This window comes from Psychroserpens sp. (assembly GCF_036960315.1).
Taxonomy (GTDB): Bacteria; Bacteroidota; Bacteroidia; order Flavobacteriales; family Flavobacteriaceae; genus Psychroserpens.
In genome coordinates this window covers 57,672-173,014 of sequence record NZ_JBALVR010000003.1, presented here as the reverse complement: position 1 = coordinate 173,014, position 115,343 = coordinate 57,672, and the positions used below count along the sequence as shown (strand labels likewise).

111 protein-coding genes (2 of these 111 cut by a window edge) are annotated in these 115,343 nt (G+C 33.3%); 38 read left to right on the top strand and 73 right to left on the bottom strand.

Going from position 1 to position 115,343, the window contains the following annotated elements:
* The 6 genes from V7719_RS06615 to V7719_RS06590 all read right to left on the bottom strand — a co-directional run.
* A protein-coding gene (locus V7719_RS06615) for a GNAT family N-acetyltransferase (RefSeq protein ID WP_335729096.1) crosses the window boundary here: on the bottom strand, nucleotides 1–535 show its 5' portion. The gene continues 8 nt to the left of window position 1, outside the view; 535 of the gene's 543 nt are visible here — the first part of the coding sequence; the start codon lies at nucleotides 533–535; the stop codon falls past the left edge of the window.
* Between the two features lie 92 nt (nucleotides 536–627).
* Nucleotides 628–1,269 carry an alpha/beta hydrolase gene (locus tag V7719_RS06610; protein ID WP_335729095.1) on the bottom strand — a complete coding sequence of 214 codons (642 nt, stop codon included), beginning with the start codon at nucleotides 1,267–1,269 and terminating at the stop codon, nucleotides 628–630.
* Between the two features lie 3 nt (nucleotides 1,270–1,272).
* Nucleotides 1,273–1,605, bottom strand: a complete 333-nt coding sequence (locus tag V7719_RS06605; RefSeq protein ID WP_335729094.1) for a hypothetical protein — start codon at nucleotides 1,603–1,605, stop codon at nucleotides 1,273–1,275.
* A gap of 5 nt (nucleotides 1,606–1,610) precedes the next feature.
* Nucleotides 1,611–2,864 (bottom strand): dihydroorotase, encoded by a 1,254-nt coding sequence (locus V7719_RS06600; protein ID WP_335729093.1) that lies wholly within the window; start codon nucleotides 2,862–2,864, stop codon nucleotides 1,611–1,613.
* Complete coding sequence (locus V7719_RS06595) at nucleotides 2,861–4,786, bottom strand: BatA domain-containing protein (protein ID WP_335729092.1); 1,926 nt, start codon at nucleotides 4,784–4,786, stop codon at nucleotides 2,861–2,863. The genes V7719_RS06600 and V7719_RS06595 overlap by 4 nt, the downstream gene beginning before the upstream one ends.
* A gap of 99 nt (nucleotides 4,787–4,885) precedes the next feature.
* A complete protein-coding gene (locus tag V7719_RS06590; RefSeq protein ID WP_335729091.1) occupies nucleotides 4,886–5,893 on the bottom strand; it encodes a glycosyltransferase family 2 protein in 1,008 nt (335 codons plus the stop codon).
* Between the two features lie 105 nt (nucleotides 5,894–5,998).
* Between V7719_RS06590 and V7719_RS06585 the strand changes: the two genes are divergently transcribed.
* Entirely contained in the window at nucleotides 5,999–7,888 is a 1,890-nt protein-coding gene (locus tag V7719_RS06585) for a M61 family metallopeptidase (protein ID WP_335729090.1), read from the top strand.
* Between the two features lie 57 nt (nucleotides 7,889–7,945).
* Here the strand turns inward: V7719_RS06585 and V7719_RS06580 are convergent, their stop codons facing one another.
* A complete protein-coding gene (locus tag V7719_RS06580) occupies nucleotides 7,946–8,710 on the bottom strand; it encodes a TIGR02757 family protein (RefSeq protein WP_335729089.1) in 765 nt (254 codons plus the stop codon).
* A 94-nt stretch (nucleotides 8,711–8,804) separates the two neighbouring features.
* Here V7719_RS06580 and V7719_RS06575 point away from each other — a divergent pair, with 94 nt between their 5' ends.
* On the top strand, nucleotides 8,805–9,215 hold the full coding sequence (locus V7719_RS06575; protein ID WP_335729088.1) for a hypothetical protein: 411 nt from the start codon (nucleotides 8,805–8,807) through the stop codon (nucleotides 9,213–9,215).
* A gap of 2 nt (nucleotides 9,216–9,217) precedes the next feature.
* On the opposite strand, the gene V7719_RS06570 is transcribed toward V7719_RS06575, so the two are convergent.
* Both V7719_RS06570 and V7719_RS06565 read right to left on the bottom strand, forming a co-directional pair.
* Complete coding sequence (locus V7719_RS06570; protein WP_335729087.1) at nucleotides 9,218–9,880, bottom strand: ABC transporter ATP-binding protein; 663 nt, start codon at nucleotides 9,878–9,880, stop codon at nucleotides 9,218–9,220.
* A gap of 50 nt (nucleotides 9,881–9,930) precedes the next feature.
* The gene (locus V7719_RS06565; RefSeq protein ID WP_335729086.1) at nucleotides 9,931–12,366 is read right to left on the bottom strand and encodes a DUF5916 domain-containing protein; all 2,436 of its coding nucleotides are present in this window, start codon (nucleotides 12,364–12,366) and stop codon (nucleotides 9,931–9,933) included.
* 254 nt (nucleotides 12,367–12,620) lie between these two features.
* Between V7719_RS06565 and V7719_RS06560 the strand changes: the two genes are divergently transcribed.
* Nucleotides 12,621–12,743 carry a GTP cyclohydrolase I gene (locus tag V7719_RS06560; RefSeq protein ID WP_442969060.1) on the top strand — a complete coding sequence of 41 codons (123 nt, stop codon included), beginning with the start codon at nucleotides 12,621–12,623 and terminating at the stop codon, nucleotides 12,741–12,743.
* Nucleotides 12,744–12,796: 53 nt separating this feature from the next.
* Entirely contained in the window at nucleotides 12,797–13,093 is a 297-nt protein-coding gene (locus V7719_RS06555) for a hypothetical protein (protein ID WP_335729085.1), read from the top strand.
* A gap of 4 nt (nucleotides 13,094–13,097) precedes the next feature.
* Here the strand turns inward: V7719_RS06555 and V7719_RS06550 are convergent, their stop codons facing one another.
* The 10 genes from V7719_RS06550 to V7719_RS06505 all read right to left on the bottom strand — a co-directional run bounded on the left by V7719_RS06550 (nucleotide 13,098) and on the right by V7719_RS06505 (nucleotide 21,965).
* Nucleotides 13,098–13,868, bottom strand: coding sequence for a CDP-alcohol phosphatidyltransferase family protein (locus V7719_RS06550; RefSeq protein WP_335729084.1), 771 nt, complete (start codon nucleotides 13,866–13,868; stop codon nucleotides 13,098–13,100).
* Nucleotides 13,869–13,909: 41 nt separating this feature from the next.
* On the bottom strand, nucleotides 13,910–14,062 hold the full coding sequence (locus V7719_RS06545) for a hypothetical protein (protein ID WP_335729083.1): 153 nt from the start codon (nucleotides 14,060–14,062) through the stop codon (nucleotides 13,910–13,912).
* A 93-nt stretch (nucleotides 14,063–14,155) separates the two neighbouring features.
* Nucleotides 14,156–16,375 carry a TonB-dependent receptor gene (locus tag V7719_RS06540; protein WP_335729082.1) on the bottom strand — a complete coding sequence of 740 codons (2,220 nt, stop codon included), beginning with the start codon at nucleotides 16,373–16,375 and terminating at the stop codon, nucleotides 14,156–14,158.
* A 63-nt stretch (nucleotides 16,376–16,438) separates the two neighbouring features.
* On the bottom strand, nucleotides 16,439–16,771 hold the full coding sequence (locus tag V7719_RS06535; RefSeq protein ID WP_335729081.1) for a hypothetical protein: 333 nt from the start codon (nucleotides 16,769–16,771) through the stop codon (nucleotides 16,439–16,441).
* A complete protein-coding gene (locus V7719_RS06530) occupies nucleotides 16,771–17,268 on the bottom strand; it encodes a DUF6787 family protein (RefSeq protein ID WP_335729080.1) in 498 nt (165 codons plus the stop codon). Before V7719_RS06530 ends, V7719_RS06535 begins: the two co-directional genes overlap by 1 nt.
* A gap of 27 nt (nucleotides 17,269–17,295) precedes the next feature.
* On the bottom strand, nucleotides 17,296–17,727 hold the full coding sequence (locus V7719_RS06525; RefSeq protein ID WP_335729079.1) for a DUF6146 family protein: 432 nt from the start codon (nucleotides 17,725–17,727) through the stop codon (nucleotides 17,296–17,298).
* 215 nt (nucleotides 17,728–17,942) lie between these two features.
* A complete protein-coding gene (locus tag V7719_RS06520) occupies nucleotides 17,943–18,584 on the bottom strand; it encodes a DUF937 domain-containing protein (protein ID WP_335729078.1) in 642 nt (213 codons plus the stop codon).
* A gap of 105 nt (nucleotides 18,585–18,689) precedes the next feature.
* Nucleotides 18,690–19,640: a D-2-hydroxyacid dehydrogenase gene (locus V7719_RS06515; RefSeq protein WP_335729077.1), complete on the bottom strand. Its 951-nt coding sequence runs from the start codon at nucleotides 19,638–19,640 to the stop codon at nucleotides 18,690–18,692.
* Nucleotides 19,641–19,712: 72 nt separating this feature from the next.
* On the bottom strand, nucleotides 19,713–20,774 hold the full coding sequence (gene serC, locus V7719_RS06510; protein WP_335729076.1) for a 3-phosphoserine/phosphohydroxythreonine transaminase: 1,062 nt from the start codon (nucleotides 20,772–20,774) through the stop codon (nucleotides 19,713–19,715).
* Nucleotides 20,775–20,903: 129 nt separating this feature from the next.
* Nucleotides 20,904–21,965, bottom strand: coding sequence for an acyl-CoA reductase (locus V7719_RS06505; RefSeq protein ID WP_335729075.1), 1,062 nt, complete (start codon nucleotides 21,963–21,965; stop codon nucleotides 20,904–20,906).
* Between the two features lie 76 nt (nucleotides 21,966–22,041).
* Between V7719_RS06505 and V7719_RS06500 the strand changes: the two genes are divergently transcribed.
* A complete protein-coding gene (locus V7719_RS06500) occupies nucleotides 22,042–22,395 on the top strand; it encodes a 4Fe-4S dicluster domain-containing protein (protein ID WP_335729074.1) in 354 nt (117 codons plus the stop codon).
* Between the two features lie 86 nt (nucleotides 22,396–22,481).
* Here V7719_RS06500 and V7719_RS06495 read toward each other — a convergent pair whose 3' ends face one another.
* Complete coding sequence (locus tag V7719_RS06495; protein ID WP_335729073.1) at nucleotides 22,482–23,963, bottom strand: carboxypeptidase-like regulatory domain-containing protein; 1,482 nt, start codon at nucleotides 23,961–23,963, stop codon at nucleotides 22,482–22,484.
* Between the two features lie 118 nt (nucleotides 23,964–24,081).
* Here V7719_RS06495 and ychF point away from each other — a divergent pair, with 118 nt between their 5' ends.
* The 11 genes from ychF to V7719_RS06440 all read left to right on the top strand — a co-directional run bounded on the left by ychF (nucleotide 24,082) and on the right by V7719_RS06440 (nucleotide 35,237).
* Nucleotides 24,082–25,176: a redox-regulated ATPase YchF gene (gene ychF / locus V7719_RS06490; RefSeq protein ID WP_335729072.1), complete on the top strand. Its 1,095-nt coding sequence runs from the start codon at nucleotides 24,082–24,084 to the stop codon at nucleotides 25,174–25,176.
* 116 nt (nucleotides 25,177–25,292) lie between these two features.
* Nucleotides 25,293–25,757 (top strand): SRPBCC family protein, encoded by a 465-nt coding sequence (locus tag V7719_RS06485; protein ID WP_335729071.1) that lies wholly within the window; start codon nucleotides 25,293–25,295, stop codon nucleotides 25,755–25,757.
* 117 nt (nucleotides 25,758–25,874) lie between these two features.
* Nucleotides 25,875–27,737, top strand: coding sequence for a DNA topoisomerase IV subunit B (locus tag V7719_RS06480; RefSeq protein WP_335729070.1), 1,863 nt, complete (start codon nucleotides 25,875–25,877; stop codon nucleotides 27,735–27,737).
* Nucleotides 27,737–28,216, top strand: a complete 480-nt coding sequence (locus tag V7719_RS06475; protein WP_335729069.1) for a hypothetical protein — start codon at nucleotides 27,737–27,739, stop codon at nucleotides 28,214–28,216. Before V7719_RS06480 ends, V7719_RS06475 begins: the two co-directional genes overlap by 1 nt.
* A 4-nt stretch (nucleotides 28,217–28,220) precedes the next feature.
* The gene (locus V7719_RS06470; protein ID WP_335729068.1) at nucleotides 28,221–30,890 is read left to right on the top strand and encodes a DNA gyrase/topoisomerase IV subunit A; all 2,670 of its coding nucleotides are present in this window, start codon (nucleotides 28,221–28,223) and stop codon (nucleotides 30,888–30,890) included.
* 19 nt (nucleotides 30,891–30,909) lie between these two features.
* Nucleotides 30,910–31,308 carry a hypothetical protein gene (locus V7719_RS06465; RefSeq protein WP_335729067.1) on the top strand — a complete coding sequence of 133 codons (399 nt, stop codon included), beginning with the start codon at nucleotides 30,910–30,912 and terminating at the stop codon, nucleotides 31,306–31,308.
* A 169-nt stretch (nucleotides 31,309–31,477) separates the two neighbouring features.
* Nucleotides 31,478–32,176: a Crp/Fnr family transcriptional regulator gene (locus V7719_RS06460; RefSeq protein ID WP_335729066.1), complete on the top strand. Its 699-nt coding sequence runs from the start codon at nucleotides 31,478–31,480 to the stop codon at nucleotides 32,174–32,176.
* A gap of 87 nt (nucleotides 32,177–32,263) precedes the next feature.
* The gene (locus V7719_RS06455) at nucleotides 32,264–32,704 is read left to right on the top strand and encodes a thioredoxin family protein (RefSeq protein WP_335729065.1); all 441 of its coding nucleotides are present in this window, start codon (nucleotides 32,264–32,266) and stop codon (nucleotides 32,702–32,704) included.
* Between the two features lie 5 nt (nucleotides 32,705–32,709).
* Nucleotides 32,710–33,696: an FAD:protein FMN transferase gene (locus tag V7719_RS06450; protein ID WP_335729064.1), complete on the top strand. Its 987-nt coding sequence runs from the start codon at nucleotides 32,710–32,712 to the stop codon at nucleotides 33,694–33,696.
* Nucleotides 33,689–33,901: a DUF4266 domain-containing protein gene (locus tag V7719_RS06445; protein ID WP_335729063.1), complete on the top strand. Its 213-nt coding sequence runs from the start codon at nucleotides 33,689–33,691 to the stop codon at nucleotides 33,899–33,901. Before V7719_RS06450 ends, V7719_RS06445 begins: the two co-directional genes overlap by 8 nt.
* Before the next feature lie 64 nt (nucleotides 33,902–33,965).
* Nucleotides 33,966–35,237, top strand: a complete 1,272-nt coding sequence (locus V7719_RS06440) for a DUF3570 domain-containing protein (protein ID WP_335729353.1) — start codon at nucleotides 33,966–33,968, stop codon at nucleotides 35,235–35,237.
* Nucleotides 35,238–35,240: 3 nt separating this feature from the next.
* On the opposite strand, the gene V7719_RS06435 is transcribed toward V7719_RS06440, so the two are convergent.
* The 3 genes from V7719_RS06435 to V7719_RS06425 form a co-directional block, all read right to left on the bottom strand.
* Nucleotides 35,241–36,044 (bottom strand): TerC family protein, encoded by an 804-nt coding sequence (locus tag V7719_RS06435; RefSeq protein WP_335729062.1) that lies wholly within the window; start codon nucleotides 36,042–36,044, stop codon nucleotides 35,241–35,243.
* A gap of 7 nt (nucleotides 36,045–36,051) precedes the next feature.
* Nucleotides 36,052–36,438 (bottom strand): hypothetical protein, encoded by a 387-nt coding sequence (locus V7719_RS06430; protein WP_335729061.1) that lies wholly within the window; start codon nucleotides 36,436–36,438, stop codon nucleotides 36,052–36,054.
* A gap of 128 nt (nucleotides 36,439–36,566) precedes the next feature.
* On the bottom strand, nucleotides 36,567–36,953 hold the full coding sequence (locus V7719_RS06425; RefSeq protein ID WP_335729060.1) for a helix-turn-helix domain-containing protein: 387 nt from the start codon (nucleotides 36,951–36,953) through the stop codon (nucleotides 36,567–36,569).
* A gap of 305 nt (nucleotides 36,954–37,258) precedes the next feature.
* On the opposite strand from V7719_RS06425, the gene V7719_RS06420 reads away from it, so the two are divergent.
* From V7719_RS06420 to V7719_RS06410, 3 genes are all read left to right on the top strand, one after another.
* Nucleotides 37,259–38,389 carry a M14 family zinc carboxypeptidase gene (locus tag V7719_RS06420; protein ID WP_335729059.1) on the top strand — a complete coding sequence of 377 codons (1,131 nt, stop codon included), beginning with the start codon at nucleotides 37,259–37,261 and terminating at the stop codon, nucleotides 38,387–38,389.
* Nucleotides 38,390–38,464: 75 nt separating this feature from the next.
* Nucleotides 38,465–38,944 carry an Lrp/AsnC family transcriptional regulator gene (locus V7719_RS06415; RefSeq protein WP_335729058.1) on the top strand — a complete coding sequence of 160 codons (480 nt, stop codon included), beginning with the start codon at nucleotides 38,465–38,467 and terminating at the stop codon, nucleotides 38,942–38,944.
* A 90-nt stretch (nucleotides 38,945–39,034) separates the two neighbouring features.
* Entirely contained in the window at nucleotides 39,035–39,550 is a 516-nt protein-coding gene (locus V7719_RS06410; RefSeq protein ID WP_335729057.1) for a DinB family protein, read from the top strand.
* Between the two features lie 54 nt (nucleotides 39,551–39,604).
* Here the strand turns inward: V7719_RS06410 and V7719_RS06405 are convergent, their stop codons facing one another.
* Nucleotides 39,605–40,087 (bottom strand): hypothetical protein, encoded by a 483-nt coding sequence (locus V7719_RS06405; RefSeq protein ID WP_335729056.1) that lies wholly within the window; start codon nucleotides 40,085–40,087, stop codon nucleotides 39,605–39,607.
* Between the two features lie 152 nt (nucleotides 40,088–40,239).
* Between V7719_RS06405 and V7719_RS06400 the strand changes: the two genes are divergently transcribed.
* From V7719_RS06400 to V7719_RS06375, 6 genes are all read left to right on the top strand, one after another.
* Complete coding sequence (locus V7719_RS06400; RefSeq protein ID WP_335729055.1) at nucleotides 40,240–43,161, top strand: FAD-binding and (Fe-S)-binding domain-containing protein; 2,922 nt, start codon at nucleotides 40,240–40,242, stop codon at nucleotides 43,159–43,161.
* A gap of 95 nt (nucleotides 43,162–43,256) precedes the next feature.
* Nucleotides 43,257–44,318, top strand: a complete 1,062-nt coding sequence (gene aroC / locus V7719_RS06395; protein ID WP_335729054.1) for a chorismate synthase — start codon at nucleotides 43,257–43,259, stop codon at nucleotides 44,316–44,318.
* Between the two features lie 13 nt (nucleotides 44,319–44,331).
* Nucleotides 44,332–44,589 carry a hypothetical protein gene (locus V7719_RS06390; RefSeq protein WP_335729053.1) on the top strand — a complete coding sequence of 86 codons (258 nt, stop codon included), beginning with the start codon at nucleotides 44,332–44,334 and terminating at the stop codon, nucleotides 44,587–44,589.
* A gap of 38 nt (nucleotides 44,590–44,627) precedes the next feature.
* Nucleotides 44,628–45,950, top strand: coding sequence for a dicarboxylate/amino acid:cation symporter (locus tag V7719_RS06385; RefSeq protein ID WP_335729052.1), 1,323 nt, complete (start codon nucleotides 44,628–44,630; stop codon nucleotides 45,948–45,950).
* Nucleotides 45,951–46,097: 147 nt separating this feature from the next.
* On the top strand, nucleotides 46,098–46,922 hold the full coding sequence (locus tag V7719_RS06380) for a sulfurtransferase (protein ID WP_335729051.1): 825 nt from the start codon (nucleotides 46,098–46,100) through the stop codon (nucleotides 46,920–46,922).
* A 2-nt stretch (nucleotides 46,923–46,924) separates the two neighbouring features.
* Nucleotides 46,925–47,254 (top strand): hypothetical protein, encoded by a 330-nt coding sequence (locus tag V7719_RS06375; RefSeq protein WP_335729050.1) that lies wholly within the window; start codon nucleotides 46,925–46,927, stop codon nucleotides 47,252–47,254.
* Nucleotides 47,255–47,414: 160 nt separating this feature from the next.
* Here the strand turns inward: V7719_RS06375 and V7719_RS06370 are convergent, their stop codons facing one another.
* The 4 genes from V7719_RS06370 to V7719_RS06355 all read right to left on the bottom strand — a co-directional run bounded on the left by V7719_RS06370 (nucleotide 47,415) and on the right by V7719_RS06355 (nucleotide 53,265).
* A complete protein-coding gene (locus V7719_RS06370; protein WP_335729049.1) occupies nucleotides 47,415–49,331 on the bottom strand; it encodes a mucoidy inhibitor MuiA family protein in 1,917 nt (638 codons plus the stop codon).
* A 365-nt stretch (nucleotides 49,332–49,696) separates the two neighbouring features.
* Entirely contained in the window at nucleotides 49,697–50,131 is a 435-nt protein-coding gene (locus V7719_RS06365) for a thiol-disulfide oxidoreductase DCC family protein (RefSeq protein WP_442969059.1), read from the bottom strand.
* A 4-nt stretch (nucleotides 50,132–50,135) separates the two neighbouring features.
* Nucleotides 50,136–52,304: an endonuclease MutS2 gene (locus V7719_RS06360; protein ID WP_335729048.1), complete on the bottom strand. Its 2,169-nt coding sequence runs from the start codon at nucleotides 52,302–52,304 to the stop codon at nucleotides 50,136–50,138.
* Between the two features lie 82 nt (nucleotides 52,305–52,386).
* A complete protein-coding gene (locus V7719_RS06355; RefSeq protein WP_335729047.1) occupies nucleotides 52,387–53,265 on the bottom strand; it encodes a cupin-like domain-containing protein in 879 nt (292 codons plus the stop codon).
* Nucleotides 53,266–53,384: 119 nt separating this feature from the next.
* Between V7719_RS06355 and V7719_RS06350 the strand changes: the two genes are divergently transcribed.
* On the top strand, nucleotides 53,385–54,050 hold the full coding sequence (locus V7719_RS06350; protein ID WP_335729046.1) for a uracil-DNA glycosylase: 666 nt from the start codon (nucleotides 53,385–53,387) through the stop codon (nucleotides 54,048–54,050).
* A gap of 365 nt (nucleotides 54,051–54,415) precedes the next feature.
* On the opposite strand, the gene V7719_RS06345 is transcribed toward V7719_RS06350, so the two are convergent.
* The 5 genes from V7719_RS06345 to V7719_RS06325 all read right to left on the bottom strand — a co-directional run bounded on the left by V7719_RS06345 (nucleotide 54,416) and on the right by V7719_RS06325 (nucleotide 58,449).
* A complete protein-coding gene (locus V7719_RS06345; RefSeq protein ID WP_335729045.1) occupies nucleotides 54,416–55,273 on the bottom strand; it encodes a substrate-binding domain-containing protein in 858 nt (285 codons plus the stop codon).
* A 23-nt stretch (nucleotides 55,274–55,296) separates the two neighbouring features.
* Entirely contained in the window at nucleotides 55,297–56,166 is an 870-nt protein-coding gene (locus V7719_RS06340) for a nucleoside phosphorylase (protein ID WP_335729044.1), read from the bottom strand.
* Nucleotides 56,156–57,103, bottom strand: a complete 948-nt coding sequence (locus tag V7719_RS06335) for a DUF1835 domain-containing protein (RefSeq protein WP_335729043.1) — start codon at nucleotides 57,101–57,103, stop codon at nucleotides 56,156–56,158. The genes V7719_RS06340 and V7719_RS06335 overlap by 11 nt, the downstream gene beginning before the upstream one ends.
* The gene (locus tag V7719_RS06330) at nucleotides 57,104–57,436 is read right to left on the bottom strand and encodes a translation initiation factor (protein ID WP_335729042.1); all 333 of its coding nucleotides are present in this window, start codon (nucleotides 57,434–57,436) and stop codon (nucleotides 57,104–57,106) included.
* Between the two features lie 65 nt (nucleotides 57,437–57,501).
* The gene (locus V7719_RS06325) at nucleotides 57,502–58,449 is read right to left on the bottom strand and encodes an isopenicillin N synthase family dioxygenase (RefSeq protein ID WP_335729041.1); all 948 of its coding nucleotides are present in this window, start codon (nucleotides 58,447–58,449) and stop codon (nucleotides 57,502–57,504) included.
* 152 nt (nucleotides 58,450–58,601) lie between these two features.
* Between V7719_RS06325 and V7719_RS06320 the strand changes: the two genes are divergently transcribed.
* Nucleotides 58,602–60,602 carry an alpha-ketoacid dehydrogenase subunit alpha/beta gene (locus V7719_RS06320; protein WP_335729040.1) on the top strand — a complete coding sequence of 667 codons (2,001 nt, stop codon included), beginning with the start codon at nucleotides 58,602–58,604 and terminating at the stop codon, nucleotides 60,600–60,602.
* A gap of 8 nt (nucleotides 60,603–60,610) precedes the next feature.
* Nucleotides 60,611–60,928, top strand: coding sequence for a hypothetical protein (locus tag V7719_RS06315; protein ID WP_335729039.1), 318 nt, complete (start codon nucleotides 60,611–60,613; stop codon nucleotides 60,926–60,928).
* Here V7719_RS06315 and V7719_RS06310 read toward each other — a convergent pair.
* Nucleotides 60,925–62,235: a dipeptidase gene (locus V7719_RS06310; RefSeq protein ID WP_335729038.1), complete on the bottom strand. Its 1,311-nt coding sequence runs from the start codon at nucleotides 62,233–62,235 to the stop codon at nucleotides 60,925–60,927. The genes V7719_RS06315 and V7719_RS06310 overlap by 4 nt on opposite strands.
* Nucleotides 62,236–62,352: 117 nt before the next feature.
* Between V7719_RS06310 and V7719_RS06305 the strand changes: the two genes are divergently transcribed.
* Nucleotides 62,353–62,715 (top strand): 3D domain-containing protein, encoded by a 363-nt coding sequence (locus tag V7719_RS06305; protein WP_335729037.1) that lies wholly within the window; start codon nucleotides 62,353–62,355, stop codon nucleotides 62,713–62,715.
* Here V7719_RS06305 and V7719_RS06300 read toward each other — a convergent pair.
* Nucleotides 62,712–63,278: an ExbD/TolR family protein gene (locus V7719_RS06300; RefSeq protein ID WP_335729036.1), complete on the bottom strand. Its 567-nt coding sequence runs from the start codon at nucleotides 63,276–63,278 to the stop codon at nucleotides 62,712–62,714. The two genes, V7719_RS06305 and V7719_RS06300, sit on opposite strands and share 4 nt — an antisense overlap.
* 692 nt (nucleotides 63,279–63,970) lie before the next feature.
* Between V7719_RS06300 and V7719_RS06295 the strand changes: the two genes are divergently transcribed.
* Complete coding sequence (locus V7719_RS06295; protein ID WP_335729035.1) at nucleotides 63,971–65,485, top strand: DEAD/DEAH box helicase; 1,515 nt, start codon at nucleotides 63,971–63,973, stop codon at nucleotides 65,483–65,485.
* An 85-nt stretch (nucleotides 65,486–65,570) separates the two neighbouring features.
* On the top strand, nucleotides 65,571–66,287 hold the full coding sequence (locus tag V7719_RS06290) for a hypothetical protein (protein WP_335729034.1): 717 nt from the start codon (nucleotides 65,571–65,573) through the stop codon (nucleotides 66,285–66,287).
* On the opposite strand, the gene V7719_RS06285 is transcribed toward V7719_RS06290, so the two are convergent.
* From V7719_RS06285 to V7719_RS06270, 4 genes are read right to left on the bottom strand one after another with little or no spacing between them, the layout of a single operon-like run.
* Nucleotides 66,288–67,691: a TolC family protein gene (locus V7719_RS06285; RefSeq protein WP_335729033.1), complete on the bottom strand. Its 1,404-nt coding sequence runs from the start codon at nucleotides 67,689–67,691 to the stop codon at nucleotides 66,288–66,290.
* 8 nt (nucleotides 67,692–67,699) lie between these two features.
* Nucleotides 67,700–69,052 carry an HlyD family secretion protein gene (locus V7719_RS06280; RefSeq protein ID WP_335729032.1) on the bottom strand — a complete coding sequence of 451 codons (1,353 nt, stop codon included), beginning with the start codon at nucleotides 69,050–69,052 and terminating at the stop codon, nucleotides 67,700–67,702.
* Between the two features lie 12 nt (nucleotides 69,053–69,064).
* The gene (locus V7719_RS06275) at nucleotides 69,065–70,723 is read right to left on the bottom strand and encodes a peptidase domain-containing ABC transporter (protein WP_335729031.1); all 1,659 of its coding nucleotides are present in this window, start codon (nucleotides 70,721–70,723) and stop codon (nucleotides 69,065–69,067) included.
* Entirely contained in the window at nucleotides 70,720–71,400 is a 681-nt protein-coding gene (locus V7719_RS06270) for a TetR/AcrR family transcriptional regulator (protein ID WP_335729030.1), read from the bottom strand. Before V7719_RS06270 ends, V7719_RS06275 begins: the two co-directional genes overlap by 4 nt.
* A 170-nt stretch (nucleotides 71,401–71,570) precedes the next feature.
* Here V7719_RS06270 and V7719_RS06265 point away from each other — a divergent pair, with 170 nt between their 5' ends.
* Both V7719_RS06265 and V7719_RS06260 read left to right on the top strand, forming a co-directional pair.
* The gene (locus V7719_RS06265) at nucleotides 71,571–72,029 is read left to right on the top strand and encodes a cold-shock protein (RefSeq protein ID WP_335729029.1); all 459 of its coding nucleotides are present in this window, start codon (nucleotides 71,571–71,573) and stop codon (nucleotides 72,027–72,029) included.
* A gap of 164 nt (nucleotides 72,030–72,193) precedes the next feature.
* Nucleotides 72,194–72,418 carry a hypothetical protein gene (locus V7719_RS06260; protein ID WP_335729028.1) on the top strand — a complete coding sequence of 75 codons (225 nt, stop codon included), beginning with the start codon at nucleotides 72,194–72,196 and terminating at the stop codon, nucleotides 72,416–72,418.
* Here the strand turns inward: V7719_RS06260 and V7719_RS06255 are convergent.
* Together V7719_RS06255 and V7719_RS06250 are read right to left on the bottom strand one after the other, a co-directional pair.
* Nucleotides 72,402–72,977 carry a pseudouridine synthase gene (locus V7719_RS06255; RefSeq protein ID WP_335729027.1) on the bottom strand — a complete coding sequence of 192 codons (576 nt, stop codon included), beginning with the start codon at nucleotides 72,975–72,977 and terminating at the stop codon, nucleotides 72,402–72,404. The genes V7719_RS06260 and V7719_RS06255 overlap by 17 nt on opposite strands.
* Nucleotide 72,978: 1 nt before the next feature.
* On the bottom strand, nucleotides 72,979–75,297 hold the full coding sequence (locus V7719_RS06250) for a type IA DNA topoisomerase (protein ID WP_335729026.1): 2,319 nt from the start codon (nucleotides 75,295–75,297) through the stop codon (nucleotides 72,979–72,981).
* A gap of 288 nt (nucleotides 75,298–75,585) precedes the next feature.
* Between V7719_RS06250 and V7719_RS06245 the strand changes: the two genes are divergently transcribed.
* The gene (locus V7719_RS06245; RefSeq protein WP_335729025.1) at nucleotides 75,586–76,044 is read left to right on the top strand and encodes a helix-turn-helix domain-containing protein; all 459 of its coding nucleotides are present in this window, start codon (nucleotides 75,586–75,588) and stop codon (nucleotides 76,042–76,044) included.
* A 6-nt stretch (nucleotides 76,045–76,050) separates the two neighbouring features.
* Here the strand turns inward: V7719_RS06245 and V7719_RS06240 are convergent, their stop codons facing one another.
* From V7719_RS06240 to V7719_RS06155, 18 genes are all read right to left on the bottom strand, one after another.
* Nucleotides 76,051–77,745, bottom strand: a complete 1,695-nt coding sequence (locus V7719_RS06240; protein WP_335729024.1) for a serine hydrolase domain-containing protein — start codon at nucleotides 77,743–77,745, stop codon at nucleotides 76,051–76,053.
* A 472-nt stretch (nucleotides 77,746–78,217) separates the two neighbouring features.
* The gene (locus V7719_RS06235; RefSeq protein ID WP_335729023.1) at nucleotides 78,218–79,042 is read right to left on the bottom strand and encodes a DUF3179 domain-containing (seleno)protein; all 825 of its coding nucleotides are present in this window, start codon (nucleotides 79,040–79,042) and stop codon (nucleotides 78,218–78,220) included.
* 256 nt (nucleotides 79,043–79,298) lie between these two features.
* Entirely contained in the window at nucleotides 79,299–81,110 is a 1,812-nt protein-coding gene (locus tag V7719_RS06230) for a serine hydrolase (RefSeq protein ID WP_335729022.1), read from the bottom strand.
* Nucleotides 81,111–81,663: 553 nt separating this feature from the next.
* Entirely contained in the window at nucleotides 81,664–82,347 is a 684-nt protein-coding gene (locus tag V7719_RS06225) for a phosphatase PAP2 family protein (protein WP_335729021.1), read from the bottom strand.
* A 599-nt stretch (nucleotides 82,348–82,946) separates the two neighbouring features.
* Nucleotides 82,947–84,383, bottom strand: a complete 1,437-nt coding sequence (locus V7719_RS06220; RefSeq protein ID WP_335729020.1) for an amidohydrolase family protein — start codon at nucleotides 84,381–84,383, stop codon at nucleotides 82,947–82,949.
* A gap of 61 nt (nucleotides 84,384–84,444) precedes the next feature.
* Nucleotides 84,445–85,380, bottom strand: coding sequence for a hypothetical protein (locus V7719_RS06215; RefSeq protein WP_335729019.1), 936 nt, complete (start codon nucleotides 85,378–85,380; stop codon nucleotides 84,445–84,447).
* A 172-nt stretch (nucleotides 85,381–85,552) separates the two neighbouring features.
* Nucleotides 85,553–86,053: a TlpA family protein disulfide reductase gene (locus V7719_RS06210; protein ID WP_335729018.1), complete on the bottom strand. Its 501-nt coding sequence runs from the start codon at nucleotides 86,051–86,053 to the stop codon at nucleotides 85,553–85,555.
* Nucleotides 86,054–86,337: 284 nt separating this feature from the next.
* The gene (locus V7719_RS06205; RefSeq protein WP_335729017.1) at nucleotides 86,338–86,646 is read right to left on the bottom strand and encodes a DUF1330 domain-containing protein; all 309 of its coding nucleotides are present in this window, start codon (nucleotides 86,644–86,646) and stop codon (nucleotides 86,338–86,340) included.
* A 30-nt stretch (nucleotides 86,647–86,676) separates the two neighbouring features.
* A complete protein-coding gene (locus tag V7719_RS06200) occupies nucleotides 86,677–87,579 on the bottom strand; it encodes a hypothetical protein (RefSeq protein ID WP_335729016.1) in 903 nt (300 codons plus the stop codon).
* Nucleotides 87,580–87,789: 210 nt separating this feature from the next.
* On the bottom strand, nucleotides 87,790–88,323 hold the full coding sequence (locus tag V7719_RS06195) for a TlpA family protein disulfide reductase (protein WP_335729015.1): 534 nt from the start codon (nucleotides 88,321–88,323) through the stop codon (nucleotides 87,790–87,792).
* Nucleotides 88,324–88,394: 71 nt separating this feature from the next.
* Nucleotides 88,395–89,204, bottom strand: a complete 810-nt coding sequence (locus V7719_RS06190; RefSeq protein ID WP_335729014.1) for a hypothetical protein — start codon at nucleotides 89,202–89,204, stop codon at nucleotides 88,395–88,397.
* A gap of 39 nt (nucleotides 89,205–89,243) precedes the next feature.
* Entirely contained in the window at nucleotides 89,244–89,744 is a 501-nt protein-coding gene (locus V7719_RS06185) for an SRPBCC family protein (RefSeq protein WP_335729013.1), read from the bottom strand.
* A 137-nt stretch (nucleotides 89,745–89,881) separates the two neighbouring features.
* Complete coding sequence (locus V7719_RS06180) at nucleotides 89,882–91,642, bottom strand: LytTR family transcriptional regulator DNA-binding domain-containing protein (protein ID WP_335729012.1); 1,761 nt, start codon at nucleotides 91,640–91,642, stop codon at nucleotides 89,882–89,884.
* Between the two features lie 62 nt (nucleotides 91,643–91,704).
* Nucleotides 91,705–93,042 (bottom strand): MATE family efflux transporter, encoded by a 1,338-nt coding sequence (locus V7719_RS06175; RefSeq protein WP_335729011.1) that lies wholly within the window; start codon nucleotides 93,040–93,042, stop codon nucleotides 91,705–91,707.
* 127 nt (nucleotides 93,043–93,169) lie between these two features.
* The gene (locus V7719_RS06170) at nucleotides 93,170–94,015 is read right to left on the bottom strand and encodes an AraC family transcriptional regulator (RefSeq protein ID WP_335729010.1); all 846 of its coding nucleotides are present in this window, start codon (nucleotides 94,013–94,015) and stop codon (nucleotides 93,170–93,172) included.
* Between the two features lie 148 nt (nucleotides 94,016–94,163).
* On the bottom strand, nucleotides 94,164–94,607 hold the full coding sequence (locus tag V7719_RS06165; RefSeq protein ID WP_335729009.1) for a hypothetical protein: 444 nt from the start codon (nucleotides 94,605–94,607) through the stop codon (nucleotides 94,164–94,166).
* A gap of 180 nt (nucleotides 94,608–94,787) precedes the next feature.
* The gene (locus tag V7719_RS06160) at nucleotides 94,788–95,297 is read right to left on the bottom strand and encodes a GNAT family N-acetyltransferase (protein ID WP_335729008.1); all 510 of its coding nucleotides are present in this window, start codon (nucleotides 95,295–95,297) and stop codon (nucleotides 94,788–94,790) included.
* Between the two features lie 108 nt (nucleotides 95,298–95,405).
* Entirely contained in the window at nucleotides 95,406–95,921 is a 516-nt protein-coding gene (locus V7719_RS06155) for a 2'-5' RNA ligase family protein (protein ID WP_335729007.1), read from the bottom strand.
* A 374-nt stretch (nucleotides 95,922–96,295) separates the two neighbouring features.
* Here V7719_RS06155 and V7719_RS06150 point away from each other — a divergent pair, with 374 nt between their 5' ends.
* Entirely contained in the window at nucleotides 96,296–97,900 is a 1,605-nt protein-coding gene (locus V7719_RS06150; protein WP_335729006.1) for a T9SS type A sorting domain-containing protein, read from the top strand.
* A 79-nt stretch (nucleotides 97,901–97,979) separates the two neighbouring features.
* Here the strand turns inward: V7719_RS06150 and V7719_RS06145 are convergent, their stop codons facing one another.
* The 8 genes from V7719_RS06145 to V7719_RS06110 all read right to left on the bottom strand — a co-directional run bounded on the left by V7719_RS06145 (nucleotide 97,980) and on the right by V7719_RS06110 (nucleotide 106,696).
* A complete protein-coding gene (locus V7719_RS06145) occupies nucleotides 97,980–98,969 on the bottom strand; it encodes a hypothetical protein (protein WP_335729005.1) in 990 nt (329 codons plus the stop codon).
* A gap of 9 nt (nucleotides 98,970–98,978) precedes the next feature.
* A complete protein-coding gene (locus V7719_RS06140) occupies nucleotides 98,979–100,118 on the bottom strand; it encodes an SDR family NAD(P)-dependent oxidoreductase (RefSeq protein ID WP_335729004.1) in 1,140 nt (379 codons plus the stop codon).
* 301 nt (nucleotides 100,119–100,419) lie between these two features.
* The gene (locus tag V7719_RS06135; protein ID WP_335729003.1) at nucleotides 100,420–101,247 is read right to left on the bottom strand and encodes a CPBP family intramembrane glutamic endopeptidase; all 828 of its coding nucleotides are present in this window, start codon (nucleotides 101,245–101,247) and stop codon (nucleotides 100,420–100,422) included.
* A gap of 337 nt (nucleotides 101,248–101,584) precedes the next feature.
* Nucleotides 101,585–101,809, bottom strand: a complete 225-nt coding sequence (locus V7719_RS06130; RefSeq protein WP_335729002.1) for a hypothetical protein — start codon at nucleotides 101,807–101,809, stop codon at nucleotides 101,585–101,587.
* A gap of 294 nt (nucleotides 101,810–102,103) precedes the next feature.
* Nucleotides 102,104–103,183 (bottom strand): serine hydrolase domain-containing protein, encoded by a 1,080-nt coding sequence (locus tag V7719_RS06125; RefSeq protein WP_335729001.1) that lies wholly within the window; start codon nucleotides 103,181–103,183, stop codon nucleotides 102,104–102,106.
* A gap of 153 nt (nucleotides 103,184–103,336) precedes the next feature.
* A complete protein-coding gene (locus V7719_RS06120) occupies nucleotides 103,337–104,830 on the bottom strand; it encodes a YfcC family protein (protein ID WP_335729000.1) in 1,494 nt (497 codons plus the stop codon).
* 200 nt (nucleotides 104,831–105,030) lie between these two features.
* A complete protein-coding gene (locus V7719_RS06115) occupies nucleotides 105,031–105,939 on the bottom strand; it encodes a hypothetical protein (RefSeq protein WP_335728999.1) in 909 nt (302 codons plus the stop codon).
* 298 nt (nucleotides 105,940–106,237) lie between these two features.
* Entirely contained in the window at nucleotides 106,238–106,696 is a 459-nt protein-coding gene (locus tag V7719_RS06110; protein ID WP_335728998.1) for a hypothetical protein, read from the bottom strand.
* A gap of 350 nt (nucleotides 106,697–107,046) precedes the next feature.
* Here V7719_RS06110 and V7719_RS06105 point away from each other — a divergent pair, with 350 nt between their 5' ends.
* Nucleotides 107,047–107,715, top strand: coding sequence for a TlpA family protein disulfide reductase (locus V7719_RS06105; RefSeq protein WP_335728997.1), 669 nt, complete (start codon nucleotides 107,047–107,049; stop codon nucleotides 107,713–107,715).
* 277 nt (nucleotides 107,716–107,992) lie between these two features.
* Here V7719_RS06105 and V7719_RS06100 read toward each other — a convergent pair whose 3' ends face one another.
* The 3 genes from V7719_RS06100 to V7719_RS06090 form a co-directional block, all read right to left on the bottom strand.
* Entirely contained in the window at nucleotides 107,993–109,033 is a 1,041-nt protein-coding gene (locus V7719_RS06100) for a zinc-dependent alcohol dehydrogenase family protein (protein ID WP_335728996.1), read from the bottom strand.
* Nucleotides 109,034–109,090: 57 nt separating this feature from the next.
* Entirely contained in the window at nucleotides 109,091–110,419 is a 1,329-nt protein-coding gene (locus V7719_RS06095) for a TPR end-of-group domain-containing protein (RefSeq protein ID WP_335728995.1), read from the bottom strand.
* An 814-nt stretch (nucleotides 110,420–111,233) separates the two neighbouring features.
* Nucleotides 111,234–111,815: a helix-turn-helix domain-containing protein gene (locus V7719_RS06090; protein ID WP_335728994.1), complete on the bottom strand. Its 582-nt coding sequence runs from the start codon at nucleotides 111,813–111,815 to the stop codon at nucleotides 111,234–111,236.
* A 239-nt stretch (nucleotides 111,816–112,054) separates the two neighbouring features.
* On the opposite strand from V7719_RS06090, the gene V7719_RS06085 reads away from it, so the two are divergent.
* A complete protein-coding gene (locus tag V7719_RS06085) occupies nucleotides 112,055–112,705 on the top strand; it encodes a CPBP family intramembrane glutamic endopeptidase (protein ID WP_335728993.1) in 651 nt (216 codons plus the stop codon).
* Between the two features lie 30 nt (nucleotides 112,706–112,735).
* On the opposite strand, the gene V7719_RS06080 is transcribed toward V7719_RS06085, so the two are convergent.
* The 3 genes from V7719_RS06080 to V7719_RS06070 form a co-directional block, all read right to left on the bottom strand.
* A complete protein-coding gene (locus V7719_RS06080; RefSeq protein WP_335728992.1) occupies nucleotides 112,736–112,912 on the bottom strand; it encodes a hypothetical protein in 177 nt (58 codons plus the stop codon).
* 81 nt (nucleotides 112,913–112,993) lie between these two features.
* Nucleotides 112,994–113,842 carry a hypothetical protein gene (locus V7719_RS06075; protein ID WP_335728991.1) on the bottom strand — a complete coding sequence of 283 codons (849 nt, stop codon included), beginning with the start codon at nucleotides 113,840–113,842 and terminating at the stop codon, nucleotides 112,994–112,996.
* Between the two features lie 166 nt (nucleotides 113,843–114,008).
* Nucleotides 114,009–114,764, bottom strand: a complete 756-nt coding sequence (locus V7719_RS06070) for an SDR family NAD(P)-dependent oxidoreductase (RefSeq protein ID WP_335728990.1) — start codon at nucleotides 114,762–114,764, stop codon at nucleotides 114,009–114,011.
* Nucleotides 114,765–115,222: 458 nt separating this feature from the next.
* Here V7719_RS06070 and V7719_RS06065 point away from each other — a divergent pair, with 458 nt between their 5' ends.
* On the top strand, nucleotides 115,223–115,343 hold the start of the coding sequence (locus V7719_RS06065) for a cytochrome P460 family protein (RefSeq protein ID WP_335728989.1). Its footprint extends 473 nt past the window's final position; 121 of the gene's 594 nt are visible here — the first part of the coding sequence; the start codon lies at nucleotides 115,223–115,225; its stop codon lies off the right edge, out of view.

The following is a 115,343-nucleotide window of genomic DNA, read 5'->3' as shown; positions in this document are numbered from 1 at the left end:
TTTGTGACTTTTGTTTTAGCCAATATTCTCGGGTAATACTAAATACTTTAAATTCTTTGACTTGTTTTTCGAAAGTCATTCCGTTTTTTTTGGCAACAATTTCAGAACCGATATTATCAAAATGCATCATCGACATGAGATTATCTGTAAACTCATGTTCAAAACAAAAATTTTTACATTTTATAGCGGCTTCTTGTGCATAGCCTTTTCCCCAATACTTTGGAAGGATAGAGTAGCCAATTTCTAAACGTTCTACCTCTTCAATGTTTTGAATTAAAAGTCCGCATTGTCCAATAAATTCGCCAGTCTTTTTGTCGATCAGCGCATTCATGCCTCCAAGGTTGTTTTCGTATCTGTGAAATACTTTTTTGAACCAGTGTTCGCATTGTTCAGTTTGTGATAAACCGTCTACCATGCCTAGAAATTTACCCACATAATCCTCTTTAAATAAAGGCAGCCAAGCATCAAAATCATCTTTTGTGACTAATCTGAAATGTAAACGTTCGGTTTCTTCGTCTGTGAGAAGGTAATCCATTCTATGTTTTTTGTTTGTCCTTCAGAAGGAGGAACGAACGACTGAATAATATCCTGAATAGGTTATTCGCTACGCTTTGAATGACAATAAATTTAAATTCGCTTTTCCAGCCAACTTCTAAGTTCATAGAAATTTTGTGGAGCAACACCATGTCCGACAGGAAATTCAGAATACGTATGTTTGATATTAAGTTTGTCTAGAAATTGAGGTGCTTTCCTTGCCCAATCTACAGGTATCACTTGATCAACACTTCCATGAGAACAATAGAAATCTAACTGTGAAAAGTCCATGTCCTCTATGTTTTCGGCAAGCATATCTTCGCTTACATAACCGCTTAGGGCAACTATATTTTTTACCTTTTCAGGATAGGTAAGAGCTACAGCATAACTCAATATAGTACCTTGACTAAACCCTAAAAGCGTGACATTATTTTTATCAACGGGATATTCTGCACAAGCTTCATCAATAAAACGAGCAATCTTATCTCTTGATTCTACAGCTTGTTCAACATCATTCCATTTGTTTTGGTTCGCATCAAAATTGATGGCGTACCAAGCATTGCCAGAAGGTTGCATTGGATGTGGAGCTCGTACCGAAATAATATATAGTTCTTCTGGTAATTCTTGTGCAAATGAAAACAAATCGTTCTCGTCACTTCCATAGCCATGACACATTATGAGTAATGGCGCATTGTCTTTTAAATACGAAGGTCTTGTAATGTGATGTAAAGTCATGAGCTATTGTCCTATGGATGCAAATAGTTTTTGAAAGAATGGTCCTAAAATTGGTACTTCATTCATTTTTTTGCCGACAGCTCCTAAAATACCGTAGATAAAAAGAACGATAAAGAAAATCCAGAATGATGTCGAAATCATCCAGCTGTCAAAAGCTCCAATAAAATAACCTAAAATCATTTGTAACAGCCATAACCCTAAAGCTTGACGTACGTGAAAGGACACCAGTGGATTCCGTTCTTCACGATTCATGAAAAAGGCAATTAAAGTTCCAATAAGCGTTATATAGGCTACAATCGCTAAACTATCTTTATTATCATTTGAGGTGTTCTGCATATTTTTTAATTTAATATCAATTGATTATTAGCTACAATCCCATAAACCTTTCCTTTCAATTCTTTTCCTTCAAACATAGAATTCTTAGACCTTGAGTATATGTTTTGTTTTGAAAACATATAAGTATCATTTGGATTAAATAGTGATAAATTAGCTCCGCTTCCAACGCTAATTGAAGAGCTTTCAACATTAAAACGCTCTTTTCCTTTGATAAGTAATTCAACTGTTTTCTTTAGGGTAAACACTGAGTTTAATGCTCCAAAAGCACTTTCTAGTCCGATAGTTCCATATTTAGCATAATCAAACTCTATCTTTTTATCTTCTATATCAATTGGGTTATGATCACTTGTGACCATATCAATCGTTCCATCTTTAAGTCCGTCAATAAGTGCGTCCATATCATTTTGAGTTCTTAGAGGCGGTAGGACTTTAAAGTTGGTGTCGAAAGTTTTTAGATGTTCGTCTGTAAACATCAAATTATGAATAGCGACACTGCAAGTTACATCGAGTTTCTTTTGCTTAGCTGCTCTAATCAGTTCAACAGATGTAGCTGTTGATATCGTTGGTATATGAAGTTTGCCTTCGGTATATTCTAGAATGAATAAATCTCTTGCGATTTGTAAGTCTTCGGCTAGAGACGGATTTCCTTTTAAACCGAGTGATGTGCTTGTTACATTTTCATTCATCACACCTAATCCTGAAATTTTTGATTCCTGTGGAAATGAGCACACCAAACCACCAAAGTTACTAGCATATTGCAAGGCTAGTTTCATGAGGTTCGGATTAGCAATAGGATGCTGATAATCATAATAAGCAACGGCTCCAGCTGATCTCATATCGAATAATTCGGCTAAATCTGTACCATCACTGTTTTTGGTTAATGCTCCAATAGGATAGAGGTCTACCGCATGATTAGCTGCTTTAGATTTTAAAAAAGCGATATCAGCATAAGAATCTAGAACCGGATTGGTGTTTGCGTTAACTGCAACAGCAGTAAAACCTGAGTGTGCTGCAGTTTTGAGTCCGTTGTCTATCGTTTCTCGTTCTTCGAATCCAGGTTCGCCAAAACTCACACTGCTATCAAACCAACCTTGTGAAACGTGAAGATTGTCTAATTTAATTTCTTTGTAGTTTTTCGGATTTTGAATGCGTTTAGAAATCTTGGAAATCGTTCCTTTCTCTATTAGAATATCAACGGTTTGATTGTGAAAATCGCTTTTAGGGTCAACTATAGTGGCAGATTTTACAAGTACGTTCATTTTAGGAATTTTAAGATGAGCATTTCAATGATTAAGAAAATCACTGCAAAAATAACAAACCATTTCCATAGTTCGTTAACATTCGTTGCACTTTTGATATCACTTATAGCAGAAGCTACCGAATTATCGATGGTTGTATTGCTAATGTTTTGAGTATCAAAATAGTTAAGATTGCTTTCGTTTCTGTCAAAATTAAAACTCAAATTCTTGAGGAAAGTGTCTTTATTTTGTACTGCAATAATACCAGCAATATTAGGGTAGGTATTAGTGATTAGCTCTACTTTGTTGTTATAAGTTTGTTGCAAAGGTATGACTGAGTTTTCACCATTTACTAAAGTCAAAATGTCATCCTGTTGTAATTGTGTTGCGATATCAATGGTGTTTTCTTTACCAATAGTATAGAACAAATCACCAGTTTTTAAACTCTGCTTTCCAATATTATAAAGGACTGGAACAATAAGTGGTGAATTTTTGAAATTTGAATTCTCAGTATTTAATGCTGCGGAAAAACGATATGCATTTCCAGATTGTGCGAGAAAAGAAACGCCATCTTCAAAACTTAAAATTGAAGACACCGAACCTGACGCATTCGTATAAAACGAATTCACTTTTGGATACTGAAAATTGGTAATACGCTTATCAAAAACATTACTTAATAATGGATGTGAAAAGTTTATGGTTGTAATCTTCTTTTCAACAGTATTTGAAGTGTTAAAACTTGGTAAGCCATAAATCGTAAACAATTGATTATAATTATTTAACACTGCATCATTTGAAGGAATAATTAAAATACTTCCACCTTTATCAGTAAATGATTTTAAAGTAGTTGCTAATGAGTTTGGGATGTCATTAAGTTCATTTAAAACAATCAAATTTTGTTGCTCTAAGGTATTATAATTTAGTGCACTAAAATCTGACGACGTATACTCAAATTCATCACTTGTATAAATCTTTTTAAGGAAGGTATCATCGGTTTCATTAATTGCTAATACATTTATTTTTTCACGTCTATCGATATTAAAAAACAAGGTATTATCATATTGTAGATTGCGATCTTCAATAACAATTCTTCCATTAAAAACGGCGTTTGCAGGAATCGTAAAGTTTGTTGTGGCTTTATCTGTAATGTTGACTGCCGTTTTAGCAATTAATTTGTCATCATTATATAAAGAAACGGGTAAGGTTTCGATAGGAGCTCCTTGATTATTAATGCGAACCGTTAGCTCTAGGTTTTCAACTGTTGTTTTGGACACGTATACACTGTCTACCGTAATATTGCTCTGATTGGATGGTTTAAGCTGCACCAGTTTCAAATTAATTAAACTATCGTTTGTGGCTGTGAGTGCTTCGCTTTTCTGCTGAAAATCGGATACCAAGACCAAATTTTTAATCGAACTCTCATCGTTTGAGAATACCTGTTTTCCTTTTAAAACTGCGGCATCATACGCCAATTGGTTTGGCGAATGTTTTAATTGAATTAAATCATTCTTTATGGCTTTGATACTCGTATTATTGAAATTTGCATCATTGGTGAAAATCGAAATTTGTTCATTTTCATCAACGTTTTCTATAATATCTTGAATGGCTGTGTTTAGCAAACTACCGTTAATGCTAGGAGATTGCATACTAAACGAATTATCAAGATAGATAACGGTTTCACTTTTGGTACTAAAACTGTCTGAATTTGATATGTATGGTTGTGCAAACGCAATGATAACGCAAGCAAGCAGTAATAGACGCGTTATGAGTGTTAACCATTTTTTTAGTTGCGAGCTCTTTCGTGTTTGAATGGTCAGTTCTTTTAAAAACTGAACATTAGTAAACGGAACGCTCTTAAATTTTCTAAGCTGAAATAAGTGAACAATGATAGGAATGATGAGCAGAAATAAAGCGTAAAGAAGTTCTGGGTGTTTAAACTGCATTCCTATTTTTGGGATTGTTTTAGTTAGGAATCAAATATAGAAAATGATAAGCGATTAGTAGCTTTTGCTTTTGAGAAATTTAACGTTTTATGAATTTTATTAACAGAAAAAGAAATAATCAACCATTGAGGACATCTGTTGTGATATAAAGTAGGCTTTGATTTCTTCTTGTGATTCATGATTGGCAACGGTTACAATACTCTGCGGTTGTTCTATAGCTTCTAGATGCTCAAAACTGAAAAGCAACTCATCGTAGATGTGTTTCCCTATTTTTTTTGGGTTATCACAAATCCAGATAAAAGGCACTTGTTTTCGTTTTAAAAGCTGTGCTACTTTTTTTCCTTTTTTTCCTGCTCCCCAAATTGTTAATGGTCTTAAAGGATTGTAATTGAGTTCTAAAAAATAATCAACTTTTAGTTCTAGAAAGTGGTTTTCAGCATAGTGTTCGTGAGTGCGTGATGCTCTAGTACTATAGTCTCTCCAATAGTGCAAAAGGTTCTGACTAGGTATACATTTCATGTTCTTTGTGTAAAATCGAAATGTTAAATCATAATCCTCTGGATATCGATTAGGTGTAAAGGCTCCACAAGCTAAAAAATCATCGCGATGAAGCATCCAACATGGTGAGGGAATCACACATTCTTTATAAATTTCAGAATAATTTTGACCTTTGCGAGTTAGGCCATTTAACCACGATTCGTACTTAGCGTAACCATCACCAATACCGTTAGCATTAAAATACTTCACCAAACCTAATGCGATGTGCTGTTTTCCATGCGTTTGTAAATCTTTCAGCATTACCTCTAATTTTTCAGAATGCATGATGTCATCGCTATCCATTCTAGTGATGTAATTGCCTTGACTTTTAGAAAATGCCAATCGTAAGGCATCAATGATCCCAGTTCCTGTATTTTTAAGAAGCTTTATACGTTTATCTTTGTCCGCGAAAGCGAGAACAATATCATGACTCTTATCTGTAGAATGATCATCTACAATTAGTAATTCCCAATGAGGATAACTCTGATTGATAATAGACTCTATACATTCTGGTAAATACTGCGCAGTATTCTGAAAAGGTGTAAGTATGCTGATAAGCGGTTTTTGCATCTCACAAAAGTACCATTTTAACAAAACCTTAGCTAAATTACTGTTAACAGATTGTAGTTTTGTGCGTCAGACACCAAAATCTAAAAAAACAATTAAAACGACATCATGAAAAGAATTCTTTCAATTTTTGCTGTAAGTGCTTTGCTTGTAGCATGTGGATCATCTAAACCCTTAGTCAATGACTTGGCTACAGCAAATCCAATTTCAACTTCAATTAATTTATCAGCAGTTGCTAACGATAAAGCTCCTGTAACCATAAATCCTGGACGTTTTACTCAGGAATCGGTTACCTACAGGTTACCTAAAGTGGTTCAAGGAACGTATTCTGTAAGTGATTTCGGGAAATATATTGACGATTTTAAAGCCTTTGATTACAACGGAAAAGAAATGCCAGTAGTAAAAGAAGACACCAATACGTGGACGATTGCCAATGCTAAAGATCTTGATAGAATCGAGTATTTAGTAAATGATACTTTCGATCAAGAAAAAATTGGAGGAATTGGAGGAGAAGTTCCTTTTTCACCATCTGGAACCAATATAGAGCCAGACAATTATGTATTAAACTTACATGGTTTTATAGGTTACTTTGATGCTTTAAAAAGCGCACAATATACTTTAGATGTGACGGCTCCAGCAAATTTTGAGCGTACATCTGCATTGCAAAATACAAATACGGAATCAAGTTCTGACGGAACTCAAATAACAACATCTTACTTCGCACCACGTTATTTTGATATTACAGATAACCCAATGATGTACGGTAAACTAGACGTTGAAGAGTTTATGGTAGGAGACATCAAAATTGTACTTAGTGTATACTCTCCAAATAAAGTGCATACTGCAGCTAGTATGAAAGAGACAGTTTACACAATGATGGAAGCTCAAAAAGCTTACTTAGGCAATGTTAACTCGACACCTCGTTATGATATTTACTTATACTTATCAGATGGAAGTGAAGGTGCTCCTAAAGGGTTTGGAGCTTTAGAGCATCATACGTCTACTGTAGTAGTTTTGGGAGAAAGTTCTACAAAGGAGCAATTAGCAGCATCGATGATTGATGTTGTTGCGCATGAGTTTTTTCATATTGTGACACCACTTTCTGTACATTCTGAAGATGTACATTATTTCGATTATAACGATCCAACATTTTCTAAGCATTTATGGATGTATGAGGGTGTGACTGAATATTTCGCACAACACTTCCAGATTTATGAAGGTTTAGTAGATGCTGATACATATTATCGAACTATGAATCAAAAAATTCAGGTATCTAAAAACATGGATGATACGATGAGTTTTACTGTGATGAGTGAAAATGTGCTAGAAGAGCCTTATGCATCTAATTACTACAATGTATATATGAAAGGTGCTTTAGTTGGGATGTGTATTGATATTTTAATGAGAGAAGAGAGTAACGGAAACCGAAGCATGTTGTCTCTTATGAAGGAACTATCTGCTAAATACGGAAAAGAAAAACCATTTGTAGACGATAATATCGTTGCAGAGATTACTGCAATGACTTATCCTTCTGTTGGAGCGTTTTTAACAGCGCATGTTGTTGGCGGAACACCGATTGACTATGGGAAGTTTTTCGGAAAAGCTGGATTGACTTATGGAGAAAAAAGAATACCTACGAGCTACATTCAAAATGGAAGTGGATATATTTTTGGAGCAGACCAAGAGAAAGGTCAGATTTTCTTTTCTGAAGGTGTTAATGACAACAGCTTTTGGGTAGAGCAAGGTGTTATGCCAAAGGATATCATCAAAACTGTTGATGGAGAAGCGCTTACCATGCAAAATGCTCAAGCAATGCTTGGTAAACTTTACCAATGGAAAGAAGGCCAGGATATTAAAGTGATATTAGAGCGTGACGGAAAAGAAGTTGTAATAGAGGCTACGTTAACGCCAACCTTTACTACAGCTAAAAGCCTAATTGAAGATGAAAATGCAACGGCTAAGCAAATCGCAACTCGAAAAGCGTGGTTGAAAGGGTAATCAATCTAAAGTGAATTAATTTAAAAGCTCAACATGTATATGTTGGGCTTTTTTGTTTTAGAATCCTTCAAAAACACCTAGACCAAATAAGGCAAAATCATATTTTACAGGATCGTTTGGATCAAATTTACGTAAGGCAGTATCGAGTTCTAGTAAAGCTTTACCGTCGTTTTGTTTACGTTTGAGGAGTTTTAATTTTCGGGCAACGTTTCCGGAGTGAACATCCAACGGACATGATAATAGAGCAGGAGAGATACTTTTCCAAATTCCGAAATCAACACCATTATTATCTTGTCTCACCATCCAACGTAAATACATATTGATGCGTTTCGCCGCAGAATTTTTCAAAGGATCACTCACATGTTTCTTCGTGCGTTCTAGATGCTCAATTTCGAAAAAGTGTGTTTTAAATTGATGAATGGATTGCTGAAAACTTTCGCTTTCAGTGTATTTAGAAAACACAGCTTCTAGTCCGTTATGCTTGGTGTAAATATGTTTTAAGCTTTTTATAAATTGAACAAAATCGTTACCATTAAACGTTCTGTGAACAAATGATTTGAGATTATCAAGATCAGAGTCATTATGGTTCATGATGAAATCATGTGGTGAATGATCAAGCAAGTCCATCATTTTATTGGCATTATTGATAATGCTTTTACGATTTCCCCAAGCAATAGTAGCTGTTAAGAAGCCAGCAATTTCGATGTCCTCTTTTTTAGTGAATAAATGTGGCACTTGTATAGGGTCACTCTCAATAAATCTCGGATGATTGTATTGATCAACTTTTATGTCTAGAAATTCTTTGAGTTCTTTTTTGTTCAATTGAAATTTTTAAATAATACCTCACAAAGTTACAGTTCTTTAATACTAATTACAATGAAACTATTATTTTTGAATGGAATATCAACTTATGCTTATGAAATCTAAATTATTTATTCTCGCTTTTAGCCTTATTGTATTTAGTGGGTGTCGGAGTGATAAAAACATGAAAGAAACGTCTATCACTAAAGTAGAAGGAAATAGTGATATTATTAACCTCGATAACGTTGAATTATCTGTCGAATTATTAAAGAAAGGTGTGAAGCTAAAGAGTTCTGTTATTAAAGATAGTCCTGCAGGAGGAAGTAATAACCTATTGACCTTACAACTTATTTTTGAAAACGATTTTAAGGATGTGATTTATATCAAGGTTATCGATAAAACTGATGGAAAAGGAAAACGTGCTAAATTAGAAGTAGAAGGACAGAATGGACGTGTGGATAATTATGATTTCATCTTTGGAAAAAGTGTTCAAATAGAAGTAAATAGTTTGATTTTGGTGGAGTAATATTACCCAACAATTTTACCATCAACCATTGTCAGTTTCCGGTCTGCCATATCTGCTAATTCCTCGTTATGAGTAACAATGACGAATGTTTGTCCAAACTCATCACGCAATTTAAAAAAGAGATTGTGTAGGTTTTCGGCAGATTCGCTATCTAAATTCCCAGAAGGTTCATCGGCAAATATCATACTCGGATTGTTAACCAAAGCTCTAGCGACAGCGACGCGTTGTTGTTCACCACCAGATAGTTCGTTAGGTTTGTGATTGTAACGATGAGATAAACCTAGAAAGTCTAATAATTCTTTTGCGCGAGTTTCCGCTTCAATTTGCGATTTTCCGAAGATAAACGCAGGAATACAAACATTCTCTAAAGCTGTAAATTCGGGTAACAATTGATGAAACTGAAAGATAAACCCAATATGTTTATTTCTAAATTTTGCTAAGGCCTTGTCTCCTAATTGAGATACGGAGACGTCATTAATCTTCAATTCGCTAGAAGTATTGCGATCAATTTGGTCTAAAGTCCCTAGAATCTGAAGAAGTGTCGTTTTTCCTGCGCCAGAAGCTCCAACAATAGAAACGACTTCGCCTTTTTTGATATTGAGATCTACACCTTTTAAAACATGTAAGTCTCCATAGTATTTATGAATATTTTTTACTGATATCATGCACAATTTATAAAGTGTTCAATTTAATACTTTATGGTGTGATGGACAATCTACGACGTAGATTTCTTTTTAAGTAATCCCTTAACGTTGTTGTAGTCTATAAAATACTGCAAACGCAATGAGAAGGTGTTTTGAATGGGTTGATCAAATAGATTATTTAAACTTTCGTCATAGGCAGCAGCAGAACTAGTATCAAAATTAAACAATTGATTTCTATACAATGCCGTTAAAAAGCTACCAGGCGCAAATTGCCATGAATAACTCAAATCGATATTCCAAGTACTAAAATTAATATTGGGATCGTCACCGATATTTTCCCTATTAAAACCAGAATCGGTAGTTAACCTACCATTATCTTGTAGTGTAAACATATCGTAGTCATAATCTACAGTATCCCAATAATGTCTAAAGGTTAATGATAACACATTAAAAGGGTTGAATGTATAGTTTGCAGATATACTGTTGGTAACGATTTGCCTGTTCCGTTCTCCAAAAACAGGTTGGTCATCTACGTTCGTTGCATAGCCGCGATCTCCATTTCTGTGATTAAAATTAATGCGATACACCATAAGAAATTTATCGTTGAAACGCACTCTAGGGCTGATAGAAAAATCATACGTAAACAAATCTCTACCATCTTCAAATAACGAGCCCATATTTGCTCTAATGTCAATAGCAAATACACGATTATAGTTTGTAGAAATCGATCCACCAGTACTCACGAAGTTTTCAAATATGAAAGGACGCCCATCTCGTGATTCAAAATAATCAAACTGTCTTCCTGGCTCTACATTTAATCTAAAGCTGTAGTTGTCTAATTTGGTTGTTGTTGCTCTATAACGACCTCCAAAATTAAATCTTGTGAATACTCCAGGACTTGCTAAACGTCTGTAATTGGCAAATACATTAACCCTATAGCTATTTAGATTTCCTTGTGGCTCAAATATTTGATACGAGGCATCAACTCCAAAATTGTTCAAATTGTTTCTAAACTGAAGTCCGAGATCATTAATCTCAAATTTAGTATCAGCAAAGCGATGGTCAAAACTGTAACGAAGATTTCCCGCTACTTTACCGACAAAGAAGAAAGAACTGGATCCAATTTCAGTATCTGAATTTTGATAATTTACCTGACTAACTTTTCCCTCAACGATAAATTTAAATGTATTTTTTTTATTCACGATATCTGCTCTAGCAGCAGTGACATTGGCATCTCTAAAACTGCCTTCTCTTAAAACGTTCGTATTAATTAAACTTAAGGATGAATTGCCTCTAAATTGTTTATCAACTACTAATATATTATAATTTGTAAATGGTTCTACTACAGCTTCTCGGGTTTCACCAGTATCTTCATTTGTAATACGTCCGATGGTTTTTTCAGTGATGGCATTAAAAATACCAAGTCCCCATCCATTTTTTGTACGCCCAGAAATTTTAAGGGCATTTAATACTTTTACTTCATTGGGACTATCAATCGTCTCGCTATCGGCAAGTTCAACCTCTCCAGTTGGAGCACTACCTATACGTCTGGAAAAAAACAATCCTCCTTTTGAAAACAAGTCAACACCTTCAGTGAAAAATTGGCGTTGCTCAGAAAACGTTTGTTCAAAGGGACCAAGGTTGAGAACAACATTGTCAAACCCTGCTTGACTAAAATCTGGAACTAATGTTGCATCAAGGGTAAAGTTTTCAGTTAAACCATATTTAACGTCCATTCCAAAAGTGACATCTGTTTCTGTTTCACCATCAAACGAATTTGTTATTCCTGTGGCAAAAGGATAAAGAATAAGACGTGTTGGCGGTTTAATGCCTTCTAATCCTTTTAATTCTCCGTGATAGAGTCCAATGGTTCCTTTGGTAATATCCAATGGGTTCCAGGTATATTGAGATCTATATCTTCTAAACTGGCGATGAAACTGCAAACCCCAAGTTGGTGTTTCTTGATTGTCAAAACGCAATGTTCTGTACGGGATTTTCATTTCTAAAGACCAACCATCATCATTGATTTTCACTGCACTATCCCAAACCGCATTCCAGCTAAAGTCTTCACCTATGCTTGGTGATGAGATAGCATCTGCCTGAACTCCAGAACTGAAAACGATAAAATTAGTGTCGTTTTGGGCGTCATTATTTGGGTTCAATACCAAAGTAAAGAAATCTGATTGTCCAAAATTATCCCTAGCAGTTAATTGTTTCATGATGTCTTTTGGATTGTCATAAAGGTATGCTGATACATAAATAGCATCATCATCATAAGTCATTTTCACCTCAGTACGTTCACTTTGTGATAAAGTGACACCCATTTCTGGTCGAAACTGAATGAAGTCTGTTGCTATTTCTGCATTTTTCCAGATGTCGTCATCTAATACGCCATCTATTTTAGGCGCTTTTTCAGTGCGAGTAATGTTAAGTGTCTTTTTTTCTTGTGCATGAATTTGCAGAAAAATAAAAACGAATAAGATGGTTAATGCTGAGCGAAATTGCATTGTAATGTCATGATTTTCTTAGGCATTTGTGTTTACAAAAGCACTAATGGTTGTTAGTTTTGGAAAGGTGTACAAATCTACCGATGCTAATACCCGAATTTTCATAAGCAAACGTTAAAAACCAAATGTTTGTGTTAATCTTTTGGTAAGAGAATCTTAATGTTTTTGTCTGAATTTTTTTACTTACATTAATATTTTTTTCTAAAACACAATACCTTACCAGAAATTTTAGGAATATAACATCAAAGTTACCGATGACAATGCGTGGTGTGCAAAACCAAAACTCTAGAACGACGACGTCAAGATTTAGAGGTGCTTTTCAAAATACAGCAACGCGAACAGAGTTTTTAAAACTCATTAGCGAAAATTTGTCATAGTTTATTGTTTGGAACGCTATTTGATTTATATCAAGTATATTACAATACATTTTATGACATTAGAAAACACTTCAAAAACAAAAAAATTAGCATTAGGGATCTTCTTTGATGCAATAGGTTATGTGTCTATTATATTTCCGCCATTTGATTTTATTTGGGCTCCAGCTTCGGCTTGGTTAATGACCAAACTCTATAAAGGTAGAAAAGGAAAAATTGCAGCAGCTATATCTTTCGTAGAAGAAGCATTGCCGCTTTTAGACGTTATACCAACATTTACATTAATGTGGCTTTATACCTATGTGTTTTCCTCGGAAAAGAAAACGGATGAAACTATCATTGATATTAATTAAATATTTAGGCACTGTAGAGTTTCCTTCTTATCCCAATAAAAACAAAAATCATTACCGAATAGACAATAAAAAAGGGAATGATATAATCTTTCAGTCCTAATACCAAAAGTATAGCGATGAGCAAAAGCTGAAATCCTAATCCAAATGTAGAAATTGCAGTCATAAACCAATTTGGTGTCGTTTTTCCTTTGGATGCGTTTTTATCTAAGGCGTAAATGACTTTATCAAAACCTCCGTAGAGAATCTTATATATTTTAAATAAAATGTTGACGTGACTTTGCTTTTCGCCTTTTAAAGCTTGAGGAGTTTCGTTTTCAAAAACACGACTTGTGGTATCTCCATTGAACTTATTTCTTAAGATTACATAATAGTAATTATACAGTGTGCCTTGAAGTTCAATACCAATAAACGCAAGAACAGTTGCCCAGATATTTGAATTACTAATATGCCAAATAGCTATTAAGATAATGGCATTTAAAATGATATCAGCAACCGAATCTAAATAACGCCCTGTATATGAAGGTGTTTCTTTTATTCGAGCAAGTTCGCCATCTGCCGCATCAAGGATAGATTTGAAAATTAAAAAGAAAGCAGCAGCCCAGAAGTCACCATAGATAATACAGATAACACTTATTAATCCTGAAAGGATAAAAGCAAGAGTTACGTGAATAGGAGTAAAGCCTGTGTTTTTTAAAGATATAGCGATTATTCGTGCAGCTGGTCTTCCATAGTCTGAAAGATCTATAAATTTATGTGCTGTGGGTAATTTTGACATATGGAATCATGTAGATGAAATATGTTGTGGAATATACCAAGTTAATAGTCAAAATACGTTTTATGTGTTTTGATGTAAACCATAGCTTTATTAAATAGTGCCAATCCAATGAGTTCAATAATCTCTGTATCTTGTTTTTGGCTTAAAGCAAAGTCTTTTCCGGTAATAAAAAATATCCTGACCCTATTTTTCAAAAGTACGACTTATTTAGAACGCTTTAGGCTAAGACAGCTTAAATCATAAAATCCCACAAGTTAGTGGGATTTTAGATTCAATGTAAAAAAGGCTTATAGCGTATAATTTAATCCAAAGCTAATATTACGCCCCATATTGAGAATACCATCAGATTTTAATCGTGACAAATGATTAATGAATTGTTCATCTGTGATATTATTTGCTGAAATGGTCACTTCTAATTCCTTTTTAAACACCTCTATTGTACCACCAATACCCGCGCTTAGTAAGTTATAGCCATCGGTTTCAGTTTCAAAAGCATTCACATTATTTTGATCAAAAGTAGAGCTATACTTTACAAAAGCATATCCTTTTTTAATCCATGGTTTTTCAAATTCAACTCTTACGGTATGGTTTAAGGAATTTGCAGGAATTAAAGGTAAGTAGCTATCATCGTCCAACTGTCCAGTAACGGTTTCAAAGCTACTCTCTATATGTAGCCAGTCTAATGGGTGTGGATGAAAATGAAATCCAAATTCTCCACCATATAGTCTCGCATTATCCTGTGCATACAAAAAGACAGGGTCATTTTCTATGAATTCTCCATTCGGACTCAAGAAAATATAATCGTTAATTAAATTATAGAACGCATTAGCAAAAATTTCAACATGCTCATTCTTAAATTCTAAAGCAAAATCTGCTTGAAAGTTTTGTTCATTTTTTAAGTCAATATTTCCAATCTCATAACGGTTTGTGCCTTCATGTGTGCCATCTGAAGCTAGTTCGGCCAAGTTAGGTGCTCTAAATCCGCTAGCCAAATTTAAACGCGCTGTCACCTTATTAAATAGATTTGTTTTTATTCCGAAGGCACCATTAATACTATTAAAATCTCTATCAATTTGAGAGTTAATATTTATATGACGATGGTCAAAACGCGCTCCAAGTTGAATATCTACCTTATCAAAATGGATGTGAGACGTTGCTAAAATTCCAATATCGTTTGTTGTTGCATCTGGTATTAAAAGTTCCTCTCCATAGTTGGTATTAACTTGGCTCATTCCTTGTAAACCAACAATAGTTTCAAATCGCCCAATTTCAGGAAGATTATACCTCACATTGTAATTCAATGTTTTTAACTTCATATGCAGTGCTGCAGCTTCATCTTCTTCAAGTTCTTCCTCCTCATCGTTATGTTCCTCTTCATCATGATCATGGTCTTCAAATTCTTTTCTATCGTTGTAGAGGTAACCTAATGTTATGTCTAGACTAGAATTATTAAAAAACACGGTTGACTTAGAACTAAAGATATGATTGGTTAATTCTTGGAATGGTTCTAAAGGTGTTGTATTTGTGTTTTGGATGCCTATCTCTTCAGGAATACCAAGCTTTGAACGGTTGATGTTGTAACGTAATTCGGTTTTAAACTGATTCTTTTGATAACCAATTCCAGCTTTAAAATCTTGCTCTCTAAAACGTGTATTGGTTACTCTGTAGTTTGCTGTTTCATAATCTGAATGTTCTGAAACACTTGCTCTAAATAAATATCGGAATTCTGATCCAGATGCTTTAAAACCAGCACTCGAATTATAGCCTTTGGTATTACTGAAATAGTTAACGCTAATATTTCCTTCGGAAGAATTTTCAGTAGCAAAACGTTCAGGATTCAAATATAAAACACCGCCAAGCGCATCACTTCCATAGAGTAGAGAAGCGGGTCCTTTGATAACCTCTACACTTTCTATTCCAGCAGCATTAATGCCTAATCCGTGTTCGTCTCCAAATTGCTGATTTTCCAAGCGAACACCTTGTGTGTATACCAAAACGCGATTAGAACTCAATCCTCTAATTACAGGTTTACCAATACTAATACCAGTACTAACACTAGAAACGCCTGCAATATTTGTAATGCCTTCGGATAAATTAATTGCGCCACGCGATTTAAGCTCTTTGATGCTTAGTCGTTCAACTTTCATCACATTTTCACTTTGGAGTTTGTGAAACGGTGTAGAAATGATGATTTCTTCCATTTCAATTGCTGAAGGTTTAAGCTCTATTTTGAGTACTTCGGAAATTGGAAATGTTAAGTTGATTGAGTATGTTTCATATCCAACATATGAAACGACAAGTTTATGAGTTCCATTAGGAATATTTGGAATTTCGAAAATTCCATTTTCACTGCTAACTGTGCCTTTTTCCAATTGTGGAAAATACACATTAACAAATGCCAATTTTCGGTTACTACTAGATTCTGTGATTTCACCTTGTAAGGTGTTTTGTGAAAAAATGCATTGTGATATTATTAAGAATAACACAACAAAAGATATTGCTTTCATGTAAATTGATTTTAATAATTAACTATTATTTTTCTGAGCAGATGCGCTCAGTTTATTCAGTTGTTAATTATTAAAAGGTGGTCCACGGAGTGAGAAATGTAAGCGTTGATAGTCACTTAGGAAATCATAATGATATGCTATGGTTTTATGATTGTTTTCTAAGGAAAACATATCATAATCAACAATTACAGTTGTAGTCTGCGTTTGTAATTTAAATTTATAGAAATCACAATCAATATCTACATTGTGAAAGTGCGTTTGGTACTTGTCTAAACAAACTTCGTGTTTGTGATTGGTTAAGGCATGCGAAAACTTAACAACAGTAGGCACCAATAAAACAAAAGCAAGCATTAATGCTGCTAGCTTAATTGAAACATGTGGTTTTTTTATATCCATCAATTGATAAATTTTCCTAATCCAAATCGTTTTAGCATTTTCTTTTCAAACTCCCAGAAAAACTTGTGCTGACCAAAAAGCCATCCAAAAGTTACGAGAAGAATTTGGTAGAAAATGAGCCCAATGATAATAAATAATACCCAAAAAAGCATGGGATTTAAGTTTTCTTTAGTAATTCCAATGTACTTCATTATTGGTCGTCCAATATACATTGATGATGATCCCGTAGTTGCAAATACAATAAAAATGCGAATCATTTCCCATTTATGCTCAACGACCCATTTCTTTTCTAATTTTTTAAAAAAGAATAAGATTAGTTTTAATAAAGCAATAAAAATAGCTATTGCTAGAATTAATGTAATAGCAATACCGTAAGATTTTGTGACCAATAATGCTAGCATATAAGCACTGTATCCTAAGCCTAATAGACCTAAAAGTGGAAATATAAGTTGCCAGTTTTGTTGTATTTCCCAACGCGTTTTAAAGTTGTCTATCATAGCCGAAATTTGCTATGCAAAGATAATCTAAATTCTTGGTTGAAAGGTGCCCAATTGTTGTTTATGCTTTAACTGAAAATAAATAAAGTAATTGTACAATTTGTAGTTAACATCATAGCCATAATCAATGTTAGAACTATAATCAATTCGCATTTCGTAAAGGCTTGGGTCAAACCTATTTACTTGTATGACTCTACTATTCCATTCTTGTACATAAATTCTATTTCGAGTTTCCATATAAGATTGTGAATAATAACCTTCAGGTCTTGCAATAGATTGCAACCAACCATTAAAACCTGGTTCGATAATAATAATTTCATATTCGATATCCTCGTTGGCAATTCTAACAATATCCTCTTCAGGAACATCATTTTGAGTAGCGTTTTCAGAAATTGAGTTAGACGAACCACAGCTTACTAGGAGTAAAGCAATTATTAAAAGTTGTGTGATGTGTTTCATTGCGTTTTTATTTTTAAAGTTACAAAAATCATTCCTTAGCTTCTTAATAAATGATCTTTTCGATTAATATTTATTTCAAAAATAGAACTAGTTAACTGTTGAGTAAACCACAAATGAGCGAACAGTGGTTTTGAGTGAGTAAACTTTAAACGTTATTTTAAAAAAAAAAAGCCAAACACAAGGTTTGGCTTTTAAATTTATATGATTTAAAAATATTATTTCCCACCAAAAAGTCCGCCAAGTAAACCACCAAGGCCGCCACTTTTTTTCTTAGATCCACCTAACACCATTCCAGCAACATCATCAATAACGCTACCGTCACCATCTGCATCTAATATTTTTTCAAGGAAACCTTGTTCTTCTTTAGGGTCATTACCTCCAAGTAAACCTCCAAGTAAACCTCCTAAGTCATTTGAAGAACTCACTTTGTTTTGTTTTGCTTGTTTTCCTAAAACACCCATTAATATTGGTGCAGCCACTTTAAGTATATTTGCTACCGAACCCATATCTAAACCAGATTTTTCACCAATAATTTTTTCAACACCTTGTTGCCTGTTTCCTAAAACGTGACCAAGAATTTTACTGCCATCTTGTTTAACTTTATCATCAACTCCACCACCAAATAAACCACCAAGGTTGTCTAAGATGCTACCGTCGTGTTTACTGCTAAGTGCTCCCATTAATCCTTCCGCACCTTGAGGTGTAGACGCATTTCGCTCCATTGCTTTCATTAATACAGGTAGAGCCATAGTCAAAACGCTACTAGTTTTGTTTTGATCTGTTCCTGTAGATCCAGATACACCACTAATAATTGTTTTACCAAGGTCACTGTTTAATAAGTCTAAAATTCCTGACATAATTTATTTAAATAAGATTAATATAATTGAACCTTTAATATACAAAAAAAGCCCTAACATTAAGTAGGACTCATTTTTTTCGTTTAGGTCACAATTAGCGATAAACTATTTTAAAATACTAATAATTTGATCAGCTAATTCAGTACCAATTCTATCTTGAGCTTCATTCGTTGCCGCACCTGTATGTGGTGTTAATGATAAAGCAGGATTCATTAATAATTGCATTTCTGGTTTTGGTTCTTTCTCAAAAACATCAAGTGCAGCTCTTGCAACTTTACCGCTTTCAATAGCTTTAACAAGCGCAATTTCATTGACAACGCCACCACGCGCAGCATTAGCGAAAATAACACCATCTTTCATTTGATTAAACTCAGCTTCATCTATAACATAGTCTTTTTGCGCTGGTACATGAAGTGTCAAGAAGTCTGATTGTTTTAAAACATCTTCTTTAGAAATCGTTTTGATTTCAAAGCTTGCCTTTTGACCATCAAAGAATTCTAATTCTAAATTGGCTTTTTCTAAGAAAGGGTCAAATGCAACAACTTTCATTCCTGCTCCAATAGCAACTTTAGCCGTCGCTTGACCAATACGTCCAAAACCTAATACACCTAGTGTCTTACCTTTTAATTCTGTTCCTTTTGCATAGGCCTTCTTTAAGCCTTTAAAATTGGCATCACCTTCTAAGGGCATGTCACGATTTGAGTTATGTAAAAAACGAGCTAAACCATAAAAATGACCAAACACTAACTCTGCTACAGAATGAGAAGATGCGGCAGGTGTATTGATAACATGTAGGCCTTTGCTACGTGCATAATCCACATCGATATTATCCATGCCAACGCCACCACGACCAATAATTTTTAGGCTAGGACAGTTGTCTATGATGTTTTTTCTAACGGTTGTAGCGCTTCGAACTAATATCACAGAAATGTCATTCTCGTTTATATAGTTTTCTAATTGCTCTTGAGCAACTGTTGTTGTTAGGACTTCAAAACCTGCATTTTCTAATGCATCTATTCCACTTTGTGAAACACCGTCGTTTGCTAATACTTTCATGTTTAAGTTTAATATTTTGATTTACGTTTGTGTATTTGACTGTCAATTGTGACTGATTACTACAAACTTTTTTTATGCTTTTCTTTCTAATTCACTCATTACATCTACCAACACACCAACACTTTCTAGTGATAGGGCGTTATACATTGATGCTCTATATCCGCCAACGCTTCTGTGACCATTTAACCCGTTGATTCCTGCCTCTTTTACCATGGTTTCAAAGGTTTCTTTTAAATCTTCATTCGCTAAAGTAAACGTAGCGTTCATAGTAGAACGATCTGCCTTTGTTGCAAAACCTTTAAATAATGGGTTGAGATCAATTTCAGAATAGATTAATTGTGCTTTCTTGTTATTTTCCTTTTCAATTGCAGAAATACCACCTAGATTTTTTAACCACTCTAGGGTTAGCATAGATGTGTAAACAGCAAATACCGGAGGCGTATTGAACATACTGCTTTTTCCTATGTGTTCTTTGTAATCCATCATTGACGGAATCTTACGTGACACTTTCCCTAAAACATCTTCTTTAATAACTACTAGTGTTGTTCCAGCTGGACCCATATTTTTTTGAGCGCCTGCATATATGATGTCAAATTTTGAAAAATCTAACTGACGTGAAAAAATATCGCTACTCATATCACAGATCATTGGGATAGGAGTGTTGGGGAATTTTTTCATCTGAGTACCAAAAATAGTATTATTAGATGTACAGTGAAAATAATCATAATCTACTGGGATATCATATCCTTTCGGAATATAGTTATAGTTAGCATCTTTAGAAGAGGCTACTTCATAAATATCATCATATATTTTAGCTTCTTTAATTGCTTTATCGCTCCAAGTACCTGTGTTCAAGTAGCCTGCACGCTTTTCTAGCATATTGAGCGCCACCATTAAAAACTGAGTACTTGCACCTCCTTGTAAGAATAATGCTTTATAACCTTTACCTTCTAAGCCTAACAATTCTAAAGCCAAAGCTCTAGCATTTTCCATCACGTCAACAAAAGGTTTGCTTCTATGTGAGATTTCTAGTAGGGATAATCCGTTATCAAAATTAATAATTGCTTCTGAAGCTTGTTGAAGGACGCTTCCTGGTAAAACACAAGGCCCTGCACTAAAATTATGTCTTTTCATCTGTTCGATTATATTATAGTTCTTCTATATCTTATTCGGTTTCCGAAGACTCAGAAAACGAATTGAGTTTTCAATCTTCACAAAGGTGGTAAATTCTGTAAAAAAACGCATTAAGATTATCATAATTTATTAACAGATTTTCAACGAAAACGTAATAGTATCAACGTTATCTGCATAATCCCATAGATTTGGTAATTGCGTTTGCCCAAATTTGATTTCATTATCTAAAATCCCGTTAGAAACCACACATTGAATTTGTTCTTTTTTCTCTTGAAGCATTTCTTTTAAATGTGCTTCGGAAGCATAATATTCATAAAACACAGTAGCAATAGGTGAAGAGTAGCTGTCGTCTTCTTTAATCATCAAAAACCCATTTTCGAGTATGTCAAATTCGCTCATTAAGTATACTGCCTTGTTGTAATCATAATTGTTGGCGTATTTATTTTGGTGGATTATTGGATTCCAGGCGTACATGCCTTTAAAGAAGCTCTGGAAATCATAATTTTCAGGTACAAATAGTTTTGAGACATTTCTACAACCTAGCCCGTAGTATCTAAAAATATCTTCGGAAAGTGCTTTAAGCTCATCTTCGGTTTCGTTTCCTGTTAAAACGGCTACCGAATTTCGATTCTTTCTAATAATAGAAGGTTTGTCTTTAAAATAATATTCAAAATACCGCGCAGTATTGTCGCTTCCAGTAGCGATTACAGCATCGAAATCTTCTAGTTTACCTTCAGTAAAGGTGATGCGTCCTTTAAAATCGGGTTCTATATATTCTAAATACTTTGCTAAAAAGGGAAGAAGATGTTTGTCATTCGATGATTGTTTTACCAAAACGTTCTGGCCAGAAAAAAGAACAGATAAAAAATCATGAAAGCCAACTAACGGAATATTTCCTGCCATAATAATAGCAATAGTTTTTAAACTTTCAGTATTAAACTGATACTTACCTAACCACTTGTTAATATTACTTTCTGTCAATTGATTAGACCAACCGTATAATGAAAATAACATATTTTCTTTTGTAAACCAACCGTTATGTTCTTGGGCTAATTTTATTTGGTGAATAAAACCATCAAAGAACAATTCATTATTAGGAATATTATCTTTTTTTTGGATGCCTTCGTTAGTAAATTGACTCAAAAAGTCTCCTAATTTTACAAATGCGTTAATTCTTTGTTGTAAATCCATATTGGGTTTGGTTATACGATGTTTTGGCTTTATTTTTGCAATTGCAAAATTACGCAAACTAGAAATAAAAATTACTATGGCAATTATAATAACCGACGAATGTATTAACTGTGGCGCATGCGAACCAGAATGCCCAAACACAGCTATATACGAAGGAGCTGATGATTGGAGGTATAATGACGGAACGAGTCTAAAAGGCAAGGTCGTATTGCCAAATGGAAATGCTGTAGATGCCGAAGAAGCGCAAGAACCAGTAAGTGACGAGATTTATTTTATCGTACCAGACAAGTGTACAGAGTGTCAAGGATTTCACGAGGAGCCACAATGTGCTGCTGTATGTCCTGTTGACTGTTGTGTGCCTGACGATGACCATGTAGAAACGGTTGAAACATTATTAGGAAAACAACGTTTTATGCATCCTGAAGATTAAATCACTGCTAAAGTGAATTCAGCATAAATAATCGACATTTAATTATAAAAGAAATCCCAAGTTTAGGCTTGGGATTTTTGTTTTAATTACTTTTCCTCAGCATCAAAGGTCTTGAGTTCTGTTGTTGGCGCTAATGTCTCTTTTCCAGTCCAAATATTAGCATCGTATTTACGTAAAGTTTCAAAAGTAACAGTCTTGTTTTCTTTGATGTTTAAGAAATCTGAGGACTCTAGTCTACTAATACTTGAGAACAAGAGTTCTTCTCTACTCATTGTGTTGCCGACAATTTTGAAATTGAATGCCGTTTTGTTTCTGTCTGAACTGTTTTCAATAAACTTTAAAGGTCTATTGATGTAAAAGTATTGTCCAGATTCGCTTTTTATATATCTAGGCTCATAATAATTCTGCTCATTTTTTCTATAAATAATTGTGCCTTGATTTATCTTTTCAATATACTTAACACCTAATATGAGTCTTAAGTTGATTTTTTCACCGCGTTTGCCTTTTGCGTATCGATAATCTATTTTTAAAATAGCGTAGCTATCATCTGAAACATATAAACTTCCCGTGAATCGTGCTCTAGAACGCTTAGGCTTAAATTCAATTAAATAGATTGTTTTGTTATTGACAAGACTTGCGTTTTTTAAGGTGTATTCGTAATTATCTGTGTTTAGCACTTTTCTTAAAATGCTACTGCTACCACTAATTTTTGATTTATTTAATAATGATTCTGTACTGCTGCTTAGGTTTTTGATATCAAACTCATTCGGATTGTCATTTTTGTCATTTTTATTGGTCAAGGATAAAGAATCTTCAATTTTGAACAATCCAGTTTTTAGTTTGTAAGTCTTTGTAGTATCTAAATATCTTAAAACAATATTTTGAGCTTTCTCTTGGATGTTGTCCAAGGAAATATCTTTTTCGGAGTTAATGATTTTTGTGGCTTTTTCTACTTCAAGTTTTTTAGTCATACTGTTTATTATATGTAAATCTCCTGAATAATCCGTGAAGTAAACAAAATTGCCATTTATGATTTCGTTTGACATTTTATTGAGGCTCTCATTCGCATCAACCAGTTGTCGCTTTTTGAAATGCGAGGCTTTATTTACTTTAAATTCTAAATTTTCAAAATCGATATACGAGGATTCTCTATAGAAAAAATTATAGCTTAAAGAGTCGCTCTTATAATTGGCTTTTAAGTTTCTGTTTGCTCTCGAAATGATAGAATCAACATTAGGTCTTCTGTCTGTCAAATACACAGCATTCAATTCATTAATAGCAGGTAATAGCTTTATGATGTAATCTGAAGCTTTAAGTTCATCAATAGTCATTGTTAGAGATTGATAACCTAAGCAGGAGAGTTCTATGGTATTAGAAGCGACATCCTGCATGTCGATAATAAAAACACCTTCATCATTGGAGATGACTCCCTTGAACTCTGCTGTTTGAACAGCAACAAAGGATACCGGCTTATTAGTAGATTTATCTAAAATTTTTACTGAGAGTTCTTGAGCGCCTATAAAAGATATTAAGAATAAAAATACACTTAAGAAAAAATACGTTTTCATGATTGATGGTTTTATTATAGTGACGAAGGTAGTTTGATTTTGTTACGTTAACTGAAATGATTTTTTATTTAAAACAACAAGATATTTAACTACATTTGCAATCGCAAAATCACAAATTATGAAAGCCGGAATTGTAGGATTACCAAACGTAGGAAAATCAACTTTATTTAACTGTTTATCTAATGCCAAGGCGCAAAGTGCTAACTTTCCGTTTTGTACAATCGAACCTAATATTGGGGTGGTGAATGTGCCAGACCCAAGACTTCAAAAATTAGAGACGCTAGTAAACCCTGAACGTGTTTTACCAGCAACCGTAGAGATTGTTGATATTGCAGGTTTAGTAAAAGGTGCGAGTAAAGGTGAAGGTTTGGGGAATCAGTTCTTAGGAAATATTCGTGAGACTGACGCTATTCTTCACGTATTGCGTTGCTTTGATAATGATAATATTATCCATGTTGATGGAAGCGTAGATCCTATTCGCGACAAGGAAACTATCGATATGGAATTGCAACTTAAAGATTTAGAAACGGTCGATAAAAAACTGGACAAGGTTAAGCGTGCTGCAAAAACTGGAAATAAAGAGGCTCAAAAGGAAGAGGCAATATTGTTAAAATTGAAAGCAGGTCTTGAGGCTGGAACATCAGTTAGAGCATTAGAGTTTAGTGATGAAGATCAAGAAGAATTCGTGAAACCAGCACAATTGATTACTGCAAAACCTGTGATGTATGTCTGTAATGTAGATGAAGAAGGCGCAGTATCTGGTAATGCTTATGTCGATCTGGTAAAAGATGCCGTAAAAGACGAAAATGCTGAAGTATTAGTCTTAGCTGTAGGTACAGAAGCTGATATTAATGAATTAGACGACTACGAAGAACGCCAAATGTTTCTTCAAGATATCGGATTGGATGAACCAGGATCAGCAAAGTTAATTCGTTCTGCTTATAAGTTGTTAAATCAACAAACCTATTTCACGGCAGGTGTTAAAGAAGTTCGTGCTTGGACTGTTAATGTTGGAGCTACTGGACCGCAAGCTGCGGGAGTTATTCATACCGATTTTGAAAAAGGTTTCATTAGAGCTGAAGTTATCGCTTATAATGACTATGTTGAATACGGAAGCGAATCTAAAGTCAAAGAAGCTGGCAAAATGCGTGTCGAAGGAAAGAATTACATCGTGAAAGATGGTGATGTAATGCATTTCTTGTTTAATGTTTAAATAGAAAATAAACCGCTTCATTTTCAGAATCAGGAATCAAGACAATTAATGTCATAGAGAACTTGTCTTTCAGTAGATAAGGAAGAAGGGCGTGTCAATCTCACAATTGGAATAAGATGCCACTAATCGAAATCAAAACACGTATCAATGCAGATCTCCAAACATGTTTTGATTTATCGCGTAATATTGATTTTCATAAAGCTTCATTAGAACATTCTAATGAAAAAGCCATTGCAGGTAAAACTTCTGGTTTAATAGAATTAGGAGAGTGGGTGACTTGGGAAGCCAAACACTTCGGATTTACACAGCAACTCACATCTAAAATCACCCAATTCGATAGTCCTAACTACTTTGTAGACGAAATGGTTTCAGGTGCGTTTAAATCTTTTAAACATGAGCATGTTTTTTCTTCCAAAGAAAATAAAACGCTAATGATTGACAGGTTTCATTTTCAATCGCCTTATGGTATCTTCGGAAGAGTCGCTAATGTATTATTTCTAAAACGTTATATGACCAATTTATTATCGACTAGAAATGCGTTTTTAAAGCAAAAAGCGGAAGAAATATCTGACAATCAATAAAACGGCAATGTTCTCAACAATATTGAATGTTTATTGTTAATTACTTTGTGTGAACCCTGTTTCATTTTTTGTAACGTTGTGTTATATTAGCGTCCTATCTAATTTTTTCACTTATTTATGTCGCAAGAAACCAAATATACCGAAGATAATATACGCTCGCTCGATTGGAAGGAACACATCCGAATGCGACCTGGTATGTATATTGGTAAATTAGGTGATGGTTCGTCTCCTGATGATGGTATTTATATTCTGGTTAAAGAAGTATTAGATAACTCTATTGACGAGTATGTCATGGGAGCAGGAAAAACTATTGATATCTCTATTCAAGGGAATAAAGTGATTGTACGCGATTATGGTCGTGGGATTCCACTAGGGAAAGTTGTCGATGTGGTGTCAAAAATGAATACTGGTGGAAAGTACGATTCTCGTGCATTTAAAAAATCGGTTGGATTAAACGGAGTTGGTACTAAAGCTGTAAACGCCTTATCTAATTATTTTAGAGTAGAATCTAATCGTGATGGAAAATCGGCTTCAGCCGAATTTGAACAAGGAAATCTTAGGAATCAGGATTTATTAGATGATACCTCGCGAAGAAAAGGAACTAAAGTCTCTTTTATTCCAGACGATACCATTTTTAAAAATTACAAATATCGTAATGAGTATGTTATAAAAATGCTCAAGAACTACGTGTATTTGAACCCTGGGTTAACCATCATGTTTAATGGTGAGAAATATTATAGTGAAAACGGACTTAAAGATTTATTATCTGAAAACATAACGGAATCGGATAGGCTCTATGATATTATCCATATAAAAGGAGATGATATCGAAGTCGCATTGACACATAGTAAAACACAATATAGTGAAGAGTATCATAGTTTTGTTAACGGACAAAACACAACGCAAGGAGGGACGCATTTAACGGCTTTTCGTGAAGCTTTGGTGAGAACGATTCGAGAGTACTACGGGAAAAATTATGAAGCTTCTGATATTAGAAAATCGATAGTATCTGCAATTTCCATAAAAGTAATGGAGCCTATTTTTGAGAGTCAGACGAAAACAAAATTAGGATCTACAGATATGGGAGGTGATTTACCAACGGTAAGAACTCATATCAATGATTTTTTGAAACGCTATCTGGATAATTACTTGCATAAAAATCCGGATGCAGCAGAAAAGATTCAACGAAAGATTCTTCAGGCAGAACGTGAGCGTAAAGAACTTTCCGGAATTAGAAAGCTAGCAAAGGATCGCGCTAAGAAAGCCAGTCTTCACAATAAAAAATTAAGAGATTGTCGCGTACATTTTGGAGATGCAAAGAACCCACGAAACTTAGAAACAACCTTATTTATTACAGAGGGAGATTCGGCTTCAGGAAGTATTACAAAATCTCGAGATGTGAATACTCAAGCTGTTTTCAGTTTAAAAGGGAAACCACTTAACTGTTACGGTTTAAGTAAAAAGATTGTTTACGAAAACGAAGAATTTAATCTCTTACAAGCTGCATTAAATATTGAAGAGTCTCTTGAAGATTTGCGATATAATAATGTAGTAATTGCTACTGATGCTGATGTTGATGGTATGCATATTAGATTGTTATTGATTACGTTCTTTTTACAGTTTTTTCCTGAAGTGATTAAAGAAGGGCATTTGTATATTTTACAAACACCTTTATTTAGGGTTCGTAATAAAAAGAAGACTATTTATTGTTACTCTCAAGATGAACGACGAAGTGCCGTTCAAGAATTAAAACCTAAACCAGAAATAACACGATTTAAAGGTCTTGGTGAAATTTCACCTGATGAGTTTGTGCATTTTATTGGGGATGATATACGTTTGGATCCTGTAATGCTTGATAAGGACATGTCTATTGAAGAATTGTTGTCTTTCTATATGGGAAAAAATACGCCAACCCGTCAGGAGTTTATTATTGAGAATTTGAAAGTTGAGTTGGATATCATAGATGAAGAGGACAATTAATGAGAATCAATAATTCCAAAGTAAAAAACACTATAATATCGGTATATTTTATATTGATAGTATTGGCTATTGTTTCGGCAACGCTATTTAAATCCTTTAGTGATGTAACCAAAAACCGGACCCTTACTTATATTCTCATTGTTTTTGGTTTTGCAATACTTTTTTTTATTGTTCACTTTGTTTCAAAATATTTTGAATATGATAGCGACGGATTAAAGGTTGTCGTTATCAATAGAGGTTTGTTGCTCACGGATAAGTTTAATTACAGAGAACATAAAGCAGAATTTGATAAAGAACAATTATATGGTTATAAATTCAGTAATTATTTTGTTTATAAAACACTAAAACTGTATTTAAAAGATAGTAAAGGGAAAAAGAAAACTGTTAAATTTAACGCGACTTTGGTCTCCAGAAAAAAGAGACGCTACATTAGGCAATCGTTAAGTAAAATCGTTAAAAACAATAAAAAAGAAGCATAGATTAATGAGTGAAGATCACAATGATAAAATAGATAATCAAGACGAACCACAAGAAAGTATTACGAGAGTTACTGGTATGTACAAGGATTGGTTTCTTGATTATGCATCTTACGTAATTCTTGAACGTGCAGTTCCAGCAATTGAGGATGGTTTTAAACCTGTGCAACGTCGTATCATGCATTCCATGAAAGATCTAGACGATGGGAGATATAATAAGGTGGCCAATATTGTTGGTCACACGATGCAGTACCATCCACATGGTGATGCTAGTATCGCTGATGCTATGGTGCAAATTGGACAGAAAGACCTCTTAATTGATACCCAAGGCAACTGGGGAAATATTCTTACTGGAGATAGGGCGGCAGCAGCACGTTATATCGAAGCTCGTATTTCTAAATTTGGTTTAGATGTTGTTTACAACCCAAAAATAACACAATGGCAATCAAGCTATGATGGTCGTCGTAAAGAACCTGTCAACCTTCCTGTCATGTTTCCGTTGTTATTGGCTCAAGGAGGTGAAGGAATTGCTGTTGGACTATCAACCAAAATATTACCACATAATTTTATTGAACTTATTGATGCTTCTGTGAAGCATCTCCAAGGAAAGCGTTTTACAATAGTTCCAGATTTCCCAACGGCTGGTATTGCTGATGTATCTAATTATAACGATGGATTACGAGGCGGGAAAGTTAGAGTGCGTGCAAAAATCTCGCAGTTGGATAAAAACACCTTGGTGATTACCGAAATTCCTTTTGGAACCAATACATCGTCTTTGATTGATTCTATTCTGAAAGCAAACGATAAAGGGAAAATAAAAGTTAAAAAGATTGAAGATAATACTGCTGCAAATGTAGAAATATTGGTGCATTTACCTGGCGGAATTTCACCAGATAAAACTATCGATGCCTTATATGCATTTACCAATTGCGAATCCTCAATTTCGCCTTTAGGCTGTGTGATTGAAGATAACAAACCTTTTTTTGTTGGTGTTTCGGAAATGTTGAGACGTTCAACTGATAATACGGTTCAGCTTCTGAAAAGTGAATTAGAAATTAAACTTAGTGAGTTTCAAGAACAGTGGCATTTTGCGTCTTTAGAACGCATATTTATTGAAAAACGTATCTATCGTGATATTGAAGAAGAAGAAACTTGGGATGGTGTGATTAATGCCATCGATAAAGGTTTAAAGCCACACGTCAAACATTTAAAACGTGCTATTACAGTAGAAGATATTACACGATTGACAGAAATTCGAATTAAACGTATTTCAAAATTCGATATTGATAAAGCACAGCAAAAAATTGATGCGCTTGAAGATCAAATTGCTGAGGTAAAACATCATTTAGCACACCTAATTGAATATGCAATTGCCTATTTCCAACGTCTTAAAAAAGAGTACGGAAAAGGTCGTGAGCGTAAAACTGAAATTAGAACATTTGAAGATGTAGACGCCACAAAAGTGATTATTCGAAATACGAAATTATACGTCAATCGAGCAGAAGGTTTTATAGGAACATCACTACGTAAAGATGAATATGTTTGTGATTGTAGTGATATTGATGATATCATTGTGTTTACTAACGATGGTAAGATGATGGTCACCAAAGTGGATAGTAAAACCTTTATAGGTAAAGATATTATTCACGTTGCTGTATTTAAGAAAAAAGACAAACGTACCATTTATAACTTGATTTATCGTGATGGCGCTAAAGGTCCTGCTTATGTAAAACGGTTTGCAGTAACCTCTATGACACGAGATAAAGAATACGATTTAACTAATGGCAATAAAAGCTCTAAGCTCTGGTATTTTTCTGCCAATCCTAATGGGGAAGCTGAAGTGATTACTGTGTATTTGCGTCAGGTTGGAGGTATTAAAAAGTTAAAATGGGATTTAGATTTTGCAGAAGTACTCATTAAAGGTAGGGCTTCAAAAGGAAACACAGTCACTAAGCATCCTATAAAGAAAATAGAACTCAAGGAAAAAGGTGTTTCTACATTAAAGCCACGTAAAATTTGGTTTGACGATACGGTTCAGCGTCTTAATGTTGACGATAGAGGTGAGCTTATTGGAGAATTTAGAGGTGAAGATCGCTTATTGATTATTAGTCAATCTGGAGTTGTGAAAACAATTCTACCAGAGTTGTCAACTCATTTTGATGACGATATGATTGTTTTGGAAAAATGGATTCCGAAGAAACCAATATCAGTTATTTATTATAATGGAGAAAAAGAGATGTATTATGTAAAGCGTTTCTTGATTGAGAACGAGGGAAGAGAGGAGACTTTTATTTCTGAACATGCAGATTCACAACTCGAAATAGTATCGACCGATTGGAAGCCAATGGCAGACATAGAATTCAAAAAAGAACGAGGTAAAGAACGAAAAGATAATGAAACCATTAATCTAGAAGAATTTATTTCGATTAAAGGCGTTTCAGCTTTGGGGAATCAGCTTACAAAAGAGAAAGTAAATCAAGTAAGTTTATTAGATTCGTTGCCTTATGAAGCACCAGAAGAATTGCCTGCGGCGGAGATTGAAGTAGTTGATGAAACTGTCGAGTCGCCTGAGTCTAAAACGATTTCCGAACGTAAAAATCAAGAGTCAACTACGGAAGAGTCTAAAGATGATGAAGCATCTGACTTAGATGATCAAGGTCAGATTACGTTATTTTAAAAAATATTATATTTGAAGTATGAAATTGTCTTCAATAGTTCTATCATTTATTATTTTAGTCCAAAGTAGTGGATTATCAATGAATGATATTATCCAAATGGATGAGTTTATTGAACATGCGCAATTTCATAATCAACAATACGGAGACAATATACTTGTATTTGTATCTAAACATTACGGAGCATTAAAAATTGATCACGATATAGAGCATAAAGAAGAGAGTAGTGATCATGAAAAGTTACCATTTCAGTATAATATTCATATGTCAAGTACTGTAATGCTTTTGTTAATATCGCCTCACAGTATTGAATTAAAAGCACCAGATTTTTTTGAGATTGAATCATCTAATTTCTACTATAAAGCATTGTCTTCATCTCAATATTCCCGAGAATTGTTTCAGCCACCAAGGCTTTCTTAATATAGTTATCACTTGCAATACAAGTCGTATTTGTTAGCATTTGTATTTGGTTTCTAATACATAGAATGTAATTCCCAAATCTATTTAAAATTAGTGATAGTTAATCGTAACTACTGAACTAACTAGATAAGGGATAAATAAAAGAATATTAAGAGTAAAATAATGTTATATGACAATAAATGAGTTATTAAACAATCAATATAGTTTCAATAATCACGATCTATTTTCTGAATTACCAGATACAATTTGTAAGGTAATTAAAGCTAATATGGTTACTGTTTATTATAAAGCAGGGCAATCGGTTTTTAATGAAGGCGAAAGACCTAAAGGAATTTATAGAGTAAAAAAGGGTAAAGTAAAGAAATCAACACTAACTAATTTTGGAGCACAGCATATTTTTTATGTCTGTAAGGAAAATGAATATCTAGGCTATCACGCTATCTTAAGTCAGGAACTATATCCTGATTCAGCAATTGCTCTTGTCGATTCTGAAATTGATTTTATTGCAGAAAAAGATTTTCTTAAGGCGGTAAATACTTCACATGTATTGTCACAACGTCTTTTAAAGAATTTAAGCCATGAGTTTAGAGTATTCATTAATGCTACAAAAATGTTGGCTAAACATACTGTAAGGGAACGATCAGCCTTAAATTTATTAATTTTAGAGAGTAAGTTCGGAAATGGATCTAAAGAAGAAACTGAAATTGTAATTAATAGAGATGATTTAGCTAGTATGGTAGGAACAGCAAAGGAGTCTGTAGTTCGTATGCTCAAAGACTTTAAAGAAGAACAACTCATCACAACAAAAAGAAGTAGTATTTATATAAAGGATTACAGTGGTCTTGTTAGGGTTGCAAACTTTCAATAAGCTTAAATATTGAAATTGATAAATATCAATGTAAGTTTGAGTGAATAATTACGTTTAATTAAATAGTTTTGAACCAAAATAAATCAGATGAAGAAGTTTATATATATAACGTTATTATTTTTTGCATCAACGACAGTAGTTAATGCTCAAGATTGGATAACAGACTTCACGAAAGCAAAATCTTCGGCAAAAGAAAATAATAAAACCATAGTTCTTGTTTTTCAAGGATCAGATTGGTGTGCACCTTGTATCAAATTAGATAAAGAAATTTGGCATACCGATGAATTTAAAAACTACGCAAAAGACCATTTTGTAATGCTAAAGGCTGACTTTCCGAAACGAAAGAAAAATGCGTTAAGTAATACGCAACAAGAACATAATAATAAGCTAGCAGAGGCTTATAATAAAAACGGATACTTTCCATATGTTGTTGTGTTAGATGATAAGGGTAATGTTTTGGGCTCAACGGGCTACAAAAAATTATCGCCTTCTGAATATATTAAAATTTTAGAGTCATTTAAATCCTAGAGCTTTTGAAACGACTTTTTATATCCGCATTTTTACTGCTCTTTGTTTTTTATTCTGAAGCGCAAACCACTCATAAACGAACTCTAAAGCTTATGGGGAGTCGCTTTGATATGACTGTTGTTGCTAAAGATTCTTCTGCAGCTAACACCTATATAGATATAGCAGTTTCAGAAATAATAAGGATTGAAAAATTAATTTCGTCTTGGGATTCTAAATCTCAAACGTCAGAGATTAATAGAAATGCAGGTATTAAACCTGTGGTCGTAGATAAAGAGCTTTTTGATTTAATAAACCGTTCTCTATCAATTTCTAAACTCACTGATGGTGCTTTTGATATTTCTTATGCATCTATGGATAGGATTTGGAAATTTGACGACAGTATGACTCAAATGCCTTCTGAAGATGACATAAAAGCTTCAGTAGAAAAAGTAGGTTATGAGAATATTATTCTTGACCCATCTCATACTTCGGTTTTTCTTAAGCTAAAAGGAATGAAAATTGGTTTTGGCGCTATTGGAAAGGGTTATGCCGCAGATAAAGCAAAAGCATTACTAATTGAAAAAGGTGTTGTTTCGGGGATTATAAACGCATCCGGAGACATGAATACTTGGGGGAGTCAGACTAATGGAGAAGAATGGAAAGTTGCCATAACTAATCCTTTAGATAAAGCCAAAGCTTTTGCGTTGTTGCCAATAACAGATGGAGCAGTAGTAACATCTGGCAACTATGAAAAGCATGTCACTTTTGATGGGAAGCGCTATTCACATATTATTGATCCAAGAACGGGCTACCCGTCTTCAGGTATTATTAGTGTCACTGTATTTGCTCCGAAAGCAGAATTGGCAGATGCGCTCGCTACTTCTGTTTTTGTTATGGGAAAAGAAGTGGGTTTAAATAGAATTAATCAATTACAAAAAATAGAATGCATTATCATTGATGACAATGGTAACCTTTTTACCTCTAACAATATAAAAATCAATTCAGATGATTAGAAAACTTATAATGCTAACACTGTGTATATCGTTTATGACCTCGTGTGTGGCTGTTAAAGAATATGAAAAAGTCAACATTAACGATCCAGATATGGTTTTAGCTGATAAAAAATCAGATAGAAACATATCTACAGCGCATTCTTATAGAGAAGCGGCGTCTGGAGCAAATGGTGGTAAAACAGGAGGTGGTTGTGGTTGTAATTAAACAATTTAAAAAAACAGATTTGAAAAAAATAAGCTTAATTATTCTCGCAATACTATCACTTCAAATGACATTTGGACAATCGCAAGATTCGACCCAAGTCTATAAAAAGAGAGTTTTAGAAACAACTGAAGTAGATTTTTTATCAAGTTACTATACTCAAGATGGAGATAATGCTGCTGTAAGCGGTGGAATTGGTTCGGAAGAGCTAACAGATGTCACTGCAACTTTCATAGTATCTATACCTTTAAACGATGATGATGTTCTAACTATAGATGTTGGTGTTTCAGCTTATACATCTGCCTCATCGAGTAATGTTGATCCTTTTGATGGCGATGGCTCTGCAGACCCGTTTGTAGCGAGCTCTGGAGCTTCGGAAAGCGATCTTTGGACAAATCTTACAGGTACTTATAGTCATAGTTCAGACGATAGAAATGATATTTGGTCTGCTAAACTTTCTGTGTCTGCAGAATATGACTATTTTTCTATTGGTGTTGGTGGTAGCTATACTAAACTTTTTAATGAGAAGAATACTGAAGTTAGCATTAATGGAAATGTTTATGTTGATACATGGAATGCCATTTATCCTACTGAATTGAGACCGTTTGGTCAAGGAGGTGATGGACTTAATAATGGTTTATTTACTCAAAATACCATTACAGGAAACGCTAATTATAATCCTGATTTTACAAATTTAGATAGTGAGGGAAGAAACTCTTATGCCGTAGGGTTAGGGTTTTCTCAAATACTGTCTAAAAATCTTCAAGGGTCATTGGCACTGGATTTGGTAATGCAAGACGGATTACTGTCTACACCTTTTCAGCGTGTTTATTTTAGTGATGTTGCCGATTCGTTTATTGAAAACTTCCATTTAGCTGATGATATTGAACGCTTGCCTGATTCAAGGTTTAAAATTGCTGTTGGTGGGCGACTCAACTACTATATCAATGAAACGTTTGTATTGAAAACGTTCTATCGCTATTATACTGATGATTGGGGAATTAAATCCCATACTGCAAGTGTTGAAGTGCCTATAAAGATTAGTGACAAGTTTACGCTATACCCATCGTATCGTTATTATAATCAAACCGCAGCAGATTATTTTAATGTCTATGAAGGGCATTTGTCTACAGACGAATTCTATACTTCAGACTATGATTTATCTGAATATAGTGCCAACCAATTTAGTTTTGGAGCATCGTATACAGATATCTTTACCAAGTTTCATATTTGGAAACTGGGATTAAAAAGTATTGATTTAAAATACACGATGTATGATAGAGATAATACGTTAAGTGCTAGTATTATTTCAGCTGGATTTAAGTTTGTAATGGATTAACTCTTAGCCTTTTGATTTTTTCTTTGCGTTTTTGCTAATTCTGAAATTTAAGAATTCCACGAATAGAGAGAATGTTATGGCAAAATACAGATACCCTTTAGGAATAGCGCCAACTTTATTTCCAAAGAACTGTGTATGAGAAAGGTGAGCTGCTTCAGTTATTAACATGAAACCAATGAGTATCAAGAAAGCTAGACCTAGCATTTGAATACTCGGATTCGTGTCTATGAATTTCCGAATTGGATTCGCAAAACCTATCATAATAGCAATAGAAATCATCACCGCAATAACCATTAATATAAGAGTGTAGTTGTGGTTAGGGTGTAAGCCGTTAGTCATACCTACTGCTGTAAGTATTGAATCTATTGAAAAGATAAAGTCAATAATCATTATTTGAACTAAAGCATTTGATAAAGATTTAATTTTTTTACCTTTTACTTGATCTTCATCATGTTCTGGGTGTGTTGCTTTTTCTCTTATTTCTGAAGTGCTCTTGTAAATTAAAAATAAGCCTCCCGCAAATAAAATCAGTGCTTGCCAGCTTATGTGTAATTCCAACCAACTGGTTTCTAGATTGTAAAAAGGAGTTGATAAGCCAACCAAGAATGATACAAAGAACAATAAAACAATGCGCTGTACCATAGCCAATAATAGGCCTATGTTTGTGGCTTTACCTCGTTCATCTTCTGGAAGTTTATTAGCAGCTATAGATATAAAGACGATGTTATCTATTCCTAAAATAATTTCTAGAAACGTTAAGGTTAATAATGCCATGATAGCATCACTTGTTAGTAAAAAATCTAACATATTACTGTTATTTTATTTTTTTTGCAACGCCCTTTTCTACACGCCTTTTCTGATAGGTGTCTTTAACTGCTAATTGATATTCAAATGTATAAGAATCTTCAGATGTGCTTAGGATTTTCATATGAATAGCTTTTTGCTCGCTTTTGCTTTTCGGGTTTATTTTATTTAATATAAACTCACAATCATTAATCCAACGAACAGAAGCAGAGTCTACTTTATTCTCATGATAATCTATATTAAAATCGTCGGTTCTAACAAATGTTCCCGTTTTCTCGATACCATCAAGAGAATAAGTGAACTCAAACGTACCTGTTTTAAAATCGCTGCAATTGCGTTCAACTTGATAACAATTTAAGAAAAACAACGGTGTAAGTAATAGTAAACGATTTCGCATAGCATAAGTTTGGTGCAAAATTACGAAACGGAATGTAATTTATGAGAAATATCGAAGTATTCATGAGTGCATGGATTTAAAATATAACCGCATGACTAATTGTGTATTTTAAATTTTTACAGTGACAATTACAAATGCTCAAAATTTTTAAATGTACCGTCTTTATAAAAAATCACGATGCGCTCAATTGTTTTATCCTCGGAATTTGAAATTTCTGAAATTTGAGTGTTTTTAGAAATCACATTTTTTTTGACTTCGGAAATTGGTTGATCATGAATTCTATTTTTTTCCGAAGGAAACTTTCCTTTGCCATTCATTAACCAATATAATTCTACTTCGGGATAGGAGGAAAGAATCTTTAAAACAAAATCTAAACTTGGCTTATTTCTACCAGATAATATATGCGAAATACTTGAGCGTTGCACACCGATTTTTTCTGCAAATGAAGATGCGGATTCTCCGTAAAAATCAATGACTTTTTGGAGTCGTTTTATGAATTCTTCGTTGTTTATCATTGTAAACCTTGAAAGTTTAATTTTGTAACGTTACAAATGTAAACATATTGTGGTATTTATGCTAGAAGAAATAGATATATTGAATGTTATATTAAATTTTAAGTTTAAATAAAGTGGTTTAAAATACTGAAAAGCAGGTATATAATAGTAAATATATAATTCATTGTATATTCTTCAATTAGTCTATCACCTTGGGTGGGCTTTTTGTTTACAATTATAGCGAAATGTTAGTGAGTTCTGCATAGTCGCGTGTTTACAATTGTAAATTTTCAAATGTTTACCTTTGTTTTGGCAAATACAAATTTATGCAAGTAGAAACCCTGAAATCACTCTTTAAATCTTATAAGGAAACATCTCTTTTTGGACGTTATATTCATCATGATGATATTGCTCCTCTTCTCAAGGAATTGAGTAAAAAAATGCATGTCAATAGTATTGGGAAATCTGTAAATGGAATCCCAATTCATGACATCACTTTTGGGTTAGGACCAAAAAAAATATTGATGTGGTCGCAAATGCATGGTAATGAAAGTACCACAACTAAGGCTGTTTTTGATTTACTAAACCTGCTTTCTGAAGAAAATCCAGTGTCCAAGACTATTTTGGAACAGTGTACAATTAAAATTATTCCAATTTTAAATCCTGATGGAGCTCGGGCTTACACACGACTAAACGCTAATGAAATTGATTTAAATCGTGATGCTCAAGAACTATCTCAGCCTGAAAGCAGAGTGCTTCGAAATGTTTTTGAGGACTTTAAACCGCACTATTGCTACAATCTTCATGGTCAGCGAACACTATTTAGTGCTGGTAAAACGAATAACTCTGCAACAGTTTCTTTTTTAGCGCCTGCTCAAGACGAAGCGCGTAATGTGACTTCAACTCGAAAAGTAGCTATGGAGATTATAGCAGTTATGAATAAAAACCTTCAAAAGCAAATAGCAGATCAGGTTGGTATTTATGATGATGGTTTTAATATAAACTGTGTTGGAGACGCTTTTCAGTCGGCCAATGTGCCTACAATTCTATTTGAAGCTGGGCATTATAAGGATGATTATAGTCGTGAACTAACGCGAGAATTTATATTTCAATCTTTACTTCTGTCTACAAGCTATATTGCTCAACATTCTATTGATGGAGAGTTTAGTGAATCTTATTTTTATATTCCCAAAAACGAAAAGTTGTTCTATGATATTATAATTAGAAATACGAACGAAAAGGATATCGCTATTCAGTATCAAGAGAAATTGGTTAGAGGCCTGTTAAAATTTATACCCAAAATCGAAAAAATATCCAATCTTCATAATTTTTATGGTCATAGAGAGATCAATGCTAATGGATATAGGGTGTTAGGTGGAAAAGGAGTGCGGATTTCAGAAGGAAACGAAATCGATTTCGTTGAAATAAATAACAATGAAATTTTATTAAATCTTTAAATAAAATCGTTTTTAATGCAGTTTCTTTAAAGATATTGCATTATTTTTGTATAAAATTTACTAAAAAGACGAAAAATGGCAAAATTCAAGTTAGATGAAGTTGATCATCAAATCCTTGACATGTTGATTGATAATACAAGGATTCCTTTTACTGATATTGCAAAGAAATTAGTGATCTCTGCTGGTACTGTTCATGTTAGAGTAAAGAAAATGGAGGAAGCTGGAATTATTAAAGGTTCTTCATTAACATTGGATTATCAAAAACTAGGGTATTCTTTTATAGCCTATGTTGGCGTTTTCTTGAACAATACTTCTCAAACCAAATTTGTGCTAGAGCGTATTTCTGAAATACCATATGTAACTGTTGCGCATATTACAACAGGGAAATTTAATATTTTCTGTAAGGTAAGAGCGAAGAATACCTCTCATGCAAAGGATATTATTTTTATGTTGGATGATATCGAAGGCATCTATAGAACTGAGACTATGATTAGTTTAGAGGAAAGCATTAACGATAAAAAGCGTTTGATGCACACCATATTTAATGAGCTATAACTAATTTAGTGTTTATAAAAATAGAGCCCTTTGTCATATATTGACGAAGGGTTTTTTTTGTTACTTTTAATCTCTAATACCTGACTAAATATGACTAAAGAGGATTTGAAAAAAGAGGAGTACAATCCGTATTACCAACAATACATTGAAAAAGCTGGTGATGCTTCAATTGCTGAAGGCTTAAAAGGTAATGGAGATGCAACAATAGCATTTTTAGAGTCTATTCCTGAGGAGAAATTAGAGTATCGTTATGCAGAAGGCAAATGGACAATTAAAGAGGTTATTCAGCATATCATTGATACCGAACGCGTGTTTACTTATAGAGCTCTATGTATTGCTAGAAAAGACAAAACGCTATTTCCTGGTTATGATCAAGACGAATATGCTGGAAATTCTGAAGCAAATAATCGTTCGAGGTATAGTTTAATGAATGAGTACAAAGCGGTTAGATTGGCAAGTATTATTTTGTTTGATAGCTTTTCTGAAGATATGCTAGTGAGAATTGGTAGCGCTAGTAATAGTAATTTGTCACCACGTGCGGTGGCTTTCATTACTATAGGTCATGAGAACCATCATTGTGAAATTGTTAAAGAAAGGTATTTATAAAAAAAAACCACTTCTATTGAAGTGGCTTTTTTATTTATTTATAAGCTAAAGGTTTTAGAACCTATATCTAACGCCTAATGCGATATCAAAATCTAAGTCATCTCTAAAATCACCAAAACCTAGTTCTGGCCTAGCGTCAAGAGATAATTGTAGCGGGAAATCAAAATTATATTCAATTCCTACATCGCCAGCAATAAATACAAATGTTTCGCTGTCGTCAGCGCCATTAGGTACATTGTCGAAATTGTATGATCCAATACCTCCACCTGCACCAGCATACCAGTTGAAAGCGCCTTCAATATTCCAAACCCATTGGTAAATCCCAGTAAGTTTAAAGCCATCGTAGTTATTTCCACTTCTTAAGCCAAGGTCTATTTCTACTCGGTTATTATCTCTTAGAGCCCTTTGATACGAAATCTCTGCGCCAAAACCATCGCTATCACCTAAACGAAGCCCAATAGCATTGTCTGAAATGTCTTGGGCATTTACTGTTGCAAAGCCAATAAAAGCTAGTACTACTAAAAATAATTTTTTCATAAAATTTAAGTTTTATTTTGTCATTAATTGATGCGAATACGACCCTAAAAAAAGATCATATGTTACACTTTCAGATTAACTTTACAAAAATAACGCCAAAAAAGAGGTTTTATTAAATTTCTTCTTAGTTTTATAAACATACTTATTCATTTATGATTAGCGATTCGCAACTACATTCTTTAGCCTCTCAATTGGATGGAGAGTTGCATTTTGATGAGTTAATGAAAACCTTGTATGCAACAGATGCTTCGGTTTACAGAATGTTACCATTGGCAGTAGCTTTGCCTAAAAGTAAGTCTGACATCAAGTTGCTGATTGATTTTGCCTCTACGCATAAGACTTCAATTATTCCTAGAACTGCTGGCACATCGCTTGCAGGACAATGTGTAGGGAAAGGAATCGTTGTAGATGTTTCTAAATATTTCACAAAAATTTTAAACATCAACGAGAGAGAGCAAACTGTAACTGTTGAGCCAGGAGTTGTGAGAGATGAGCTCAATAATTACTTAAAGCCTTTCGGATTGTTTTTTGGTCCTAATACGTCCACGTCAAATCGATGTATGATAGGAGGTATGGTCGGTAATAATTCCTCTGGAACGACATCAATAAAATATGGTGTAACACGGGATAAGGTTACAGAATTGCATACGATTTTAAGTGATGGAAGTGAAGTGGTGTTTTCAAATGTGTCTTCGGAAGAGTTTGAGCAAAAAACAAAGCAAAATACTTTAGAAGGTCATATTTATAAATCGATTCTTTCTGAATTAGCCTCGGAAATTGTGCAACAACAAATTAAGTCTGAATTTCCAAAACCTGAGATCCATCGCAGAAATACGGGGTATGCTATTGATGAGTTGATACAAACTGAAGTGTTTTCTTCTGAAAATAATAAGTTCAACATGTGTAAACTGCTTTCAGGAAGCGAAGGCACTTTAGCGTTTACAACGCAAATCACTTTAAAATTAGATCGATTACCGCCAACGGAAAGTATAATGGTGGCAGCGCATTTCAATAGTATTGAAGATTGTATGAATGCTGTTGAATTGGTAATGAAGCATGATTTGTTTTCTTGTGAGATGATGGATAAAACAATTTTGGATTTAACCAAGCGCAATAAGCAACAGCAAGAAAACAGACAGTTCATCATTGGCGATCCAGAAGCGATATTGATGTGTGAAGTTCGAGGTGATACTGAAGTAGATGTTAGTGAAAGAGTTGGGGATCTAATAGAAAATCTCACGAATTCTGGTTTGAGTTATGATAGCCCAAGTTTAGTTGGTGAGCAAATTTTGAAAGCTATTGACTTAAGGAAAGCAGGTTTGGGGCTATTAGGAAATATGATTGGAGATGAGAAAACTGCAGCTTGTATAGAAGATACTGCGGTTGCTTTGCCGGATTTAGCGAATTATATTCAAGATTTCTCGAGCCTAATGGAGGTTTACGATCAAAAACCAGTTTACTATGCGCATGCTGGAGCTGGAGAATTGCATTTACGTCCGATTTTGAATCTAAAAAAGAAAGCTGATGTTGCCTTGTTTAGGAAAATAACAAGCGATGTAGCGCAATTAGTGAAACGGTATCAAGGCTCTATAAGTGGCGAGCATGGCGACGGAATTGTACGTGCCGAATTTATACCAATAATGATTGGTGGCGACAACTACGAGATTTTAAAGCGTATTAAATCTGCTTTTGATCCTGAAAATATTTTTAACCCAGGGAAAATTGTTGATGCTTATCCAATGGATGAGGCCTTGCGTTATGAAGCTGATAGAGTAGAACCGGAAATAGAAACCGTTTTAGATTTTTCTAGCTCCTTAGGCATACTGCGTGAGGCAGAGAAGTGTAATGGTTCTGGGGATTGCAGAAAATTACCAGAATTTGGAGGAACGATGTGTCCGAGTTATCGCGCCACTAGAAATGAAAAAGATACGACTAGAGCAAGAGCGAATGCCTTACGTGAGGTGTTGACTAATTCTAATAAGCCTAACAAATTTGATAGTGAAGAATTAAAAGAAGTGTTCGATTTGTGCTTGAGCTGTAAAGCTTGTGCCACTGAGTGTCCGAGTAGTGTAGATGTGGCTAGTTTAAAAGCAGAGTTTCAGTATCAATACCAAAAGGCAAATGGGGTAAGTTTAAGGGCGAAATTATTTGCGCATAATAATCGGTTAAATAGATTTGGAAGCAAATTTCCAGGAGTTGCAAATTTCTTTCTTTCCAATACATTTACGAGTTCTGTCTTTAAAAAGTCCTTCGGAATAGCAAAAGAAAGACGCTTGCCTTTGATCTCAAACAAAAGTTTAGATAAGGTAGTTCAAACAATTGAAAACAAAATAATTAAGAATAATTATATTAAGGAAGTGTATTTGTTTAATGATGAGTTTACCAACTACCTTGACACTTCAATAGGTATTGATGCTATTGAACTGTTGACTGCCTTAAATTATAAAGTCACTGTTATAAAACATTCTGAATCTGGACGTTCATTTTTATCAAAAGGATTGTTAGAACAGGCTAAATCGTTGTCTAATGAAAACGTATTGGTTTTCAAGAATCTCATTTCAGATAGTACACCTTTAATTGGTATAGAACCTTCGGCGATATTAACGTTCAAAGACGAATATTTGAGATTGGCAGATGATAAAGCTTCCGCAGAAAAAATCGCGAAACACACCTATTTGATTGAAGAGTTCATTCAAAAGGAAATTGAATTAGGAAATATTAAATCATCACAATTCACTTCCGAAGAGAAAATTATCAAATTTCATGGTCATTGCCATCAAAAAGCTTTAGCAAATCAATCATCGAGTTTTATGGTTTTGAATTTACCAAAAAACTATAAAGTGACCATTATACCAAGCGGTTGTTGTGGTATGGCAGGTAGTTTTGGTTACGAAAAAGAGCATTACGAAGTGAGCATGCAAATAGGAGAGCAGACCTTGTTTCCAGCGGTTAGAAACGCAAATTCGGGTGTTGTCATTTCTGCAAACGGAACCAGTTGCCGACATCAAATAAAAGATGGAACTCAAAAAGAAGCCTTGCATCCTGTAACGATTCTCAAAGAAGCCTTAATCTAATTCTATAGTTTTTTTTCTTTGGAAATGAGTTGCTTTATGGATATATGTTTTTGTTTGTCTATTTTTACATTTACTTTAGCATAAAATCTAGTTATATGGCGGGAAATTCCTTCGGAAATATTTTTAAACTGACCACATTTGGTGAGTCTCATGGTTTAGCAATTGGGGGAATTATTGATGGCTGTCCTCCAGGGATACAATTGGATTTTGAGGCGATTCAAAATGAAATGAACAGACGGAAACCAGGTCAATCTGAAATCGTTACCCAGCGAAAAGAACCAGATACTGTAGAGTTTTTATCAGGGATTTTTGAAGGCGTTACCACTGGAACTCCTATTGGGTTTGTGATTAAAAACACGAACCAAAAGTCGAATGACTATTCTCATATTAAAGATGTATATCGTCCAAGTCACGCAGATTATACTTATGAAAAGAAGTATGGTGTACGTGATTATAGAGGAGGCGGGCGAAGTTCTGCAAGAGAAACAGCGTCTCGCGTTGTAGCTGGAGCTATCGCTAAACAATTTTTGAGTTCGATTCAAATTAATGCCTATACATCGTCTGTTGGAGATCTGTTTTTAGAAAAACCATATCAAGAATTAGATTTCTCAAAAACTGAAACTAATGCTGTTCGTTGTCCAGATGAAGCAACTGCAGAACAGATGATTACAAAAATTAAGGAAATCCGTAAAGAAGGGAATACCATTGGTGGTACTGTCACTTGTGTGCTTCAAAATGTACCAATTGGATTAGGAGAACCGGTTTTTGATAAACTTCATGCCGAATTAGGAAAAGCCATGTTATCTATCAACGCAGTTAAAGGCTTTGAATATGGTAGCGGATTTTGCGGCGCTAGGATGAAGGGCACAGAGCATAACGATTTATTTAATGAAGATGGAACCACGAAAACCAATTTGTCAGGTGGTATTCAGGGCGGAATTAGCAACGGAATGGATATTTATTTCAGAGTGGCATTTAAGCCTGTTGCGACTGTCATTCAAAAGCAAGATGCACTAAATAGTTCTGGCGATATTGTAGAAATGCAAGGTAAAGGTCGTCACGACCCGTGTGTGGTGCCAAGAGCAATTCCAATTGTTGAAGCTATGGCTGCTTTGGTTATTGCAGATTTTTTATTGCTGAATAAAATGTATAAATAGAATACGCATAGATTTGAATGAAGCACAGAATAATGCTGAAAAACGAAAAAGTATACCACTAACAAATGGTGAATTTTTGACGTTTTTCTTTTTTCCGTTTAATAGGAAAGATGGATCATTCAATAGCCGTGAATTAAATAAAATTGAAGACGAACGTTTTATTCATCACGGCTTTGATAAAAAATTAGAGCAAGCAAGAACTGCAAGAATATATGGCAGAATCTTTTATTTTGGAACAGCAGTTATAATTGGTGTTATAATTAGATCTTAAAAATAACAATAAAATAGATTTTAAATCTCAATAGATATATGAAAAAACTAGCTTTACACTGGAAAATTTTAATAGGAATGCTACTAGGTTTAGTATTTGGTTTTGTGATGCTTCAAGTAGGAGGAAGAGCATTTACCGAAGATTGGATAAAACCTATAGGTTCTATTTTTGTTAAATTACTAAAGTTAATTGCTATTCCTTTAATATTGGCGTCGTTAATTAAAGGGATTTCTGATTTAAAAGATATTTCAAAATTCAAAAATATAGGATTACGTACAATTGGAATATATATAGTAACTACTGTAATTGCTATTTCTATTGGATTAGCTCTTGTAAATGTAATGCAACCAGGAGATGGTGTTTCCGAAGAAACCATTGCTAAGCTTACTGAAACATACTCAGAGAATAGTAGTGTTCAAGCAAAAATTGCTGAAGCTTCAAAGCAGATGAATACAGGACCGCTTCAATTTTTGGAAGATATGGTACCTGATAACGCGTTTAATGCATTAAGTAATAATAAGTTAATGCTTCAGGTGATTTTCTTCGCCATATTTTTAGGGATCGCGATGCTTCTTATCGGAGAAAAGCGAGCAAAACCAATGAAAAAACTATTTGATTCGTTAAATGATATTGTTTTGAAAATGGTAGATCTAATTATGTTAACTGCTCCAGTTGCAGTGTTTGCATTATTAGCTAATGTCGTTGTGTCTTCTGATGATCCTGATATTTTATATGCTTTATTAAAATATGCAGGTGTTGTTGTTTTCGGATTATTTTTAATGATTGTTTTTTATAGTATTCTCGTAGCGACGTTTACAAAGAAAAACCCTTTTTGGTTTTTAAAAGAAATAAGCCCTGCTCAACTACTAGCGTTTTCAACCAGTTCTAGTGCAGCTACACTTCCTGTGACTATGGAGCGTGTTGAAGAGCATATAGGTGTTGATAAAGAAGTATCAAGTTTTGTTCTGCCGGTTGGAGCTACAATTAATATGGATGGGACGAGTTTATATCAAGCAGTCGCTGCAGTATTTATATTTCAAGCACTCGGATTAGATTTAACATTTGGAGATCAAATAACGATTGTTTTAACTGCTTTGTTAGCATCTATTGGTAGTGCTGCAGTTCCAGGTGCAGGAATGGTAATGCTTGTTATTGTTTTAGAATCTGTTGGACTACCACCAGAATTATTACCAATTGGTTTGGCCCTGATTTTTGCAGTCGACAGGCCTTTAGACATGTGCCGAACAGTTGTTAATGTGACTGGTGATGCGACGGTAGCTATGGTTGTTGCTAAATCTGTTGGAAAACTTGGGGAACCAAAAGTGAAGAATTGGGATGATAACTATGAGGAAGTAAAATAAATTTTTTAAATTTAAATACGATTAATCAACAAAAATAGTCAACTATGAATGTTTGTTTTATCATGTATCCATGGAAAAAAACCGATCATAAAAACAATACTAGTTTAGCTTTCGATAGACGTACCAGATTACGTAAAACGGTTCAGGATGCTTAATAATGGTCGATTAGTGTCGCCTATCGTAAGTTGCAATTGGTTAAATGACAATCGCAATCTAGAACATGTAATCATTCTTGATGCTCGTGTTAAAACAACGAATGTTTTAACTTCGGAAGACTATATTCCAAATTCAAGATATTTCGATAATAAAGGAAAATTTAGCGCTATAAATGCTGATTTTCCTAATACGATTCCATCTCAAGACCAATTTCAATATGAAGCGCAACAACTAGGTATTAGCAAGGATTCTGTTATTGTTGTTTATGATGATAAAGGGCTGTATTGGAGTCCGAGAGTTTGGTGGCTGTTTAAAACCTTCGGATATGATAATGTCGCGGTTTTGGATGGCGGATTGCCAGAATGGAAACGACTGAATTATGAAACCGTTTCTTCATTAACAACTCCAACATGGAAGCTTGGAAATTTTTCAGCAGCATATCAACCAGATCATATGCGTTTTTTTAATCACATTGCTGAAATTTCTAAAAATGAACACTGCATCCTATTGGATGCGCGCTCCGAAGAGCGTTTTAAGGGACTAGTGCCAGAGCCAAGAGTAGGACTTCGAAGTGGGACGATTCCAAATTCTGAAAATCTTCCATACACAAATTTGCTCAGCGGAAATTGCCTAAAATCAAAAGAAGAATTGAAATCTATTTTTAATACTTTCAAAATAGAAGATAAATCACTAACTTTTTCCTGTGGTTCTGGAATTACAGCTTGTATTTTGGCTCTAGCTGCAGATATTTTGGACTATAAAAAAATAGCTGTTTATGATGGTTCATGGACAGAATTCGGAACATTAACAACATAATTATGGCAAACACTAACTGGACAAAACAAGAATTGGTCGCTTACATTTTATTATATGTAGCGCATTCTGATTTAAAAGAAACGAGGCAAGAACATGAGTATATATTGTATCGTGTTGACGCAGAAACCTATAAGCATGTTAAACAAGAGTTTGATGGCGATAATGATTATCAGAGTATTACTAAAATAGTGGATGCTGTAAATTCTGAAGAATCTTATAAAAATAACCCAGACGAACTATTTGCAGATATCAAACTTATGGCTTTTGCAGATGGTAAAATGGACCAAATGGAACATGCGATTTATAATAGTTTAAAAAAGATATTGAGTTAATAAGTAAAAGCCTTAAAACTCAACTATTCTAATCAGAAGTTTTAGTTCTGAAACCCCTTTAAGGTTAGACCTTTACATTAAAGGAGAACTCGATTCTTTCCCAACTAACTGAAGTTAGGCTCAAGCTAAATGTTTCGCTTTAAGGCTTTTGTAATTAAATTTATAGGTTAACTCGTTTGTATTTTGGATATTTCACAGTGTATGAAAACCTGTAAGTCTCTTTAGCCTTTGCATCAAGATTAACCTTCCATTTGAGGATACCTTTTTTGTCATCATATTCTGAAGTACCAGTTTCTATATCATCGATTTTAATGTCCTTATTTTGACTCATCGGAATTCTGTCATATAATACCAAATCAATCGCTGTCGATTTGTTATTCTTCAACTCAATTTCATAACTTTTAGAGATAATTTTGTTGCTGCCAATGAAAGCGTTTTTTTTAAAGTCTGTTGGCTGCTCGCGTTTTACAACAACATTTGGGTCGACACCTAATGAAATGGTTAATTCTTCTGTGGTACTCTGCGGATTGATATTTGTTTTCCCAGAGTAACTGCCTTCAAAATAGACATTGGCTTCTGCCGGCAATAAATTATATTGTTCCCAATCCTTAATTTTTGCTGTTAAAAATACATTCTCATTTAGAACTGGAGCAGCAAAGTAGGAGTAGGTCGCTGGTACATTATAATTTTCAATTTCTATAACAGTCACATCGCTATTGCTAGGAATTGTGTAAGCTTTCTTAATTTCGAAACGTGTATTGGTGATACCTTCTTCAATGATATCTCCATTTGATGTATAGTCAATAGGTTCAATATATGGTTGATTGTCAAAGTCCTTATCCATCATGTCCTGTACTCGATTTACGTAGCCAGAAGAAGCTGTTTTTGATTCTGCTTTATAAGCACTAATAACCACTTCATCTAAAGCGGATAAATCAGATTCCATAGTCACATTCATGATACTAGAATGGATGGGCAAGGTTTCGGTTTTCATACTAATAAAAGAGTACACCAGTGCTTTTCCACCATTAGTTCTTATGCTGTATTTTCCATCAAAATCGGTTTGAACACCATTTGATGTTCCTTTTTCAATAATATTAACTCCAGGTAAACCCAATCCGTCTTCATTAGAAGTGACGACTCCAGAAACTGTTTTTACCAATGGATTATATTTATAGTTATAGCGTTTGGTGGCTCTACTACCATAAAGGTTGCTATGAGCACTTATAAAGTTTAAATACTTTGGGTTGACATCTGGTTTTATATTATTGGTATTTGGGTCGCTGGTTGATAGTGTCAATTTCACATTGTTCCAATCATTTCCTGTGCTTTGGTAAACATGTGCTTTATATATCAATTGTATTGGCGCATTGATTTTGTCAGCTTTAATATCATAAATAGGAAACCAGCCAGCATTAGTTACATTATAGCTTATGCTGAGTTTGAGATCTGTTGCTACATCTGTGTTTAGCTTTATTTTGATTTCACCAGTTTGTACTTTCTCGTCTGCACTTATTTCATTGAGTTGCTTTCGTAAATCTGAAACTTTAGCATTGAGATCATTCTTAATTTTTTGAGATGTATATATTTTAGATTTGATTTCTGTAGTTCTAGTTCTATAGTAAGCGGCAAACTTTTGAAGCTTCTCTAAACTCACCACTTGAGTTGTATTGCCTAAGGCTCTGTTATGAGTAATAAGGTGTAACTCCTCATTGTAGCCAGAAATTAAATGGTCTTCTGCTTGAACATCGTCGTAAAGCGCTTTTATTCTTTTCTGAATGCTCTTAACCTCTTGCGACTTGTCTTTCTTGTTTAGATAGTTAATTCCAAAATTAATAGACAAAATTGAGGCGTTTTTCAATCCTGAAATCTGTATACTACTTTCCTGAATATTTGATGATAATTTGTTAAAAACAAACTCGGTTGTGCCAATCGGTAGTTTTACATTGGCTGTTCTTTCTATCTGTGCTCCACTAAGATAAACAGTGACTTCCTTTACTGTTGTTGGTGTTTCTTTATCTGTATTGGCAAAAGTAATTGCTGTAATAAAAAACAGGAGTAGTTTTAAATGTTTCATAATGATGCGATTTTGTTCACTATAAAACTATGTGATGCTGTTTACCTAAAAAATCCTATTTGAGTGAAGTATGATTTTGAATGAGTTAACCTCTACCTTGAATGAGTATGTTAATAATCACGTAAGACTATGTATCTCATAGGTGATTTTTGCACGTCGTGCTTTTTGAACAATTATTTTAGGGTTTATAACGATGTTTTAGTTCAAGTAGTAAGTTATGGAGTAGATTTATACTATAAATAATATGCTATTAATCAATATTCTATATTAGATAATCCCTCTTGATTAAAAAATTATTTTAGAGTTAAATTAGTTTTAATTAGTTGTTAATTGTTAAAGTCCTTATTCCCGTAAGGGCTTTTTCTTTACAAGAATTTTGACTTCAGTTCTGGCGTAGGAATCATACATTCTTCCTTTTTACCATACCATTTGTAACGATTTTTCGCAATATAGTCATAAATCCAATTTCTAATAAAAGGTGGAACGATATAGAACACCGTTAGTAGATTTTTCGGAAATCCTAAATGCGAAGCTATCGCTAATGCAGCAGACGATTTCACTTTCAAACCTTTGGCTTCAGAATAGAGTAGAATAGAATCTGTTTTAGACGGATCAATGTCGTACTTGTCTATAATTTGCTTGCCAATATCACTTTGTAGTGCTGTAAATCTAAATATGTCTTTTTTATCGTGTTTGATAACGTATTGAATGGATGAATTACATAGATTGCAAACACCATCAAAGAGAATTAGTTTTTTATGTTTTGGTAAGATTTCTAACACGTTACAAAGATACGACAACTGATTATTTTTTTACAGCTTCTACAAGTTCTAATAAATCCACATTAACGTTAGTGGTGAAAATACCGTAGTTAACAATAGCTTTGTTTTTTTCAAACTTATCAATACTACCAATAGCTCTACCATCATGCATACGCACACGATCACCAACTTTTAAGATTGGTTTAGGTTGCTCAACAGGTTTGGCGTTTTTTTTTGCTGTTTTTTTATTTTTGCGGATAACAGCAACTTTCTTTTCTGCTTCTTTTTTAACTTCAGTTTCTTTTGCTTTTTCGACTCTTTTTTGTTTAGTTGAAACTTTCTTTCGCTTAGAGTTTTCAATTTGAACGAGCTTAAAAAGCTCAGCCATTAATTCGCGTTTCTTCTCGTTATCAAAGTATTTTTCGGAAATATCATTGAATTTCTGCCCAAGATAAATTAAGCGTTGATTGGAGTCATAGAGTTCCTGAAAACTTTCCAATTTCTTCTGAACCTTAGCATTGACCTCTTCCAATTTGTCAGCTTCAGTCTGTTTTTTCTTTTCGTTTTCTTTGAGTGAACGTTCTGTCTTTTCTAACTTACTACGCTCTTTCTGAAGTTTAGCAATTGTAGCATCAAAGCGCACTTTGCCACGTTCAATCTTCTTTTTTGCACGATTGATAAGGCTATATGGGATGCCGTTTTTTTGTGCCACTTCAAAGGTGAATGAGCTTCCTGCTTGACCTAAAATCAACTTGAACATTGGTTCTAAGCTCTTTTCATCAAACATCATATTGGCATTTTGCATAAACGGTAATTCGTTTGCCAATACTTTTAAGTTGGAGTAGTGGGTTGTTATAATTCCGAAAGCATCACGATGGTAAAATTCCTCTAAAAATGTTTCAGCTAAAGCACCTCCTAGTTCTGGATCACTACCTGTACCAAATTCATCAATAAGGAACAACGTGTTTTTGTTACATTTCCGAAGAAAGAAATTCATTTGTTTTAATCGATAACTATAAGTACTCAAATGATTCTCAATAGATTGATTGTCGCCAATATCGCTAATAATGCGATCAAATAGGCAAATATTACTTTTCTCGTGCACAGGAATTAATAAACCGCTTTGAATCATCACTTGCATTAAGCCGATAGTTTTGAGCGTGATACTTTTTCCGCCAGCATTTGGGCCAGAAATCACGATGATTCTATTTTCTGGATGTAATACAATCGATTGTGGAAAGGTCTTTTTGCCTTCAATTTTATTTGATAAATAAAGTAGCGGATGGTAAGCATCTATAGCTTCATAAACCTTATCTGAATTTATCTTCGGAAGAATTGAATTTGTGGATTGGGCATATTTTGCTTTGGCATATATAACATCCAGTTTTACCAAAAGCTCTTGGTATTGCTGTAACCGTGAATTGTAAGGTCTAATGTATTCTGTTAGACTTCTAAGGATTTTATCAACTTCTTCACTTTCATCAAACTCTAAGTTGTTAAGTTCACGTGCATATTGAAAGGTTTGTTCGGGTTGCATATATACAATGCTTCCCGTTTTACTGCTTCCCATAATACTCCCTTTAACCTTTCGTCTATACATGGCCTTTACAGCAAGTACGCGTTTGTTTTCTACCACAGATTCTCTAATATCATCAAGGTAATCAAGGTTATGGTAGGTATTTAAAGCGGAAGTAAAACTTTGATTTATTTTGCCCCGAATTGAATTTATTGCTTGTCGTAACTGATAAAGTGTATCTGAAGCATTCTCTTTTACATCTCCAAAACGATCAATAATAGTGTCAATTTCTGTAACAATAGGAGTTATAATTTCTAAGCTAGAAGATGTTTGGTGTAGTGATGGGTAGTATTCCTCAAACTTTTTTAGAAATTTTAGAAAGGTACTAACCGTAAGTGTTATGGAAGCTATTTTTTTAAAACTTTTAGTATCTAGAACAGAGTTTTCAATATATAAAAGCTTAATCTCTTTAGTAATAGGATCAAAACCATGATTTGGTATTCTATTGTCATTATAAAATGACGATACATATTCATTCGTAAAATCAAGAGATTGCATAACGGCTTCTTGAGTAGAAAAAGGCTTTATTTTTAAAGCGTCTACTCTTCCCAAATCTGTTATACAAAGTTCTGCAACTTGATGCAAAACGGAGTTAAACTCAAGATCCTGTAATGTTTTTTCGTGAATATTTATCATTAATTAATAACCTCTATGAGTCAAAGGTTGCAAAGGTACTTATTACTGAATTAGTAATAAAATGTTTGTGATTTTATGTTCTTTAACGTCTTATACGCTTACCATTATCATCTATAAAATGACATACACAATCTTCAGTACCGTACAAACCTAAATTGTGAAGACCGACTTTAGCAAAACTCTTAAGTTTCCCTTCTATATAATCATAATTCGAATAGGACATACAATTGACACTTATTGAGGTATCTGTCGAGTAAACACAATGCCAAGAGTTTTTTGGGTTGAATACCATTTCACCTTCATTTATTTCAACATAGTAAATATCTGCTTCTTGAAGTAATGGATACTTGTCACGATCAAAATTCTCAAGGTCGATTTCACTTAATATAGATCCAGGTTCAAACTTTTTACTGCGATACATAAGTTTGCTCTGGCTATCATCAACAATTAACCACACTTTCGTGCCTCTTACTTGTGCTAAGATATTATCGGCTCTATCTTGATGAAATCCAGTTATAGTACCTTTTGGACCAATCCAGATAGACATTGAATCTTTAACTTTATGGTCTGATAGGATTGAGAAGTCTACATCATCTTTAAGCTCTGGAAACATTTTAATTATTGAAAGATTTGCCAAGTATGTTACATCTTTGTGATCTTTTGCGTTTCTAATTTGCTTTACATAATCTAAAAAATTCCCATATTCCCATTTGGTTTCCTGTTGTCTAATATTTCCTTTAGAAATGTAGGCTTCTTTATTTTTACCAATTTCTTCAAAATAATCGAGGGTCCATTTTTTAGTCGCTCCCCAATCTTGCATCATATTGGTTATTTTTACAGGCTTATTCTTCTTAATGTAATTATTAAGAAAATCTTTATGACTTATTTGGTCTATGGTTTCTAGATCAAGTAAGGGTTTATCTAATAAGCTTTGTATTCTTTTTCTTAATTCTTGTGACATTTTAATTCGGTTACGTTTATATTGCTGAAACTATTATAATTACGAATATAATATAATAGTAATTATAAATTTATGACATATTTCATATTTTAGACGATAAGATTTTTTTTTAAGATAAAATGAACATAAATATTCACAATAGCTGGAGAAAAAAGTTAATAAACGAGTTTGAACAACCTTATTTTAGAAACTTGGAAGCGTTTGTGAAAAATGAATATAGCTCTACAACATGTTGTCCTCCAGTAGATCTAATTTTTTCTGCTTTTGATTTATGCCATTTTGATGATGTTAAGGTTGTTATAATAGGACAAGATCCTTATCATGGCATTGGTCAGGCTAATGGGTTAAGCTTCTCTGTTGCTGATGGTATATCTCAACCTCCTTCTTTAATTAATATTTTCAAAGAAATTGAAACCAATTTAAATATTCCTTATCCAAATTCTGGAAATCTTGAGCGTTGGGCTAGACAAGGTGTTTTACTGCTCAATGCAACTTTAACTGTAAGAGCACATCAAGCTGGTAGTCATCAAAAAAGGGGATGGGAACAATTTACAGATGAAGTTATTAAGGTAATTAGTAAAGAAAAAAGGGATGTTGTTTTTTTACTTTGGGGTGGATTTGCGAATCGAAAAGCTAAATTAATCGATGATACAAAACATCATATATTAATGTCTGGTCATCCTTCACCATTGAGTGCTAATAGAGGTTATTGGTTTGGAAACAAGCATTTTAGTGAAACGAATAAGGCCTTAAATGCTAACAATAAAAAAGAAATAAGTTGGTAATAAATCAACTTCCAGTAGGAGCTAATTGACTGACAGCTAGCTGTTTGGTTGGTTTTTGGGGTTTTACGAGCTTTATAGAAACTGGTTTTTCTATGGCTAGTTTTTTAGTTGTTTTGTTACAACTAAATACTAATAACAAAAAATTTAATGCAATTAAAGCTGAGAGAATTATAGTAATCGGTATTATCATATTTCTTAAATTTAGTTAAGGTCACACTGCGATTCTGTCAGCTAAATGTAATTAAATTTTTGATAAATAGAAAGTTATGGGTGTAAAATTCATAATATTTTGTTAAAAGGCAATAATAGATTTATGCTTTTCAAAATCATATAACAATATAATTTTGTTTTTTTCTGCTTAACAATTATTTGATTTTTTTTACAAGTGTATTATAACTTACTTTTTTAGGAATAATATCCAATTCGAACAATTTGTTTTGAATTGTCATAATGGTCTGTTCGTCTATAATGCCCTGTGACCATTCGGTTAATGATAACCAATCTTGAACATCTTCGAGTTTTTGATCATATCTGTTGGCTATAGTTTTATCAATACTTGGAATATGTTTGAACTCTTCTGTAGTATTGTTTATAATCTTTAATATGGTTTTGACATCCTCATAATTCGTGTCCAGAAATTCTTCTCTAACAGCAATAACAAAGCATGGCCATGGTGTAGGACAGTTGCCTATTCGCCTAAAAACACCATCATCTACAATTGGCTTTGTGGTAAATTTTTCCCACATAAAATAATCTGCATCACCATTGGTTAAGCCTTCTACAGCACCTTCGAGGTTTCTAATTACTTCAAAGTTTAAATCCTTTTCTAAATCCCAATTATTACTTTGGGCATTGATGTAAGCCATTAGGTGAGAACCCGATCCATATCTACTAATTGCAGCTCTTGTGTCTTTAATATCTTCAATAGTTTTAAATTTTGAATCTTTAGCCACATGAATTCCCCAGATAAGAGGAGATTGCACAAAGGTTTGAACAATTTTAGTGGGGTTTCCATCTATAATATCTTTTATTATACCTTCAGTTAGAACTACAGCAATATCTATTTCACCTTCACGAAGCGCTTTGTTCATAGCGCCTGTGCCACCAGAAAAATCTTTCCAGCGAAGATTGATACCTTCATCTTTGTATTCGCCATTTTTTAAAGTGAGGTACCATGCTAAATTAAAATGCTCTGGAACGCCTCCTATATTTACTCTTTTCAATATGTTTATCTTAAAAAATTAATCTAATCTACTATTTTGTTCAAAGTATAAATTATCAAGTCTTCAACTATCTTTTTTGGGTTTTCGCTAAATTCACCTGTGGCTCTATTGGCAATTATAGCATTCATAGATAGCGCATGATGACCTAGTAAATTTGAAATTCCGTAGATAGCAGATGTTTCCATTTCCAAATTGGTTACAGTTTTACCATTATAATTAAACGCAGCCAATTTGTCATTTAGGTCATTGTCCTGAAGTGCTAATCGCAAAACCCGACCTTGTGGTCCATAGAATCCAACATTGGTTGCAGTAAAACCATTTACTGTTTTTGTACTAGTAATAGTTTTCAATAAACGTTCACTACATTTTACAACATAAGGATCTGATTTTTTATCAAACCAATTAGTTTGTTGTTTTAATGCTTCGGAAATTTCAAAATTCTGAACATGTTCGCTATCATAAAAATGGAGTAGACTATCAAAACCTACAGCATATTCGCTCACAACAAACGAATTAATAGGAATCTCTTTTTGAATAGATCCTGAAGTTCCAATTCTTATAATATCTAGTGAAGTGAGTTCTGACTTGATTTCTCGTTTTTCTAAATCAATATTTACCAATGCATCCAGTTCATTAAATACTATGTCAATATTATCTGTTCCAATTCCGGTAGAAATAACGGTAATTCGTTTTCCTTTGTATGTGCCAGTCGATGTACGAAACTCACGTTTTTGAGTAGTAAATTCAACGTTGTCAAAATGCTGTGTGACTCTAGATACACGATCTTGGTCACCAACGACAATAATGGTGTTTGCAATCTGTTCTGGACGTAGATTTAGATGGTAAACACTTCCGTCTGGATTTAATATAAGTTCTGATGCTTTAATTGGCATGAATTGCGGTTTTAATAAGTTTATTTTGTTGTTTATCAAATTTATAGTCTAAACAACTTGCACCTCCATAATATATGGTATTGTTCATTTCATTTTGATAATTGTGTTGGTGTTCAATGGCAAGGTGGCCTTTTCTGTTGAGTTTCAGACTAACATTATCTTCATCAAAAAAGATAGCAAGCAGGTCGATAACACGTTCTAATTGCAAATCGCCATAGCCATAATAACCTTGGTAATGAAGTGTATAGCCAACTAGATGGTGTCTTGAGGTTACATTGTTTTCTTTTACTAATTTAAGAATATTGTATTCTAAGGTACTAATACCACTTCGTATATCTGGAAACCGCTTAATATGTGCTTTGAGACAAATACTCATATATTCAAATGAAGAAGGTCTTGTCACTAAAGGTAAAAGTGAATTATGATCTTTACCACAGTAGATTTTCCATACTTTTCTAGCAAGCGCAATATCATCAACATTTAGTTTGACTCTACTTTTATAATGTGATTCTAATTGTCTTGGATTGAGTTCAGACAAACCCTTTAAATCTTTTTCACCTTCAACTCGTCCACTACAAACTAAATATATAGGGAGAAATATCCCTTTTTGTTCTAGTAGACTTATAACAGCTACCATATTAATATGGCAAAACAAATCGTATTCAAACCATAGCACAATTTCTGTAAAACCAGAAATGTTATCTAATTTGTTAAGTTCGCTGGTCATCTCTTTTTCACTTAAAGTGATGTCGTAAAAGGATTTAAAAAATGCTTTTCTCTTCTTGATAAATTCGTCGGAAGCCACTTCTTCAACAGTTGGTCCAACGCAAAGTGTTTCTTGCCAAGTAATAGTATTTGCAGGAGTTGTAATATTTAACTTATACAAATTATTGGTTAAAGAATCACCATTCGTGATATGTAATATTTTAGTATTCATCTAACCTCCAACACGTTTTACATTAAAGCCTTTGTCCTTTAAAATCTGCATGATTTTATCTCTGTAATCTCCTTGTATGATGATTTTATTATCCTTAAAACTTCCACCAACACTAAGCTTTTGCTTTAGTTCTTTGGCCAGTTTTTTAAAATCTTCGTCTGCACCTGTATAACCTTCAAGAATTGTAATTGGTTTGCCTTTCCGTTTCTCGTATTTGCAAATTATGGGGTCATCCTGTAACCAGACACCTCGTTCTTTTGGTTCTTTTTCTTCGGAAACATCCTCTTGCAGATGCTTTGGAAATAGATTTTTTAATTGGTCTTGTAAATCCATCTAATCATTTTATAGTCTCAGTTTGCAACTACAGTAAATGAATACTGCGATTGTAACTGAAAATTTTATTTTTTAAGTCCAAGTTCAATTAATCGTTCATTCAAAAACTCTCCAGCTGTGATATTATCAAATTGTTTTGGATGGTCTTCATCAATACAGCTGTCTAAAACATCCAATTTCATTTCACTAATAGGATGCATAAAAAACGGAATTGAGTAACGTGATGTTCCCCAAAGTTCTCTTGGTGGATTTACAACTCTGTGAATTGTAGATTTCAATTTATTATTAGTATGTCTCGAGAGCATATCTCCAACATTAATCATTAACTCATCCGGATCTGCAATAGCATCAATCCATTCACCTTCGTGATTTTGAACTTGTAGGCCACGACCTTGAGCTCCCATTAATAAAGTAATTAGGTTGATGTCCCCATGAGCTGCTGCACGAACTGCTTTTTTAGGTTCTTCAAAGATAGGAGGATATTGGATAGGTCTCAAGATAGAATTACCATTATGAATGTAATTGTCAAAATACGTTTCTTCTAAATCAAGAAATAATGCAAGCGCTCTTAAAACATACTTAGCAGTTTTTTCAAGCATTTGATAGCTTTCTTTACCTATTTTGTTAAATTCTGAGAGTTCTTTAACTTCAACATTTTCCGGGTACTCTTTAGCGCGTTCAGGATCATCTTCAGCATATTGTCCAAAATGCCAGAACTCTTTTAAATCGCCTTCCTTTTTTCCTTTAGCACTTTCTTTTCCAAAAGATATATAACCACGTTGTCCAGAAATACCCTCAATTTCATAACTGCGTTTGGTCTCAATAGGTAAGCTGAAGAAGTTTTTAATTTCTTTGTAAAGGTTATCTACAAGTTGGTCGTCTAAAAAATGACCTTTAAGCGCTACAAATCCAATTTCTTCGTATGCTTTTCCAATCTCATCAATAAATTTTTGTTTTCTAACTGGATCTCCTGAAATAAAATCTTGAAGATTAACGCTAGGTATGATATTCATATTATAAGTATTTAATTCATCTACAATACTACAAAAATAGCGAAAATAGTGCTAAAATCACAGTTTTCAATTTCACTTAAAAAAAATGACCTTAGCCTTTTAAAACGTCAATTTTTAATTACATTTGATTTACTAACGCAATTTTTCAAAAAATGTTGACCTCTACTAAGAGCACTATAACCTACGATAAAAAAAACCTTGACAATCAGACGCTTTTAAGTTTATATCGCAATATGCTTAAACCACGCATGATAGAAGAGAAAATGCTCATTCTTTTACGGCAAGGTAAAATCTCAAAATGGTTTTCTGGTATAGGTCAGGAAGCTATTTCTGTAGGTGTTACCATGGCTATGCAAAAGGACGAATACATCTTGCCAATGCATCGAAATTTAGGTGTATTTACCACTCGAGAAATTCCGTTATATCGACTATTTAGTCAGTGGCAGGGAAAAGCCAATGGATTCACAAAAGGCCGTGATCGTTCGTTTCACTTCGGGACACAAGAATTTAATATCGTTGGAATGATTTCACATTTAGGACCGCAATTAGGGGTTGCCGATGGTATTGCACTAGCGAGTTTACTGAAAAAGCAAAAGCAGGTGACAGCAGTTTTTACAGGTGAAGGGGGAACTAGTGAGGGTGATTTTCATGAAGCGTTGAATGTCGCTTCAGTTTGGCAATTACCAGTTTTGTTCTGTGTTGAGAATAATGGTTACGGACTTTCAACACCAACCAACGAGCAGTACAGATGTAAGGATATTGCTGATAGAGGTAAAGGCTACGGAATGGAATCTTTTATACTTGACGGAAATGATATTATTGAAGTCTATACAAAAATGCAGAAGCTAGCGGCCAGTATTCGCAAGCGTCCAAGACCAATTTTGATAGAATTTAAAACCTTTAGAATGCGTGGTCATGAAGAAGCTAGCGGAACAAAATATGTGCCTAAATCAATACTACAGGAATGGGGTAAAAAGGATCCTCTAGAAAATTTTCAAGCGTATTTAAGAGACCAAAAAATATTGACCGAAAAACAAGAAGTCACTATCAAAGAAGCGATTATGCATGAAATTCATGAGCATCTGGAAATGGCATTTAATGAAGCACCTATTGTGCCAAATGTAGAAACCGAATTAAAAGATGTTTACAAATCGTTTGATTATAAAGAAATAAAACCAAAATCGAAATCTGAAGAGTTGAGGCTTATCGATGCGATTTCCCAAGGATTAAAGCAATCTATGGAAAAGCATAAGGATTTAGTGATTATGGGACAGGATATTGCAGAATATGGAGGTGTGTTCAAAATAACCGAAGGTTTTGTAGAACAATTTGGAAAAGAACGTGTAAGAAATACGCCAATCTGTGAATCTGCTATTGTTGAAACTGCTATGGGGTTATCAATTGCTGGTATAAAATCAGTAGTCGAAATGCAGTTTGCCGATTTTGTAACTTCCGGATTTAATCCAGTGGTGAATTATTTGGCAAAATCACATTATCGTTGGAGTCAGCAGGCAGATGTCGTGGTGAGAATGCCATGTGGTGGAGGTGTAGCTGCTGGACCATTTCATTCACAAACTAACGAAGCTTGGTTTACTAAAACACCAGGTTTAAAAGTAGTATATCCAGCATTTCCTTATGATGCTAAAGGCTTATTAGCGACTGCTATTGAAGATCCAAATCCAGTATTGTTTTTTGAACACAAAGCCTTATATCGAAGTATTCGTCAAGATGTACCAACAGATTATTATACGCTTCCCTTAGGAAAAGCATCTATATTAAGAGAAGGTAATGATGTGACGATTATTACTTATGGAGCAGGAGTACATTGGACTCTAGAGACACTTGATAAAAATGAAACTATTAGTGCAGATGTGATTGATTTACGAAGTCTTCAGCCTTTAGATACCGATGCGATTTATGCTTCCGTAAAGAAAACGGGTAGAGTCATCATTTTACAAGAAGATTCTTTATTTGGTGGTATTGCTAGTGATATTTCGTCTCTAATTATGGAAAACTGCTTTGAGCAATTAGATGCGCCTGTAAAACGTGTTGCGAGTATGGATACACCAATTCCATTTATTGATCAATTGGAAGATCAATACACATCTAAAGGACGATTTGAAAAGGCTCTAAAGGACTTATTGGCTTATTAATTTAAAATATGAACACAACAAACAACTCAAAAAAAGGTTTTCAATTTGCAGTCATTACGATTGTAACATTTCTCTTGTTTTTAGCCTTTCAAGTATTGGCAGCTAATGAGAAGATATCTCTAGATTTTTACAGATATGCGAGTGGTTTTCTGATGATTTTAGTGTTCACATCTTCAATTATTGGCTTTATCTTTAGTGTCAAAGGCAGAAAGGATCCTAGCTCTTTTAAAAAGATATTTGGATTGATTGCGAATACTGTACTCTTTTTGTTATTTGTGGTTACTGTTATTGTCAGATTTATTGATTTTCAGAATACGATTTATTAAGATAGTTTTTTAGCTACGGCTTGAACTTCATCCAAAACTCTTAGTAAATTCCCACTCCATAGCATTTCGATTTCCTTTTCGGTATAGCCACGTTTTACTAATTCTAGTGTGACATTAAAGGTTTCCGAAGCATCACTCCAACCTTCAACGCCGCCGCCGCCATCAAAATCACTGCTAATCCCAACATGTTTGAGTCCGATCTTTTTTACCATATAATCAATATGATCCACAAAATCAGATATACCAACTTTAGCGGGAAAGTCTTTCATTTCACTCGCTTTTTTATCGGCTTGTTTTATAATTTGTGCTCTCACTTCATAAAAGGCTTCTTTTTCTTCATCAGAGAGTATTTTCATTTCTCCCCAATCATACCATTTGGCACCTAAAGAAGCTGCAATTTCTTTTCTAATATCCTTGATAGCTTCATTTCTAGCATCGTTCTTTTCAGTATTAGTGTATGTTTGAAAGGCAACGGTTTGAATAACACCTCCATTATTTTTCATCCATTCTAATTGTTCGTCATCAAGGTTTCTACTGTGATCACATAACGCTCTTGCTGAAGAATGCGAAGCAATAATTGGAGCCTTACTTAACTCAATCATCTGTCGCATAGATTCTTTTGAAGGATGCGAAACATCTATCATAATGCCCAATCGGTTCATTTCTTTAATCACTTCTTTTCCTAAATCACTTACGCCATTGTGAAGCCAAACATCATCTTCTTCACCTGTATTGCTATCACATAACTGACTGTGACCATTGTGAGACAAGGACATATAACGAGCGCCAAGATTATAGAACTTTTCAACATTAGATATGTCTGTTCCTACAGGGTATCCATTTTCAATACCTATCATTGCAACCTTTTTTCCAGCTTTAGAAATACGACGGACATCATCAGAAGTTAATGCCAATTCTATTTGGTCTGGAGCAATATCTTCAACCAATTTATGGATGGCATCAAATTTAGACATGGCATTATCGTAGGCTTTTTTATAGCCTTCATCTGTTAGTGTATCTTGTCCTGTATATACAATAAACCAGGCGACATCTAATCCACCAGCTTTCATTTTAGGTAAATTGACCTGAGATTCTAAATTTTGAGTATAGTTGATAGAATCTGTAAAGTTTTTGATATTAATATCACAATGTGTATCCAGAGTAATCACACGTTCGTGAATAGCTTTCGCCCGTTCTATGAGAACTAAGGAATCATTTTTTTCTGAAGATGTATCTGAAGGCTTACTATCAGTTTTGCAAGAAGTTACCATAATTAGGAGGCATAAAGTGAAATAGATGGATTTCATATTTGTTGGATTTCGTTTCGATTGTGAAGTTACAAAATCTTATATTTAAATATGAATTACTCTAAATCATATTCGTTTTTTGCATTGGTGTTCCTTTGTTTGCTTTTGCAAACATGTATGAAAGAAGTTAAAGATTCTTATGAATGGAAAACTACTGAAGTCACAGCAACAGCTTATAATTCACTGGCTTATCAAACGAGTTCAAACCCTTATATTACTGCCTTTGGAGATAGTTTAAAACCAGGTTTGCGATCTATTGCAGTGTCAAGAGATTTGCTTAAAAATGGTTTCGAGCATAATACGCTTGTGAAGGTTGAAGGTCTTGAAGGAACGTATTTGGTGAAGGATAAAATGAATCGACGTTGGAGGAATCGAATTGATATTTACATGGGAATTGATGTCAACGCTGCAAGACAATGGGGCAAACGCAAAGTTAACATCAGTTATAGAGTTGAGAAAGCATTAGATGCTACTAATTAATTCTTGATTTCTGCTTCCGAAAGAATAAAAGGATAGGCTTCTCTTACTTTTAGGATGTCCTCTTTTGTGAGTTTATCAGATGGTTTTTTTAAAATCGTTTCTGAATACTCGTCACGTAATTCGTAATACGCTTTTGTCAATTCGTCCTGTACTTGGATATAGAAATTATAAGATGTCATCTTATCGTTGGTTAAAGAAATAACGGCCTTTATTGGATTATCTGATGATTTATCATCTTTTAAACCCTTGCAATAATCACAAGTACCATCACCATTATTATTAAGAAACGCTTTGGCTATGTCTTTTAATTCATCAATAGAGACAATCTCGTTTTCTACCAATAATTCATCTTTTGAATTCACTTTGACTTCTAGAATGTTACGTTGTTTAACAAAATTATTATTACAATCTGTATTTGGCGGACAAGGAGGAGGGAGTTTTCGGTTGATGCCTTTATCGTTAGGGATAACTGCAGTAACTAAGAAAAAAATGAGCAGTAAAAAGGCAATGTCTGCCATAGAACCTGCATTAACTTCAGGCCTTTGTCGTCTCGGAGTATTCATAATAATAGTTTTTAAGATTATATAATCTTCATAAGTCTCAAAAACGATACCACTTATTCAAGCACAAAAAAGCCAGTAGACTTAATTAGTCTACTGGTTTTTTTAGATTGAGCATTGAACAAAGTTCAATTTAATTTTGATTGATGAATAAATGTCTTTTCACTATTAACGTAACGTCTCTAAGTCGTCGTTCGCAGTATGTGATGTGTTGATAATTTTAGTTAAAGCTTTCATGGTGGATTGATTTTTTTGATTGATGAATTAATATAGGATTATCTATATCGTCTTTTCTGATTCCAAGTGTGAATTCTTGATTCAGCTGTTGTGTTCGTTAATTGGTTGTTGTCTAAAGTTCTCATGATATTTGATTTTTTTGATTGATGATTTGAAATAGATCTGATTATCTATATCTTCTTTTTTTATTCCAAGTATAAATTTTTGATTCTGTCGATGTACCTGTTAATTGATTGTTGTTTAAAGTTCTCATAATAAATGGTTTTAATGGTTATGTTATACTATAGAGACGACAGATAAACTAAAATGTTACAGTACTTTGTATTGCACAGTAGTAATTTAACAGTTTTTAACACAAAAGGGTAAGAATTACTTTTCATATGTTTTTAACAATATGACTTAGAAACTCTTATAAAAGCTTAGTTTTGCAAGAATCGTCAGTTTGAAGTTATTAATTTATGTCTGGAACCCTAGAAGTAACAACCAAAAATAAAAACAAAAAGCGTCTTTATGATTATCAAATTGCTGATCTTAATCGCATTTTTGATGTTTTTGAAGCTGCTCCAGATAATTATAATTTGTTGTACCAATTACCAACAGGAGGAGGTAAAACGGTTATTTTTTCTGAAATCGTAAGACAATATATAAAGAAGCATCAGAAGAAGGTGGTCATCTTGACTCATCGTATAGAATTGTGCAAACAAACCTCTAAAGTACTTCATGGTTTTGGTGTAAATAATAAGATTATAAATAGTAAGGTAAAAGAATTACCAGATCAAGACCAATACAAATGTTTTGTTGCTATGGTTGAGACACTTAACAATAGACTCAATGATGGCAAACTTAATTTAGAAGATATTGGCTTGGTTATTATTGATGAAGCACATTATAATTCGTTTAGAAAACTATTTAAGTTTTTCGAAAATTGTTTTATTCTTGGTGTGACAGCCACTCCTTTAAGTAGCAATATAAAGTTGCCAATGAAGGATAATTATAAGAAGTTGATTGTTGGTGATAATATTTCAACACTTATTAAAAATGGTTTTTTAGCTTCAGCTGAAATTTACAATTATGATGTTTCCCTAAATACCCTTAAAATTGGAATCAATGGTGATTATACTGTAAAGTCTTCCGAAGCATTATATACTAATGCAGCAATGCAAGGCAAGCTCTTGTTTGCTTATGAAGAATTATCTAAAGGTAAAAAGACTCTGATTTTTAATAATGGTATCAATACATCAAAAGAAGTTTACTATACTTTTAAACGAGCAGGATATGATGTTCGTCATTTGGACAATACGTCTTCAAAGCAAGAACGTAAAGAGATTTTAAAATGGTTTAAAAGTACACCAGGCAGTATCCTAACTTCTGTAAGTATTTTAACTACAGGTTTTGATGAGCCTTCGGTAGAATCTATTATCCTAAATAGGGCGACACGTTCATTGACGCTATATTTTCAGATGATTGGTAGAGGCTCGAGAATTCATCGAGACAAAACCAAGTTTACGGTTATAGATTTAGGGAATAACGCAGTGCGTTTCGGTCCTTGGAGCCAGCCAGCAGATTGGCAACATATTTTCAAAAACCCTGATTTCTATTTGGAAAACCTTAGAAATGATGAGGATATTGAGCGTGAGTTTATTTATAATATGCCAGAATCTTTGCGAAAACGCTTCAAGAAAAACCCTAATGACGATTTCGATATCAAAGCGGAATATAAAAAGGTTATTCGGGATGGTAAAAAATCGATGCAAGCGATAGAGAATAGTATAGCTCAACATTCAAAATTGGTCATTGCTAATAGTGAAGACGTCTTTGAAGCAAGAGATCTCGCAAAGTTATTACATGATGATATTTGCTACCGCATCAAGCAGTACTGCTATTGTATCATGAATAGTACAAAAAACTATAAAGACTGGTTACTTGGAGAGTACATACGTAAGTTGCGACTTAGTTTTAACGGAAAGTTTTAACGAAAAATTAAAATTTTTACGTTTTAAAGTCGTTACTTTTAACGTTAGGTATGGTTTTTGAAACAACCCTACTAAAAAAAATGTGATGAAGAAGCACCTGATTTTTTTTATTCTTGCCCTATGCACTTGCTCTCTGTTTGCTCAACCTGATAAAAACGAGAAGAAGTCTATAAAAATTCCTGCAATAGAAAGTAAGGAGAAAGATTCTACACCTCGATTAATTATAAAGCCAGACTCAAAAATTGGTATTACAAAACCCAAAAAAAATATTGCTGGAATCCCAACTGAAAGTGAGGTTTCTTTAAAAAAACCGGAAAAGGAATTTTCAATGGTTCATGACAACGGCTTGCGAAATCCAGGTGAACTTTTTGAACAACGTTTCAATAAAATAGCCGTTGAACAAGGTCTTCAGATTGAAACCATGTCTGATGTTTTTCTAGGTGATATAAAAAGTAATGGGGCTTTTGTTAGAATAGTTTGTCGCGACCATGAATATCCTGATGGTGATTTGGTTCGTGTATTTGTTAATGATGAGCTTATTATCCCAAGTTTATTGCTAACTTCAGGTTATAAAGGGTTTAATGTCCCACTTAATATTGGTGCTAATAAAATTGTATTTCTTGCTCTAAACCAAGGGGATTCTGGACCAAATACGGCTCAGTTTCTTGTTTATAATGACAAAGGTGAACTCGTCTCTTCTAAAAAATGGAACCTTCTAACTGGTGTGAAAGCCACTGTTAATGTGATAAAAGATAAAAACCCTATTCTCGAAAAAACTGAAGCAGAAAAAGAAGGGAATTAATTATAAGTTCTGCAAATCTCTTGATAGGCTGTTAAATAATTTCGCTTTGGCTTTTAAGAATTTATTCTGAAGTGCTATAGATTTCAATTGTGAATCAATTAAACTCTTCTCTCGTGAATTGATTAAAAATAATGAGCTTTCACCAAAACTAAATTTGCGTTCTTCTGCTTTTAATAGTGTTGTGTAATCTGTCACGATTTCATCAATAAGCTTATTTTGAGTTTCAAACGATTCTAATTCTCTGTATATAGCCAGTACTTTATTTTGAATACTGATTTTGGCATTATCAATTTCAAACTGTAAATCCTGAAGCTTGGCTTTAGCCAACTTCAAATCACCACGTTCTTTTCTAAGAAACAAGGGGAAGGCTATACTAAAACCGCCTTTGTATTGATTACTATTAAAGGACCTTGCAATATCTGGATCTTCCGTTAAGAAGTTATACTGCACGTCAACTTTAGGTAAGAGCTTATTTACTTTTAAACGCTTGTCAACTTCTAAACCATTGTATTTAAATCCGAGCGACCGGAGTTTCGGATGGTTTTCTAAGACAAAATCTGTTAGAGGAAGCCCTGAAATCTCTAAGACATCATCAACTGTATTTTCTATAAAGGCATCTGGTAAGACATTCGATTGTAATTCAACAGGAATGTTATCATTAAGCCATAAAAATGTAGAAAGTTCTAATGAAGCCTTCATCCGTTTTACCTTGGCTTGTTCCAGTCCTAATGCACGATTCTTAACTGTAATTCCAGCTTCTACAGAATCGATTGCAGCTTTATCACCATTTTCGACACTGCGCTTTACACCTTGAAATCTAGTTTTAGCATTAGTTAGAAAACGCTCGTAAATTTTGGTTTCATTATGGGCTTGTAACCAATTAAAATAGGCACGAGAAGCATCAAACAATATCTGGTTAATTAGGATTTCTCTATCTGCTTTGGTTTGTTCCTTAAAAAACTTGGCTTTCTTTAAGTCTGCCATTCGTTTATTTATAAATAAGCCTTGACCTAATGACGCTGAGATTCCAGCACTATAAAGACCGTCATCTGGAACAGAATTCTGTGGATTTAAAAAGACACCGTCATTTTGTTCAAAGTTTCCCTTGAGTTCAATACCATACCAAGTCGGGATTTTAAATGTGGCATTAAGTTGGTCGAAATACTCTAAGTTTTTAAATTTTTTACGTTCATTATTAACTTCAACTTTTGGGTCGAAACCACCTCTAGCTTTCATGAGATTTGCTTGCCCAATTTGTAAAGACAGATCGGCTTGCTTAGCAATAGGATGGTATGTCTTGACATAGCCTAAATATTCGCTAAAACTTAAGACAATAGAGTCTTGCTCTTGAGCAAAAGAAAATGACATAATGAAAACAAATAGTATGTTTATATATCTATTCATGGCTTGTCTTATTTTTTATCAGGTTGAGTTGATGCACCTTCAGGTTGATAATAATTAGGAGGGAAGCCATTAAGCTTTCTCCAAAGTTCGAACCAAATAGGCACATCTTCTAATAAGGCAATTGTTTTAGCTCCAGAGCCAACGCGTATCGCATCTGGCCATGGATGGTCTGCCTCATCAGGAACAAGAAGTACTCTGAATTTTCCATTAGGACTTATAAAGCGCTCTATAGCAACGACTTTGGCGCCATAAGTTCCATAGGAAATATTAGGCCAACCACTAAAAATGATTGCTGGCCAGCCATCAAACTGAACACGCACTTTTTCGTCTTTATGTACTAATGGCAAGTCTATAGGGTCTACAAACATTTCAATGGCTATATCATAATTTGAAGGCATGATGCCAACTAATTCTTCTCCTTCTTTGAAGGTTTCGCCAATGCCGCCTTTAATAGCTTTATTTATAAAACCATCTTGAGGCGCTTTAATATAATACATGTCATTACGCATTTCATAGCTTGTAAAATCACTTTCCAATTTTGTTACTTGAGCTTCAGCATCAAATTGATTTGACTTTGCCGTAAATTTATTACTCTGTGCTTTTGAAATTTTATCAGTATACTCAGCTTGTACACGATTAATCTCTAGCATTGCATTAATGACTTGATTTTTTGCTGCGAGGTATTTGTTCTCTTGAGAAATTAGTTTCGCTTGAGCTTTTTGAAATTTTGAACGTTTCTCTTCTAATTGTGTGAGCGATTTCAAACCTTCTTCATACAGTTTTTGCGTTGCTCCAATTTGTCTTTCAGCAATCCCTAAATTAATTTTTACTGCCTCGAAATCTATACTATCACTTTTAACTTTAAGCTTTGATTGCAATAGTTTGTTTTGGGCTTGTTCTAATTTTAATTTTCGCTCAGTAGTTATTGCTCCAATTTGATTATTTAGTGCATTAACTTTTGAGTCATAAGAATCAACAGAAGCTTCTTTCGCCTTTATTTGTTGACCTGTACGATTGACAAGATTAGGATCGAAATATTTATTTTTTATTTCAGAAATGAACAAAATAGTATCACCTTTCTTAACTTCATCACCTTCTCTAACAAACCATTTTTCAATACGTCCTGGAATAGGAGATTGTATGGTTTGAGGTCTTTGCTCGGGAGTTAAAGTTGTAATTCTACCAGGACTATTGATGTTTTGAGTCCAGGGTAAAAACATGATAATAACAACCAGAATTGCAAAGGCAATGAGAAAGCGATTAAATTGCTTAAAGTGCCTTTTATGAAAGACTTTTTGCACCGATTTATAAGATGATAAGTCTACTGTTTTGTTGAGTTTATTATTAGAAATATTAAGCATATTCTTTAATGTTTAAACAATTTTACCTTCTTCTAAATTGATAATCCTAGTGCAACTATTTTTCCAATCCATATTGTAGCTTACGACTACTAATGCCCAAGGATTATTCTTATCTGTCAAGAATTCCATGATGCTCTTTGCGTCATTAACTTCAAATTGATCTAATGGATCTTTAAGCAATAATAGTTTTGGTTTCTTTAAAATACTTCTGGCTAAAACTATCTTTTTGGATACCGTTGAAGATAGTCTCTGTCCTTCAGGATATAAGATTGTTCTTAAACCGTTTGGTTGTGTCTTTACGAAATCTACTAATCCTGTTTTTTCTAGAACCCAATTGATGTCTTCCTGAGTAATAGAATCATTCCCAAACGTTAGATTGTCCCTGATGGTTCCTTCAAAAGGTGATTCTTCAGGTAATGATTGTCCGACCAAGGCTCTGTATTCATTTAGTTTAATTCCGCTAAGTGAAATATTATTGATATAAACACTCCCATGAGTTGGCGCATTAATCCCTGCAATTATCTTTAATAAAGTCGCCTTACCAGAACCATGAGAGCCATGTACTAGAATCCTATCTTTAGGATCTATCGTTAAGGAAATATCATCTAAAATTGGACTCGGTTTGCCAGGAACGATATAGCTTACTTTATTAAGTTCAATTTTGATATCTCTAACATCAGTGCCGACATTATCACCTTCTTGAGATTCTAATTCTTTATCAACCACTTGCCCTAATTTTTCAATAGAGGTTAATACATCGTAAAATGATTCTAATCCAAGAATTAGTTTTTCTACAGAACTAATGACCAAAAGAATAATGATTTCCGCAGCGACAAATTGACCAATATTCATTTGCTGACTTAGGACTAAAAACCCTCCGATAACTAAAAGACCTGCAGTGACTAAGATTTTAAAACCGATGAGTTTTATAAATTGTTGAACAAGAACCTTAAAGTGACTTTCTCGGGCATCAAGGTAGCCTGATACGAGTTGGTCATTTTTATTAAGTGCTAAGTTCGTTCGTCCTGATAGTTTAAAGCTTAAGATACAACGCGCCACTTCTTGCAACCAGTGTGCAACTTTATATTTTTGCTTTGACTCATCTAGGCTTGTATCTAAACCTCTTTGTGCCGAAAATTTAAAGACCACATAAATAAGGAGTAGAAGTAAAATACCGTAAACGATAAAAAATGGATGATAGAAGGATAAAAGCATTAATCCAAAAATAATTTGAAGTAAAGCAGCTGGGAAATCAATCAAAATTTTTGATAATCCTTTTTGAACAGTCAACGTGTCAAAGAAGCGGTTCGCTAATTCTGGCGGATAATAATGACGTAATTCGCTCATTTTTATCTTCGGAAAACGATAAGCAAATTCAAAAGATGACCTTGTAAATATTTTTTGTTGAACATTTTCAATGATTCGCATTTGCATGAGTTGTAATACGCCAGCAAACGCAACACCAATGGTTACTAAGACAACTAGTACAATCCATGAACTACTGATTTGAGCACCTTGAATTAGGTTGATTATAGCTTGAATTCCTAGTGGAAGTGAAAGGTTAACCAAACCTGCAAATATCGCATAGTAAAACACCTGCTTAATATCTTTTCGGTCTAATTTTAATAAACCTATTAAGCGTTGCCATGAGGTTAATATTGTTTTTGTCATTTGTTAGTGCTTAAGACGTTAAATACTAAATGATTAAAATAATCTGAAGGTTGCGTTTTATCATTACAATCGGTTAGTGATTTGAAATGATCTTTTAAAAAGTGCTGATGCAGAGCGCCTTCCAAAACAGAGCTTGCTAGGCTATGTGGAAATTTATAGTCGCTATTAACGTCTTTAATCATATCGTGTAATCTATTTACTAAACGCTTGTATATTGCAAAATATCCATCTTTGTTTTCTTCGTCTACTTCCTTTGTTAAGTACGATTTTGAATATTCATTAATGACGACCCTATTTAAGGTGACTTCATCAATGTGAGCAAACGTAGAATCAGACTCAATAGTTTTAGTTAATATGTTGATAGCCTTTTCTAGTTTTTCATTTGAATTTGACATGTTTGTGGTAGAGAATACTAATTGATATTCTAACCAAGTCCAATACCAAGATGTTAAATAGAGTAGTAGCTTATGTTTACTGTCAAAGTAGCGATAAATTGAACTTTCGTTTGAACCTATAAGGGTTCCTAGCTTTTTAAATGTAAAACTGTCAAAGCCAATATCATCTATTAATTTGATGCTATACTCAATAATGCGCTTACCAAGATCTGATGATTGCGGATCTTTTAAATAGATTTTATCATTGATATCGATTCTTAAGTTTGAAAGTAAAGTTTTCATGTTGTTAATATTTACTCGCAAATATAATAGTAATACTATTAATTATAAATATTTTTAACATTTATTAACTATATTATTAATTGGATATTGATAAATTCATAGATATGACGTATCTTTGGAGCAATTGGTGTTTTATTCACCATATCAATAAAAACATCCAAAAATAAAGAATGGCAAAGTCGCAACAGACATTTAACAAAAGTGAAAAAGAAAAGAAACGCTTAAAGAAACGCGAAGACAAACGCAAAAAAATGGAAGCTCGTAAGCTTGAAAAAGAAGAAACTGGAGTTGAAAGCATTCCGTTTGCTTACGTAGATCAGTTTGGAAATCTTACGGATACACCTCCAAATCCAGCTGATAAAGTAAAAGTAAAGGCAAAAAATATCGTAATAGGTATTCCTAAAAGAGAAGATTTAGATGAAGAAGAATACGATCCAATTAGAAAAGGGAAAGTATCATTCTTTGACCATTCTAAAGGTTTTGGGTTTATTATCGATACCGAAGATCAAGAAAAATACTTCTGCCACGTGAGTGGTCTAATTGATGAAATTGAAGAAAACGATAAAGTACAATTCGAATTAGAAAAAGGTAATCGAGGTATGAATGCCGTTCGAGTTAAGGTGATTTAAATTTCAATATTGTAACATATATTATTACTTATAGTGCTATCATGCTCAACATGGTCTTATGCGCAAGATTTAGATTGTTCTAATTTTAAAACGGGACATTGTAAATATGTGGACAAGGTTTATGCTGAGCTATTAACTGTTAATACAGATTCTACACAAATTGATTGTATCCACCACTAATGGAAATGACTGCAACTAGTCTTTTAATAGGGTTGTCTAATTGCAAATATGAGTTTGAGTATTACAAAGTTAATGATGCAAAATTTGAAGACAAAATTGGTATAAAATATATCATTGAAGTTAAAGAAGGAAAAGGTGATACTATTAGATGTGCTACTTTTGGTAGAGATAATAAGGTTATTATGTCTGTGCTTAAGATAAAGGATTAATTACTTCTACTACATCTCCCATTTCCAAACCAGTTAAAGTAATAGTCCCAATTCGAATTCTTACCAATCGTAAGGTTGGAAACCCAGCTTGAGCTGTCATTTTACGCACTTGTCTAAATTTACCTTCATTAATGGTTATTGAAATCCATGAGGTTTTTCCATGACGTTCATCACGAATTTTTTTAGCACGTTCAGGGAAATTAGGTGTGTTTTCTAATTTAAATGCTTTGCAAGGTTTAGTCGTGTAGGTTTCACTTTTATGGCTTATTTCAATGCCTTGTTGTAAGTGCTTTAGGGCATCTTCTGTAACATCACCATCCACTTGTACATAATATTCTTTATCCGTTTTAGAACTCGTAATCTCATAACTCACTTTGCCATCGGTTGTCAATAGAAGTAGACCTTCAGAGTCCTTATCTAACCGTCCAATAGCCATTGTGCCTTCTGGAAAATCGTATAATTCTCCTAAGAATTTTTTATTGATTTCGTGTTTGGCGTTGGTTTGAAACTGACTCAAATACCCATAAGGTTTAAAGAGTTTGAAATGGCGATGCTCCATATTAGATGTCACCTTTTAAAATGGAATAGACCAAATCTTTTGTGAGTTGCTTGTCTTTAGCTTTTGAACGAATGGCTTCAAATGACATTCTGAAATCACAACCCGATTTATAAGCACTGCATCCATAGGCTGTTTTACCTCTTATAATGTTTCCGTTTTGACATTTCGGACATTTGACATCATCTGACTTTTTCTCTTCGGAAACTTTAGTAGGTCCTTTTTTTGCTTCTAAAACCAGTTTGAAACTATCATCAAAACGCAGTAAACCTTCTGTTGTTCCAATTTCCGAAGTAAAGCCTTTTAAATTCACTGTTGATCCTTTTTGTAACAAGCGTATGAATTGTTTTTCAGAAATTTTTTTTCCGTAGTTGCTAAAAGGCATTACAAAATCACAACCCGATTTAAATTGACTACAGCCATATGCTGATTTTCCTTGAATTAGATTCCCTTTCTTACATTTCGGGCATGTTTCTGTGGTTATGCTTGCTGTTTTGGTCTGTTTGGGTTTAGATTTAGATTGTCTCTGAGTAATAACTGTAGCTTGTGAAATATTTGCACGCTTGGTTTCACTTCTCACTTCGTATACCAACTCATCAACCATCTTTTTCATATTATTAATGAATTGACTCGCACTATATTCGCCTTTTTCGATATCCTTGAGTTGCTTTTCCCAAAGTCCGGTGAGCTCAGCAGATTTCAATAATTCACTCTGAATCGTATCAATAAGTGCAACACCAGTAACAGTTGGTAATAATTGTTTTTTATTACGTTTGATATACTGACGTTTAAACAATGTTTCAATAATATTGGCTCGAGTCGATGGCCTACCAATCCCATTTTCTTTCATTAAATCCCGAAGTTCATCATCATCTACTTGTTTGCCTGCAGTTTCCATCGCACGTAGGAGCGTAGCCTCGGTAAATTGATTTGGTGGTTTGGTGTGTTTCTCTAAAAAAGAGGGTTCATGTGGCCCTTTTTCACCTTTAATAAAGGTTGGTAATGTGTCTTTTTCAGAAGTACTTGAAGTTTCCTTTTTTCCGAATTTAAACACCACTTTCCATCCGTCTTTTAAAATCTCTTTTCCAGTCGTTTTAAAATTGACATCGTCTGCTTTTCCTATAACGGTTGTATTGGAAACATCGCAATCTGGATAGAATACTGCAATAAAACGTTTGACGATAATATCATAAACTTGCTGCTGATTGTATTGTAGATTGATTTGTATTCCCGTGGGAATAATGGCATGGTGATCTGTTACTTTCTTATCATTAAAGACTTTCGCTGATTTTTTTATTTTTTTACTTAATAGCGGTTGCGTTAATTCAGAATAGTTAGTCAATTTTTGAAGTATACCATGCACTTTCGGATACACATCATTTGGTAAAAACGAAGTATCTACTCTTGGATAAGTGACGACTTTTTGCTCGTATAATTTCTGAACAATTTTTAAAGTTTCATCTGCCGAAAATCCAAATTTCGTATTGCAATACACTTGTAGACCAGTAAGGTCAAACAATTTTGGAGCGTATTCTTTACCTTTCTTTTTGGTAGTAGACACAATTTCAAAATCGTACTCTTTAACTTTATTTGCTAGAACTTCCCCATCTTCCATTTTCAAGAAACGACCTTCTTCATATGCAAATAAGGTATCGCGATACATCGTTTGTAATTCCCAATAGGGTTGAGGCTTAAAGTTTTCAATCTCTTTAAAGCGATTCACTACCATTGCTAGTGTTGGAGTTTGCACACGACCAACAGAAAGTACTTGCTTGTAGCCGCCATGTTTTACTGTATATAGGCGTGTGGCATTCATGCCTAATAGCCAATCTCCAATAGCCCGTGAAAATCCAGCATAGTAGAGATTGTCATAGTCTTCAGAGTCTTTGAGCTTTCCAAAACCCTCCTTAATGGCTTCCGTAGTTAAAGATGAAATCCAAAGGCGTTTCACTTTTCCTTTATAATTAGCTTGATCTAAAACCCAGCGTTGGATGAGTTCTCCTTCTTGACCAGCATCACCACAGTTAATGACAAGCTCTGCTTTATCAAATAGGGATTTTACAATATTGAACTGTTTTTTAATTCCTGAATTGCTAACCACTTTAGTTTTAAATTTTTCAGGAAGCATGGGTAAGTTGTTTAAATCCCAGCTTTTCCAATACGGTTTATAGTCGTTTGGCTCCATGAGTGTACATAAATGTCCGAAAGTATACGTCACCGCATAACCATTACCTTCGTAATAGCCATCACGTTTGGTATTGGCACCAAGGACTTGCGCGATTTCTCGAGCGACACTAGGTTTTTCGGCAATGCAGACTTTCATTTATAAAACAAGTTTTGAGTTCTAAACAGAACTGCAAAATAGGAAATTGTTGTTGTTTTTTGACAGAGATTTATGCAGAGTTATTAACTAAATCTGAATGTTTATTCATGAAATAAATTCCGATAAGTAAAACTAAGAAAGGGATTTCGTTTTGAGTCAAAGTAGATTGTTCTTTAATTTCAGGTTACTGTCGCATAACTGTCATGACTCTGTCATATAGATTTCAAACTCGAAGAAATGTTAATACTTATCTTTGCTGCATATATAATATTAAACGCCTAAAGCATAATGAATCCAAGTACAATTAATTTAAGAGATATAAAAGAAATGAGATTAGAACGCCATTGGTCACAAGATCAACTTGCGGAAATGAGTGGATTAAGTATAAGAACGATTCAACGGATTGAAAATGGAGAAAATGCAGGTTTAGAATCTTTGAAATCTTTGGCAGCTGTTTTTGAAACTAATATAACGGATTCCGATAAGAATGAGGAAATGGAACAGATTAGAAAAGAAGAAGCGTACGTTCAAAATGTTAAAGGTTTTTATAAACTTCTCGCTATTGCAATATTAAGCTTGTTAGTTCCTTTGATTCTTGCTTTTACAGATTCATCCAATTGGATTCTTTTTTTATGGCTGTTACTTTCTTGGGCAATAGTCATAGGAGTCTATTCTCTTAATGTTTTTGATTTTTTTGGAGATGCATGGAAAACAAAGTTGATTAAAAAGAAATTCAAAAAGAAGTAAGGAGGTTTAATTTACTTTTTCAAACCACAAATTTTGAACTCGTCCAGCTGAAGCTCTAAATCCTGTTATTTGATGATTTTCATTTCTTACAAACATAAAACTGTAGCCATCAATAAGAAATAGATCAGTTTTGGCTGCCGAAATCACAATATCACTAGCGCGAGCATGAGTAAACGTAAGTTTATCGTCCTTTAAAACAGCCTTATAAGTGGTATTTAGCTCAGGACTAAAATATTCTCCTATAAATTCTTTAAGGTCGGAAACTTCATAACTTGGTGGTGTAAATTCATGCGATATAATTGGTTCATCATCATTAATTAAAACCGTCATCTGACGTTTTTCATTGGATCTTGAAAATAGAACTCTTAAGTCAACATTAACGCCCAGCATTTTGAATTCGTTAGGCGAAATTGGCGCTAAAGTACTTTCATTTCCTTCACCTCTAAAATATCTTAGGGTATCATTTTTAACATAAATCTTTCTGGCATATTTTTGATCATCATTCCAAAAATGGCCACTTAATTTTTTTAATTGCTCATCAGGAAGATTTATATATTCTACTTCAAGTGTAGAGGCTATAGTTGTAGCTGTTTCTTTTTCAAATGAATCCTTCAAATAAAGATCTGCAACTTGAAGTGCTAAATTTCCAGGATTGGATTGGGCTAAGTTACTAAAGACCATAACGGAGACGTTTTGATTAGGGAATCTCCCAAGATAACTACGGTATCCAGCGTCGGCACCACCATGCTGAATTTGATTTAAACCTTTGTAAGTGTCTTTGAATTGACCATAAGCACCACCAAATGTTTCACCATTATTAAGAACTGCTAGCGTATTCATCTTACTAATGATATCTTTATCACCTATATTATATGATGAAAAATTCATAGACCATAATGCCAAATCTTCGACTGTTGTAAATAAACTAGTTGCTCCTACGTTCGCAAAATTTAAGACGCTCTTTTTATAGTTGTTTTCACTTACAGTGTGGTAAGAATAGGCTCGATTTTTAACTATTTTTTCATGATCATCATAAAAAAGTGTATGAGTCATATTTAAAGGTTTGAAAATATGTTCTTCGGTAAATTCAGCAAAGGTTTTACCAGAAATTCTTGCAACGACTTCAGCTAAAAGTGTAAAACCTGTATTGCAATACATATAGGATTCACCTGGATTAAAATTCAATTCCTTTTGCTGAGACACTAATTTTAAGATGTGTTCTTTGGTGATAACATCATCAAATCTCCATCCAGCCATATTTAGTAAGGTCCACTGGTCTCTCATTCCGCTTGTGTGTGAAGCCAAATGTCTTAAGGTAATGGTTTTGCCAAAATCTGGTACTTCAGGAATGAATTTACGAATATCATCATCGAAAGATAATTTTCCTTCTTTTTCTAATAATAGAATTGAGAACACAGTAAACTGCTTTGAAACCGATGCAATATGAAAAATTGTAGAAGGTGAATTCGGGATGTCATACTCCAAATTTGCACTTCCATAACCCTTTTTAAAAACAATTCTTTGATTTTTAACAACAGCTACAGTAGCTCCGGGCTTATGTATATCATTAAAGTTTTTGAAAATATCATCTATTTTTGATTCTAAGTCTGTCGAGGCACTGGTTTGTGCTTCTATATTTTGCATTAATAATGAAGCAATGACTATAATAGAAAAAAAACGAAGACTTTTAATATATTTCATAATGATGATTGTTTTAAATAATTACACACCTGGTTGTATTGGCTAGGAACTAAATTAGTAAAAGAAAACGAACCAGAGGAAAATCCGCAGGATTTTTGGAATAGGTGAGGACTTATTAATTAATTATGCAGGTTGTTGGAAACCGTTGATCCTATTTATATGTGTTAAGTTTTAAAATCAGATCAAGTTGCACTGTCGCGTTAAATGGTAATTGCATGATTCCCATTTTTACCAAATAATTCAATTAGCGTTTCGAATGTACCATCGAGGACTTGAGGTAGTCTTGAGAATTTCTTAGACGTATTTATGAGAACCCCTGTAGCTTCACAACACTTTCAATTAGGTCTAAATCTTGTATGGCTTATTTGTCATATTGAATACTAACGAACCGAGGAAACGCTAGTATCATATGCTCGTTTCCGAGTACGTAAAAATCTAGCAATTACTCATATGCGTTGTTCGCAAGCGTTTATTAATTTTCAGAAATGTAATTCTCTTTTATGGAAGTAACATCTTCAATTTTTTTCCAATCAGTTGGTCTTTCAAAATCTTGACCAGACTTTAAAACTAAAGCATTAGGAAAATTGTCTTTTATATATTTCCATTTAACATCCTTCCATTTATTTTTATCCATTTCTAAAAGTTTAACATCCTTAAGAGGGCCAGATACAGCTTTTCCAATTAGCGGCCACCAGAGACTTTCTGTTTCTCTATCCCAAAGCACAAAACCATCAAGACCATTCCATACATCATAATCATAATATGTATATCCACTTAAAGCAAAAGTCAATTCCTTGTCACCATAATTTCGTTCGTATATGGCGCCTAAATCGGCTAAGATGCAATAAACAGCCATAATTGGCTGTCCGTTTAATACATCATTTACAACTTCATGGCGCGTTAAATCTTTTACAGAATAAGCTTTAACTTCCTTTCCAGAGTGTGCTAATAAAAACCTAGTGCTATCTGCCCATGTTTTATCTGCTTCAATCACAGAGATGAATTCTGGCTTTAATAATGCTGGAAATTTCTCTCTGCCAATACCATAATGAAACTGCTCATCTTTAAGCGAATATCCACTTATGTCGAAATGTTGATTTTTATCTTTTCCACCATATAGCATTTTCTTACCGCTGCTTTCAAAGAACTTGCTATTTTCAATTGCAACTGGACGCTTCTTTTTTACAACTTCAATATGGTCTTCAGATTTTTCTGTTTCTGTTTCTGCTTTTTCGCTTTTTTGCAGCTTACATCCAAGAAATATCACAATTGCTATTAAAAATATAGATTTTTTCATAATCTTACTTATTAGGTTTGTCAACGGTATTGTCTTTAAAAAGTAGCATTTTATTAATCGCATACTTTTCGAACAGTATAAAGGTATTAAAAAATACAGGCTTCAAACGTTTCCCTAAACACAAAATGGAAATTTGAAAAGGAAATCTGACCAACGGAAATCCTAGAGTTTTCAGGGTAGGCGAGGACTTAGCAATTAATTTTATACGTTGTTGCCAGCCGTTATGTTCTGCTGATTCTCACCAAAATTCATTTCACTAATTTTTTTGTAATTCCTTAAGCATTTCTGTAGCATTGTTGTTTTCAGGATTCAGGCTTAAAGACTTATTGTAATTTTTAACTGCCTGATCAGTTTTGCCCATTTTCATGCAAGCTTCTGCATAACTGTCATACACATTAAAACTATCAGGATAGAGCATCATGTTCACTTTAAAAATGTCCTGCGCCAATTTTGTTTTGGCTTGATTTAAAAATCTATAACCTAATCTATTTAAGTTGTCCTCAATAATGACTGGATTATTAGGGTTTTGCTTCATTAAGACGTTATATGCATCCATTGCTCCTTCAAAATTTCCTTCTAGGAGAAAGTCCACAGGGATTTTTTCATCATTATTTATTTTAGCGAAAGTTGATACTATTGTTCCATCGTTAGCATCAATTCTAAGTATATTGATTATTTCAGTTTCTGAATTTGGTTTGAATTGAATGAGTCGTTCACTCGCCCTTGAAACAAATGTGCTATCTGAAATTTTGACAATCTCCACAGATTCTTCCGTCAGTTTGTTTTCTAGGATAAGTAGATTATCCTTTTGAAAAATCTCTAAGGGTAGATTATCATATCTCTGATACCGACCGCTAATTTCATCAATAATTGATTGATCAATTTCCATTTTCTTATGTGTTGGAACATAATCATCCCACTCGTATGTAATGGCAACAGAGCGAATAAGTTCCGAAATAAAGTCTGGGTGATTGGAGTTGGTTAATACAACCACACCATAACCTTTATCCTTGTGAGCAATCAACTCACTAGAAAACCCTTCATTCCAACCTCCATGTCCAAAGTATATTTCGTCTTTCTTTTTATTTATAAAAATTCCTAGTCCTATAAATTCTTCCACAAAAGGTGTGAGCATTTTTGTAGTCATCTCTTTAGATAACCCTTTTTCACTGTGACCTTTCAGAGTCTCTTGTATGTTGATTGCAAATTTTGCGAGATCTTCTGCATTTGTCCATAATCCGGCAGGAGCCATTTCAGGATAAGTATGTCTTTTACCTTTAGTCATTGAGCCATCTGGTAAATAACCAGTAGCAGCCATCGGTAATTGATCACTTGTTAGAGGTTGATTGTAGGTGCTATTATTCATTTCTAAGGGTTGTAGAACTAAGTCATTCATAATCTCTGGAAACGATTTCCCTTCAACATCAATCATTATTTGTTGTACAATATTATAGCCACCACCTGAATATCTAAAACTTTCTTCGGGCACTTTATCTACAACGCTAGGGCTTGAATTAGAAGGAGATGTCCCATTTAATACTTGAACAAGTGTTGGCACTGGTAAATCTGGACTATAACCCAAAAAACCGTGAACGGTTATGCCTGCGGAATGATTGATTAGATTTTTAATAGTTACCTTTTTCTCTTTGGTGAATTCATTATCTGGAACCTTCCAAGATTTTAAATAGGTATTAATGTTTTCGTTTAAGGCGACCTTATTTTTTTCTACAAGCGTTAGTGCGCCATAAGCAGTTACAGGTTTGCTAATCGATGCTGCTTGGAAAAGTGTTTTTACAGTAACGGGAGATTTACTCTCTTTATCCATTATACCATAAGTTTTTGTCCATTCAATTTTGCCATTATTTATGACAGCAATACTTACGCCAGGAACTCCATAATGCGTCATGCGTTTTTCTATGGTCCATGTTGAGTCTCCCTCTATGTATATTGGAGCTATGAGGCCCGTTTCTACCTTATTAATCATATCAATCGAAGCATCAGAAGTAGGTGCCTCTTGACACGATTGAAGAAGAATTATAGCTAATAGTACAAAGAGATTATTTTTCATAGTAGTAAATTTTTAATAGAATGTTTGATGTTTAATGTTTTCCCGATTTCCGGTTATTCTGTTCTTTCTTATTGTTGGTACCGTGATAGATTATGGCGCATTGTTTAAGGTTTAGCAACTAATTTAGCAAAAGAAAACGAACCAGAGATGAATCCGATTACGAAAACCGAAGTTTTAGCGAAGGGTTTAGGGTTTTCCGAGTACAAACAAAGTGATAATTCTGTTGACACCTCCCCATAATATTACACTTTAAGTTCTTGAATAACAGTAGAATTAGTCGTTTTTTATTTTTTATTTCCAAATAAATTATCAAATGGACCCATTCAGTTTGTTTTTAGTTCGGATACTTTGATTACATCTAGCGTTATATTGTAAGATTAGCGTCAGATTGATTGGAAATTCTCTATCAAAACTTGGTACAGTTTGAACGGCTACACAACCTTGATATTTTGAACTTTCCCTACATTTATTATATAAAATGTTCGCAAACTACCTTATAGTTCTTTTTCAGTATTTTACCTGACAATTCAATAAAATTTCCTCTGAGATATTATTAAAATATGGAACCAATTAGAGCACTAATTAGAGCACGGCTCTCATTGAATAATGTGGCAATTTGATAACTGAAAATAAAAAAACACGCATAAAATATACCAGGGAATTTGATGGAAAGTGTTATTGTTTTCTTTGAAAGCCTTCTCATTATTTTCAAGGCAGAAACTGCCCACATAATAATAATTCCAATTACAGCACCACCTATTATATCTGTCGGATAATGAAAACCTAAATAAATTCGAGGAAAACAGACAATAAACAAGACATATGCATATGAAATCATTCCCCATTTTTTTGAGATAAGAAAAACTCCAGTTGCTAGTGAGAAGAAAAGAATGGCATGATCACTTGGAAAAGAACTCAATTCGTTTAGCCAAGAAAATTCATCTATTTGATACGTGAAATCGAATTCTGGATTAAGAATAGGTCTAGCTCTATAGGGAAGTAAATTAGCTAAGGCCCGACCAACAATTATTGCAATAATGGTACCAAATAAAGTACTAATGATTTTTTCACGGTTATGTGAGCTTTCACTTTTTTTATTAAACCAAAGATACCATAGGACTGCTATAACCACCCCTCCCTTTACGAGTTCATTATGTACTATTATAGTCAGAATTCTCGTGAAAGAACTTGCATTATGAGCAAGGTCATTTAGTATATCAATAATGAAATCATCCATGACTGGTTTGGTTTTTAAAGTGAGGCATCAAATTTTTTATTACGTTCTTTTTTAGACAACGATTCTTCAAAATCATTATCTGAAACATCAACTAGTTTATTATATGTTCATTCATTGTAATCTTTATTGGAAATCCATCCTTCATTTAAATATTTGCTCTTTGTCCAACCTCTGTTATTATTTTCGATGCATAACCTTAATCTCAGCTTTAAACCTTGTAATCATTGCTGAGCTTAAAACATTTTCTAAATTGCTCGTGTATAATTAGTTGTGTTGGATAGGGCTAAAATAGTAAAAAAAATGAAATATAGGAAAATTCGTAAGGCTTTCTGAGTACACAAAAAGTATACAATGGGTTATGTCATAGGATTCAGCTTAAAAACTTTACCTTTAATTATAATCACATTGTTGTTAATCTTAATTGATTCGGTGTTATTTATAATAAATTTGTTTTTAGGTGATTCAGTGAAAAGCTTTACAAAAATAGTCCTGTCTAAATATGTTTTTATTATTGCTTCAAAATCTACTTCGTATTTGAATAATTCAGTTAAGGAACAGTATTTGGTATTAATGCGGACGGGCAGATTGTTAGCGATAATTTATTTTTCGATTATTAAATTTTCTAGATATCTAACAGCAGAGGCAATTAGGTTATTTCTATTTTTCGCCTGTTTTTCATAATTATCGAGGGTTTCCCTATTCAACTTTCTTCCTTTTATAAAGACAGTTGTGGGATTTTGTAATGCTGATAAGTCTAATAAAGGATTATCGTCTATTAAAATAAGGTTGGCAATTTTACCGACTTCAATGGTTCCCATTTCATTCATAATGGAATGCGTTTTTGAAGCATTTATTGTTGCTGTTTTTAGTACTTCGTAATTAGAAAGTCCGGCTTCTTTGTAAAAAGCAAGTTCTTGATGAATTGAGAATCCAGGTACAGTTACGCCTATTCCAGAATCGGTACCACAAATAATTGTTGTGCCATTTTTATGAAGTGTTTTAACAATTTCTAAATGAAAATCATGCTGTTTTTTTATTGTCTTAACAATGGAAGAGTCTCTTAATTTAGTATGATACCATCGTTCAAATTGAGCTTTACTATCAACCTTTTTAATAAGAGGATTAATGAATTGTAGTTGCTCTGATTCTAAAATGTTATCATCAATAAGCATTTGATAAATATTATTGTAAACTGTTAAAGTGGGACTAAAAAAACTTTCTTTTGATTTTTCATATTCATTAAACACGTGTTTCAATTTTAATGTGTCTAATAAATTATAGTTTAATGGTTGTTGTATAATTTCCTCTGCATGCTCAATAGACTTTATCTGTTGTTTGAAATGATAAGAATAAGATACTTTTTGTGAAGGATGTGCAACAATATCTATATCAGAGATTATTGCTTGTTCAACAACAGCATCGAATATGTCTTCAGTTAAACCATAGTAGGTTTTAATAAAATCGTACCCTCTTTTTTTATATGAAATCACTTTTTCTTTGGCGTCATTAGGGCTTACTAGTTGTAAATTATCATCTCCAATAAATTCTGGACCAGTAAGTTTAGGACCAGTTGTGAAAAACAGCGGAGAAATAATTTCATCATTGTTTATATCTTCTTTTAGTCTTAAATGCATTGGCATTCCCCATAAGTTTCTAACAGCAGTAACACCGTTTGATAGATACAAACCCAGTTCATATCTATCCCATATATGAACATGCATATCTATAAGACCAGGAGTTAGATATTTGTGTTTTGCATCTATAATTTCAACGCCTTTAATTTCAATATTGTCGGCAATGTTTTGAATTATGCCAGCTTTGATATACACCATTTTGTCAACTAAAACAGTGTCTTGGCTCATTGGAATTACATTGACATTGGTAATAAGGAAGGAATTATTATGAGCAGATTTATTATTTTCAACTTTTAAGTAATTGGTGCTTTGCGTATCAATGAAAAGAACTATCGCAATAAATATTAGTAAAACTCCAATACTTATCACAATGAATTTAAGAATTCGTTTTAATGTTTTCATATTTAATCAATTATCGTTAATGTGTTCGTGTATGAACGTTGTTGGCTGTAGTTTTATCACTTTATAAATAGTTTCGATACCTCATTACTATTTTATGAGAATCTGAAGTCTTTTGATGATAATAGATGATGTTCTTATCTACTGTTAGCGTAGGAGCTTCTATTAAATTTGAAATAACTTCTGAAAACAAAACCCTAGGTATTGAAAATTCGGATTGAGAATCCCTTCTAACCGCAACGCATATTTCAAAAACTGTACTTGGAGTAATTGGACCTTTTAAATATCTGGTGTAATACAATTCCAAATTATCACTACTTATACAAGGCGCATAATAAATATAATTAGCGTCATTGATGTTTTGTAGTATTAACGCAGAATTAGGAAGTGTATTAAATGTTGAAGAATTGTCTTTTTGAGCAATTCCCAAAGTTGTTTCACAAGGACCCATGCAATCTGTGTCATCAAATCGGGCATTACTGAAATACAAAAATTGGCCATCTAAACTTATTCCATGATCCATTATAAGCCAACCAGGAATATTCATATTAAAATCTCCTTGCACGCGTTCAATATCACTAACACTCCCAACATTAATAGTTCCATGAAAGAGATTTTCCAATTCGGTAGGATAATTTCTTGTTGATGTCCAATAAAAATTCCCATTAGAATCCATATCAGCAACTGCGTCTAAATGAGGTGTTGTTGTTTGATTTGTTCCTACTAACTCTCCTACAAAATTAAAAGTTGAATCATTGATTTTAGTGGCGTAATAAAGTTTTGTATTTATACCATCGTTTAAATTATTAAAGAACAGATTGTTTCCACTAGGTGATATAAATGGCTCCATAGCATCAAACAATAAACCGTTAATGTTTACTTCTATTTCTGAACCAAATGAAGGGTATGATACTGATTCAGCAATATCACTATCATTTGAGGAGCAAGAATTGATTATTAATGATATAAATAGGATTTTAAAAAAAGCCTTTATTTTCATTTATTACTCTTTAAATTACTGCCAACTTGCTTTCGAATGGAAAGTTGGTTTTAGGTTAAGCGACTAAATTAGTAAAAGAAAACGAACCAAAAGGGAATATGCGTGACTTTCCAAGTAAAGACTAAGTAAACAGTGGGTTATACTTGTCTAACGCAAGCAGGCAGGTTGTTAGCTAATTTATTCTTTCTATTAATTCAATAAGGCTTTCAACATTCAAAGCACTTGTATGTTTCGCAATTAAATTTCCTTGCATGTCATAAAAATAGGTAGTTGGTAATGCTGTCATTTCATTTATCCCGTATTCAGATAGTTTTTTGGAACTCTTTAAGAAATTGAAACTATATGGTTTAGAATTAGAGAATGATGTAATCTTTTCTATTGATTCATCTGAAATCATCACAAAATTTATATCATTTCCAAAACGTTTCTTAACGTCTTCAAAATATGGAAATTCTTTAAGGCAAGGTGCACACCAAGTGGCCCAATAATTAACAACAAGTGGTTTTCCAATATATTTAGTTAGTTCGATATCGTTTCCTTTCAAATCTTTTAATTCTAATTGACTCAATAATATATCAGGAGATTTAATAAACTTGTGATAACCAAAAGTCGCCATTAAAATGAAAGTTACGCCACCAATTATAAAGCCCTTCCAAAATGTTTTTTTTACCATGATTATTTTATTCAAAAATTAATATTAATACAATTGACACAATAAGCAATACTATAAATCCTGTCAATAAACCTATTAAAAAACTCGCTTTTTTACCTATTTTCATTTAATTGTCTTAATTATTTATATGCAGTGTTATCAATGGTTTTATTTACTCCAGATATGAGATGAAAATACTTGATCTAATTCAGGATTAGCAATATAATTGCTCATAATCTTTACAGTTAATAAGAGTACTTTTTCTAAAACCTGTACTTTGTTATAATGACTAAATTTTAATATAACTAACTCTTACTCTGATTACCAATAAAAACGGTTAAGCTCTTAAATGCTTTTTCTCGATATGGAAGCAATGCTTTGTAGGCTTCCGAATCGAAAACATTTTTAATAGCCTCATTATTTGGAAACTGCATTACCACAACCACTTGAGCCGTTTGAGTTCCTACAATAGCTTCAGAAATCTTGTATTTTACGAATGGCATCCCGCCAAATTTTTTAAAAAGGGGACCTGCATTGCTTACATAATATTCATAGGCTTCTTGTTCTTCTAGATTTGGTGTCGCATTGACAATCATTAATGGTTTTTCTGACATAATTTTATGTATTTAAATATGTATTGGGTTTTAAAGTTTATAGTCACCACCAACTTCGATGGTTTTATCTAATATGAGATCTTCGGGATTAAAGCCATCAAATTTGAAATCTGACATGATTAACTTGTGAAGGTTTCGCTTTGGATTCTTTTTTAATTTAATAGCATAGACCAATTGTGTATGCGGAATTAAGACACCATCAATTTCTTTAAAATCTGTAAACTCTACAGCGCCACCAATTGCTTTATAACCTGGAGGTTTCAAATAGGTATCTCTTATGGTGTATTGTGTAAAATCCATTAGCCTCGTTTCTTTGTTAATCCAAGCCAAATATTGATCGTGTTCCATGTGAGGTTCTGCTTTTCCCCAAGTACATAGTACCAAATCATAAACTTGTCCTCTAAATTCCTTTTCGCCAGCATAACTAATAATTGGGGCTTGTTTTAGTCTATCTATCATTTCAGTAAAATATTGAAAGGCAGCTATGCCGAAAACTTTCTTTATGTTTTTACGTGACGATTTGTCCTTAAAAATAATACTGTCATTGTTGATCTCATAGTAATTCCAATTTTGAAGACCGGCATAACTTTCTGCTTCCTTTCCATCTAAAAAATGTGCTTGACCGTCAAAACTGCCAATGCGATATTTAAATTCCATTTCAGACTTCATATCTGGCCATATTTTACCCATTCTTCCTAGTAAACCTTTCCAAGTATCTTGAGCATGATAGGAATAAACATTGTGTTCTTTGAGTTTATCAAAGCCTTGAGCTTTCCATGCGTTCTCTAAAAGTTGTTTCCCTTTTTCTGTATTACGATAAGTGATACCTTCTTTTTTTATCATTTTTGTACGTAAATCTGCTATTCCGCAACTCTGTAACATCATAGAAGCTAAAATCAATAACCCTAATTTTTTAATAATATTTATTTTCATCTTTATATATTTTGTGATACAAAGATGCTTCTTGATTAGGGTTTTGGATTTGTAGATTCGTTCAAAGACTATGCATTTTGGTTCAAGTACGATATATACGTTTTAAAAAAGTAGCGAACTAAGAACATCTTAATTCGCTACTACCATCAATCAACAAAAACACATCACACTAATTGTCTTATTTAGGAATTCAAATTTTACTATTATGATTTATTTTGTTGAAGCCTTTGTGATTTCGTTGTAAATAGTGACTTCATCACCATCAAAGAAGCCTTGTTTCTCCCAAACAATATCCCCTTTTTTATTTAAGAGAAATGAATGTGGTGTGCTGTTTGCATTCATAGCATGCATTAAATTTCGATCCACATCTAAGTACACATCATATTTCCAATTGTTATTTTCTACAAAAGGTTTAACGCCATTTGCATATTGAGGTAAATCCACCGAAACGGCAACTATATTAACTCCAGTTTTTTTTTGCCAGCTATCATAAACTTTAGATATTGCTGTTAACTCTTTTTTACAAGGAGCACAGCATGTTGCCCAAAAAACCAATAAGGTTGGCTCTCCATTTCTAATGATATCTTTTGAATTTATAGTATTGCCATCTAAGGTTTTAATATTTATAGATGGAACAGTCGTTACCCTAACTTTAGTTGTTTTTTCTAGTGGCTTTATAAATGAAAATGCAGATACAATTATTGCAAATAATGCGATCATGGTTAACCTTATATAGTTTTTCATATCATTAATTTTTAAATAAAAATGAAAGGATTGATGATTGAAATTCGTCATCAACCCTTTTCTTTAATTAATTATTGTGGGAAATTAAATTTGGCATGTATACCATCAATTCTTGTTAGAGATTTTTTTAATAATGGTACTACTTTTTTAAATTCAGGATCAGCCATTAATCCATAATAAGCATTAGTATTATTCCATTCTACAATACCTGCCATATGAGGTTGTAAAAGATAATCTGCTTCAGGTAACCCTTTAATCGGTTTAAGACTTGCTACAAATGTTATTGGACCATATTTCTTTTTTGGGCCTTCAGATTTCTTAAAATATTCAGGTAATAACTTTCCTGCTTCCGGTGTTAACCATGCATTAAAAAATTCGTAGGTTTTATCTTCTCTAAAAGTTACTGGAGTATCCTTTTCTACAGTAAAATAGGCTAACTTAATTGATGTTAGTATCGCATCTCTTATAGGAAATAATTTTTTAGCCTGACGATCTGCTAATAATTGATCTCTTGCTTCAATATTTGGCCATTCAAAAATTGCTATCATTTGCGGAGCAACTTCTCCATCTACGACAGCTGTCACTTGTAAACTACCTAACATTTTACCTCCGTATTTCGCTGCAATTGGTAATATTTTAGAAAAGTACTCTTTACCAAGTTCTGCTTCTTTTCCTCCTTCTACTGTTGCGTAGGCTATCTCAATGACTTTTCCTGATTTAAAAAGGATTTTAGCTTCCCTTACAATATTACCATCCGTTAATACTGTATTTTTCTCGTTGTTGTTCTTTAATTCTTTATCCGAATTATTAGCATAACTTGTCATTCCCAAACTAATGGCTAGTGCAAATAATGCTGTTTTTACTGTTTTTAAATTTTTCATGTTTACTGTTTTTAATTGTTTATAATTTGATTTTAATATTTATGCGTGCTTTAAAATTGAGTGTAAAAATTTTTCATCTGTAATTAGCACGTCTTTTTCTACATACGTTTTTAGTCCGCTTAATAAATCGATTATGCTTTTTTCAAGTTTCGGCTGAATTAAAATTTTATTGAGGATTTTTCCGGTAACACCAAGTTTCATCTTGTAGTTAATAGTTACAGAAACTCTAGAAGTATTCACACTTAATTTTTCGATTTCAAAATAACCTGTAAAGCTTTCTATTGGTGGTAGTTTTTCTATGGGATTCACTTGAATTAGAAATCCATTCCCTTCGTTCCATTCTATAATGGTTTCCGATACTTTTCCAATTGGAAGTAATTCGCAAACCCGTGTTGCGCCAATACCTTGGTCTTGGACAGAAGATATATATGATTTACTAACTCCAGGGTTGAACTTATAAATGTCCCCATAATTTGAGAGTACTTCCCAAATGCTTTCTTTAGTTGCGCTTACTATTTTTTGTTTTTTAAATGTTGCCATTGCATCTTGTTTTTCAATTACAAGACAAATCTATAACACGATTAAGCTTCCATTTTTAATTTGTAGCGAACGGGAAGAAATCTTTTTTTAAAACCGAATTTTTGTGGTGAACAGGAATAATGTGGTGAATGGGAAGATTAAATATCACGGTTTAAAGCTTCAAAACGTGTCTCAATACTTCCTTTTTTGGATCTTGAAATAGGAATTCTAATAGGCAAATAAGTGCTCTCAAAATAGGCTTCTCTAACATTGCCAGAAATTTGCATATCCTCATTAAGATTAATAATATAAGATTTATGGCAACGAACAATGTCTGGATACGACTGTAATTGTAGTTCAATATTTTTTAAGGTAGTTCGAAGCATTTGCTTTGACAACACACCAGTATTTTGCCAGTACACTGTACAGTAGTTATCGTTTGCCTCTATAAACGAAATATCTTGAGGATCTAACGCTAAAGATTCATTAGTATGACTAACAATTGTAATCATGGAAGATGGTCTCTTGACTTTAGTCAATACTTTGCTACCTAAATGATTAAACTTAATCAATAAATCTTGAACTCTCGGATTCTTTTTTATCTCACTAAACATTGGATTGTTGAGTAATTCGCCAAATATAAATCCGATACCATAAGCTGCAGATTTTTCAATATGTTTAAGAAATCCTTTAATGTCAGACTGACCAAGTTTTATAATCGCCAAGGCATAGTCAAAAAAACCAGTATCCTTATTTATTTCAAGTGCATATATTTTATTTTCAATAGCTCGACTCTCTTCAAAAAATCCAATTTTCGCATAGGCATATCCCAAATTCGCATAATATTTAGGATCTTGATTATCTGCATTTATACACACTTTAAAATCTTCAATAGCAGATTCTAAATTTCCTGACAATAAATTTGTAGAACCTCTTAATTCTATAAGCGGAATAGCATCTGGATATATATTCAATCCCATATCTATATAATCTAAAGCATCTTTAAATCGCCTTTGATAGATACATATTCGCGTAATCATAGCATATTGAGGCAAAGCCAAAGCATCTAACTTTATAGAGTGTAGAGAATGTTTTTCGGCACTTTGTATGTCTGAAATATGAATATAATACATGGCAGAAAAATGATGTGCTTTAACACTGTTTTTATTTAACCTTAATGCTTGATCGAGATTTGCTTTTGCCTTTTCAAAATCATGCTCATGAAATATATTTATGAATGCAGCAGACACATAAGATTCTGACCGTTTATTATTAAGTTTTAGCGCTTTCCCTACAGCAATTTTTGCGTGTTTAAATGCATTCTTTGGATTGTCATAACCCATTGCTCCAATAATGCCATAACAATCTGCTAAAGCTGCATAAGCTCTTGCGAAATTTGGGTTTTCGCGGTTGGCTTTTTTGAAAAAAGAAATTCCTAGTTGCATTTCTTCATGAGTAAAGCGATTCCAATGATAGAGTCCTTGTTGATAATATTCTCTAGCTTGTGACTGGTCTTCATCTAGTGTTTTAAAGATTGTATTTGCGCCTAGAATAGCTTCAGAAATATCTTGAGCCAAAAGATCTAATGCATGAGTCCATTTTTCTAAATGAAACTCGTTTTTAGAAATTAAAACTAGGGTTTCATTTGAAGCATCATAGAGTTGAGAAATTAAAAGTGGCTGTCCTTCTTTAATGGTGATACTGCCTTCCAGTACATAATCAACTGCAAAACGCATTTTTATATCGTTATGTGGTGCTGGATTGTCATTTAAATATAAACTGGTTGATCGCGATGTCGTACTCAATCCAGAAACCGAAGATATTAAGAAGATCAGTTCTTCTAAAATCCCTTCAGATAAATACTCAGCGTCTTTAAACGCTTTATTAACGTGATATGGTAATACCAGTATTTTCTTCATTTTAATCCTATTGGGATATTTAATATTGCTTTTTGCTTAAAAAGATTTAAAACCAAGGTGAATTATTTCAAATTCAATTTTATTTCTTTTTTCAGATAGATATAAGTCACTAAAGTAGATAGAATATCTGCAATTGGAAAAGACATCCAAACCCCATTTATGCCAAAATATCTTGGAAGAATAAATACCAATGGAATTAAGAATATACCTTGTTTTAATAAAGTTAAAAATAGAGCAGGAAGCGCTTTGCCTGCAGCCTGAAAATAAGCAGAGCCGATTAATTGTGTTGTAATTACAGGTGTTGCTATAAACGCTATAATTAAAGCATCTGGCGTTAACCCTAATAAATCTTGGTCTTCAGTAAAGATCCCAACTAATTCAGTTGGAAAAATCATGATTAAGATGAAAATTGAAGCGGCAATTCCAGTGCCAAAAAGAATTGAGGTATTTATAGTTTGCCTAACTCTAATTGTATTATTTGCTCCATAATTATAACCAGCAATAGGTAAAAAGCCTTGAGTTACACCTAAAACAGGAAACAATGCAAACATCATTACGCGATTAATAATTCCATATACGGCAATTGAAATTTCGCCTCCATATTTAAATAAAGTATAATTCAAAATAATCACCAACAAACTAATTGTTCCCTGCCTAACTATTGTTACGCCACCTAAGGCGATAATTTCTTTTAAAATTGAAACATTGATTACAAAATATTTAGGAATGATTCGTAGCCCTGTATTTTTAGAAAGGAAAAACCACAATATAAATAATCCCGAAACTCCATAAGAAATAGAAGTTGCTAAACCTGCACCATAGATCCCTAAATTCATGTATTTTATGAAAACTACATCTAAAATAATGTTAAATATAGCTGGGAAAATCAGGGTACACATGGCATAATTAGGCTTGCCAACGGCTCTAATAACAGGATTTCCCATCATTGCAAAGGCTAAAAAAGGAACTCCCCAAATAATGACATGAAAATAATCTGTTGCTGGGCCAATAATATTTCCATTTGCTCCAAACAATTGTAAAATAGGAAAGCAAAAGAATGTTCCTAAGAACACAAAGAAGAAAGACAAGCCAACGGTTAAACTTATCTGATTTCCAAATACTTCAAATGCTTTTGAGTTATTTTTTGCACCTAATGCTCTTGAAATAATAGAGCTTCCTCCAATGCCAATTCCCATTCCAATAGAAGAAATTAGAAATGCAATTGGTAAAACCACGGTAATCGCCGCTATTGCCATAACTCCAATCCAACGACCAACAAAAATAGTGTCAACAATCATATTAATAGACATTACTAAAATACCTATAGACGCTGGAATAGCCTGCTTTAACAAAAGCTTACTTATCTTTTCCGTTCCTAATTCATTGACTTGTTTGTTCATGCTCTACTTCGAATTTTCAATATTAGAATAATTCTTTCTAAGAATGAGAAATGAGCTAATGTTTAAGTATTAATTAACATCAAGCTTCAATTTTTAGGATTTCTTTATGAAGTGAAAGGCTATTGAACTACGTAGAACTCATTAATCGATACTCAGTAGGCGATTTTCCGAAATGTGATTTAAAGGAGCGGTTAAATGTAGAGATAGTTTCAAAACCACAATCGTAAGCGACATCAGAGATTCTATACTCTTTTGATACCAACATCTTTGAAGCTTTCTCTAATTTCATTTTCCCAATAAATTTTTTAGGACTTTCCATAAACGTTTCACGAAACTTACGCTTAAATGTAGATAAACTCATTCCACATAAGTGAGCTAATTCATCAATTGATAAATTGGAGTATAGATTATTAAGAATGGTTACTTTAAAGGTACTCGTATTCTTTTTAAACATTGACGACAAAAAGTCTAATTGAGATGGCGCATTTACAGTTTTACTCATCAATAAAACAAACTCCTTTAGTTTAGTTTTAATTAAGGTTTCGTCTGCTAATTCAGGATTGTCTAATAGCAAATTGATACTGTCTTTGAAATTACTGAGTAATTCATCTACTTGAATTTGTCTTACATTATAATCTACTATATGAGATGAATGCATAATATCAAATTGAAATAATTCTTCAAGAATAATGGGATATAATAATACACCAACAACTTCAATTGAATCACTTTTATCGCGTTGCTTTTTGTTGGTCTCAAAAAAATAGTCAAAACATTTTGCTAATAGCCCTTTTCCTTTGTCAAAAGAAATAAATTCATCCTGTGTTCTTATTGAAAACTCTCCTTCATTGATGAACATAAAACAAGCTTCTTTGTCTTGGTATAACTTTGGAATACGTTTAAAACTTGACATGCGTATTCTCTCAAAAACAATTCGATTCTTGTACTTTAATATTTTTTGTTCTTGAATCATTTGTATTGTTCTCGTTTTCCTGTTTTGAATTTTAGGATATCCCTAAAGTATTGTCAAAGTTTGCGTATGAAATGTGGACTGCAAAAGTATGCTGCATTTTCGATATAATAACGCTCCTAACTTTTATATTTTGTCTACCAACAGTGTTTTAATTATTTCTGTTTTCTGTTTGAATAGGAGAAGAGGAAAAATCTTCCCATTCAATAGGATTGTTATTCAATCTCGATAACATGGCTATTTGACCAATATGAGTTAAAATATCAGACAAAGGGCCTTGAAATAACCTTTTGGAGTATTTCATATCTAATACATTTTCTGATAGAATTTTGTCCAAGTTCTTTAGTTCTGAATTAAACCTCTCAATTTCCAATTCTAAATCTAGCTTGTCGGGTAATTTTTTTTGAACGCGTTCCTCAATAATATAAATTGTTGTAGAGCATAAGACAAAATACATATGGTTAATGATTTCCTTTGGGGTTCTGCTTTCCTTTCCCAATGTGAAACTACCAAAATCAGCATTTCTATATTTTACTGATTTTTGAAATCTATAATCGATTGTAGCTAAAGTATGTCTTAAAAATTCGTTCTTCATTTTTCTTTTTTCAGAATTATTACAATGTTTAGTATTTAAAAAGTAGGTGGTTTCAGAAATATTTTTAATCTAGCTACATAAAAGTAAAAGCGAGTTTCAACCTTGAATTTAGTAGTATTCTACCTGTTTTTATTTACAGTATTCTAGTGCTTTTATTTTTTGTACGGACTTTTTTGATTATTAATTTCCCATTTCCCATTTCCAATTAAATAGGGAACCTGTCTCTCCAATTTTAATGAAACTGTTTTTTTCTAGAACTTTGAAAGAAGCAGTATTGGTTTTGTCTGTCGAAGCAACAATTGCTTTTATTTCAGGTTGATTTTTAGCCCATTCAATCATTCCACTTACTATTTCTGTCATAAAACCTTTATTCTGAAATTCGTCATAAGTTCCATATCCAATCTCTATTTCTCCGTCAGCATTTGGTTCACCAACGATACATAAATCGCCTACCATTTTGTTGTCAATTTTTGAGATTGCCGTCCAAAGAGTAGAATACAAATAGTTTTTACTCTTGTCTGCAACATTTGGAAGAATTGTTTGTTCAAACGCTTCTTTTAATTCTGATGAAATCGTCCTTGAAGTTTCATTTAGTTTTAGTTCAATCTCCAATGAATTGTCACATTTTATATATTTTACCAACTGCTCATATGTCAACGGTTTTAAAATAAGTCGTTCAGTTTCTATCATTAATATTTTTTTATTATTCTGTTTCGGTTTGGTTGAATGACGCCCAAGGTGTTTGTGTATGGTATCTAACTTTGGGTAAGCACTAAACTACGCAATTTTTTATACACGTTATTGTGCAACGTTTTTATTCACGATATTAAACTCTTGTAGAACATACCAGTATCCTCCGTTTCTTTGTTCGATTAAACTGATTTTTCCGAATTCTAGTTCCGTTGGAAACTTCAGTTTTTTTACTTGTTCAAATATGGCGTCAGTACAAGTCGAATTTCTTGGATGCATTAAAGTTATATGGGGAAATTGTTCTTTAGTCAATTTGATTTGTCCCAAGACAGATTTTCTTAATTCCCTAAATTCAATATTTCTATCAGTTGCGGGTATTAAAACACCTTTTCCGTTCGAAAACCGTTCCACGCTTTTAAATCCAATTGATATTGGCTTTTTCAAGGAGATAGATTTAATCCGCTCAATGATACTTTCGATTGACTCAATTTCATCTTCTCGACAAAGTGTAACGTGAGCTGATATAAGATTGTATTGGTCAGGATTAAATTCAGCCCGAATTTTTTCAATATTTAGATTTGATTCTTCGATGAATAAAGTCAGTTGTTTTCTAATCTCATTCATTCTTTCTCAACTGTTGTCTAACGTGTTTGTTTAGGGCACACTGTTTAATTATAGGCAACTAAATTAGTAAAAGAAAACAAACTAAAGAAAAATCCGTAGAATTTCACGAGTACACTCAAAGTAAACAATGGGTTATAAACATTGTTGTAGTGCGTTAAACTATTAAATAGCGAATAAAAAAATATTCATTATCTTTCTTATGTTGTATTATGAGAAAATTTAGCTTCATTTTAATATTTATTCCAAGTTTCTGTTAGGGTCAGAATTCTGTAAATGTTCTTATCGACAGATTAGACCTAGTAAACAGACCACTAAATAATTTGTTATAATTTATTCCAAATTAAAAACGAATTCTAAACAAAACTAAAATAATCATGAAAAAAATTACACTTTGCATTGCGTTATTAGTCGGGTTTGTATCTCATGCCCAATGGAACATAGATACAGCAGTGAATACCTTAATTGCAGACTCTAATTCTGGAGATATGAAATCAATAGGGACATCGGATGGTCAAACCTATATTGTATTTTGGAAAGTAGTAGCGGCTCCTACCAATTATGAGCTAAGATTACAATTATTGGATGCCACTGGAACTAAACAATTTGGAAATGATGGGATGTTAGTAAGTAATACCATACCTATGTCGACATTTACATCTGTTTGGTCTTTGAGTATAGACAGTAGTGATAATTTATACATTGGCTGTTCGGGTACTGATGACGATTCAGGTCATGCTTTTAAAATGAATACAAGTGGTACGCAATTATGGGCAATTACGTTTCCGAGTGCTTTAGTGGTAAATATTCTTCCTCTTTCTTCAGGAGACAACATTGTGTCTTGGTTAAGTACAAGTGCATTTAAAGCAACCATGCAAAAATATGATAGCAATGGAAATGATATTTGGCCGGCAACTCAAGCTGCTTTGAGTGGTTCAAGCTCTACTTCACCAGGAGATCTTTACGAAATTTCTACCGGAAATTATATTATGGTATTTCATGTTATCGGAAGTGGCATTAATTCTACATTATATGCACAGCGTTTTGATACAGATGGAAATGCTGTTTGGACCAATCCGACCCAATTGTCAAATAAAACAACAGCTTTTAATACAACGTATGATGGATTAGTTGATAATGACATTGTTTATTATGGTTATATTGGAAAATCTGCTACACGTTTTGATTCCTATTTGCAACGGATTAACTCAGATGGCACCTTACCTTGGGGGATAAACGGAATGGACTTCGATACTAACGAAACCAATTATGAGCAAGCTACCAAAATAGCTTATAGTTCTGGGTCGAACTATATTTGGGCGGTATGTAGCTATACAAATACCTCACAAAGTGAATCTGGAGAATACGTTCAAAAATTTGATAAAACTTCGGGAGCACGACAGTTTACAGATACTGCTAAAGAAATTTATGTTATCGGATCTGAAAATGTGCATGCTGGAAACTTACAGCTAGTAAATGATCAGCCTTTATTTTTAATTAAAAGTGGTAACGATAATGGCGCAACACCTACAACTTTAAATGCGTGTTATTTAGATTCGAACGGAGATTTTGTATGGCCAGAGGAAATTAAACCGATGGCTACATTTTCTGGGAATAAGGGTAGAATTCAGTTTGTGAAGCCTGTTAACGGTCAGGCTGTTACTGTATTTATTGAAGATAAAGGTGCTGGTAATAAGATATATGCTCAGAATTTCACAGACACTGCCTTATCAATTGACGAATTTAATTCAGAAATATCATTACAATATTTAAACCCTATAAAGAATGAACTAAAACTTAAAAGTAATGAGTTAATAAAAGTTGTGAGTGTTTATAATATCTTGGGGCAATCAATAATAACACTTGACACCAATTCTAATGAAGTCGTTATTGATTCACAATCATGGACATCTGGAATGTATTTTATTAAGATTTCAACTATAAACGGAAATGAAAAAGGAATAAATATTTTAAAAGAGTAAATATTTACAAGTAATTCTATTAAATTCATTTATGTTTTTTACTCCTGGTATATTAGTGCCCAAATAATCTCAACAAGTTTTATTCGAAAACTTCATTTAACCAATACTCTAAGCTATATTTTAGATAAATATCTCGATCTACCTCTTGATATTTTGTTTTTATAAATTCAGCAGATATAACAGGATTTTCTCTATCTATAATAAAAACATTATTCTCATTATAAAAATCATATTCCTTAATGGTAGCATTTGTTGTTATCAATTTTCTTCTTGCTCCTAAAACCTCTAAAGTTCTCATTGTTAGGCCCGATTGTATCGATTTTTCAATATCAAGTACACAAGTCGTATTCTTAATAATAGATTTAATTTCTTCTTTATTAATAGACTCGAATTCGAAATCACTTTTTTTCGCTTTGCCAAAACTCTTAGAAAACAATTTCCACAAGTAAAAGATTCTCCAATCTTGTAAATAAATAAAGAAATAGGTTTTTAAATTATTTGATTTACAATGGTCTCTTGCGTTCATGAGCACTGGGTACCTATCTGGATGTGCTGTCCCAATAAATACTACATCATTTTCATGATTTTTTTGAGCCAAAGGAATTTGAGCGTAAGTATCTAAATAAAATAACGGACGGAAATGTAAATAGGTATGTTTATTAACATCATTCAAATCAAATGAAAGAATCTTATCAAATAAAGGGAAAAGTCTCTGAACCGATTGGCGATGTTTAATTGAATCCCACAGGTATAAAATAAACTTGGCATCTTTTTGATGCTCTCGTAAGTCCTTTAGAATTTTTGGTGTAATCACTTCTCCTTTTATGAAAAACACATAATCATAATCATTCATTTTCGTTTTCGAAATGATGTCTTTATAATACTTCTCAATTGGAGATTTGACTAGATTCTTATTTAAACGAATCAAAAATTTATACCAAAACGTGTTTTTAGGGCGCTCATCAAAAAAATCGACTTCTGCTCCTAATTCAACCAGTTTATTTTTTATCTCAGTCTGATAACCAAAAAAACTTATGGAAAAAAAAAGTATTTTTTTACCTTTAAACATGTTGTCCATTTATTTTAATAAGCCTTTGTTTTTCATTTCTTCGAACGATTTGGAATATTGATCACTTTGAATTTCTTGATTAGAAACCCATTGACAAAACAACTTAATTCCTTGTTCAAAAGAAACCTTAGGTTTGAAACCTAGATCTATCGTAATCTTGGATAAGTCGGCATAATTATCTCGAATATCTCCTAACCTAAAATTACCAGAAATGGTATAATTAATATTAGCATTGTATTCCTTAGTCAAGTTTCTTATCACATCTAAGACTGATGTTTGAACACCAGAACCTACATTATAAACATTATAATTAGCTTCATCCTTTTCAATTCCCAGAATGGTAGCATCAACTACATCTTGTATATAAACAAAATCTCTACTTTCCTCGCCATCCTCAAAAATGTTTATTTCATTATTATTCTTAATTCTGGTAGAAAATATAGATAGTATTCCTGTATAAGGGTTTGATAAGGACTGTCCAGGGCCATATACATTTTGATATCGATAGGCAACTACTGGGACATTTAGAGATTTCCCGGCAATCATACACATCTCTTCTTGTACTTGCTTTGTTAGCCCATAAATAGATGACGGGTGTATTTTACTCAATTCATCGGTTGCTAACAAACCGGCATTTGTATTACAAATCGGGCATTTTACATTAAAATCCTTTTGCAACATATCACTTTCTTTTCGTTCTTTTGGATAGACAATACCATGTTGGATACACTGATATTTACCCTCACCATAAATGGATCTTGAAGAAGCAATTATAATTTTTTCAACTGAATGGTCTTTATGATTCGCTAAAATATCCAAAAGTATAGATGTTCCTTTTATATTTACATCTGTATACTTTTCAATTTCGTACATGGATTGACCAGTGCCAGTCTCTGCTGCCAAATGAACAACCATATGTTGACCCTGTAAAGCTTTTAACCAATCTTGTCTGTTTCGAACATCTCCTTTTATAAATTCTACTTCATCCTTTATTAGATTAAACAAGTGTGACTTTTCAGGGATACTGCCATGAATTTGTTCAGATAAATTATCCAACACTCTTATTTTATATCCTTTACCAATTAATGTCAGAGATAATGCAGTCCCGATAAAGCCAGCACCTCCAGTGATTAGTATGTTTTTTTTCAATTTATATCTTTTTTGTAAATTTTTTTAAAATACTCATAAACAATATTTTCTTTTAAATATTCAATTGTCTAGTTGCGAAAAATACGGCAAAAATCTCTAATAAGAAAGGTTCACTGTAACATCTGGTTACTCGACCATTTTATAAATATCCTTTTGATTTTTTGCATACGTAATTTGGGAAGGGTCGAAATGGGGTTAAGGTGCTTTTGTATAGTTAGTTATGTATAAAAAATTAAATTAGTAAAGAAAACCAACCAAAGGAAAATCCATAGGATTTTTCGAGTGCTCACAGGGTGAGTAATTAATTACGCACGTAGTTGGCACTTGTTTTTAATTTGTTATTTACTATCAAGAAAAAGGTGAATATTATCATTGGAATACTTGATAAGAAATGTACATATTTAAAATGGATATTCAATTCGGGGAAAAACAACAATGCGATTCCAGCATTTATTGATAAATGAAATAGAATTGCAATTAGAACACTTTTTTTAGATTTAACCACTAACCATGTGATGATTATTGATAGACAGACTAACATGAAAAAATAAGTCAGAACTGGTATTAAAGTAATTTTTTCTCCGCTAACGAGGGTTCCAAATGGTGCCCAGAATAATGGAATGTGCCAAACAAACCAAATTATTCCAATTATAACAGCACTTTTTAAGTTCGAAAATATTTTTTGTAATTCAGGTAATAAAAAACCTCTCCATCCAAGTTCTTCGCCCAAAGGTCCAGCATATAAGCCAGCCCATAATATGGTTGGTATTGAAATAAAGGCCGTTTTATCAAAATCTCCAATTTCTCCAATTAATAAGCTATAAAGACCAATTCCAATAATAACAAAAACTAATGGCAAAAGAATAATGTATAAATAGTGTTTAATTGGAACTTTCCATATAATCAGTTTCTTGAGTAAGTTCAAGGTACCTGAAAAACCATCAAAAATGAGAGTTGTAACAATTCCACTAATTGTTGGTCCATAAACACCAACAAAAAAGAACATTATAAACTTCTCGATTGATTCTTGATTGATTCCTTCAGAAAGATGGTTAAGACCAATAGTCCAAAGTGTCCATGACCAAGCAAGTGTCAGCAAAAGAAAGAGGTACGTTTTTTTGTATTTCATATGCTTTAAATGAGTACCAACGTGTTTGTGAATGGTGTCGTTGCGTCTTATATCCTTGTGACTAATTTAGCTCTGCTGAACCAGCCGATAGTTTGGCAGAACGCGTTGAAAAAGGAGCAAGGCTGTTTTAACCAATTTTCCAATAATCTAAAGATAGTAATTTATAGGAGAAATTCCTCATATTAGCCGGCTATAGCAATCAGTTTGCTAGGCGATAGCCCACATGAATATCTTACTATATTCTAATATGAGAGTTTTCCTTAATTAAGGACGATGATGATATTTCAGAGGGAATTAGTTTGAGATATTAAGAAAAAATCTTTGCTGGTAATTTGGTTCATTCTATAATTTCGTAATCAATACTTAGTTTTCGCAAAGCTCTTAAAGCAGAACCAGAGTTTCTGTCTTCCATCTCAATATCTACAGCATCTCCTTCTAAAAGAATAGCAGTAAGTTCATTCGACAAGGATTCATCAATGTTAGATGAAATTTCTGCAATACATTTGGCTATCGCTCTTTTATCTGGCCTCTGAGCATCACAAGACAATAAGTTTAATTTCATAATTATAATAATAATAAATTAATGCAATATACTAGAGTTGATATATATCTGACTTATACTTAAACCATTATTCATTTTAAAAACGCACAACATTCATTTATACTGCTAGTCGCGTCTTAACAGCCTTGTGAATAATTAGGCTCTACTGATAATTAGGTAGAAAGCGTTGGAAAAGGAGCAAGGCTGTCTTTACTAATATTCCAATAATCTAAAGATACTAATTTGTAGGAGATTTTCCTCTACTTAACCAACTTTAGTAATTAATTATACACATTATCGTACAGCGTTTTTAATTTAATATTTCGCAGCCAATTCGGCTATTTCTCTTGTAACCTTGGTTGGTGAGTTGCAGAGGCAATTAGTTAATCCAATGACATAAATATCTAAATCAGGTAAATAAACACCCATTGACTTGAAGCCCCAAATTGCACCACCGTGTTCAAAACTCCGAATGTTATTTATGGTTTTAATATTCCAGCCATAACCATAGTTAATAGGTTCGCCATTATTCAAGATGTAATTCGTAAATGCTTTTTCAGTTGTTTTCTTACTAATTAAAAGATTGTTTTTTATAGCTTCTTGCCAGGTAAACATATCACTGACGGAAGACATCAACGAACCTGCAGAATAAGTTAAAGTGAAACTAATTTCTCTAGTATTAATATAGCCTTCATTATCTTGATACCCTGAAGCTCTATTTTGAATTACCTCGCTATTACTTGCATATTGTGAGGCTGTCATCTTTAGTGTTTTGAAAATTTGTTCCTCAACAAAATTAGCATAACTCTGTCCAGTCACTTTTTCAATGATATAGCCTAATATCACATATCCTGAATTATTATATTTGAATTTTTCCCCAGGAACAAAATCAATAGGCTCGTTTTTAAAAAAATCAATTAACTCTAATGGAGTCAAGTCTTGTTTTGAAATTTCATTGAGTTTTTTCATACTTGTGTAACTTTTTATTCCAGAAGTATGAGTTAATAAATGGTGTATTGTAATTTTATGTCCATTAGTGGGATAGTCAGGAATAAACTTGGTTATTTTGTCATCCAAATTTAGTTTCCCTTTTTCCATAAGCATTAAAATGGATATTGCAGTAAACTGTTTTGTCATAGAACCTATTTCGAAGACGTTGTCTGCTTCCATTGGAACATTTAATTCTAGATTTGCAAGACCGAATGCTTTTTTATAAATGATGTTTCCATTTTTAGAAATCAAGAAAGTTCCGCCCGGAGTACTGTCTGAATATTTCACATTTAATAAATTATCTATACTAGATTCTAGGGTTTGTGCGTAGATTTTGGATTGTGAATTAAAGGCTAAAAATATAATTACTAATAATAAATGTTTTAAATAAAGTGCTTTTTTCATTTTTGTTTTTCTAAATGTTGTTTGCTCGTTGGACGACAAATCAAACTTTTGGGTTACAAAATATCAAAAATTAGTATATTGAAATTATTGGATGAAGCGATTGCCTTTTAAATATAGTACCGCGTGCTTGTGTATGGTACGTAGTTTTTATTTTCAATAGACCGAAATAGTCAGCAATATCATGGTAGTAATTAGTAACACTAAGAAAAGAGGCATTATAAATTTCAACCACTTATTGAAACCAATTTTGACAATAGCCAAAGCGGCCAAAATCAAACCAGTAGGATTGATTAGATAAAACAAACCGAGTCCATATTGATAGGTATCAACTATAATTTCTCTTCCTATGTTAACAGTATCAGCTAAAGGCGACATAATTGGCATTGTTAGTACCGCCATTCCTGACGAAGATGGCATAAAAAAGGACAAACCACCATAAATAATGAGCATGACATTAGCAAATAGGCCTTTGCTCATGCCCTCGGTTATCTCACTCGCATGAAATAAAATAGTATCACTTATAAGACCATCTTCCATTAAAATAGTTACACCTCGCGCTATACCTACAATAAATGCAACGCTTAATAATTCTCCAGCGCCTTTTGCAAACGCCTCAACGAAGATGTTTTCTTTTATCTTAGCAATGAAGCCAATGATAATAGCACCTACTAAAAATGTGGCAGTCATTTCTACAAACCACCAATCGAGCATAGAAACACCTATTATCATTACAACAAAACATAATGAAAATATGACTAAAATGAGTCTCATTCTATTAGTAAATTTTATGGTGGAACTCATTTTATTTAACCCAAATAGCTCTTCTAAGGCTTCTTTTTGATCATAAATAATTGATTTTGTAGGATCAGCTTTTACTCGTTTTGCATACCGTAGGATATACAGAATAGTAATAGACAAACAAACAACTAACATGATAATGCGATTTTCGAGACCTTCTGTCCAACTTATACCAGCGGCATCTGAGGCAATAATTGTTGCAAAGGGGTTTATTGTTGAACACATTGATCCAATACCAGAACCAAGAAAAATACATGCTAGTCCAACCATGGCATCATATTTTGCAGCGAGGAAAACAGGAATTAGAATAGGGTAGAATGCCATAGTTTCTTCGGCAAGTCCAAAGGTTGTGCCACCGGCTGCAATAAGCGTTGTTACCAAAATTATTAGAATGTACTCTTTACCTTTAAGTGTTTTTGCCATCCAGAAGATACCAGCATCAAAAGCACCGGTGAGATTCATTATGCCAATTAAGCCTCCGATAATAAGAATTAGAAAAATGATGTCTGAAGCTGCGATTATTCCTTTTATAGGTGATTTTGCTAATGCAGCAAAGCCTTGAGGTTTTGACTCCAGTTCCTTATATGTGTTGGGAATACCAATTGGTTTATAAATATCACCATTTGTAAATTTTTCAATTGGGATTTTTATAGCGAGCGTATCTAACGTTTCTTGTGTTGCCGGCAATTCGATACTCTCTTCTAAACTAGTTTTTGTAAATGTATTGCTCGTAGCATTGTAGGCTAGACTATCATATTTGCCAGCTGGAACTAACCAGGTTAATAGCGTTACAAATCCAGCAATAAGGATTAAAATTGTTTGGGCAGTTGGAAATTTTAGTTTTTTCATTTATAATTTTTAATTTTCAAATCTAAGTGAGTCCAAATGAACCACAGCAGTATGTATATGAAAAGTATCGCATTTACTTTCAGTTTATTACTGACCATTATTTTACATTTTATTTATAGCACTTGGGCCACTATTTCTTTATACATTGTTGTGAGTTAGAAAGTTGCTATAAAAGGGGTGTCATAAACAATTGGTGATTACTACAGTAATGAGTTCTTACGTATCTCATTAATTTCTTCGAAAGTAAAAATATCATGCTCAATCAGACTGGTATACTGGTCAGTAAGTGTAGCGTTAAAGAGTAACAAATCGTCTGTATTGATGGTCAGATTAATACCTGAGTCGTATAATTTTCGAATGGGATGGGCGTATAAGTCTGCCACCGCGCCCAAAGCAATATTACTATGAGGGCATACGTTCATACGAATTCCTCTTTCTACTATCATATGCATCGTATTATCGGATTCAGCTGCATGTATGCCATGTTGAATTTCGTCTGGTTCAAGTAACTCAATAGCATTTTCTATGGTTTCAGGACCTGAAAACTCCCCAATATGTACTTTGGTTTTAAGTTTTTTAGTTTTGGCGTATAGAAATAATTCTTGAAAACCACTTAAATCCCTGCCTTTTTCATTTCCGTAAATATCAAGGCCGCTAAATACACCGCTTTCAATACACTGCATACCACTTCCGTATATTATTTCAGTAGGGCTATCTTTATTAATTCCGATCTCTGGCCTAAAATCTATCTTCCCCAGATAATTTGCCTTTAGCCGATCTACCGCTTCGATAAATTCTTGGACAGAATTGTTGAAAAACCTAGATAGGTTTATATCTATGCTGGCCTCAAGGCAGGTTACATTATCTGCCATACTGCTTCTAATCCCAATATCCATAAGGCTTATGGCCTTTTCTGAAGACGTCATAAATGTATTTATGTTTTGCTCAATAAATAACATCATTCCCTCAAAGCCATTGTAATATTGGGGAACGGGAAAATCCAATTTTGGATATTTGATTTTAAGCAAATCTATACCTGCACTCAGATGCAAATGACTGTGTACGTCTCCTTTTGGAAGACTTTGAATTTTATGTCTTAAATCATTCATCCCATAAATATTAGAACTTACTTAAAAGTACACCTCCAATTCTCCTTTTTCCTTAACGTCTATTGTACCTCTGCTTTCAAAAATGAATTGTGGATCATCTTTTAAGAGTTTATAGGTGTCATCCGAAAATTCACCCTACCCACTTCATCATTGCCCACAACGTGCTTGTGTATAATTAGTTGCATTGGCTAGCACTAAATTAGTAAAAGAAAACGAACTAGAGGGAAATCCGAAGGATTTTCCGAGTACACACAAAGTAAACAATGTGTTATACACCATATTGGGCAATCGTTTTTTGTTAATTTGGCCATATTGGTGTTTCATCATCGTCTTGATAATCAGGAAAAATTGAAATCGATTCTACAATTCCGCTGTCAATCCAAAAGGAAACACCGTTTGAATTTGAAGTGTAATCTTTAGAATTCAGTTCTTTAAAGTCATCATCAAGTTCTATATCAGAAAAAATCAGATTTGATTTCGTTACAAATTCTTTTTCTTTTAATCCGATTAGTTTTTTTCCTTTGAGTGAGAAACCATTCGAGTAGAAAGTAATTGTTCCTAGTCGAAAATCATCATCAGATGAAAAAGTTAAATCCACTCCAAGATTATGATATTTAAAAATCATATCAATTGAGTTATCAGAATAAGTTTCTCTATCCTTTTCGGACGGCTTACCCAATAATAATTCAATTTGTCCTAATGTTAGACCTAACTTAATTTTGTCAAATCCAAAATAGGGTATTATTTCGGTTTTCATAATGTTGCGCAAAGTTCTTGTGTATGGTTAGTAATGTTGGGAACTAAGTTAGCAAAAGAAAACGAACCAGAGGAAAATCCTACGAATTTTCCAAGTAAGGGATAACCATGTAATTGCAGGTAGGCTGAACGCCTTGAAAAGGAGCAAGGCTGTCTCTACTAATTCTCCAATAATCTAAAGATAGAAATTTGTAGGAGAATTTCCTCGTCTTAGCCAACTGTAGCAATTAACGACATATGGTGTTGAAGCACGTTTGGTTATAGTCATATTCATTTTATGCTCTTCTTGAAGAATACATGTAACATTTTTTCTTTCTAATCGTCATGAGAGCATAGGCTAACAAGATAAAAATGGAAGATTTTATAGGAAACAATGCTAAATTTATTATTCAATGGGGGCAATTAATAGCTGCAACAATTATTATTACTGCCATTTTCCTTTTGTATCTATTAGGAAAAAACAATAAATACTTTTTACCGAAAGGTTTTTTAACCTATGTTATAGCCATTATCTTAATATTTCTAATATTAATATGCGGTATGGCTTTCACAAAAGTTACACGGATGAAACCAAGGGTTTCGGTCGTACTCAATGCATTAGAAGTACTCCATAATAAACCTGCTCCATCATTTGATTTTAATTTGTTAGCTGACGATTCCAAAAAGAATATAAGTGATTATAAAGGTAAAATAATATTATTAAATTATTGGGCTACTTGGTGTGCTCCTTGTATAAAGGAAATGCCAGAACTTAATAGGTTACAAAAAAAATATCAAGACCAGGGATTAGTTATAATTGCTTTGTCTGATGAGGATAAAGAAACATTAATGAAATTCGCCAATAAAAAGCCCTTTATTGTATCTGCTGCTTATTCAAAGGAGTTTAATTGGGCAGATATACAATCAGAAAGACCTATGACATTTCTTATAAATAGAGAAGGTATTATTGTGGATTATTTTACAGGAGGATATGACTACGCTTTTTTTGAATCAAAAATCATTAATTATCTCAATAATTAACTGTGAACTCAATACTATTTCTGACTTTTTTAATCAAACATTAAAGTTTGAATTTTCAGATTCAGTTTAATATGCTACAACATGTTTGTGTAAGGTTAGTTTGTTAGCAAGAACTAAATTAGTGAATAAAACTTATAATGTAGGAAACTCCATAGGATTACTCAATAGTTACAAAACAAGCAATGAATTATAAACATTGTTAGACTTCGTGATTTTCGTTAGCAAGGTTTATTAAGTTATTTTACTAAAATATAGCACTAACTATTTTGCTGAAATATTAAAAAGAATCAATAACCCAAACTCCTTTATGGTCAAAATTCCCCATGTTTGGCAGGGCATCGGTCGATTCTTTAAGTGAAATAGTCTTATCAATTAATTTTTCAGGGTGCAGTTTTCCATTTTTAATCATTTCCAACATTTCAGGATATTTATATGCTTGCATCCCATGACTTCCTATAACCTCCAATTCATTGGCTAATATCAGATCCATTGGAACTTTTGGATTTTTATGATTTCCTGTCATCAGTCCAACCTGAATGTGTTTGCCTCTTTTCCTTAAATTTGCAATAGAATTATAACAAGTATTTGGACTTCCAAGAGCATCAATAGATACATGAACTCCACCATGCGATATTGTTTTAATCTGTTCCACTATGTTAGTATTTCCCCTTGCATTTATGGTTGCGATAGCTCCTAATTCTTTTGCGAAATCTAAAGTTTCGCCGTTGATGTCAATGGCAATTACTTGGGCTCCGAGAGCATGAGCGATCATTATTGCTGATAAGCCTACACCACCACAACCATGTATAGCTACATATTGCCCTCCTGAAACTTTTCCTTGATTTGCTATTGCTCTGTAAGACGTAATAAACCGACAGCCCAAAAGCGCAGCGGTTATATAGTTAATTTCTTCAGGAAGTTTTACCAAGTTAATATCAGCATAATCTAAAGCAACGTATTCCGCAAATGAACCCCAATGTGTAAAACCTGGCTGTGATTGACGGTCACACACTTGATGATTTCCCGATAGACATTGTCTGCAACTTCCACATCCACATACAAAAGGAACCGTAACTCTGTCTCCTATCTGAAAATTTTTAACATTTTTTCCAATGGCTTCTATAGTTCCGGCAAATTCGTGTCCAGGAACATTGGGCAGTTCTATATCCGTGTCATGACCCATCCAACCATGCCAATCACTACGACACAATCCAGTGGCTTTGACTGAAATAACAACTCCATGTTCTTTTGGAATAGGATCTTCCACATTCTGTATAGTAATTGACCCTTGGTAAGTTTCATAAATTGCTGCTTTCATTTTTCCTTCATAAAATTGACTAAAACTAAAATCCTTTAATAATTCCTTTTAAGCCAGTTATTTACCGTGCATTAGTTTGATGAAATCTGGCTCATTTTTCAAACTATATAGATCTGGGTCATGTTTCATATATTCATAATTTCCAAACCCATTATCTATTGCTTTCTTGAGATTTTCAATTGACGCTGTTTTATCACCTATTAGTGCATAAAAACATGCGGCATTATAAATAATAATTTGATCATTTGGGTTTATATCAACCCCTTTACCCATTTCTATTTTAGCTTCTTTTCTACGATCTAATCTTTCTAAGGTGAAAGCATAAAACTGATACGCACGTGCGTCCTCAGGGTTATGTAATAAATAGTCTGGGTAAAATGATGCCGCTCGTTGAGTAGTTTCTTGTAGATTTTCTTTGTCTTCTAATTTTTCATAAGACATCTGCAAATCACCATAAGCAGAATGAAAACCACCATTAAGTTCTAATACTTTATTAAAATCAATGACTGCTTCAGAATCTCTGTCTTTCATTCTATAGAGTCGTCCTCTTATCCAATAGGCGAAAAAGTTGTTTGGGTCAAATGAAATTGCCTTTTGAACAGATGTAAGTGCCTCGTCAAGTGAACCCTTATTAACATAAGTCAGTCCAAGTGCGCTGTACGCTTCAGATGAGCTAGGGTCATAGATGAGCGCTTTCAATGCTGATTGCTCGGATTGTTCAAGCCATAAGAGGTTGCTTTTATCATGTGTTTCATATAACATGGCACAAGCCTCACTCATACCGGCATATGCAGCTGCATATTTTGGATCAATATCTAATGCCTTTTGAAAAAGGTCTATGGCTAAAAGAAGATAGCTCTTTGTATATCGAAACAGAAACTCTCGTGCTCTCAAGTTAGCATCAAATGCCGTGCTATTCATTGTTCCACTCTTGCTCAGTGCTATTTTTTCTTTAGTACTAAGCCTGAGTTGTAATGACTTTACAATCTTCTTAGATACCTTTTCCTGAATTTCAAAAACATCAGCCATTTTCCCATTGTAGATCTCCGCCCAAAGGCCAGAATCTTTTTCGACATCAATTAACTCTGTTGATATTCTTAAATCACTGTCATGCTTGCGCACTGTACCTTGTAAAATATATCTTGCTTTCAATTCTCGACCCAATGTTGCAATATCCAATTCTGAATTTTTATAGCGCATCGAGGTGTTTCGCGAAGCAATCTCAAGCTCCTTGATTCTGGACAAGCGAATAATGATTTCTTCTGTCAGTCCATCACTAAAATAATCACTGCCATTTTCCGAACCAATGTTGCGAAATGGTAATACTGCCAGTTTTCTATTGTTTTTATTAATCCTATGGTTAGATTTTAGTGATAGCGAGGTCACCTCCTCAATATTTTCAGTTTTCTTAATTCCCTTAGCGGAGAATTCATATATCCAGGTAAAAATTAAATTGATCGGAAAGCCTATAATCAAGATAATAATCAAGATTTTCATGATATAAGGTGGTGCATCAAAACTTGAAAGAACAAGTTCTGCCACCTGAGCTGCTATCCATGCTACTATTAAATAGGCTATCGTCGATTTAATTACATTTCGCCTTTTGAGTTCTGCTATGTATTTTTTTAAATTCACTTAACTCCAAGTTAGTTTTTATTTAATAAAACATATCGGTGACGGCTAAGATTTCGGTAGGGACTGGCATAACTCGAGGTTACAACGAAACGTTTAAGTCGGAAGGAGGAGCAACCGAAATCATTCCTCTTCATTAATATTTAAAGGTAAGTAAAATTTTCTTTGGTAATAATTCAGATATACAGAACTATAGACCTTACTTTTCGACGAATTCTCCTAAATAATTTTAGAATTCTATAGTTGCTTGTCATAATGAAGGCTAACGATTTTGTGTATGGTTAGTTGTGTTGACTAGGAATCAAATTAGTAAAAGAAAATGAACCAGAGGGAAATCCGTAGGATTTTCCGAGTAGGAGAGAAGCTAGTAATTAACTAAACATGTTGGTAGATTTTCGTTATTTCTCTTTAATTTTTTAATTCAATATATCTAAGATTTCATCAATTCGTTTTCTTAAAGTATTTCCGATATTCTAGATAATTGATAAAAAAGTGATAGAATTAAAGCACATACAGCTTTAAGAAAGAAAGTGATGTTGAAACATTAATAGATATACAAAATAAAAGTTTAAAGAAATTGCGGTAATTTAATTAAAGTAGTTAAGTTCTTATTCTTTAAATGTTTAGATATGTTGTAAACTTTATATGCATTGTAGACAATTAACAGAATAAATAAAACCCAGGCAATAGGGCCAAAATCTATTTTAAAATGTCTGTAAATATAGTACTGAATCGTAGGTGTTAATAAGAAGTTTAACGATGCCATTAAAGTCCAAAATATTTGAAAACTGATAATTCGCCTTCCGTAAGAATTAATTTCTGGTAAATCTTTATATTTTCGCCAAAACAGATACGGAAAGATGACATTTCCGAAAGGAAGAACAATACCCAAGAGCCCATAAACGTTAATTCTGTTCAATAAATCATAGATGTCGTTTTCAGTTTTTTCTTTCGTTATTTCTGTTTGTAACTCCGAAACATCAATCTCTAAAATTTTCGCTATCGCTATTAATGTATAGCCTGATGGATTCGCCATATTAGATTCTAGGCGTTGAATCGTTCTAAGGGATAATTTTGATTCTTGAGCAAGCCTATCCTGAGAGAATCCTTTTCTCCTTCGGAAATCTTCAACCTTCTTTCCTATACTCATTATTTTGTAGTCATTTTTGTTTGTAAAATTACAAATCATTTAATAACGAAAAGACTTCTGCTCAATTGTATTAACAAGTAAATTGATTATTGAATCATATAAATGGGTATTAAAGAATAGATCACAAAGCCCTTTGGTAAAATGAATGTCATAAAAATGTCATAGAAAAGGCATCCTGAAAAGAAGGTATTGAATTGATGAAACCACTAAATTGCTCCATAATCTAAATTTCAATTTTAATGAGCACAAAATTTCTAAATTCACGTTTTGGATCAAACCTTTCAACTTTTATAATAATAAGTATAGGATTAATTATGGTTCCTATTGCTGCCATACTAGTTTTGATTTGGAGAAAACTCACAAAAGCCACTTACAAATCTTTAGGCTTATATAAGCCTACTCGTATTATTAAAACAATAGTAATTGGTGTCGTTTTGGGCATCCTACTTAAGTTGTTTTCGGCAACCATTTTTATGCCTTTAATAGGTTACCCTTCTCAAGGTTCGGGAGCATTTTTATTTATACAGGAAAGCTTAACTAATGCTTTACTAATGAGTGTTTATATAATAATTGTTGCAGGTTTTTGCGAAGAAATTGTATTTAGAGGATTCTTCTTTAAGAGATTCGAATCATGGTTTGGCTCTTCTAGAAGAATTAAAGTAACCATGGTAATAATTGGAAGTTTACTTTTTGGTATTCCTCATATTTATCAAGGATTTCATGGAGCAATGAATTCAATAGTAATTGGAGCAATATACGGTATGGTTTATCTTATGAATAAGAAAAACCTTTGGTTGGTAATGATTTCTCATGCAACATACGATTTGCTTGCTACATATATTATTTATAACGGGCTTACAAAAACCATATCTACCCTATTTTTTAATTAAAAAAAACGCTTTAATTCAATACTAATTTCCTTAAGGGTTATTTTTATTTCTTAATAAGTTTTGGTTGTCATTTTCAAAGTAAGTGTCTGTTTGATTATCTATGTCGAGTTTTACAATGACCTTATCTGCATAAGAGATTATTGAAGTTGAATCTTGTGTTGTCGTATTTTGACCAAAAGAATAAACACTGAATAAAACGTGTAACAAGAGGAAACTAATTTTAGTCAAAAATGAGGTGTTATCGTTCAAACTATCTTGTATAAGATATTAATTCGAACTAGATACTTTCTATCTTTTATATATGGGTGTCCGTTTAGCAAGATATGTTAATGTAATTTTATATGCATCTTGAGTTTGCCAAAAAGAGGCATGTTCTTTACTAAAAACGTTGTCACCTTTGTCACTATAAACATTCATAGTAATGTTTGTCGAATAATTTTGCGTAGCAGTACTATAAGTGCTACTGTTGCTGGTTTTTTTATTGTTATTCCAAATATCACCTACAATATGTCCTTTTTTATCGATGTAAGCTTTATTGTTTTTAGTTTTAGTTTTAGCTGTGGTGTTGCTGTAATTAGTCACAGTAGACTTTTCGATTGAAACCAATCCTTGAATAACATATTCTACATTTAATATATTACATATTTCACCCATTGTATAGCCTTCTATATTGTTGTTGGAGACTCCAGCCTTTGCCAGTAAGGCATTAGTTGTAGTAGGATCTTGAAACTGTAGAATTGCCGCCCTTTTTTTGAATATTGTATACGTTTCTTGTTGAATTTTCTTTGTCATCATTACGTTACTTGTCTCTTGGTCTTTTATATAACCAAATGGCAAAATAGCTACTTTATTGTGATGTTCTTCTAGATTTGAATTTGAAGTCGTAGCTTTTTTATTGAAGAATTCAATTCTACCAGAGCTGAATGTGATTTTTATGATTTCTGCTTTATTAACAGTATACTCAATAGTCTCATTTTTGTAAATAAACTGTAGATCGTCTTTGTTTATTTTTAAGATTTTACCTTGCATTTCATTTCCATCACTTTTAAGAATTACATCATCTTGTGCGCTCAATGAAAGCGTAAAAGTTATCACCAGTATAAAAAAGAAATGATTTTGATACGTTTTTTTTTCCATAATTCTATTTTTTGTAATAGTTATAAATTGTACCCAACGTGCTCGATGTATGGTTAGTTGCATTTGCTCGCTCTAAATTAGTAAAAGAAAATGAACCAGAGGGAAATGCGCAAAATTTTCAGAGTAAGCAAAGAACTAACAATTGGCTAAATATATTATTTGATTGTTACAAATTTGATTTATGTTGTCCTCCATCAATTGATAAGCACGTTCCAGTAACCCAACTAGCACATGGCGAAACCAAAAAGGCAGCTACCTTGCCTATTTCATCCGGAGTTCCCATTCTTCCTGAAGGAATTGAACCGAGTACCATATCATAAAAAGGGCGATCATTTTTTTTAGCCATTTCCCAAAGTCCACCGCTAAATTCAATCGAACCTGGCGCTATAGTGTTTACCCGAATGTGTTTCGGTGCGAGTTGTACAGCCAAAGTTTTAGAATAACTAATAAGAGCAGCCTTCGATGCTGCATATGCAGGAGGAGAACCAGATTCAAGTCCGGATACGGAAGAAATAAATAAAACGCTACCATTGCCAGATTCAACCATCCAAGGAATTACCTTTCTAGTTGCCTTTACGCTGCCCAATAAATCAATATTGATAGATGCTTCCCAGTCATTATACTCATCTCCTAGGCTTAATGCGGAGACATTATTAACTAAAATATCTACATTTCCAAACTTGCCCTTGACAGCATCAAGAAAAGCATCTAATTTTTCAGTATCGCCAATATCACAAGATTGAGCATAAACTTCCACACCTTTTTTAATAAGCTCATTTTCAGTAGCTCTGAGTGCTTCCTCGCCACGAGCGCAAATGGCAACATTTACGCCTTCATCTGCTAGTGTTAAGGCAATACTTTTTCCTATTCCTTTACTACCTCCTGTAATTATTGCATTTTTCCCTTTTAGTCCTAAATTCATAAGTGTTTAATTAAAAATAATTTATAAATATCGTTTTGTTGATGGAGTCCTCCAAGTATTGGCGGCAACGTGCTTGTATAATGTTAGTTGCGTTGGTTAGAACTAAAGTTAGTGAAAGAAAACGAACTTGTGGGAAATCAGCTGGATTTTCGACGGTCATGCAAAGAAAACAATGGTTATTCAAGGTGTTGTAACCAGTTATAATTTATTTAATTCATTTTCGTTCCGTTACTATTTCTTCCTTATCAACACCAAGCCATTCATCTGCAAACAATCACTTTAAAGTCCTGTCTAGGATAAACTCAACTTATATTTTCCAGTATTTCATAAAACTTGCTCCTTTTAACAATTGAAGATTTAGTAATAAAGTAATGGATTGGGGAATAAAGTGCAATTTTTCTTTTTGAATATTCCTTATCTTCGACTAGAAATTATTAACCAATAAAGAACATTAGATCATGAAAGTAAATTTTTTTTTGATAGTTATTTTAGTTTTGATTTTATCTGCCTGTACAAAAAATAAAGAGAAAGTAATACCTTCTGAAGTTACTAAAGAGACGAAAATGACCAATGAGGTTT

Coding starts and splice junctions, on each gene's coding strand:
- V7719_RS06610 (WP_335729095.1), bottom strand. CDS start 1,269: ATGACTTTACATCACATTACAAGACCTTCGTATTTAAAAGACAATGCG.
- V7719_RS06605 (WP_335729094.1), bottom strand. CDS start 1,605: ATGCAGAACACCTCAAATGATAATAAAGATAGTTTAGCGATTGTAGCC.
- V7719_RS06600 (WP_335729093.1), bottom strand. CDS start 2,864: ATGAACGTACTTGTAAAATCTGCCACTATAGTTGACCCTAAAAGCGAT.
- V7719_RS06595 (WP_335729092.1), bottom strand. CDS start 4,786: ATGCAGTTTAAACACCCAGAACTTCTTTACGCTTTATTTCTGCTCATC.
- V7719_RS06590 (WP_335729091.1), bottom strand. CDS start 5,893: ATGCAAAAACCGCTTATCAGCATACTTACACCTTTTCAGAATACTGCG.
- V7719_RS06585 (WP_335729090.1), top strand. CDS start 5,999: ATGAAAAGAATTCTTTCAATTTTTGCTGTAAGTGCTTTGCTTGTAGCA.
- V7719_RS06575 (WP_335729088.1), top strand. CDS start 8,805: ATGAAATCTAAATTATTTATTCTCGCTTTTAGCCTTATTGTATTTAGT.
- V7719_RS06570 (WP_335729087.1), bottom strand. CDS start 9,880: ATGATATCAGTAAAAAATATTCATAAATACTATGGAGACTTACATGTT.
- V7719_RS06565 (WP_335729086.1), bottom strand. CDS start 12,366: ATGCAATTTCGCTCAGCATTAACCATCTTATTCGTTTTTATTTTTCTG.
- V7719_RS06560 (WP_442969060.1), top strand. CDS start 12,621: ATGACAATGCGTGGTGTGCAAAACCAAAACTCTAGAACGACGACGTCA.
- V7719_RS06555 (WP_335729085.1), top strand. CDS start 12,797: ATGACATTAGAAAACACTTCAAAAACAAAAAAATTAGCATTAGGGATC.
- V7719_RS06550 (WP_335729084.1), bottom strand. CDS start 13,868: ATGTCAAAATTACCCACAGCACATAAATTTATAGATCTTTCAGACTAT.
- V7719_RS06540 (WP_335729082.1), bottom strand. CDS start 16,375: ATGAAAGCAATATCTTTTGTTGTGTTATTCTTAATAATATCACAATGC.
- V7719_RS06535 (WP_335729081.1), bottom strand. CDS start 16,771: ATGGATATAAAAAAACCACATGTTTCAATTAAGCTAGCAGCATTAATG.
- V7719_RS06530 (WP_335729080.1), bottom strand. CDS start 17,268: ATGATAGACAACTTTAAAACGCGTTGGGAAATACAACAAAACTGGCAA.
- V7719_RS06525 (WP_335729079.1), bottom strand. CDS start 17,727: ATGAAACACATCACACAACTTTTAATAATTGCTTTACTCCTAGTAAGC.
- V7719_RS06520 (WP_335729078.1), bottom strand. CDS start 18,584: ATGTCAGGAATTTTAGACTTATTAAACAGTGACCTTGGTAAAACAATT.
- V7719_RS06515 (WP_335729077.1), bottom strand. CDS start 19,640: ATGAAAGTATTAGCAAACGACGGTGTTTCACAAAGTGGAATAGATGCA.
- serC (WP_335729076.1), bottom strand. CDS start 20,774: ATGAAAAGACATAATTTTAGTGCAGGGCCTTGTGTTTTACCAGGAAGC.
- V7719_RS06505 (WP_335729075.1), bottom strand. CDS start 21,965: ATGGATTTACAACAAAGAATTAACGCATTTGTAAAATTAGGAGACTTT.
- V7719_RS06500 (WP_335729074.1), top strand. CDS start 22,042: ATGGCAATTATAATAACCGACGAATGTATTAACTGTGGCGCATGCGAA.
- V7719_RS06495 (WP_335729073.1), bottom strand. CDS start 23,963: ATGAAAACGTATTTTTTCTTAAGTGTATTTTTATTCTTAATATCTTTT.
- ychF (WP_335729072.1), top strand. CDS start 24,082: ATGAAAGCCGGAATTGTAGGATTACCAAACGTAGGAAAATCAACTTTA.
- V7719_RS06485 (WP_335729071.1), top strand. CDS start 25,293: ATGCCACTAATCGAAATCAAAACACGTATCAATGCAGATCTCCAAACA.
- V7719_RS06480 (WP_335729070.1), top strand. CDS start 25,875: ATGTCGCAAGAAACCAAATATACCGAAGATAATATACGCTCGCTCGAT.
- V7719_RS06475 (WP_335729069.1), top strand. CDS start 27,737: ATGAGAATCAATAATTCCAAAGTAAAAAACACTATAATATCGGTATAT.
- V7719_RS06470 (WP_335729068.1), top strand. CDS start 28,221: ATGAGTGAAGATCACAATGATAAAATAGATAATCAAGACGAACCACAA.
- V7719_RS06465 (WP_335729067.1), top strand. CDS start 30,910: ATGAAATTGTCTTCAATAGTTCTATCATTTATTATTTTAGTCCAAAGT.
- V7719_RS06460 (WP_335729066.1), top strand. CDS start 31,478: ATGACAATAAATGAGTTATTAAACAATCAATATAGTTTCAATAATCAC.
- V7719_RS06455 (WP_335729065.1), top strand. CDS start 32,264: ATGAAGAAGTTTATATATATAACGTTATTATTTTTTGCATCAACGACA.
- V7719_RS06445 (WP_335729063.1), top strand. CDS start 33,689: ATGATTAGAAAACTTATAATGCTAACACTGTGTATATCGTTTATGACC.
- V7719_RS06440 (WP_335729353.1), top strand. CDS start 33,966: ATGACATTTGGACAATCGCAAGATTCGACCCAAGTCTATAAAAAGAGA.
- V7719_RS06435 (WP_335729062.1), bottom strand. CDS start 36,044: ATGTTAGATTTTTTACTAACAAGTGATGCTATCATGGCATTATTAACC.
- V7719_RS06430 (WP_335729061.1), bottom strand. CDS start 36,438: ATGCGAAATCGTTTACTATTACTTACACCGTTGTTTTTCTTAAATTGT.
- V7719_RS06425 (WP_335729060.1), bottom strand. CDS start 36,953: ATGATAAACAACGAAGAATTCATAAAACGACTCCAAAAAGTCATTGAT.
- V7719_RS06420 (WP_335729059.1), top strand. CDS start 37,259: ATGCAAGTAGAAACCCTGAAATCACTCTTTAAATCTTATAAGGAAACA.
- V7719_RS06415 (WP_335729058.1), top strand. CDS start 38,465: ATGGCAAAATTCAAGTTAGATGAAGTTGATCATCAAATCCTTGACATG.
- V7719_RS06410 (WP_335729057.1), top strand. CDS start 39,035: ATGACTAAAGAGGATTTGAAAAAAGAGGAGTACAATCCGTATTACCAA.
- V7719_RS06405 (WP_335729056.1), bottom strand. CDS start 40,087: ATGAAAAAATTATTTTTAGTAGTACTAGCTTTTATTGGCTTTGCAACA.
- V7719_RS06400 (WP_335729055.1), top strand. CDS start 40,240: ATGATTAGCGATTCGCAACTACATTCTTTAGCCTCTCAATTGGATGGA.
- aroC (WP_335729054.1), top strand. CDS start 43,257: ATGGCGGGAAATTCCTTCGGAAATATTTTTAAACTGACCACATTTGGT.
- V7719_RS06385 (WP_335729052.1), top strand. CDS start 44,628: ATGAAAAAACTAGCTTTACACTGGAAAATTTTAATAGGAATGCTACTA.
- V7719_RS06380 (WP_335729051.1), top strand. CDS start 46,098: ATGCTTAATAATGGTCGATTAGTGTCGCCTATCGTAAGTTGCAATTGG.
- V7719_RS06375 (WP_335729050.1), top strand. CDS start 46,925: ATGGCAAACACTAACTGGACAAAACAAGAATTGGTCGCTTACATTTTA.
- V7719_RS06370 (WP_335729049.1), bottom strand. CDS start 49,331: ATGAAACATTTAAAACTACTCCTGTTTTTTATTACAGCAATTACTTTT.
- V7719_RS06360 (WP_335729048.1), bottom strand. CDS start 52,304: ATGATAAATATTCACGAAAAAACATTACAGGATCTTGAGTTTAACTCC.
- V7719_RS06355 (WP_335729047.1), bottom strand. CDS start 53,265: ATGTCACAAGAATTAAGAAAAAGAATACAAAGCTTATTAGATAAACCC.
- V7719_RS06350 (WP_335729046.1), top strand. CDS start 53,385: ATGAACATAAATATTCACAATAGCTGGAGAAAAAAGTTAATAAACGAG.
- V7719_RS06340 (WP_335729044.1), bottom strand. CDS start 56,166: ATGCCAATTAAAGCATCAGAACTTATATTAAATCCAGACGGAAGTGTT.
- V7719_RS06335 (WP_335729043.1), bottom strand. CDS start 57,103: ATGAATACTAAAATATTACATATCACGAATGGTGATTCTTTAACCAAT.
- V7719_RS06330 (WP_335729042.1), bottom strand. CDS start 57,436: ATGGATTTACAAGACCAATTAAAAAATCTATTTCCAAAGCATCTGCAA.
- V7719_RS06325 (WP_335729041.1), bottom strand. CDS start 58,449: ATGAATATCATACCTAGCGTTAATCTTCAAGATTTTATTTCAGGAGAT.
- V7719_RS06320 (WP_335729040.1), top strand. CDS start 58,602: ATGTTGACCTCTACTAAGAGCACTATAACCTACGATAAAAAAAACCTT.
- V7719_RS06315 (WP_335729039.1), top strand. CDS start 60,611: ATGAACACAACAAACAACTCAAAAAAAGGTTTTCAATTTGCAGTCATT.
- V7719_RS06310 (WP_335729038.1), bottom strand. CDS start 62,235: ATGAAATCCATCTATTTCACTTTATGCCTCCTAATTATGGTAACTTCT.
- V7719_RS06305 (WP_335729037.1), top strand. CDS start 62,353: ATGAAAGAAGTTAAAGATTCTTATGAATGGAAAACTACTGAAGTCACA.
- V7719_RS06300 (WP_335729036.1), bottom strand. CDS start 63,278: ATGAATACTCCGAGACGACAAAGGCCTGAAGTTAATGCAGGTTCTATG.
- V7719_RS06295 (WP_335729035.1), top strand. CDS start 63,971: ATGTCTGGAACCCTAGAAGTAACAACCAAAAATAAAAACAAAAAGCGT.
- V7719_RS06290 (WP_335729034.1), top strand. CDS start 65,571: ATGAAGAAGCACCTGATTTTTTTTATTCTTGCCCTATGCACTTGCTCT.
- V7719_RS06285 (WP_335729033.1), bottom strand. CDS start 67,691: ATGAATAGATATATAAACATACTATTTGTTTTCATTATGTCATTTTCT.
- V7719_RS06280 (WP_335729032.1), bottom strand. CDS start 69,052: ATGCTTAATATTTCTAATAATAAACTCAACAAAACAGTAGACTTATCA.
- V7719_RS06275 (WP_335729031.1), bottom strand. CDS start 70,723: ATGACAAAAACAATATTAACCTCATGGCAACGCTTAATAGGTTTATTA.
- V7719_RS06270 (WP_335729030.1), bottom strand. CDS start 71,400: ATGAAAACTTTACTTTCAAACTTAAGAATCGATATCAATGATAAAATC.
- V7719_RS06265 (WP_335729029.1), top strand. CDS start 71,571: ATGGCAAAGTCGCAACAGACATTTAACAAAAGTGAAAAAGAAAAGAAA.
- V7719_RS06255 (WP_335729027.1), bottom strand. CDS start 72,977: ATGGAGCATCGCCATTTCAAACTCTTTAAACCTTATGGGTATTTGAGT.
- V7719_RS06250 (WP_335729026.1), bottom strand. CDS start 75,297: ATGAAAGTCTGCATTGCCGAAAAACCTAGTGTCGCTCGAGAAATCGCG.
- V7719_RS06245 (WP_335729025.1), top strand. CDS start 75,586: ATGAATCCAAGTACAATTAATTTAAGAGATATAAAAGAAATGAGATTA.
- V7719_RS06240 (WP_335729024.1), bottom strand. CDS start 77,745: ATGAAATATATTAAAAGTCTTCGTTTTTTTTCTATTATAGTCATTGCT.
- V7719_RS06235 (WP_335729023.1), bottom strand. CDS start 79,042: ATGAAAAAATCTATATTTTTAATAGCAATTGTGATATTTCTTGGATGT.
- V7719_RS06230 (WP_335729022.1), bottom strand. CDS start 81,110: ATGAAAAATAATCTCTTTGTACTATTAGCTATAATTCTTCTTCAATCG.
- V7719_RS06225 (WP_335729021.1), bottom strand. CDS start 82,347: ATGGATGATTTCATTATTGATATACTAAATGACCTTGCTCATAATGCA.
- V7719_RS06220 (WP_335729020.1), bottom strand. CDS start 84,383: ATGAAAACATTAAAACGAATTCTTAAATTCATTGTGATAAGTATTGGA.
- V7719_RS06215 (WP_335729019.1), bottom strand. CDS start 85,380: ATGAAAATAAAGGCTTTTTTTAAAATCCTATTTATATCATTAATAATC.
- V7719_RS06210 (WP_335729018.1), bottom strand. CDS start 86,053: ATGGTAAAAAAAACATTTTGGAAGGGCTTTATAATTGGTGGCGTAACT.
- V7719_RS06205 (WP_335729017.1), bottom strand. CDS start 86,646: ATGTCAGAAAAACCATTAATGATTGTCAATGCGACACCAAATCTAGAA.
- V7719_RS06200 (WP_335729016.1), bottom strand. CDS start 87,579: ATGAAAATAAATATTATTAAAAAATTAGGGTTATTGATTTTAGCTTCT.
- V7719_RS06195 (WP_335729015.1), bottom strand. CDS start 88,323: ATGAAAAACTATATAAGGTTAACCATGATCGCATTATTTGCAATAATT.
- V7719_RS06190 (WP_335729014.1), bottom strand. CDS start 89,204: ATGAAAAATTTAAAAACAGTAAAAACAGCATTATTTGCACTAGCCATT.
- V7719_RS06185 (WP_335729013.1), bottom strand. CDS start 89,744: ATGGCAACATTTAAAAAACAAAAAATAGTAAGCGCAACTAAAGAAAGC.
- V7719_RS06180 (WP_335729012.1), bottom strand. CDS start 91,642: ATGAAGAAAATACTGGTATTACCATATCACGTTAATAAAGCGTTTAAA.
- V7719_RS06175 (WP_335729011.1), bottom strand. CDS start 93,042: ATGAACAAACAAGTCAATGAATTAGGAACGGAAAAGATAAGTAAGCTT.
- V7719_RS06170 (WP_335729010.1), bottom strand. CDS start 94,015: ATGATTCAAGAACAAAAAATATTAAAGTACAAGAATCGAATTGTTTTT.
- V7719_RS06165 (WP_335729009.1), bottom strand. CDS start 94,607: ATGAAGAACGAATTTTTAAGACATACTTTAGCTACAATCGATTATAGA.
- V7719_RS06160 (WP_335729008.1), bottom strand. CDS start 95,297: ATGATAGAAACTGAACGACTTATTTTAAAACCGTTGACATATGAGCAG.
- V7719_RS06155 (WP_335729007.1), bottom strand. CDS start 95,921: ATGAATGAGATTAGAAAACAACTGACTTTATTCATCGAAGAATCAAAT.
- V7719_RS06150 (WP_335729006.1), top strand. CDS start 96,296: ATGAAAAAAATTACACTTTGCATTGCGTTATTAGTCGGGTTTGTATCT.
- V7719_RS06145 (WP_335729005.1), bottom strand. CDS start 98,969: ATGTTTAAAGGTAAAAAAATACTTTTTTTTTCCATAAGTTTTTTTGGT.
- V7719_RS06135 (WP_335729003.1), bottom strand. CDS start 101,247: ATGAAATACAAAAAAACGTACCTCTTTCTTTTGCTGACACTTGCTTGG.
- V7719_RS06130 (WP_335729002.1), bottom strand. CDS start 101,809: ATGAAATTAAACTTATTGTCTTGTGATGCTCAGAGGCCAGATAAAAGA.
- V7719_RS06125 (WP_335729001.1), bottom strand. CDS start 103,183: ATGAAAAAAGCACTTTATTTAAAACATTTATTATTAGTAATTATATTT.
- V7719_RS06120 (WP_335729000.1), bottom strand. CDS start 104,830: ATGAAAAAACTAAAATTTCCAACTGCCCAAACAATTTTAATCCTTATT.
- V7719_RS06115 (WP_335728999.1), bottom strand. CDS start 105,939: ATGAATGATTTAAGACATAAAATTCAAAGTCTTCCAAAAGGAGACGTA.
- V7719_RS06110 (WP_335728998.1), bottom strand. CDS start 106,696: ATGAAAACCGAAATAATACCCTATTTTGGATTTGACAAAATTAAGTTA.
- V7719_RS06105 (WP_335728997.1), top strand. CDS start 107,047: ATGGAAGATTTTATAGGAAACAATGCTAAATTTATTATTCAATGGGGG.
- V7719_RS06100 (WP_335728996.1), bottom strand. CDS start 109,033: ATGAAAGCAGCAATTTATGAAACTTACCAAGGGTCAATTACTATACAG.
- V7719_RS06090 (WP_335728994.1), bottom strand. CDS start 111,815: ATGAGTATAGGAAAGAAGGTTGAAGATTTCCGAAGGAGAAAAGGATTC.
- V7719_RS06085 (WP_335728993.1), top strand. CDS start 112,055: ATGAGCACAAAATTTCTAAATTCACGTTTTGGATCAAACCTTTCAACT.
- V7719_RS06075 (WP_335728991.1), bottom strand. CDS start 113,842: ATGGAAAAAAAAACGTATCAAAATCATTTCTTTTTTATACTGGTGATA.
- V7719_RS06070 (WP_335728990.1), bottom strand. CDS start 114,764: ATGAATTTAGGACTAAAAGGGAAAAATGCAATAATTACAGGAGGTAGT.